The organism is Streptomyces sp. NPDC053426, from assembly GCF_055585405.1.
On record NZ_JBVJKE010000007.1, the window covers coordinates 227345 to 339894 of the forward strand.

99 protein-coding genes, 1 tRNA gene and 9 pseudogenes (2 of these 109 running past the window's edge) are annotated in these 112550 nt (G+C 71.9%); 50 read left to right on the plus strand and 59 right to left on the minus strand.

Annotated elements, in window-relative coordinates; genetic code table 11:
* Together ACZ62B_RS16730 and ACZ62B_RS16735 are read right to left on the minus strand one after the other, a co-directional pair.
* Positions 1-1607, minus strand: the 5' portion of a protein-coding gene (locus ACZ62B_RS16730) for a transketolase (protein ID WP_344558198.1). Its footprint begins 241 nt before the window's first position; the window shows 1607 of its 1848 coding nt (coding positions 1-1607); it begins with the start codon at positions 1605-1607; its stop codon lies beyond the left edge, outside the window.
* A complete protein-coding gene (locus ACZ62B_RS16735; protein WP_469690854.1) occupies positions 1604-3277 on the minus strand; it encodes an NAD(P)/FAD-dependent oxidoreductase in 1674 nt (557 codons plus the stop codon). Before ACZ62B_RS16735 ends, ACZ62B_RS16730 begins: the two co-directional genes overlap by 4 nt.
* 143 nt (positions 3278-3420) lie before the next feature.
* Here ACZ62B_RS16735 and ACZ62B_RS16740 point away from each other — a divergent pair, with 143 nt between their 5' ends.
* The gene (locus ACZ62B_RS16740; protein WP_344558194.1) at positions 3421-4383 is read left to right on the plus strand and encodes an LLM class F420-dependent oxidoreductase; all 963 of its coding nucleotides are present in this window, start codon (positions 3421-3423) and stop codon (positions 4381-4383) included.
* 21 nt (positions 4384-4404) lie between these two features.
* Complete coding sequence (locus tag ACZ62B_RS16745; protein ID WP_344558192.1) at positions 4405-5496, plus strand: enolase C-terminal domain-like protein; 1092 nt, start codon at positions 4405-4407, stop codon at positions 5494-5496.
* A gap of 32 nt (positions 5497-5528) precedes the next feature.
* Here ACZ62B_RS16745 and ACZ62B_RS16750 read toward each other — a convergent pair whose 3' ends face one another.
* On the minus strand, positions 5529-6554 hold the full coding sequence (locus ACZ62B_RS16750; RefSeq protein ID WP_469690857.1) for an SDR family oxidoreductase: 1026 nt from the start codon (positions 6552-6554) through the stop codon (positions 5529-5531).
* Positions 6555-6571: 17 nt separating this feature from the next.
* The gene (locus tag ACZ62B_RS16755; protein ID WP_344558188.1) at positions 6572-7006 is read right to left on the minus strand and encodes a phage holin family protein; all 435 of its coding nucleotides are present in this window, start codon (positions 7004-7006) and stop codon (positions 6572-6574) included.
* Between the two features lie 108 nt (positions 7007-7114).
* Between ACZ62B_RS16755 and ACZ62B_RS16760 the strand changes: the two genes are divergently transcribed.
* Complete coding sequence (locus tag ACZ62B_RS16760; RefSeq protein ID WP_344558186.1) at positions 7115-7462, plus strand: VOC family protein; 348 nt, start codon at positions 7115-7117, stop codon at positions 7460-7462.
* A gap of 130 nt (positions 7463-7592) precedes the next feature.
* On the opposite strand, the gene ACZ62B_RS16765 is transcribed toward ACZ62B_RS16760, so the two are convergent.
* From ACZ62B_RS16765 to ACZ62B_RS16805, 9 genes are all read right to left on the minus strand, one after another.
* Positions 7593-8147: a GNAT family N-acetyltransferase gene (locus ACZ62B_RS16765; RefSeq protein WP_344558184.1), complete on the minus strand. Its 555-nt coding sequence runs from the start codon at positions 8145-8147 to the stop codon at positions 7593-7595.
* Positions 8148-8187: 40 nt separating this feature from the next.
* Positions 8188-9120, minus strand: coding sequence for a S66 peptidase family protein (locus ACZ62B_RS16770; RefSeq protein WP_344558182.1), 933 nt, complete (start codon positions 9118-9120; stop codon positions 8188-8190).
* Entirely contained in the window at positions 9117-11069 is a 1953-nt protein-coding gene (locus ACZ62B_RS16775) for a dipeptidyl-peptidase 5 (RefSeq protein WP_469690862.1), read from the minus strand. The genes ACZ62B_RS16770 and ACZ62B_RS16775 overlap by 4 nt, the downstream gene beginning before the upstream one ends.
* A gap of 16 nt (positions 11070-11085) precedes the next feature.
* On the minus strand, positions 11086-12390 hold the full coding sequence (locus ACZ62B_RS16780) for a M20/M25/M40 family metallo-hydrolase (RefSeq protein WP_469690864.1): 1305 nt from the start codon (positions 12388-12390) through the stop codon (positions 11086-11088).
* Positions 12383-13216 (minus strand): M55 family metallopeptidase, encoded by an 834-nt coding sequence (locus ACZ62B_RS16785; RefSeq protein WP_344558176.1) that lies wholly within the window; start codon positions 13214-13216, stop codon positions 12383-12385. The genes ACZ62B_RS16780 and ACZ62B_RS16785 overlap by 8 nt, the downstream gene beginning before the upstream one ends.
* Positions 13217-13313: 97 nt before the next feature.
* Positions 13314-14042, minus strand: a complete 729-nt coding sequence (locus tag ACZ62B_RS16790; protein ID WP_344558174.1) for a class I SAM-dependent methyltransferase — start codon at positions 14040-14042, stop codon at positions 13314-13316.
* A gap of 141 nt (positions 14043-14183) precedes the next feature.
* Positions 14184-16676 (minus strand): SpoIIE family protein phosphatase, encoded by a 2493-nt coding sequence (locus ACZ62B_RS16795; RefSeq protein ID WP_344558163.1) that lies wholly within the window; start codon positions 16674-16676, stop codon positions 14184-14186.
* Positions 16677-16820: 144 nt separating this feature from the next.
* Complete coding sequence (locus ACZ62B_RS16800; protein ID WP_344558161.1) at positions 16821-19250, minus strand: MFS transporter; 2430 nt, start codon at positions 19248-19250, stop codon at positions 16821-16823.
* A 155-nt stretch (positions 19251-19405) separates the two neighbouring features.
* The gene (locus tag ACZ62B_RS16805) at positions 19406-19849 is read right to left on the minus strand and encodes an SRPBCC family protein (protein ID WP_030856401.1); all 444 of its coding nucleotides are present in this window, start codon (positions 19847-19849) and stop codon (positions 19406-19408) included.
* 171 nt (positions 19850-20020) lie between these two features.
* Between ACZ62B_RS16805 and ACZ62B_RS16810 the strand changes: the two are divergent.
* Together ACZ62B_RS16810 and ACZ62B_RS16815 are read left to right on the plus strand one after the other, a co-directional pair.
* Positions 20021-20281: pseudogene (locus ACZ62B_RS16810) on the plus strand (Rv2578c family radical SAM protein); the annotation flags it as partial.
* 41 nt (positions 20282-20322) lie between these two features.
* Entirely contained in the window at positions 20323-20490 is a 168-nt protein-coding gene (locus tag ACZ62B_RS16815) for a hypothetical protein (RefSeq protein WP_344558150.1), read from the plus strand.
* 198 nt (positions 20491-20688) lie between these two features.
* Here ACZ62B_RS16815 and ACZ62B_RS16820 read toward each other — a convergent pair whose 3' ends face one another.
* Positions 20689-20970: a transposase gene (locus ACZ62B_RS16820; protein ID WP_469690868.1), complete on the minus strand. Its 282-nt coding sequence runs from the start codon at positions 20968-20970 to the stop codon at positions 20689-20691.
* 81 nt (positions 20971-21051) lie between these two features.
* Here ACZ62B_RS16820 and ACZ62B_RS16825 point away from each other — a divergent pair, with 81 nt between their 5' ends.
* From ACZ62B_RS16825 to ACZ62B_RS16835, 3 genes and pseudogenes are all read left to right on the plus strand, one after another.
* On the plus strand, positions 21052-21366 hold the full coding sequence (locus ACZ62B_RS16825; protein ID WP_344558142.1) for a PadR family transcriptional regulator: 315 nt from the start codon (positions 21052-21054) through the stop codon (positions 21364-21366).
* Positions 21363-21671 (plus strand): annotated as a pseudogene (locus ACZ62B_RS16830) (RNA polymerase sigma factor); the annotation flags it as partial. The gene ACZ62B_RS16825 and the pseudogene ACZ62B_RS16830, both read left to right, overlap by 4 nt.
* A 291-nt stretch (positions 21672-21962) precedes the next feature.
* Positions 21963-22190, plus strand: a complete 228-nt coding sequence (locus tag ACZ62B_RS16835) for a hypothetical protein (RefSeq protein ID WP_344558929.1) — start codon at positions 21963-21965, stop codon at positions 22188-22190.
* 108 nt (positions 22191-22298) lie between these two features.
* On the opposite strand, the gene ACZ62B_RS16840 is transcribed toward ACZ62B_RS16835, so the two are convergent.
* Together ACZ62B_RS16840 and ACZ62B_RS16845 are read right to left on the minus strand one after the other, a co-directional pair.
* Positions 22299-22388, minus strand: a tRNA-Glu gene (locus tag ACZ62B_RS16840).
* 61 nt (positions 22389-22449) lie between these two features.
* Positions 22450-22560, minus strand: a pseudogene (locus tag ACZ62B_RS16845) (HNH endonuclease); the annotation flags it as partial.
* 304 nt (positions 22561-22864) lie between these two features.
* On the opposite strand from ACZ62B_RS16845, the pseudogene ACZ62B_RS16850 reads away from it, so the two are divergent.
* The 3 genes and pseudogenes from ACZ62B_RS16850 to ACZ62B_RS16860 form a co-directional block, all read left to right on the plus strand.
* Positions 22865-23632 (plus strand): annotated as a pseudogene (locus ACZ62B_RS16850) (radical SAM family protein); the annotation flags it as partial.
* 142 nt (positions 23633-23774) lie between these two features.
* Positions 23775-25352 carry an alpha/beta hydrolase gene (locus ACZ62B_RS16855; protein WP_469690871.1) on the plus strand — a complete coding sequence of 526 codons (1578 nt, stop codon included), beginning with the start codon at positions 23775-23777 and terminating at the stop codon, positions 25350-25352.
* Between the two features lie 55 nt (positions 25353-25407).
* Positions 25408-25935, plus strand: a complete 528-nt coding sequence (locus ACZ62B_RS16860; RefSeq protein ID WP_469690872.1) for a GNAT family N-acetyltransferase — start codon at positions 25408-25410, stop codon at positions 25933-25935.
* A gap of 6 nt (positions 25936-25941) precedes the next feature.
* Here ACZ62B_RS16860 and ACZ62B_RS16865 read toward each other — a convergent pair whose 3' ends face one another.
* A complete protein-coding gene (locus ACZ62B_RS16865) occupies positions 25942-26517 on the minus strand; it encodes an adenylosuccinate lyase (RefSeq protein ID WP_344558136.1) in 576 nt (191 codons plus the stop codon).
* Between the two features lie 352 nt (positions 26518-26869).
* Between ACZ62B_RS16865 and ACZ62B_RS16870 the strand changes: the two genes are divergently transcribed.
* The 9 genes from ACZ62B_RS16870 to pssA all read left to right on the plus strand — a co-directional run bounded on the left by ACZ62B_RS16870 (position 26870) and on the right by pssA (position 37765).
* Positions 26870-28675, plus strand: coding sequence for a 3-hydroxyacyl-CoA dehydrogenase family protein (locus ACZ62B_RS16870; RefSeq protein WP_468728163.1), 1806 nt, complete (start codon positions 26870-26872; stop codon positions 28673-28675).
* A 163-nt stretch (positions 28676-28838) separates the two neighbouring features.
* Positions 28839-29651, plus strand: coding sequence for a TetR family transcriptional regulator (locus tag ACZ62B_RS16875; protein ID WP_344558133.1), 813 nt, complete (start codon positions 28839-28841; stop codon positions 29649-29651).
* 381 nt (positions 29652-30032) lie between these two features.
* A complete protein-coding gene (ccrA, locus tag ACZ62B_RS16880) occupies positions 30033-31376 on the plus strand; it encodes a crotonyl-CoA carboxylase/reductase (protein WP_469690874.1) in 1344 nt (447 codons plus the stop codon).
* A 10-nt stretch (positions 31377-31386) separates the two neighbouring features.
* Positions 31387-33414, plus strand: a complete 2028-nt coding sequence (locus tag ACZ62B_RS16885; RefSeq protein ID WP_469690875.1) for a protein meaA — start codon at positions 31387-31389, stop codon at positions 33412-33414.
* Positions 33411-34370 (plus strand): HpcH/HpaI aldolase/citrate lyase family protein, encoded by a 960-nt coding sequence (locus ACZ62B_RS16890; RefSeq protein ID WP_344558130.1) that lies wholly within the window; start codon positions 33411-33413, stop codon positions 34368-34370. The genes ACZ62B_RS16885 and ACZ62B_RS16890 overlap by 4 nt, the downstream gene beginning before the upstream one ends.
* 5 nt (positions 34371-34375) lie before the next feature.
* Entirely contained in the window at positions 34376-34888 is a 513-nt protein-coding gene (locus tag ACZ62B_RS16895; protein WP_344558129.1) for a MaoC family dehydratase, read from the plus strand.
* Positions 34889-34891: 3 nt separating this feature from the next.
* Entirely contained in the window at positions 34892-36097 is a 1206-nt protein-coding gene (locus tag ACZ62B_RS16900) for an acyl-CoA dehydrogenase family protein (protein WP_468877882.1), read from the plus strand.
* 170 nt (positions 36098-36267) lie between these two features.
* On the plus strand, positions 36268-36924 hold the full coding sequence (locus tag ACZ62B_RS16905) for a phosphatidylserine decarboxylase (RefSeq protein WP_030819185.1): 657 nt from the start codon (positions 36268-36270) through the stop codon (positions 36922-36924).
* 22 nt (positions 36925-36946) lie between these two features.
* Positions 36947-37765 (plus strand): CDP-diacylglycerol--serine O-phosphatidyltransferase, encoded by an 819-nt coding sequence (gene pssA, locus ACZ62B_RS16910; protein WP_085574312.1) that lies wholly within the window; start codon positions 36947-36949, stop codon positions 37763-37765.
* 230 nt (positions 37766-37995) lie between these two features.
* Here the strand turns inward: pssA and ACZ62B_RS16915 are convergent, their stop codons facing one another.
* Complete coding sequence (locus ACZ62B_RS16915) at positions 37996-39171, minus strand: glycerate kinase (RefSeq protein WP_469690878.1); 1176 nt, start codon at positions 39169-39171, stop codon at positions 37996-37998.
* A gap of 131 nt (positions 39172-39302) precedes the next feature.
* Between ACZ62B_RS16915 and ACZ62B_RS16920 the strand changes: the two genes are divergently transcribed.
* The 3 genes from ACZ62B_RS16920 to ACZ62B_RS16930 all read left to right on the plus strand — a co-directional run bounded on the left by ACZ62B_RS16920 (position 39303) and on the right by ACZ62B_RS16930 (position 41810).
* Positions 39303-40394 (plus strand): ADP-ribosylglycohydrolase family protein, encoded by a 1092-nt coding sequence (locus tag ACZ62B_RS16920; protein WP_382054720.1) that lies wholly within the window; start codon positions 39303-39305, stop codon positions 40392-40394.
* A gap of 125 nt (positions 40395-40519) precedes the next feature.
* Entirely contained in the window at positions 40520-41023 is a 504-nt protein-coding gene (locus ACZ62B_RS16925) for an NUDIX hydrolase (RefSeq protein ID WP_344558112.1), read from the plus strand.
* 61 nt (positions 41024-41084) lie between these two features.
* Positions 41085-41810: an SIR2 family NAD-dependent protein deacylase gene (locus ACZ62B_RS16930; RefSeq protein ID WP_469690880.1), complete on the plus strand. Its 726-nt coding sequence runs from the start codon at positions 41085-41087 to the stop codon at positions 41808-41810.
* Here ACZ62B_RS16930 and ACZ62B_RS16935 read toward each other — a convergent pair.
* The 3 genes from ACZ62B_RS16935 to ACZ62B_RS16945 are packed head-to-tail and all read right to left on the minus strand — an operon-like array spanning position 41807 to position 45802.
* Positions 41807-42289 (minus strand): methylated-DNA--[protein]-cysteine S-methyltransferase, encoded by a 483-nt coding sequence (locus ACZ62B_RS16935; RefSeq protein WP_344558108.1) that lies wholly within the window; start codon positions 42287-42289, stop codon positions 41807-41809. The genes ACZ62B_RS16930 and ACZ62B_RS16935 overlap by 4 nt on opposite strands.
* Positions 42290-42311: 22 nt before the next feature.
* Positions 42312-43793 carry an AlkA N-terminal domain-containing protein gene (locus ACZ62B_RS16940; protein ID WP_469690883.1) on the minus strand — a complete coding sequence of 494 codons (1482 nt, stop codon included), beginning with the start codon at positions 43791-43793 and terminating at the stop codon, positions 42312-42314.
* A 56-nt stretch (positions 43794-43849) separates the two neighbouring features.
* Positions 43850-45802, minus strand: a complete 1953-nt coding sequence (locus ACZ62B_RS16945) for a heavy metal translocating P-type ATPase (RefSeq protein ID WP_469690885.1) — start codon at positions 45800-45802, stop codon at positions 43850-43852.
* Between the two features lie 34 nt (positions 45803-45836).
* Here ACZ62B_RS16945 and ACZ62B_RS16950 point away from each other — a divergent pair, with 34 nt between their 5' ends.
* Positions 45837-46196: an ArsR/SmtB family transcription factor gene (locus tag ACZ62B_RS16950; RefSeq protein ID WP_073931223.1), complete on the plus strand. Its 360-nt coding sequence runs from the start codon at positions 45837-45839 to the stop codon at positions 46194-46196.
* Here ACZ62B_RS16950 and ACZ62B_RS16955 read toward each other — a convergent pair.
* From ACZ62B_RS16955 to ACZ62B_RS17015, 13 genes and pseudogenes are all read right to left on the minus strand, one after another.
* A complete protein-coding gene (locus tag ACZ62B_RS16955) occupies positions 46177-47031 on the minus strand; it encodes a DUF72 domain-containing protein (protein ID WP_344558100.1) in 855 nt (284 codons plus the stop codon). The two genes, ACZ62B_RS16950 and ACZ62B_RS16955, sit on opposite strands and share 20 nt — an antisense overlap.
* 38 nt (positions 47032-47069) lie before the next feature.
* Complete coding sequence (locus tag ACZ62B_RS16960) at positions 47070-50987, minus strand: glycoside hydrolase family 2 TIM barrel-domain containing protein (protein WP_469690887.1); 3918 nt, start codon at positions 50985-50987, stop codon at positions 47070-47072.
* 667 nt (positions 50988-51654) lie between these two features.
* Positions 51655-52167, minus strand: a complete 513-nt coding sequence (locus ACZ62B_RS16965; RefSeq protein WP_344558096.1) for an O-acetyl-ADP-ribose deacetylase — start codon at positions 52165-52167, stop codon at positions 51655-51657.
* Complete coding sequence (locus ACZ62B_RS16970) at positions 52164-53573, minus strand: phytoene desaturase family protein (RefSeq protein WP_469690889.1); 1410 nt, start codon at positions 53571-53573, stop codon at positions 52164-52166. The genes ACZ62B_RS16965 and ACZ62B_RS16970 overlap by 4 nt, the downstream gene beginning before the upstream one ends.
* A gap of 101 nt (positions 53574-53674) precedes the next feature.
* Positions 53675-54520: an inositol monophosphatase family protein gene (locus tag ACZ62B_RS16975; RefSeq protein ID WP_344558092.1), complete on the minus strand. Its 846-nt coding sequence runs from the start codon at positions 54518-54520 to the stop codon at positions 53675-53677.
* Positions 54521-54620: 100 nt separating this feature from the next.
* Positions 54621-56450: a gamma-glutamyltransferase family protein gene (locus ACZ62B_RS16980; protein ID WP_469690891.1), complete on the minus strand. Its 1830-nt coding sequence runs from the start codon at positions 56448-56450 to the stop codon at positions 54621-54623.
* Between the two features lie 68 nt (positions 56451-56518).
* Positions 56519-57850: an MFS transporter gene (locus ACZ62B_RS16985; RefSeq protein ID WP_469690893.1), complete on the minus strand. Its 1332-nt coding sequence runs from the start codon at positions 57848-57850 to the stop codon at positions 56519-56521.
* 3 nt (positions 57851-57853) lie between these two features.
* Positions 57854-58708 (minus strand): ABC transporter ATP-binding protein, encoded by an 855-nt coding sequence (locus ACZ62B_RS16990; protein ID WP_468727903.1) that lies wholly within the window; start codon positions 58706-58708, stop codon positions 57854-57856.
* On the minus strand, positions 58705-59757 hold the full coding sequence (locus ACZ62B_RS16995) for a FecCD family ABC transporter permease (RefSeq protein WP_344559057.1): 1053 nt from the start codon (positions 59755-59757) through the stop codon (positions 58705-58707). The genes ACZ62B_RS16990 and ACZ62B_RS16995 overlap by 4 nt, the downstream gene beginning before the upstream one ends.
* The gene (locus ACZ62B_RS17000; protein WP_469690896.1) at positions 59754-60797 is read right to left on the minus strand and encodes a FecCD family ABC transporter permease; all 1044 of its coding nucleotides are present in this window, start codon (positions 60795-60797) and stop codon (positions 59754-59756) included. The genes ACZ62B_RS16995 and ACZ62B_RS17000 overlap by 4 nt, the downstream gene beginning before the upstream one ends.
* Entirely contained in the window at positions 60794-61855 is a 1062-nt protein-coding gene (locus ACZ62B_RS17005) for an iron-siderophore ABC transporter substrate-binding protein (protein WP_344559069.1), read from the minus strand. The genes ACZ62B_RS17000 and ACZ62B_RS17005 overlap by 4 nt, the downstream gene beginning before the upstream one ends.
* 148 nt (positions 61856-62003) lie before the next feature.
* Complete coding sequence (locus ACZ62B_RS17010; protein WP_344559070.1) at positions 62004-62774, minus strand: helix-turn-helix transcriptional regulator; 771 nt, start codon at positions 62772-62774, stop codon at positions 62004-62006.
* A gap of 41 nt (positions 62775-62815) precedes the next feature.
* Positions 62816-63223, minus strand: a pseudogene (locus ACZ62B_RS17015) (nitronate monooxygenase); the annotation flags it as partial.
* Here ACZ62B_RS17015 and ACZ62B_RS17020 point away from each other — a divergent pair.
* Positions 63222-63455 (plus strand): annotated as a pseudogene (locus tag ACZ62B_RS17020) (hypothetical protein); the annotation flags it as partial. The pseudogenes ACZ62B_RS17015 and ACZ62B_RS17020 sit on opposite strands and share 2 nt — an antisense overlap.
* Positions 63445-64509 (plus strand): lipoate--protein ligase family protein, encoded by a 1065-nt coding sequence (locus tag ACZ62B_RS17025; RefSeq protein ID WP_344559071.1) that lies wholly within the window; start codon positions 63445-63447, stop codon positions 64507-64509. The pseudogene ACZ62B_RS17020 and the gene ACZ62B_RS17025, both read left to right, overlap by 11 nt.
* Before the next feature lie 21 nt (positions 64510-64530).
* Here ACZ62B_RS17025 and ACZ62B_RS17030 read toward each other — a convergent pair whose 3' ends face one another.
* Genes ACZ62B_RS17030 through ACZ62B_RS17050 form a run of 5 tightly spaced genes read right to left on the minus strand, consistent with a single transcriptional unit; the run spans position 64531 to position 68152 of the window.
* Positions 64531-64884: a nuclear transport factor 2 family protein gene (locus tag ACZ62B_RS17030; RefSeq protein ID WP_344559072.1), complete on the minus strand. Its 354-nt coding sequence runs from the start codon at positions 64882-64884 to the stop codon at positions 64531-64533.
* Between the two features lie 46 nt (positions 64885-64930).
* A complete protein-coding gene (locus tag ACZ62B_RS17035; protein WP_344559073.1) occupies positions 64931-65899 on the minus strand; it encodes an LnmK family bifunctional acyltransferase/decarboxylase in 969 nt (322 codons plus the stop codon).
* A 36-nt stretch (positions 65900-65935) separates the two neighbouring features.
* Positions 65936-66205, minus strand: coding sequence for an acyl carrier protein (locus ACZ62B_RS17040; RefSeq protein ID WP_344559075.1), 270 nt, complete (start codon positions 66203-66205; stop codon positions 65936-65938).
* Positions 66198-67262 carry a 4-hydroxy-2-oxovalerate aldolase gene (dmpG, locus tag ACZ62B_RS17045; RefSeq protein ID WP_468727926.1) on the minus strand — a complete coding sequence of 355 codons (1065 nt, stop codon included), beginning with the start codon at positions 67260-67262 and terminating at the stop codon, positions 66198-66200. The genes ACZ62B_RS17040 and dmpG overlap by 8 nt, the downstream gene beginning before the upstream one ends.
* Positions 67259-68152 (minus strand): acetaldehyde dehydrogenase (acetylating), encoded by an 894-nt coding sequence (locus ACZ62B_RS17050; RefSeq protein ID WP_344559079.1) that lies wholly within the window; start codon positions 68150-68152, stop codon positions 67259-67261. The genes dmpG and ACZ62B_RS17050 overlap by 4 nt, the downstream gene beginning before the upstream one ends.
* A gap of 342 nt (positions 68153-68494) precedes the next feature.
* Between ACZ62B_RS17050 and ACZ62B_RS17055 the strand changes: the two genes are divergently transcribed.
* From ACZ62B_RS17055 to ACZ62B_RS17075, 5 genes are all read left to right on the plus strand, one after another.
* Entirely contained in the window at positions 68495-69994 is a 1500-nt protein-coding gene (locus tag ACZ62B_RS17055) for a peptide ligase PGM1-related protein (RefSeq protein WP_468727934.1), read from the plus strand.
* Positions 69995-70122: 128 nt separating this feature from the next.
* On the plus strand, positions 70123-71127 hold the full coding sequence (locus ACZ62B_RS17060) for a class I SAM-dependent methyltransferase (RefSeq protein WP_344559083.1): 1005 nt from the start codon (positions 70123-70125) through the stop codon (positions 71125-71127).
* A 26-nt stretch (positions 71128-71153) separates the two neighbouring features.
* Complete coding sequence (locus ACZ62B_RS17065) at positions 71154-71948, plus strand: 2-keto-4-pentenoate hydratase (RefSeq protein ID WP_344559085.1); 795 nt, start codon at positions 71154-71156, stop codon at positions 71946-71948.
* Positions 71949-72210: 262 nt separating this feature from the next.
* Positions 72211-72876: a hypothetical protein gene (locus ACZ62B_RS17070; RefSeq protein WP_344559087.1), complete on the plus strand. Its 666-nt coding sequence runs from the start codon at positions 72211-72213 to the stop codon at positions 72874-72876.
* 347 nt (positions 72877-73223) lie between these two features.
* Positions 73224-74072 (plus strand): CAP domain-containing protein, encoded by an 849-nt coding sequence (locus tag ACZ62B_RS17075; protein WP_469690902.1) that lies wholly within the window; start codon positions 73224-73226, stop codon positions 74070-74072.
* A gap of 12 nt (positions 74073-74084) precedes the next feature.
* On the opposite strand, the gene ACZ62B_RS17080 is transcribed toward ACZ62B_RS17075, so the two are convergent.
* From ACZ62B_RS17080 to ACZ62B_RS17105, 6 genes are all read right to left on the minus strand, one after another.
* Positions 74085-75605 (minus strand): NCS1 family nucleobase:cation symporter-1, encoded by a 1521-nt coding sequence (locus ACZ62B_RS17080; protein WP_469690904.1) that lies wholly within the window; start codon positions 75603-75605, stop codon positions 74085-74087.
* A gap of 22 nt (positions 75606-75627) precedes the next feature.
* Positions 75628-76629, minus strand: coding sequence for a TIGR03842 family LLM class F420-dependent oxidoreductase (locus ACZ62B_RS17085; protein WP_344559092.1), 1002 nt, complete (start codon positions 76627-76629; stop codon positions 75628-75630).
* A gap of 11 nt (positions 76630-76640) precedes the next feature.
* Positions 76641-78044 (minus strand): dihydropyrimidinase, encoded by a 1404-nt coding sequence (hydA, locus tag ACZ62B_RS17090; protein WP_344559094.1) that lies wholly within the window; start codon positions 78042-78044, stop codon positions 76641-76643.
* A 71-nt stretch (positions 78045-78115) separates the two neighbouring features.
* On the minus strand, positions 78116-79402 hold the full coding sequence (locus tag ACZ62B_RS17095) for an aspartate aminotransferase family protein (protein WP_344559096.1): 1287 nt from the start codon (positions 79400-79402) through the stop codon (positions 78116-78118).
* On the minus strand, positions 79399-80241 hold the full coding sequence (locus tag ACZ62B_RS17100) for a nitrilase-related carbon-nitrogen hydrolase (RefSeq protein WP_073931194.1): 843 nt from the start codon (positions 80239-80241) through the stop codon (positions 79399-79401). The genes ACZ62B_RS17095 and ACZ62B_RS17100 overlap by 4 nt, the downstream gene beginning before the upstream one ends.
* 330 nt (positions 80242-80571) lie before the next feature.
* Positions 80572-80841: a helix-turn-helix domain-containing protein gene (locus ACZ62B_RS17105; RefSeq protein ID WP_344559099.1), complete on the minus strand. Its 270-nt coding sequence runs from the start codon at positions 80839-80841 to the stop codon at positions 80572-80574.
* A 33-nt stretch (positions 80842-80874) separates the two neighbouring features.
* On the opposite strand from ACZ62B_RS17105, the gene map reads away from it, so the two are divergent.
* From map to ACZ62B_RS17140, 7 genes are all read left to right on the plus strand, one after another.
* On the plus strand, positions 80875-81651 hold the full coding sequence (gene map, locus ACZ62B_RS17110) for a type I methionyl aminopeptidase (protein ID WP_344559101.1): 777 nt from the start codon (positions 80875-80877) through the stop codon (positions 81649-81651).
* Between the two features lie 395 nt (positions 81652-82046).
* On the plus strand, positions 82047-82157 hold the full coding sequence (locus tag ACZ62B_RS17115) for a keywimysin-related RiPP (RefSeq protein WP_107056101.1): 111 nt from the start codon (positions 82047-82049) through the stop codon (positions 82155-82157).
* A gap of 22 nt (positions 82158-82179) precedes the next feature.
* The gene (locus ACZ62B_RS17120) at positions 82180-84051 is read left to right on the plus strand and encodes a lasso peptide isopeptide bond-forming cyclase (RefSeq protein WP_469690912.1); all 1872 of its coding nucleotides are present in this window, start codon (positions 82180-82182) and stop codon (positions 84049-84051) included.
* A gap of 71 nt (positions 84052-84122) precedes the next feature.
* Positions 84123-84377, plus strand: a complete 255-nt coding sequence (locus ACZ62B_RS17125; protein ID WP_344559105.1) for a lasso peptide biosynthesis PqqD family chaperone — start codon at positions 84123-84125, stop codon at positions 84375-84377.
* Positions 84374-84811: a lasso peptide biosynthesis B2 protein gene (locus ACZ62B_RS17130; protein WP_468727954.1), complete on the plus strand. Its 438-nt coding sequence runs from the start codon at positions 84374-84376 to the stop codon at positions 84809-84811. Before ACZ62B_RS17125 ends, ACZ62B_RS17130 begins: the two co-directional genes overlap by 4 nt.
* Entirely contained in the window at positions 84808-86799 is a 1992-nt protein-coding gene (locus ACZ62B_RS17135; RefSeq protein WP_469690919.1) for an ABC transporter ATP-binding protein, read from the plus strand. Before ACZ62B_RS17130 ends, ACZ62B_RS17135 begins: the two co-directional genes overlap by 4 nt.
* Positions 86800-86898: 99 nt before the next feature.
* The gene (locus tag ACZ62B_RS17140; protein ID WP_344559111.1) at positions 86899-89427 is read left to right on the plus strand and encodes an ATP-dependent Clp protease ATP-binding subunit; all 2529 of its coding nucleotides are present in this window, start codon (positions 86899-86901) and stop codon (positions 89425-89427) included.
* Between the two features lie 25 nt (positions 89428-89452).
* On the opposite strand, the gene ggt is transcribed toward ACZ62B_RS17140, so the two are convergent.
* Entirely contained in the window at positions 89453-91261 is a 1809-nt protein-coding gene (gene ggt, locus ACZ62B_RS17145; protein ID WP_344559113.1) for a gamma-glutamyltransferase, read from the minus strand.
* Between the two features lie 152 nt (positions 91262-91413).
* Between ggt and ACZ62B_RS17150 the strand changes: the two genes are divergently transcribed.
* Positions 91414-92169, plus strand: coding sequence for a hypothetical protein (locus tag ACZ62B_RS17150; RefSeq protein WP_344559115.1), 756 nt, complete (start codon positions 91414-91416; stop codon positions 92167-92169).
* Between the two features lie 270 nt (positions 92170-92439).
* Here ACZ62B_RS17150 and ACZ62B_RS17155 read toward each other — a convergent pair.
* From ACZ62B_RS17155 to ACZ62B_RS17185, 7 genes and pseudogenes are all read right to left on the minus strand, one after another.
* Positions 92440-93116, minus strand: a pseudogene (locus tag ACZ62B_RS17155) (amino acid ABC transporter ATP-binding protein).
* Between the two features lie 146 nt (positions 93117-93262).
* Complete coding sequence (locus ACZ62B_RS17160) at positions 93263-93670, minus strand: DUF6278 family protein (protein WP_469690924.1); 408 nt, start codon at positions 93668-93670, stop codon at positions 93263-93265.
* 74 nt (positions 93671-93744) lie between these two features.
* Complete coding sequence (locus ACZ62B_RS17165) at positions 93745-94524, minus strand: exodeoxyribonuclease III (RefSeq protein ID WP_468727964.1); 780 nt, start codon at positions 94522-94524, stop codon at positions 93745-93747.
* A 52-nt stretch (positions 94525-94576) separates the two neighbouring features.
* Positions 94577-95212, minus strand: coding sequence for an MBL fold metallo-hydrolase (locus ACZ62B_RS17170; protein ID WP_344559121.1), 636 nt, complete (start codon positions 95210-95212; stop codon positions 94577-94579).
* Positions 95213-95280: 68 nt separating this feature from the next.
* A complete protein-coding gene (gene pcaDC, locus ACZ62B_RS17175; protein WP_469690926.1) occupies positions 95281-96579 on the minus strand; it encodes a bifunctional 3-oxoadipate enol-lactonase/4-carboxymuconolactone decarboxylase PcaDC in 1299 nt (432 codons plus the stop codon).
* A 32-nt stretch (positions 96580-96611) separates the two neighbouring features.
* Positions 96612-97712: an IS110 family RNA-guided transposase gene (locus ACZ62B_RS17180; protein WP_179167393.1), complete on the minus strand. Its 1101-nt coding sequence runs from the start codon at positions 97710-97712 to the stop codon at positions 96612-96614.
* 636 nt (positions 97713-98348) lie between these two features.
* Positions 98349-98627, minus strand: a pseudogene (locus ACZ62B_RS17185) (transposase); the annotation flags it as partial.
* 79 nt (positions 98628-98706) lie between these two features.
* On the opposite strand from ACZ62B_RS17185, the pseudogene ACZ62B_RS17190 reads away from it, so the two are divergent.
* Together ACZ62B_RS17190 and ACZ62B_RS17195 are read left to right on the plus strand one after the other, a co-directional pair.
* Positions 98707-98916: pseudogene (locus ACZ62B_RS17190) on the plus strand (helix-turn-helix domain-containing protein); the annotation flags it as partial.
* Between the two features lie 392 nt (positions 98917-99308).
* A complete protein-coding gene (locus ACZ62B_RS17195) occupies positions 99309-100247 on the plus strand; it encodes a DUF1963 domain-containing protein (protein ID WP_469690928.1) in 939 nt (312 codons plus the stop codon).
* 392 nt (positions 100248-100639) lie between these two features.
* On the opposite strand, the gene ACZ62B_RS17200 is transcribed toward ACZ62B_RS17195, so the two are convergent.
* The 4 genes from ACZ62B_RS17200 to ACZ62B_RS17215 all read right to left on the minus strand — a co-directional run bounded on the left by ACZ62B_RS17200 (position 100640) and on the right by ACZ62B_RS17215 (position 105108).
* Positions 100640-101548: a DUF1963 domain-containing protein gene (locus ACZ62B_RS17200; protein WP_468983037.1), complete on the minus strand. Its 909-nt coding sequence runs from the start codon at positions 101546-101548 to the stop codon at positions 100640-100642.
* 336 nt (positions 101549-101884) lie between these two features.
* On the minus strand, positions 101885-103612 hold the full coding sequence (locus ACZ62B_RS17205) for a protein kinase domain-containing protein (RefSeq protein WP_469690930.1): 1728 nt from the start codon (positions 103610-103612) through the stop codon (positions 101885-101887).
* A 290-nt stretch (positions 103613-103902) separates the two neighbouring features.
* A complete protein-coding gene (locus ACZ62B_RS17210) occupies positions 103903-104238 on the minus strand; it encodes a beta/gamma crystallin domain-containing protein (protein ID WP_061441702.1) in 336 nt (111 codons plus the stop codon).
* Positions 104239-104697: 459 nt separating this feature from the next.
* Positions 104698-105108: a RidA family protein gene (locus ACZ62B_RS17215; RefSeq protein WP_061441703.1), complete on the minus strand. Its 411-nt coding sequence runs from the start codon at positions 105106-105108 to the stop codon at positions 104698-104700.
* Positions 105109-105187: 79 nt separating this feature from the next.
* Here ACZ62B_RS17215 and ACZ62B_RS17220 point away from each other — a divergent pair, with 79 nt between their 5' ends.
* From ACZ62B_RS17220 to ACZ62B_RS17240, 5 genes are all read left to right on the plus strand, one after another.
* Entirely contained in the window at positions 105188-105559 is a 372-nt protein-coding gene (locus ACZ62B_RS17220; protein ID WP_061441704.1) for a winged helix-turn-helix transcriptional regulator, read from the plus strand.
* A 320-nt stretch (positions 105560-105879) separates the two neighbouring features.
* Entirely contained in the window at positions 105880-106725 is an 846-nt protein-coding gene (locus tag ACZ62B_RS17225; RefSeq protein ID WP_344559133.1) for a DUF2071 domain-containing protein, read from the plus strand.
* A 7-nt stretch (positions 106726-106732) separates the two neighbouring features.
* The gene (locus ACZ62B_RS17230; RefSeq protein WP_344559135.1) at positions 106733-106978 is read left to right on the plus strand and encodes a hypothetical protein; all 246 of its coding nucleotides are present in this window, start codon (positions 106733-106735) and stop codon (positions 106976-106978) included.
* A complete protein-coding gene (locus ACZ62B_RS17235) occupies positions 106975-107559 on the plus strand; it encodes a hypothetical protein (RefSeq protein WP_344559137.1) in 585 nt (194 codons plus the stop codon). Before ACZ62B_RS17230 ends, ACZ62B_RS17235 begins: the two co-directional genes overlap by 4 nt.
* Positions 107560-107819: 260 nt before the next feature.
* Positions 107820-108440 (plus strand): hypothetical protein, encoded by a 621-nt coding sequence (locus tag ACZ62B_RS17240; RefSeq protein WP_344559139.1) that lies wholly within the window; start codon positions 107820-107822, stop codon positions 108438-108440.
* A 131-nt stretch (positions 108441-108571) separates the two neighbouring features.
* On the opposite strand, the gene ACZ62B_RS17245 is transcribed toward ACZ62B_RS17240, so the two are convergent.
* The gene (locus ACZ62B_RS17245) at positions 108572-109120 is read right to left on the minus strand and encodes a hypothetical protein (RefSeq protein WP_344559141.1); all 549 of its coding nucleotides are present in this window, start codon (positions 109118-109120) and stop codon (positions 108572-108574) included.
* Positions 109121-109326: 206 nt separating this feature from the next.
* Between ACZ62B_RS17245 and ACZ62B_RS17250 the strand changes: the two genes are divergently transcribed.
* From ACZ62B_RS17250 to ACZ62B_RS17260, 3 genes are all read left to right on the plus strand, one after another.
* Positions 109327-110043 carry a hypothetical protein gene (locus ACZ62B_RS17250; protein ID WP_344559143.1) on the plus strand — a complete coding sequence of 239 codons (717 nt, stop codon included), beginning with the start codon at positions 109327-109329 and terminating at the stop codon, positions 110041-110043.
* 254 nt (positions 110044-110297) lie between these two features.
* A complete protein-coding gene (locus tag ACZ62B_RS17255) occupies positions 110298-110573 on the plus strand; it encodes a hypothetical protein (protein ID WP_344559145.1) in 276 nt (91 codons plus the stop codon).
* A gap of 24 nt (positions 110574-110597) precedes the next feature.
* Positions 110598-110873, plus strand: a complete 276-nt coding sequence (locus ACZ62B_RS17260) for a hypothetical protein (RefSeq protein WP_344559147.1) — start codon at positions 110598-110600, stop codon at positions 110871-110873.
* Positions 110874-110953: 80 nt separating this feature from the next.
* On the opposite strand, the gene ACZ62B_RS17265 is transcribed toward ACZ62B_RS17260, so the two are convergent.
* Entirely contained in the window at positions 110954-111157 is a 204-nt protein-coding gene (locus ACZ62B_RS17265; RefSeq protein ID WP_014670069.1) for a cold-shock protein, read from the minus strand.
* A gap of 721 nt (positions 111158-111878) precedes the next feature.
* Between ACZ62B_RS17265 and ACZ62B_RS17270 the strand changes: the two genes are divergently transcribed.
* Positions 111879-112550, plus strand: partial view of a ribonuclease J gene (locus ACZ62B_RS17270; RefSeq protein WP_469690936.1) — the 5' end (the start) only. It continues 1014 nt past the right edge of the window; the window shows 672 of its 1686 coding nt (coding positions 1-672); it begins with the start codon at positions 111879-111881; its stop codon lies off the right edge, out of view.

The window sequence follows — 112550 nt, forward strand, 5'->3', positions numbered from 1 at the left end:
GTGCGCAGCGTCTCCCGGTCGACCGGCTTCACCGAGTACAGGTCGATCACCCGTACGGCGATGCCCTCCCCCTCCAGGGCCTGAGCGGCGGCCAGCGCCTCGGGCACGGTGACGCCCGCCGCGACGAGGGTGAGCCGGTCGCGGCCGGAGGAGCGCAGCACCTTGCTGCCGCCGACGGGGAACTCCTCGTCGGGGCCGTAGATCACCGGGCCCGCACCGCGCGAGGTGCGCAGATAGCGGATGCCGTCCAGGTCGGCCATCGCGGCGACCAGCCGCGCGGTCTGATTGGCGTCGCACGGGTACAGCACGGTCGAGCCGTGCACCGCCCGCATCATCGCCAGGTCCTCCAGGCCCATCTGGCTGGGGCCGTCCTGGCCGATGGCGACGCCCGCGTGGGAGCCGACGAGGTTGATCCCGGAGCCGCTGACGGACGCCATGCGGATGAAGTCGTGGGCGCGGGTGAGGAAGGCCGCGAAGGTGGCGGCGTACGGGGTCCAGCCGCGCGCGGCCATGCCGACCGCCGCGGCGACCATCTGCTGCTCGGCGATGTAGCACTCGAAGTAGCGCTCGGGGTGTTCCTTGGCGAAGGCCTCCGCGCGGGTGGAGTCGCCGACCTCCCCGTCGAGGGCGACGACGTCGCCGCGCGCGGTGCCGAGGGCGGTCAGCGCCTCGCCGAAGGCGTTGCGGGTGGCCACCTCCTCGCCCTTGTCCCAGCGGGGCAGGTCGGGCCGGCCGGTGTGCCCGGCGGGCGGGGTCCCGTCGGCGGACGGCGCCTCCACCCGGATGCGCAGGTCGCGGGGGCCGCCGAGTTCGGCGATGGCCTCCTCGGCCTCGGGCAGCGGTTTGCCGTGCAGTCCCTCGCGGTCCTGGACCGCCTCGACGCCCTTGCCCTTGAGGGTGCGGGCGAGGATCGCGGTGGGCTGGCCCCTGGTGGACAGGGCCTCCCCGTAGGCGCGGTCGACGGCGTCCACGTCGTGGCCGTCCGTTTCCACGGTGTGCCAGCCGAAGGCCTGGAAGCGGCGGGCGTAGGCGTCCAGGTCGTGGCCGTGCCGGGTGGGGCCGCGCTGCCCGAGCCGGTTGACGTCCACGATCAGCGTGAGGTTGTCCAGGTGTTCGTACGCGGCGTGCTCGGCGGCCTCCCAGATGGAGCCCTCGGCCAGCTCGCTGTCGCCGCACAGCACCCACACCCGGTAGTCGGCGTGGTCCAACCGCTTCCCGGCCAGCGCGATGCCGACGCCGACGGGGAGCCCCTGGCCGAGCGAGCCGGTGGCCGTCTCGATCCAGGGCAGCCGCCGGGGGGTGGGGTGCCCTTCGAGACGGCTGCCGTTCTTGCGGAAGGTGAGCAGTTCCTCGTCGTCGATGGCGCCGGTCGCCTTGTAGACGGCGTACATCAGGGGCGAGGCGTGGCCCTTGGAGAGGACGAAGCGGTCGTTGCCCGGGTGGTCGGGACGCTCGAAGTCGTAGCGGAGGTGGCGGGCGAACAGTACGGCCGTCAGGTCCGCCGCGGACATCGACGACGTGGGGTGCCCGGAGCCCGCGGCAGCCGCGGCGCGGACACTGTCCACCCTCAACTGCTGCCCGAGCTCGACGAGTTCACCGGTGTTCATGAGTCTCCTTCGGTGGTGCGGTCGGTGCGCTTGACGGGTCCGGGCGCGACATCGGGACCGGGCGGCGGCTGATCGGGGGGCGGGGTGACGACGGGCTGGCTCTTCGCCGGTTCACCGCCGGGCTGCTTCTTGGCGGGCTCGCCGCCGGGCTGCTTCTTGGCGGGCTCGCCGCCGGGCTGGTTCTTCGCGGGCTCGCCACCGGGCTGCTGCTTCGCCGGCGCGCCGCCGGGCTGCTTCTTGGCGGGCTCGCCGCCGGGCTGGTTCTTCGCGGGCTCGCCACCGGGCTGCTGCTTCGCCGGCGCGCCGCCCTTCCGGTCCTCGGCGGAGCCTCCACCGGCCCGGTTCCCCGCCGGCTCCGGGCCCGGCTTGCCCGGCACCCGCGCCAGTTCCGGCGACGCCGTGTCCAACGGCACCGACCAGGACCGTACGAGCCCCAACTGGACGGCCTGGCGCGGCAGTACGGCGTCGAGGAGCCAGTCCGCGGCGACGCGCACCCGGTTGCCCGGCATCGCCGCGAGGTGGTAGCCGCGGGTGACCGCCCCCGCCACCACCCCGGACAGGTTCACGCCGAGCGGGTTGGCGGCGGCCTTGACGCCGCCCAGGTCCACCACGAACCCCATGTCCTTGTGCCGGTAGGCGCGCCGCTCACCGTCACCGAACGACGCGGCGACGTTGTGCGCGCACACCTTGCCCTGCCGCCAGGCGTGCTGCGCGGTCATCGGGGTGTACGACCCCGGCTTCTCCAGGTCCGGCACGGCCGCCGCGTCCCCGCAGGCGAACACCTCGGGCCGGTCCGGTACTTGCAGGTGCGGGTCGACGAGCAGCCGGCCGCGTTCCATGGGCAGCCCGAGGGACTCGGCGAGCGGGTCGGGGCGTACGCCCACGCACCACACCAGGGTGTGTGTGTCGACGGACTCCCCGTCGGTCAGCAGCACTCCGTCGTGCGTGGCCTCCTTCACGGAGGTGCCCATCCGCACGTCCACGCCCCGTTCCCGCAGCACGGTGTCGGCCGTGCGGGAGAGGCGTTCGTCCAGCTCGGGCAGGACCCGGTCGGCGATGTCGAGAAGCAGCCAGCGCGGCCGCATCCCGGTCCGCATCGGGTGCCTGGCGACCTGCGCGTCGGTGAAGAGCTGCCCGTGCGCGGCGACTTCCGTGCCGGTGTAGCCGGCGCCGACCACGACGAACGTACAGCGGGCGGCGCACCGTTCGGGATCGTCGGTGGCGGCTGCGAGCTCCACCTGCCGGGTCACGTGGTCGCGCAGGTACAGCGCCTCGGGCAGGCCGCGGAAGCCGTGGGCGTGCTCGGCGACGCCGGGGATCGGCAGCAGCTTGTTGACGCTGCCGGCCGCGAGGACCAGCCGGTCGTAGTCGAGGGTGCCGCCCTCGCCCTCGGGGCCGGTGTAGTGGACCTGCCGCGCGTCGAGGTCGATGCGGTCGGACTCCCCCAGCACCAGCTTCACGTGCGGCAGCGTGCCGGAGAGGGAGACGGTGACCCGGCGGGGTTCCAGGATGCCGGCGGCGACCTGGGGCAGCAGGGGCAGGTACAGGAAGTAGTCGGTGGGGTTGAGCAGGACGATCTCGGCGCGGCCCCGGGCCAGCCGGGACAGGGTCTGGGCCGTGCGGTATCCGGCGAAGCCGGCACCGACGATCACTATGCGGGGTCGACTCACGGTTCGCCTCCGGCGCTGTCGCGGACGTCGGGAGACTTCCGCGTCCCCCTGGTGGGGGCGGCCAAACGTCCGCCGGTTTCCGTCCGGCCCCCCGGGTACCCGGTCCGGGACCCGAACCGCCCACGTCGCGGAGGCGACCCCCCATGCCCGAGTACGGCTATTTCCTCTCGTGCGAGCAGTACGGTCCCGCCGAGCTGATCGAGCAGGCGCGGATGGCCGAGCAGGCCGGGTTCCAGTCCCTGTGGATCTCGGACCACTACCACCCGTGGAACGACGAGCAGGGGCAGAGTCCGTTCGTGTGGTCGGTGATCGGCGCGCTGTCCGAGGCGGTGTCGCTGCCGGTGGGGACGGCGGTGACCTGCCCGACCGTGCGGACGCACCCGGCGGTGGTGGCGCAGGCGGCGGCCACCGGTGCGGTGATGTCGCCGGGAGGGTTCCGGCTGGGCGTGGGCACCGGCGAGGCGCTGAACGAGCACATCCTCGGGGACGCCTGGCCGCCCGCGCACGTACGGCTCGAGATGCTGGAGGAGTCGATCCAGGTGATGCGCCGGCTGTTCTCCGGCGAGGAGGTCAACCACCACGGCACGCACTACACGGTGGAGAACGCCCGCCTGTACACCGTGCCGGACGAACCCGTCCCGATCGACATATCGGGCTTCGGCCCGGCGGCGACCAAGCTCGCCGCCCGGGTCGGCGACGGCTACATCACGATGATGCCGGACGCCTCGATGGTGGAGCAGTACCGCAAGGGCGGGGGCGGCGGCAAGCCGGTCAGCGGCGGCACCAAGGTCTGCTACGGCACCGACCGTGACGAGTGCGTGCGTACCGTGCACCGGCTGTGGGCGAACGAGCAGCTGCCCGGTGAACTGGGTCAGGTGCTGCCCTCGCCGAAGCACTTCGAGCAGGCGCAGAGCCTGGTCACCGAGGACATGGTGCGGGAGAACCGGGTGTGCGGCGACGACGTGGACGAGCACGTCGCCGAACTCCGGCAGTTCGCCGACGCGGGTTTCGACCGGATCTACGTCAACCAGATCGGCCCCGACCTGCGCGGCTTCTTCGACTTCTACCGCACCAAGGTGCTGCCACGACTCCAGCAGGCCGGCTGACCACGGGAGGACGGACCGACGATGGAACTGCACCGACCCGGCGTCTCCGCCTACACCGTGCCGGCCGACGCCCCCGAGGCGGACGGCACGCTGGCCTGGGAGGCCACCACGGTGGTGATCGCCGAGGTGTCGGCGGGCACCGCGACCGGCACCGGGTGGACGTACGGTCCGCCGGCGGTCGGCGACTTCCTGAGCGGGCATCTCGCGCCGCTCGTGGAGGGCATGAGCGCGCTGGACGTTCCGGCCGTGCACGAGGCGATGTGCCGCTCGGTGCGCAACGCCGGCCGGCCGGGCATCGCGGCCTGCGCGATCTCGGCGCTGGACATCGCGCTGTGGGACCTCAAGGCCCGGCTGCTGGAGCTCCCGCTGGTGCGGCTGCTGGGGGCGTGCCGGGAGCGGGTGCCGGTGTACGGCAGCGGCGGCTTCACCACGTACCACGACACGCACATGGCGGCGCAGCTCAACGGGTGGGTGCACGGTCAGCACATCCCGCGCGTGAAGATCAAGATCGGGGAGGGCTGGGGCCGGGAGGTGGCCCGTGACCTGCACCGGGTGCGGGCCGCCCGGCACGTCATCGGCGAGCACGCCGAGCTCTACGTCGACGCCAACGGGGCGTACACCCGCAAGCAGGCGGTGCGGGTCGGTCACGCCCTCGCCGAGCACGGGGTGGGCTGGTTCGAGGAGCCGGTCTCCTCGGACGACCTGACCGGGCTGCGGCTGGTGCGGGACGCCGTGGTGAGCGACGTGACCGCCGGGGAGTACGGGTTCGACCTGTCCTACTTCGCCCGGATGATCACGGCCGGGGCGGTGGACTGCCTCCAGGTGGACGCGACGCGCTGCGGCGGGCTGACCGAGTTCCTGCGCGCGGCGGCGCTGGCCCAGGCCCACGGTCTGGAGGTGTCGGGGCACTGCGCCCCGCACGTCCACGCGGCGGTGGCGGCCTGCGTCCCGAACCTGCGGCATCTGGAGTGGTTCCACGACCACGTCCGGATCGAGGACATGTTCTTCGACGGCGCCCTGGACCCCACGGGCGGCACGGTCGGCCCCGGCGGGGGCCTCGGCCACGGACTGACGCTGCGGACGCAGGACGTCGCGGAGTACAGGGTGGGCTGACCGGAGTACAGGGCGGGCCGGCCGGCCCGGCATCAGCTCCTGACGAGGCGGGTCAGCCCGCGGGCGGCCACCAGGCCGGCACCGACGGTGAGGGCGGTGCCCAGCCGGGCCCGGTTGCGGGACAGCCAGTCCTGCGGGCTGTGGTCGACCGCCTCGTCGTCGAACCGGCCGTGGGCGCCGAAGTCCCGGCCGCGCGGGCCGTCGGCCGGTGCCCACAGGTTCACCGTTCCACCCTGCTCGCCCTCGTCGTGCTGCGAGTCGAATCCGGTGCGCGCGAGGTAGCGGTCGAGCAGTCCGGGGGCCACGGCGTTGGCGATGAGCGTGGCGGCCGTGGAGCCGCCGACCCAGTACTCCCGGCGGCGCGCGTGGGACGCGGCGTGCACGACCGCCCGGGCGGCCAGCTCCGGCTGGTACACGGGCGCGACCGGCCGCGCCTTGCCGGGCATCCGGCTCAGCACCCAGTCGAACTGCGGGGTGTTGACCGCGGGGAGCTGCACCATCGTCGTGCGTACGCCGCTGCCGTCGTGCAGCAGTTCGCAGCGCAGCGACTCGTTGAACCCCTGGATCGCGTGCTTGGCGCCGCAGTACGCCGACTGCAGCGGGATGCCCCGGTAGGCGAGGGCCGAGCCGACCTGCACGATCGTGCCGCGGTCGCGCGGCAGCATGTGCCGCAGGGCGGCCCGGGTGCCGAACACATAGCCCAGGTACGTCACTTCGGTGACCCGGCGGTACTCGTCGGCTTCGACGTCCTCGAACCGGGCGAACACGCCCGTGAAGGCGCAGTTGACCCAGACGTCGATGGTGCCGAAGGCGTCGGCGACCTGCTGCGCGGCGTCGTCCACGGCCTTGGCGTCGGAGACGTCGACGGGGACGACGAGCGCCGTGCCGCCGGCCTCCCGTACGTCGTCGGCCGCGGCGGCGAGCCCCTCACGGCCGCGGGCCAGCAGGGCGACCCGGTCGCCCCGCGCGGCGAAGGCGCGGGCCGTCGCCCGGCCCACGCCGCCGCTCGCCCCGGTCACCACGACGGTCCTGGGGCCCCGTGACAGGAGCGGTGCCATCGGCTTCCTCCAGCTGGTCAGTCCCGGTGGCCGGGTGCGTCGGGGTCGGAGTCCGGCCGCGGCGGTACGACGCCGGCGGTGGGCGGTGCGGACGGCACCGGCGGGACGGGCGCCGACCGGCCGCCGGGGGCGGTGGCCTGCGCGGGCACGGTCCCGGGCGCCGTGGGCCGGGCGGCGGCGCGCAGGGCGTGGGCCAGCGCGCCCAGGATCACGGCCGTGATCAGCGCGGCGGCCCACCCCGGCAGGGCCAGGGCGAGGGCGAGGCCCACGGCCAGCGCGACGGCCGCGCCCGCGTACAGGGCGGCGGCACCGGATCCGGCGTACAGGGCGGCCCTGCGCCGCTGTCCCCGCGCCTGTTCGCGCAGTTCGTCGCGCACGGTCTCACGGGCCACCTGTGCCAGCTCGTCGACCAGGTGCTTGTCCAGATGCTCCAAGTGCTCCAAGCGCTGCATGGCCGCCGGGTACCCGTACCCCGGGCCGCGTAACGCCCGCGGGCACGAGGTGTGGAGATCGTCCGCGTCGGGGTCCTGGCCACGGCCTCCCCAACTAGGCTCGTCCCCATGGAGATTCTGGGTGCCACACTGCGTGTCTGCGTCGACGACATCGAGACCGCCATCCCCTTCTACGAGCGGCTGGCGGGCGGCAGGGCCCTCCGGTTCGAGCGGGGCGGCGTCCAGGTCGCCGCGGTCGGCTGCTTCCTGCTGATGAGCGGCCCCGCGGCCGAACTGGACGTGCTGCGCAGGGTCGCCGCGACCATCGCGGTCGAGGACGTCGAGGAGACCGGCCGGGTGCTCGCGGAGATGGGCGCCGACATCCTCGCGGGCCCGCTCCCCACCCCCGTGGGCCGCAACCTCATCGCCCGCCACCCGGACGGGGCGGTCTACGAGTACGCGGACCGCCACGCCTGACACGCCCGGTCCCGGCGCGGGCCGCGCCCGGAAGCCGCACCGCTCGGCAGCGGTCCGCCGGTGACACCGGCCCACAACCGCCCCCGAGGCAGGCGCAGCGGGTCGTCGCGGCGCACGGGGCGTCCGGGCGTCAACGGCCCGTCGTCATCTCGCTGGTGATCGCCCAGCGTTGGTGGTCGCGCCAGGCGCCGTCGATGAAGAGCATCTTCGGCGAGAAGCCCTCCAGGCGGAAACCGCAGGCGCGGGCGAGGGCGATGGAGGCGGCGTTGCCGGGCTGTACGTTGATCTCCAGGCGGTGCAGCCGCATCGGGCCGAAGGCGTACCGGACCACGAGGTCCAGGCCCTCGCGCATCAGTCCGCGCCCGGCCGCGTGCGCGAAGGCGCCGTAGCCCAGCGCACCGCACAGGAAGCCGCCCTCGACGATGTTGTTGATGTTGATGAACCCGGCGAGGGCGCCGTCCGCCTCCTTCTCGCAGACCAGGAACCCCGCCTTGGTGGGATCCTCGATCAGCCGCCCCGCGTACGCGGCGTACGCGCCCTGGCTGTCCGGCGGGAACAGCCAGGGGTGGTGGAGGTCCTTGCTCTCCCGGGCGCGGGCGGTGAATTCGGCTCCGTCCGCGTGGGTGAAGTGACGGAGCCCCACGCGGCGGCCTTCGGCGAGGTAGCGGGAAGCGGTGTGCGGCACCCTGCCACCCTACGACGGGCCCGCGCGCGACGCGGGCCGGTCAGCTCAGCGCCGGTTCGTCCAGGGTCAGGGTGCCCGCGTCGGCGTCGAGTTCGGCCGCGACGCCGAAGGGGACGGTGAGCGCGTCGGCGCAGTGCCCGAACCCGAACTGTTCGGCCACCGGCACCCCGAGGCCGCCGAGCCGGTCGGCGAGCAGCGCCCGCACCCCGTCGTACGGCTCGCACTCGGCCCAGGAGCCGAGCAGCAGCCCGGAGACCCCGTCGAGCCAGCCGGCCCGCAGGAGCTGGGTGAGGTAGCGGTCGAGCCGGTAGGTCTCCTCCCCCACGTCCTCCAGGCAGAGCAGTCCGCCGCGCGCGGAGGGTCTGGCGTGCGGGGTGCCGAGGTCGGCGGCGAGCAGGGAGAGACAGCCGCCGAGGGTGACGCCGCGCGCCCGGCCGGGGACGAGCGCGGTGCCGTCGGAACGGACGGTGCGGACCGTGTCGGGGGCGAGGAGGGTCGCCTTGAGGTGGTCCTGCGCCCGCGCGCTCTTCACGAAGTCGATGCCCGCGGCCATCGGCCCGTGCAGGGTGACCAGACCGAGCCGGACCGCGAACGCCTCGTGCAGTGCGGTGATGTCGCTGAACCCGACGAACACCTTCGGCCCGGCGGCCCGCATCGCCTCCCAGTCGAGCAGGTCGACCATGCGCTGTACGCCGTAGCCGCCGCGGGCGCAGATCACCGCGTCGACGGCCGGGTCGCACCAGGCGGACTGCAGATCGGCGGCCCGGTCGGCGTCGTCGCCCGCGAGGTAGCGGAACTCGCCGTGCCGGTCCAGGACATGGCGGCCCACCACGGGGTCGAGGTCCCAGCCGCGCAGCACGTCGAGTCCGGCCTGGAGCCGCTCCTCGGGTATCGGACCGCTGGGCGCGACCACGGCCACCCGGGCGCCGGGGGCGAGGCGGGCCGGCCGCCGCAGTGCTTCGACCCGGCTCACGTGGCCAGCTCCAGGGTCGGCACGCCGGGCGGTTTCATCCCGAACACCTGGGCGTACAGGGACAGTTCCGCCTCCAGGGCGCGCACCATGGTCTCCGCCCGCCGGAAGCCGTGCCCCTCGCCCTCGAAGGTGAGGTAGGCGTGCGGCACGCCCCGGCCGGCCAGCCGGGCCAGGAAGCGCTCGCACTGCGCGGGCGGGCAGATCACGTCGTCCAGTCCCTGGAGCATCAGGAACGGCGCGGTGAGCCGGTCGGCGTGCGCGGCGGGTGAACGTTCCGCGTACCGCTCGGGCACCTCGGCGCGCGGGCCGATCAGGCTCTCCAGGTACCGGGACTCGAAGTCGTGGGTCTCCCCCGGGCCCCAGCCGGTGAGGTCGAGCACCGGGTAGCTGATGGTGCCGCAGGCGTAGACGTCGGTCGTGGTGAGCGAGGCGGCGGTGGTCCAGCCGCCGGCGCTGCCGCCGCGGACGGCGAGCCGGTCGCGGTCGGCGGTGCCCTCGTCGGCGAGGGCCAGCGCGACGGCGGCGCAGTCCTCGACGTCGACGACGCCCCACTGTCCGCGCAGCCGGTTGCGGTACTCCCGCCCGTATCCGGTGGAGCCGCCGTAGTTGACCTCGGCGACGCCGATGCCGCGCGAGGTGAAGTAGGCGATCTCCAGGTCGAGCACGAGCGGCGCCCGGCCGGTGGGGCCGCCGTGCGCCCAGATCACGTACGGGGGACGCTCGTCCGCGGGACCGGTGCATCCGGGGTGGTGCGGGGGGTACACCTGGGCGTGGATCTCCCGGCCGTCCGGTCCGGTGAACGTGCGGACCCGCGGCTCGGGGTAGTACGCCGGGTCCACCGCGTCCTCGTGGCGGGCGCCGATCACCCGGGCGTGGCCCGTCCGGGTGTCCAGCTCCACCACCTCGTGACCGCTGCGCGGTCCGGCCCCGACGGCGACGACCCGCTCGCCGTGCGCCGCGAGGGTCGGCGTGAACTCGCTCCACGGGCCGGCGGCGTCGACGACCTCGCAGGTCTCGGGGTCGAGGATGCCGAGCGCGGGCGCGCCCCGGCCGTGCAGGACGGCGATCAGGCCGCTGTCCAGCGGGGCGAACCAGCACAGGCCCAGCTTCCACAGCGGTCCGCCGAACTCCTCCTCGCGCGGGCAGACCGGCTCGCCGTCCCGGTAGAGGTTCCACCAGCCGGTGCGGTCGCTCGCGTACAGCAGCCGGCCGTCGGGGGTCCAGTCGGCCTGGGCGACGGACTCCTCGGGTCCGCCGGCCACCGTACGGGCGTCGCGCAGGGTGCCGTCGGCGGCGACGTCGGCGACGAGCAGTTCGGTGCCGTCCCACGGCATGCGCGGGTGGTCCCAGCCGAGCCAGGCGGCGCGCCGTCCGTCCGGCGCGAGACGCGGCCCGGTGACGAACCGGTGCCGGCCGTCGCTCAGTTCCCGCACGGCGCCGCGGTCACCGGCGGCGGAGCCGTCCAGCGGTACGGCGGCCAGGACCCGGCGCACGTCGCCGGGGCCGTCGCCGGTGAACTCCTCCAGGACGCACCACACCTCGTCGCGCTCCGGCAGCAGCACCGGATCGGCCCAGCGCAGCCCCTGCCCGACCGGGGAGACGGGGGTGAGCGGGCGGGGCTCGCCGTCCGGCTCGTACCGGTAGAGGCGCTGGTCGGCGAAGTTCACGAACACCACGAGCGGGACACCGCCGCGCACGGTGCCGGCCCAGGGCCGGCCGCCGTACTCGATGACGCGCGTGCGCACGTTCCACGGTGCGGGCAGGACCGGCTCCTCGGTGCCGTCGGCGTGCCGCCGCACCAGGGTGCGCCGGCCGGCCTCGGTGGGCCGGGGCTCGGTCCACCACACCTCGTCGCCGACGAAGCCCACGGACTCGGGACCGCCGTCGTGGGCCGCGGCCGTGGCCGCGTCGATGGGCGAGGGCCACTCGCCGTACGCCAGGCTCCGCACTGTCTCCCCCACTCGCTCAGGCCGTCCGCAGGAACCGGTCGAGGACCCGGACACCGAAGTGCAGCGCCTCGACCGGGACGCGCTCGTCGACGCCGTGGAAGAGCGCCTGGTAGTCGAAGCCCTCCGGCAGCTTCAGCGGCGCGAACCCGTAGCCGGTGATGCCCAGCCGGGAGAACTGCTTGGCGTCCGTGCCGCCGGACATGCAGTACGGCACCACGTGCCCCTCGGGCGCGAACTCCTCGACGGCGGCCCGCATCCGGGCGTACGTCGGGGAGTCCACCGGTGCCTGGAGCGCCACCTCGTGGTGCTCGAACTCCCAGTCGACGTCCGGCCCGGTGAGCCGGTCCATGGTCGCGCGGAACTCGTCCTCGGCACCCGCCAGATACCGTCCGTCGACGCGTGCCACGGCCTCCCCGGGGATCACGTTGATCTTGTATCCGGCGTCCAGCATGGTCGGGTTGGCGCTGTTGCGGACGGTGGCCTCGACGAGTTTGCCCGCCGTGCCGAGCTTGTCCAGCAGGGTGTCCACGTCGGACAGGTCGGTCTCGATGCCGTACACGGCGGCGAGTTCGGTGAGCGCGGCCCGCACGGTCGGGGTGAGCCGCAGCGGCCACTCGTGCTCGCCGATGCGGGTGACGGCCGCGGCGAGGCGGGTCACCGCGTTCTCCCGGTTGACCTTGGAGCCGTGCCCGGCCCGGCCGCGCGCGGTGAGCCTCATCCAGGCCGTGCCGCGCTCACCGGCCGCGATCGGGTAGATCTGCCGCCCGTCGCCGTCGTGGAAGGTGAACGCGCCCGACTCGCTGACGCCCTCGGTGCAGCTCTCGAAGAGGTGGGCGTGCCGGTCGGCGAGGAAGCCGGAGCCGTCCTCGGCGCTGGCCTCCTCGTCCGCGGTGAACGCGATGACGATGTCCCGCCGGGGCCGTACGCCCTCGCGCGCCCAGGCCCGCACCACGGCGAGGATCATCGCGTCCATGTTCTTCATGTCGACGGCGCCGCGCCCCCAGACGACCCCGTCGCGGACCTCCCCGGAGAACGGGTGCACGCTCCAGTCGGCGGCCTCGGCCGGGACGACGTCCAGATGCCCGTGGACGAGCAGCGCGTCGGCCGACGGGTCGGTGCCCTCCAGGCGGGCGACGACGTTGGCGCGGCCCGGGGTGCGTTCCAGGAGCACCGGCTCGAGTCCCGCCTCGGCGAGCCGCGCGGCGGCGTACTCGGCGGCGGGCCGCTCCCGGCAGTCGCCCCCGCCCCTGTTGGTCGTGTCGATCCGGATCAGGTCGGACGTGAACGTCACGACCTCGTCCAGGGCCCGCTCGTCAGCCATACTGCTCCTCCACCGCGGCCGAGGCGATCGTGGTGACCGCCTTGAAGACGCGGATCCCGTCGTACATGGTCCCGCTGGTGTACGCCACCTTGCGCTCGCCGGTGCGGGTCACGCCCGGCACGACGGTGGCGGCCATCGCCAGGTGCTCGGCGTCGAACTCCACCGCGACGGTGAACGGCCCGCCGTCGACCGGCTCCCGGCGCACCGCCAGCGTGGCCGCCTCCTTGGCCGCCGCACGGATGTCGGCGGCCGTCCGGGCGGGGGTGCGGCACACGGCCGCGTACCGGGACACATGGTCCTTGACGGCGACCTTCAGCGCCTCGGGCGCGTAGCCGAGCGCGTCCTCGCAGGCGACGTCGTCACCGGTCACCAGGATCACCGGCACCCCGTACTCGGCGACCACGTGCGCGTTGAGCAGCCCCTCGCTGGCCCGTACGTCGTTGACCCAGACCCCGGTGATGGAGTTGGCGAGGAAGGTGTGCGCGAGGACGCCCTCCATGCCGGCGCCGGCGTGGTAGCCGATGAACGCGATGCCGTCCACGTCGCCGTGCTGCACGCCCTCGACCATGGAGAGGGACTTGTGCCGCCCGGTGAGCATCTCGGCCCGCTCGTCCAGCTGCTCCAGGAGCAGGTTGCGCATGGTCCAGTGGGCCTCGTTGATCAGCACCTCGTCGGCGCCGCCGTCGAAGAACCCCTGCACGGCGGCGTTGACGTCCGAGGTGAACATGGACCGGCACCGCTCCCACTGGGGAGTCCCCGGCAGCACGTCGGCCGGCCAGGTGACGCCGGTGGCGCCCTCCATGTCGGCGCTGATGAGGATCTTCATGCGGCACACGCTACGTGGTTCCGCCGAATCCCGGCCAGCCCGTGGACGACTCTCACCGGTCCGGACCGGTGAAGGGCTCCTCGCTCCTCACCAGGCGCTACCTCACGGCGCGTCCCGTCACGCACCAGAGGGACGGCAGTTCGATACGGGTGCCGTCGGGGCCGTGCTCCGTGGTGGCCAGCGGCAGGGTGCCGCTCGCCAGCACGGTCAGTCCGGCCGCGGTCAGGAACCCGGACACGGCCGCGTCGGCGACCGCGCCGGGGGCTATGCCGTGCCGCAGGACCGGCGCGAGTTTGGGCGGCGGTCCCGCGGGGCCGGCCGCGAGGCCCCGCAGGACGGCTCCGGCGGCTTCTGAGGGCTCGACGAGGAAGGCACGGCCGCGGTCGCCGACCACCGTGGCGACGGCGTCCGCCAGCGCCTGCCGGTCGTCGGGCTCGCACTGGTGCAGCACACCGCGCATGTACACGTTGGCGTCGCCGAGTTCGGCGTGCAGCGCCCGCGTCCCGGCCTCGTCGACGGCGTCCATCCGCCGGTACGCCGCCTGCCCGGCCGGGTCGGCGGCGCGGGCGCGGTCCAGGGCGGCGGCGGAGAGGTCGACGCCGAGGACGTGCGGGAAGCGGTCGGCGAGGAAGCGGGTCTGGGTGCCGTTGCCGCACCCGAGGTCCACCAGGGGCAGCCAGGGGTCGGCCAGATGCGGTTCGAACAGGGCGAGGTGGCGGGCCACCGTCAGGGCGGGCTCCGCATCCCAGAACACGGCCCCCTCCTCGTCGGGTGCCTCACGCCAGAAGCCCTCCCAGGCCTCCCGGTACCGACTCGTCACGCTCATGACCGACTCCCCAGGGTGCGACACCGACCCGCCCCGTGTGACGGGCCAGTACGGTGTATCGCGCCCCGGGCGCGCGGACAAGCTCACGGCGCGTTCCTTCACGGCTCGTTCGCCCCGGAGTGCGCCGTGTACCACCGGCGCTCAGCGTCGTCGCGGCAGTGTCAGTTCGAACCACACGCTCTTGCCGGTCGTCGTCCGGCTGGTGCCCCACTGGCGGGCGAGGGTGCTGACCACGCGCAGTCCGCGCCCGAACTCGTCCGCCGGCCGCGCGTCGAGCAGCGTCGGCAGTTCGTGGTCGTCGTCCTCCACCTCGCACAGCAGTGTGTCGCCGCGCACCAGCCGCAGGGCGACGGGCCGGGCGTGGGAGTGCAGTACGGCGTTGGTGACGAGTTCGCTCACCATCAGCTCGGTGCTGTCGACGAGCTTCGGCAGGCCCCAGTCGTGGAGCTGCTCGCGGACCACCGCGCGGGCCCGGCCGACCTCGGACGGATCGGGGACGAGCCGCCACTCGGCGACGTCGTCGGGTTCGATGCCGCCGAGGCGGGCCATCAGCAGGGCCACGTCGTCCTTGCGGCCACCGTGCCCCGCTTCCGAGAATGTCGCAGCGAGGGCCCGGATGATGGTGTCGCAGGCGTCGTCCATGGAGGCGGCCGGGTGGGCGGCGGACTCGCACAGCGTGGCGAGCCCGGCACCGATGTCCTCGCCGCGCACCTCGACCAGCCCGTCGGTGCACATCACCAGCCGGTCACCGGGCTCCACGGGCACGCGCACCGTCTCGAAGGGCACCCCGCCGACGCCGATGGGCGCCCCGGTGGGCAGGTCGAGCAGTTCGCTGCGCCCGTCGGCGGCGCGGACCAGGACCGGCGGGATGTGTCCGGCGTTGGCGAGGCGCAGCTCGCCCGCGATGGGGTCGTAGACGGCGTACAGACAGGTCGCGAGGTAGGTGTCGCCGAGCCGCTGGGCGAGGTCGTCGAGGTTGCGCAGGAGTTGCGCGGGCGGCAGGTCGAGTGCGGCCATGGTCTGCACGGCGGTGCGCAACTGGCCCATCATCGCGGCCGAGTTCAGCCCGTGCCCCATGACGTCGCCGACGACGAACGCGGTACGGGCGCCGGGCAGCTTCACCGCGTCGAACCAGTCGCCGCCGACCCGTCCGAGCAGGGTGCCCGGCAGATAGCGGGTGGCGATGTCGCAGCCCGCCATGCGCGGCGGGATGTGCGGCAGCATGCTGTCCTGGAGCGTCTCGGCGACGTTCTCCTGGTAGGTGTACATCCGCGCGTTGTCGAGCACGAGCCCCGCGCGGGCGGCGAGTTCGGCACCGGTGACCCGGTCCATGTCGTTGAAGACCTGCCGCTCCGGATGGCGCAGCAGGATCATGAAGCCGAGGACGGCGTGACGTGCCTTCAGCGGGACGACCAGCATGGAACGGCCGGTGATCAGCGGCCGGATGTCGCGCTTGTCGAACTGCGAGGCGATGGCGTGGCCCGTCTCCTCGCTGATGCGCGGCACGAGGACGGGTTCGCCGGTGGTCATGCACTGGAAGAACGGGGTGTGCGCCGGAAAGGGCATGGCCTCGCCGACGGGGACCACGTCGTCCCAGCGGCCGGGTTCGTCGGTGTGCTCCAGGGCGACCCGGTGCCACATGGTGGTGGTGTCCGGCACGCCCTCGTCGAATCCCTCGCCGGCGACGACCTGTTCGCGCAGATAGGTGCCGGCGACGTCGGTGAAGCGGGGCACGACGGCCTTGCTGACCTCGACGATGGTGCGGGAGAGGTCGAGGGAGGTGCCGATCCGGGAGCTGACCTCGTTGAGGAACTCCAGGCGTTCGCGGACGGCGGCGTACTCGAGGTCCTCGCCCTCGTCGCGCAGTTCCTCGGGCACCGGCTCGCCGGCCGCCAGCGCCCGCGCGGCCCGTTCACGCCTCTCCCGGCGTTCGACGCGCCGGGGCACGCCCCAGTCAGGGGTGACCGGCACCCGGTCGTTCTGGCTGAACTCCAGGACGGGATAGCCCAGTTCGAGGACCTGGGCGACGATACGGGCGCTGTCGCCGACGCTCATGCTGGGGAGGATCTCGGGGAGCCGGCGGGCGAGGTCCTCGGAGCCGGGGAAGTCGGTGTGCAGGGCGAAGCCGGGCGCGACGCGTTCGAACGTCCCGGTCCCGTCCGTGCTCAGCAGTCCGTCCGCGTCGGCGGCCAGCACCAGCAGCCGCTCGCGTCCCGGCCCCACCAGCGGGTAGGCCCACCACAGCACGTCGACCCGCCCGGCGTCGGCCGCGGCCAGCCGGGCCCGGCCCGCCGCCGGGTAGGACAGGCTCCCGCCGAGCGAGGCACCGAGGCCGGGCCCCAGCCCGTCGTAGGCGGTGTACGCCCCGTAGGGCTCCTCCTCCCCGGGTTCCCCCGGCTCCTCGGGCAGGGCCCCGGTCACGGGCAGCAGGTCGGCCGCCGGGCGGCCGAGCGCCTCCTCCTTGGGGAGGGAGAACAGGCGCCGCGCGCCCCTGCTCCAGTGGGAGACGAGTCCGTCGCGGTCGACCACGACCACGGCCAGCGGGACACGGCCGGAGCCGCCCCGTTCGGCCGCCGCCGCGCCGTCTCCCGCGCGGCGTTCCGGAGGTGCGTCCCGCTCGGTGCCACGGTCCATGGCCCAGGCCCTCTCTCCCCCGGCTGCGCAAGATCTGTACCGCCGTCACCACCGTACGGCCACGGTCGGTCGCGATGTGTGTCAACGCGGGAATTGCTCACCGGGGCTCGCACCGGCGTGCGTTCCCGCGCGTGACCGACCGTTTCAGTCCTCGTGGCCGAGCTGGAGGTCGCGTTCCGTGCGGCCCCCGCCGGCCATCTGGAGCACGGTCGCGACCGGTGGGTAACCGGCGGCGATGACGGTGTACTCACCCGACGACAGGTCGACGAAGCGGAAGATGCCGTCGGGTCCCGTGGTGAGGGTGTCGACGACGTTGCCCGCCGCGTCCAGCAGGGTCACGCGGGCCTCCTCCACGGGCCGTCCGCCGCCGGCCCGCACGGTGCCGCGCAGCACCGCGCCGCCGGCCAGTTCGATGTCCTGGCGGGTCTCGCGGGCGGCCTGGACGGTGACGGGGAGGGCGGCCGGGCGGAAGGCGGGCGCGCTCGCGGCGAGGGTGTACTCGCCGGCCACCAGCTCGCTGATGACGTAGCCGCCCTCCCGGCCGCTGCGGGTGCTGGCGACGACCTCCCCGTGGACGTTGGTGAGGGTGACGGCGGCGTCCCGCACCGGCGTGCCGTCGGCGGTGACGACACCGCCGGCGAGACGGCCCGCGCCGCCGAGGACGACATCGAGTTCGACGGGTCGCTCGCCGACGGTCACGGAGACCGCCTGCGGCTGGTGACCGCCGGCGGCGGCGATCAGGACGTACGATCCCGGTCCCGGCGTGGCCAGCGCGTACCGCCCGTCCTCGCCGCTGGCGCCCCGTCCGGTCTGCTGTCCGGTGACGTCGATGAGGGTGAGCGCCGCGCGCGGTACGACGGTCCCGTCGGGGTGCTGCACGGTCCCGCAGACGGGGACGCCGCCGGTGTGCGGGGAGCGGAGCGAGGTGGGGGTCCCCCCGCTCGGGGAGTGGGGGCGCGCGTGCGGCACCTGTGCCGTGAAGTCGGCCGGGTCGGCGGTGGGGGCGTGGTGGGACACCAGTGGTTTCTCCTTGAGGAAGAAGGCGATGAGCAGGCCGAGGACGAGCACCGGCACCAGGTGGAGGAAGACGCGCGGCATGGCGTCGGCGTAGGCCTGCACGTAGGCGTCGCGCAGCTCGGGCGGCAGCGCGTGGACGAGCTCGGGGGTGATCGACTCGGCGTCGAGCGGCCCGCCGCCCGCGTGTGCGGGGAGGCGCTCGTCGAGCGCGTCGGTGAGCCGGCCGGCGAAGAGGGTGCCGAAGACGGCGGCGCCGACGCTGCCGCCGATCTGCCGGAAGAAGTTGTTGGCGCTGGTGGCGGTGCCCAGGTCGGCGGGGCGCACGGAGTTCTGCACGGCGAGGATCAGCACCGGCATCACCATGCCGATACCGGCGCCGAGGACGGCCATCCAGATGCTGTAGTGCAGCCGGGGCGTGCCGGTCTCCAGGCGGGACAGCAGCCACATGCCGACGACGGAGAGGGCGGCGCCGACGATGGGATGGCGCCGGTAGCGGCCGGAGCGGCTGATGAGTTGTCCGGAGACGACCGAGGCGCCGACGATGCCGCCCATCATGGGCAGCATCAGCAGTCCGGACTCGGTGGCGGAGGCCCCCTCGACCATCTGGAGATACGTCGGCAGATAGCTGGCGGCGCCGAACAGGGCGACGCCGATCACCAGTCCCACCAGGCCGGTGACGTTGAAGACGGAGTCCCGGAACAGCCGCAGCGGGATGAGGGGTTCGGCGGCGAAGCGCTCGACGACGAGGAAGAGGACGGTGGCGACGGCGGCGCCCGCACCGAGTCCGAGCACGGTCCGGGAGTCCCAGGCGTACTCGGTGCCGCCCCAACTGGTCAGCAGCACCAGGCAGGTGGAGGCGGCGGCCAGCAGCAGGGTGCCGAGGACGTCGAAGCGGGCCCGGACGGCCGGTTTGGGGAGTTCGAGCGCCAGGGCGACGACGACCATGGTGACGATGCCGAAGGGGACGTTGACGTAGAAGCACCAGCGCCAGGAGAGGTGGTCGGTGAAGTAGCCGCCGAGCAGCGGTCCGGCGACGGACGCGAGGCCGAAGGCGGCGCCGATCAGTCCCATGAAGCGTCCGCGCCGGCGCGCGGGCACGATGTCCGCGATGATCGCCTGGACGCCGATCAGCAGGCCGCCCGCGCCGACGCCCTGCACCGCGCGGTAGGCGATCAGCTCGTCCATGGTGGACGCGCGGCCCGCCAGCGCGGAGCCGACGACGAACACGAGGATCGCGAACTGGAAGACACCCTTGCGGCCGAGCAGGTCGCCGAGCTTCCCGTAGACCGGCAGTCCGACGGTGGCGGTGAGCAGATAGGCGGTGATCGCCCAGGACATCCGGTCCAGGCCGTGCAGCTCGCCGACGATCCTCGGGAGCGCGGTGGCGACGATCATCTGCTCCAGGGCGGCGAGCAGCAGCGCCAGCATCAGCGCGAGGAAGACCAGCCGGACCCGGCGCGGGCTCAGGCCCTGCTCCACGACCGGTGCCGGGGGCGGTGGGCCCCCGGCCGGTGGTGCCGTGACCGGCTCGTCCTGCGTCAGAGTGATCCCGCCCACGTGCCGCTCCCCTCGTCGCACCGCCGGACAATTCCCGCGTAAAAGCGACAACTACGAGCAAGCGCGGTGAGTTACGGGACCGAGAAAGGTCGTAACGAGATCACTCGAAACGGTGAGGAGCCAACTCCGCACCGTTTACGGGGGTTTGCCGCCCCTTACTTCTCGACCTCGGCGGCCAGCTTGGCCAGCAGGGCGTCGTAGATACGGGCGAGGCCCTTGGGCGCGAAGGTCTTCTCGAAGAAGCCGCCGATGCCGCCGGCGCCGTTCCAGACGGTGGTCACCACGACGCGGGAGCGGCCCTCGCCGGCCGGGGTGACCCGCCAGGTGGTGACCATGGAGGAGTTGCGGTCCTTCTCGACCAGTTCGCCGTCGGTCGGCTCGGTGACCTCCAGGAGGCAGTCGCGCACGCGCTTGCTGGTGGCCTGGAGCTTCCAGTGCACGAGGGTGCCCTCGCCGTCGCCGCCCTCGCGGACCTCGTACTCGCTGTACTGCTCGGGCAGCACCTTCCCGCGGGTGCCGCTGTAGTCGGCGAGGGCGTCGAACACCGTCTCCGCGTCCGCCGCGACGATCCGCTCCGTAGTGGCCTCGACCTGCGCCATCGCTTACCTCCAGGGCATGGGTTCTCGGGGTCGGGGCAAGCCAACCACCCTCGTGCCCGGCCGCCCAAATCGGGGGTCCGGATGTGATCGGGAGAGTGACCGAAGATGTCGCTCGCACGATCAAGGGAACACTTGTTCTATTCTGTGCCGCAGCGACACCGAGGAGGCGTCATGCGCGGGGAGAACCTCTCACCGGGCCCCGGACACAGCCGGGCCGACACCGCCCCGTTCGGCGCGGAGGCGGTCACGACCCGCACCTTCGACACGCCCGAGTTCGCCGGAATCACCTTCCACGAGATCCGGGCCCGCTCCATCGTCAACCGGGTGCCGGGGGCCTCCCGCATGCCGTTCGAGTGGACGGTGAACCCCCATCCGAGCCGCACACACATGTATGCGCTTCTACCGATGACCCTATTTACTGGGAGTGGTTTCTCATGGTCAGCGCACCGCAGGCCGACAGGGTCTGGAAGAGCATGACCGCATCGATCACGGACCGGGACGACCGCGGGCCGCAGCCCGCCGCATCCAGAGCAGGGGCGGCCGCGTACCGCGTACTGTTCCAGGGCGGCGACACAGAACCGGCAGACAGCGCTCCCGCCAGACAGTGGCTGCTCCTGCGCAAGCGCACGACCGAGCGGTGAGCCCCTCCGCCGAAGGCCCGCAGCATCGGCGCAGACACCCACGCGAACCGCCCTGCCGGAGGCCCGCGGACCTCCGGCAGGGCGGGGCTCGAGAACAGCAGACCCGGCACCTCGTCACGAGAAGCATCAGGGCTGACGCTGACACGCGAACATGTCCCCTCCGTTTTTGCCGAGTGCCTCGCGATCACTTGGACTGGATCACCGAACGGCGCAGGGAGCCGGACAAGCGCATCGCGGACCTGCGGACCGCCGCGCTCCACACTCAGGAGTCCTTCTGCGAAGCCACCGAACTGAGCCGCAGCGTTCCGGCAGGTCGCGCCAGGGGATCCCGGTCCGGATCTTGCAGACCATCCCGCCGACGACCTGCCGGTCCTCCACGCGCGGACGTCCTGTCGCGGCCCGCGGCATGAGAGGAGCGAGCAACTCCCACTCGTGATCGGCGAGTTCATGGTGACGTGCCACCCCACCATGATCCAACACCCGACGATCCTCGAGGACGGACCCTGGTTCGTACTCGATACATGCTTGTCTGTCGTACTCGATATATGGTCCACTGGTCGCATGACGAACATCCGGCTCACCAAGCCGACGATCGCCGTCCTGGAGAGACTGCTCTCCGCGACGGCGGACAACCCGGCTTGGGGGCTCAGCATCTGCCGCGACGCCGACCTCGGCCCCGGCACCGTCTACCCCATTCTCGACCGGCTCGCTGAACGCGGTTGGGTCACCAGCCACGAAGAGTCCGGGCCCCATCCCGGACGGCCTGCACGTCGCTTCTACGAACTCACAGGCGTCGGTCGCCTGCAAGCCACGGAAGCCCTAGATGCGCGGAAGGCCCGCCAGATCAAGTTCCGTCCGGCGGGAGGCGCGGCATGACCGCTACGCAATCTCAGGGGGGATCTTCGGACCGGGCTGCTGTCGGCGCACTCGTACGCAGTGCCGGTGACGGTGACGCGGCTAGCTGGAAGGCCCTCGTAGAAGGATTGGGGCCGCTCGTCTGGTCCGTCGTTCGCACCCACGGGCTCTCCGACGCCGACGCGCATGAGGCATACCAGCACACCTGGTTTCGCTTCGCCCAGCACATCGGAAAGATCAGAGAGCCGGACAGGGCGGGGTCGTGGCTGGCCTCGACCGCTCGGCACGAATGCCTCAGGACCATCAGGGAACGGCGCCGAACAACCGTAGAACAGGTACGCGCTGCCGAGGCTTTCGCGGAGAGGTACCGAGTCGAACCGTCCAGCCGTCAGAACACCCTCACCACGCGGTCCCGTTCGGCATGGGGCTTGACGTCGTGGGCTTCACGGATAGCGGGAAGCCACCGGGATACAGACGAGTGGCGCGCGTATCTTGCAGGAGCCCCGGAGGAAGGCATCGTCCTGACACCACGCCAACAGCAACGCGCGGCGTTCGGCTTCCTCATCGCCGCTATGCGATTCCGCCTTCACGATCTCTGCGGTGGACTGTGGTGGCCCGTGGACTGGTTGCTGCGCACGCCGGCACGCAGCAACGCCTTCATCACGGCAGCAGTAGGCGCTCAGGCGATCTATATCGTGGGCGATGACGGTCTCTCCGCGCTCGTCACTGAGGTGTGGGAACCGTGCGGCATCGCGGGTGCGGCGTTGTACGCCCTGTCGAGGTGGCTGCGTCGTGTGCGCGGCATAGAACTTGCCGCAGCCGAGCGGGAGCCGGTTGACGAGTAGCACAAAGCCGCCCGCTTCCCCACTGTGGGCGGCTCGCGCCTGAGTGCCCAGAGATCGAAGCGGCGGCGGCGACGTTGGTGTCCTTGGCCACTAGACGACACCGGCCGGGGCCGGCGACGGGATTTGAACCCGCGTCTCCCTCTTGAGAGGAGAAGTAACCGCAACCTGCGCACCTGGACGGGTCCACCGTAGCCGCGCTCCGATGTTCGGGCACGCGAATTACCCCCGCATCCCGGAGGCGACGGGGGCTGGGGGCCACTGCGGTGACGGCCACCAGACTCGTGGGCGCGCCCTGGTCGTTGGCGTACGCCTCACGACGCTGCGCCGTCCACACGGATGCGCCACTGTCCCGACTCTCCGCAAAGGACACCGTGCGTTATCCGCACCTTGTTCACAGTGCCGCTGACGTCGGTGACACGAGCGATATGCCCCGCGTCCGCTCTATGAGCGGTGCGTTGTCGGGTACAGCGGCGAGGTGCCGTGACAGCAGCGATGACGGGGGTGCGGTGGCGAGTACGGGCGGTCACGGATGAGGGAATGACGTGGACGGCCCTCGGCGGCGACCACCGCGTCGCGGAGCCGGTCGAGCAATACCTGGAGACTCGACGACTCACCGTCCCGGCCTCCACGAACATGGACTGAAATGGCGCTATAAGCAGAAGTACGGATATATTTACCATTTCGCCCGCAGGGCCCACAACTGTCTGGACCTCGACACCGGCCTCGGCTTCGGCTTCGGCAGCCAGATCGTGGTCAAGACGAACGCGCCCAAGCTGCTGCGCCACCGGCCGGCCTCCCCCGACTGGCAGGGCGAGCACATAGGGACGGGCACGAACGTCGACTTCTACCAGCGCGCGGAGGGCCGCTACCGGCTGATGCCGGGCGTCCTCGCCGCCCTGCGGGACCTCCCGCTGCTGAAGCAGGCCGCCGAGGTGACCGACGTGGGCGTCTCGGTCTCGGTCGGCTTCACGGACGAGGGGCTGTGGCGGACGGTCGAGCCGGGCACGCCGTCGCCGGAGCGGCGCCCGGACGTGGTCCGGACGTTCACCGGGCACGGCATCGACTGCGGGGTCCTGATGGCGCCGGTCATCCCGTTCCTCAGCGACCGCCCGGACCAACTGCGGGCGGCCGTGCGGGCCGTCGCGGCCTCGAACGCCACCTCCGTCACCCCGCTGGTGCTGCATCTGCGGCCGGGCGCCCGCGAGTGGTTCATGTCCTGGCTCGGACGGCACCATCCGTACCTGGTGGCCCGCTACCAGCGGCTGTACGCGGACGGCGCCTACGCCCCGAAGTGGTACCGGCGCCGCATCACCCGGCAGGTGCACGAGCTGGCCCAGGAGCACGGCATCGGCCCCACCCGCGCGGAGACGCCCCGCCGGATCCGCGCCGCCGGGCCCGCCGGGCGCCCGGCGGCTGAGCCGACCCAACTGACGCTCCTTTAAGAGCGTTCGAGCGCTTCCGGCGATCCGATCGGGTCAAGAATCAGCAGAACATGTTCGGATGTGGCCCCATATCGGGACGATGCCGCGTGAACCGTGAGCCCCGCGGTCCGCAGCACCTCCGTCCTGGGAGGACCCCATCGTCATGAGAAGAAGCGCAGCCGTGCTGTGCGGTGCCGCCGTCGTCCTGGCCGGAAGCCTCACGGCCGCGCCCGCCGAGGCCGGCACCCCGCGCGCCGCGGAGACCCTCCACGCCGCGGAACCCGTGTGGAGGAAGTGCGGCACCGAGGACTATCCGACGCTGCAGTGCGCGTCCGTCGAGGTGCCGCTCGACCACGCCGAACCCGCCGGGCGGAGGATCACGCTCGCGCTGTCCCGCGTCCCGCACACCGCGAAGCGGTACCAGGGCCCCCTGCTGGTGAACCCGGGCGGCCCCGGCGGCAGCGGGCTGACGCTCGCCGGGTTCGTCGCGGCGGCGCTGCCGAAGGAGGTGGCCGCCCAGTACGACGTCATCGGCTTCGACCCGCGCGGGGTGGGCGCGAGCGAGCCCGCGCTGGACTGCGCGCCGGGCCACTTCGACCCGGTGCGCCCGGACCCGGTGCCGGCCTCGCCCGAGGCCGAGCGGGCCAACCTCTCGCGCGTGCGGTCCTTCGCCGCGGCCTGCGGACGCAAGTACGCGGATCTGCTGCCGTACATCGACACGAACAGCACGGTGCGCGACATGGACGTGATCCGGCGGGCGCTGGGCGCGGAGAGGCTCAACTACTTCGGCTACTCCTACGGCACCTACCTGGGCGCCGTCTACGCCAAGCTGTTCCCGGAGCGGGTGCGGCGCTTGGTCCTGGACTCGGTCGTCGACCCCACCGAGATCTGGTACGAGGCCAACCTGAACCAGGACCACGCGTTCAACGACCGCCACCGCGCCTTCATGGACTGGGTCGCCGAGTACGACACGACGTACCGCCTCGGCACCGACCCGGAGAAGGTCGAGGCCAGGTGGTACGCGATGCGCGCGGCCCTGAAGAAGGACCCGGCCGGCGGGAAGGTGGGCGCCGCCGAACTGGAGGACACCTACCTCCCGGGCAGCTACTACAACGGCTACTGGCCCTATCTCGCGGAGGCGTTCTCGGCGTACGTGAACGAGCGGGACGCCGAGCCGCTGATCGAGGCGTACGAGAACTTCGGCGCGAACGACGCCGCCGGTGACAACGGCTACAGCGTCTACACCGCGGTGCAGTGCCGGGACGCCGTCTGGCCGCGTGACTGGCGGCAGTGGCGCAAGGACAACTGGGAGGTGTACGAGCGGGCACCCTTCATGGCCTGGAACAACGCCTGGTACAACGCGCCGTGCGCGTTCTGGCCGGCCGAGTCCCTGCGGCCGGAGCGCGTCCGCAACGACAAGCTGCCGCCCGCGCTGCTGTTCCAGGCGACGCACGACGCGGCGACCCCGTACCAGGGCGGTGTCACCGTCCACCGGCTGCTGGCGCGCTCCGCCCTGGTGGTCGAGTCGGGCGGCGGCAACCACGGCGTCACGCTGAGCGGGAACGCCTGTCTGGACCGGCATCTGGCGGCCTATCTGGCCGACGGGACCGTGCCGCGCGGGGGCGGCGAGGCCGACGCGGTGTGCGCGGCGCTGCCCGATCCCGAGCCGCTGACGTCGAAGGCGGCACCGACGTCGGCGCGCGGTTCGACCCTGCACGGCCTGCTCGGCTTCCGGAGCTGAGCGCCTGACCCGCCGTCGGGGACGGACCGTCGTACCCGTGGTCCATGATGAGCGCATGAGCGGATTCCTGCTGCGGCCGATGACCGCGGACGACTGCGACGGCGTGGCGGGCATCCGCGTACGGGGCTGGCGGCACGCCTACCGGGGGCTCGTACCGCAGCCGTATCTCGACGGCCTCGACATCGCGGCGGACGCCGAGCGGCACCGCACCCGTCTGCGGCACGGCGACGGCACCGTGGTGAACCTCGTCGCCGAGGCCGACGGCGGTGAGCTCGCCGGGTGGGCCGCGTTCGGCCCGTACCGGGACGGCGACGCGCGCACCGGGGACGCCGAGTTGTACGCGCTGTACCTGCCGCCCGAGCGCATCGGCCGGGGCGTGGGGCGGGCGCTGCTCACCGAGGCGGTCCGCCGCTGCGCCGCCGCCGGTCACGAGCGCATGTACCTGTGGGTCCTCAAGGGCAACGCCCGCGCCCGCCGTTTCTACGAGCGGGCGGGGTTCGGCGCGGACGGGGCGGAGGAGCCCTTCGAGGTGGATGGCGTGGTGGTGCCCGAGGTGCGGTACGCGCGGGAGCTCACCGGCTGACAGGGCCTAGCGCGGCCGGGGGATCCGGGCCAGGGCGTGGACCGCCGCCTCGGCCAGCGCCGGGTGGGCGAGGGCTTCGTTCAGTACGGGTTCGGCGCGCGGGTCGCCGAGTTCGCCCAGCCCCTCCACACAGGCCAGCGCGACCCGGCGGTACGGGTCATGGGGGTTCAGCCGCCGCCGCAACGTGGTGATCAGGGCGGGGACCGCCTCGGGGGCGCGCAGTGCGGTGAGCAGGCGGACCGGGTGCAGGGCGTAGGCGACACGGAGTTCGTTGGTGGCGAGGGCGGCGGCGGCGCGGGCGGTGCGCGGGTCGCCGAGGCGGGCGAGGGCGTGGGCGGCGGCGGCGCAGCGCGGCGGGTCGCGGTGGTTGAGGAGGAGCACGAGCGCCTCGAAGGCCCTGCGGTCCCCCGCCACCCCCAGCCGGAACGCGGCCAGTTCGCGGGCCCAGAGCGGTTGTCCGGGTTCGGTGAGGACGCCGGCCAGGGCGTCGGGGTCGTCGGTGGCCAGGAGACGGTCGTACGCCGTCGATCCGCCCGACTCCGCCCGTAAGCGCTCCGTGAGCGATCGCAACTCTTCGTCCATGGTGCAGAGGTTAGGGGTGTGCGGGGCCGCTCGGGACGTACATCACAAAGCCGGGGACTGGCGCGCTCGTTACCCGCGAGTTAATCTCAGACGAGCGGGTTACCCACTCGCTCCCCTCCTCACGGCGGTCTGGTGACGCGGCCGCCGCGAGTCGCAGTCGGTTCGGTACCCCGTGTACCGCAGTACGGCTCGGCCCCGGGACAGGGCCGGTCGGATCGACCGTCGTTCACCGACGGCGCCGGGCGTGTGCGCTCGCAGCCCGGCTCACACCCGCATCCCGCACGCACCCGGTGCGCCCTTCGGCGCACCCGGGCGTGTTTCCCGTCGTCACCCTCATTCCTGGAGTCCCGCGATGGCCACTCCCCTCTCCGACACCCCTCTGTCCCCGCTCCGGACCGTCGCCGTGGTCGGCCTCGGCACGATGGGCACCGGCATCGCCGAGGTCCTGGCCGGTGCCGGCCGCGACGTCATCGGCATCGACATCAGCGAGGCGCAGGCCGCCCGGTGCGTCGCCGCCCTGGAGGCCTCGACCGCCCGCGCCGTGGAGCGCGGCAGGCTGACCGAGGAGCGGCGCGCGGAACTCCTCGCCCGCGTGACCACCTCCACCGACCTCGCGGCGGCGGCCGGCGCCGATCTGGTGATCGAGGTGGCCCCCGAGTCGTACGGGATCAAGCAGCAGATCCTCCGTGAACTCGACGGGATCGTGCGGCCGGAGGCCATTCTGGCGACCGGCACCAACGCGCTGTCCGTCACCCGTCTCGCCGCCGACTCGGCCCGCCCCGAGCGGGTGCTGGGCATGCACTTCTTCAACCCGGCGCCGGCGATGAGGCTGGTCGAGGTCGTGTCCAGCGTGCTGACCGCGCCCGCGGCCGTCACCGCGGTCACCGACCTCGCGCTGGACCTGGGCAAGGAGCCCGTGGCCGTCGGCGACCGGCCCGGATTCGTCGCCGACGGGCTGCTGTTCGGCTACCTCAACCAGGCCGCCGCGATGTACGAGGCGAACTACGCCTCCCGCGAGGACATCGACGCCGCGATGAAGCTGGGCTGCGGGCTGCCCATGGGCCCGCTGGCGCTGCTCGACCTGATCGGCGTCGACACGGCGCGCACGGTCCTGGAGGCGATGTACGCCGAGTCCCGTGACCGGCTGCACGCGCCGGCCCCGATCCTCAAGCAGCTCAGCGAGGCGGGCCTGACGGGCCGCAAGGCGGGGCGCGGTTTCTACACGTACGAGGCGCCCCACAGCAAAACCGTCGTGCGTGACGCCCTCACCCCGCTCGGAGACGTCTTCGCGGCCCCCGGCCGCACGGTGCGCTCGGTGGGTGTCGCGGGCTCCGGCACCATGGCCTCCGGTATCGCCGAGGTCTTCGCCAAGGCCGGCTACGAGGTGGTCCTGGCCGCCCGCAGCGAGGAGAAGGCGCAGGGCGCCAAGGCCCGGATCGGGAAGTCCCTGGCGCGCTCCGTCGACAAGGGGCGGATGACCGCCGAGGCCGCCGCCCAGACCCTGGAGCGGGTGCGTCCGACGGGCACCTACGACGACTTCGCCGACGTCGACCTCGCGGTCGAGGCGGTCGCCGAGGACCTGGAGGTCAAGCGGCAGCTCTTCGCGACGCTGGACAAGGTCTGCAAGCCGGGCGCGGTCCTCGCCACCACCACGTCCTCCCTCCCGGTCGTCGCCTGCGCCCGCGCCACCTCGCGCCCGCAGGACGTGATCGGCATGCACTTCTTCAACCCCGCGCCGGCGATGAAGCTGGTCGAGGTGGTGCGTACGGTGCTGACCGCCGACGACGTGCACGCCACCGTGCGCGAGGTGTGCGGCACGATCCGCAAGCACGCCGTGGACTGCGGCGACCGGGCCGGGTTCATCGTGAACGCGCTGCTGTTCCCGTACCTCAACAACGCGATCAAGATGGTGCAGGAGCACTACGCCTCCCTCGACGACATCGACGCCGCGATGAAACTGGGCGGCGGCTACCCGATGGGTCCGTTCGAGCTGCTGGACGTCGTCGGGCTCGATGTCTCGCTCGCGATCGAGAAGGTGCTGCACCGCGAGTTCCGCGATCCGGGTCTCGCGCCGGCGCCGCTGCTGGAGCACCTGGTGGCCGCGGGCTGCCTCGGCCGCAAGACCGGCCGTGGCTTCCGCGAATATGCCAAGCGCTGAGCCGGGTCCCGGCGACTGGTTCGAGGGTGGCGCGGAGTGGGGCGGACTGCTCGACCCCGACCGGTTCCCGCCACCGGCCCACAGTGCCCCTCCCCCGCCCGCCGAGGGCGGGGGAGCCCCCGGTCATGCGCACCGAGCTGCGCACATGCAGTACGTTCAGGGCATGTCCCAGCCCGCCAAGTCCGTACGTACACCCGCCACGACCGAGCCGCCGGAAAGCGCCGCAGGCTCCCGTGCCGCCGCCCAGCGGCTCAAAATGCGCCGGGAACTGGCGGCCGCCGCGATGGAGCTGTTCGCGACCAAGGGGTACGAGGCCACCACCGTCGACGAGATCGCGGCCGCCGCCGGGGTCGCCCGCCGCACCTTCTTCCGCCACTTCCGTTCCAAGGAGGAGGCGATCTTCCCCGACCACGACGACACCCTGGTCCGCGCCGAGGCGGTGCTCAACGCCGCCCCCGCGCACGAGCATCCGCTCGACACGGTGTGCCGTGGCATCAAGGAGGTCATGAAGATGTACGCGGCGCGGCCGGAGATCTCGGTCGCCCGCTACAAGCTGACGCGCGAGGTGCCCACCCTGCGCGAGGCGGAGATCGCGTCGGTGGCCCGCTACGAGCGCCTCTTCACCCGCTATCTGCTCGGCCACTTCGACGAGCACGCGCACGACGACGACGCCAACGACGACCCGCTGCTGGCGGAGGTCGCCGCGTCCGCCGTGGTCACCGCGCACAACCACGTGCTGCGGCGCTGGCTGCGGGCCGACGGCCAGGGCGATGTCGAGGCCCAGCTCGACCACGCCTTCGCGATCGTCCGCAAGACCTTCGGCAGCGGGATCATGGCGGGCCGGCGCACCGCGCCGCCGAAGCCGCCCGTCTCCTCGGCGTCCACGCACGGCGAGGTCCTGGTGACGGTCGCGCATGTGGACGCCCCGCTGGACGAGGTGATGCGGACCATCGAGCAGGCGCTCAAGGAGCGCTGAACAGCCCCTCACCGCTGTGATGACGGCCACCCCGCGGGGTGGCCGTTTTGCCACGTCAGGGGCCCTTTTCGTACGCGTTTCAGGGGCCGTTCGATCGATCATCGCTCATCTGATGCGTAAAGATTTCACCTGAGCCCAGGTTCTGACACTCAGTGCCTTGCGGGCTGACACGGCGTGCCATACGTTGAAGAGGTCCGGGCGAGTCCCGGCGGGCCCACCGCCCGCACGTCCGGACGCCTGCGTCACAGGCAACCTCCCGCGCACACCAAGCGCTGCCGAAGCACCACCGCCGAACCGACGGCACCCCCTCAACCCTCAGCAGCACACCGACGTAACCCTCAGCGCCCCTCCCTCAGGGCGCTCATCGCCGGAGGCAACACCGTGACCGTGAAGGACATCCTGGCCGCGATCCAGTCGCCCGACTCCACGTCGGAGGACTTCGCCGCCCTGCCGCTCCCCGAGTCGTACCGCGCGATCACCGTGCACAAGGACGAGACGGAGATGTTCGCGGGCCTCGAGACCCGCGACAAGGACCCCCGCAAGTCGCTCCACCTCGACGAGGTGCCGCTGCCCGAACTGGGCCCGGGCGAGGCCCTGGTGGCCGTCATGGCCTCCTCGGTCAACTACAACTCGGTGTGGACCTCGATCTTCGAGCCGCTGTCGACGTTCGGCTTCCTGGAGCGCTACGGCCGGCTCAGCGAGCTCACCAGGCGCCACGACCTGCCGTACCACATCATCGGCTCCGACCTCGCGGGCGTCGTGCTGCGCACCGGCCCCGGCGTCAACGCCTGGCGGCCCGGTGACGAGGTCGTCGCCCACTGCCTCTCCGTCGAACTGGAGTCGTCCGACGGCCACAACGACACGATGCTCGACCCCGAGCAGCGCATCTGGGGCTTCGAGACGAACTTCGGCGGTCTCGCCGAGATCGCACTGGTGAAGTCCAACCAGCTGATGCCGAAGCCGGACCACCTGAGCTGGGAGGAGGCCGCCGCTCCGGGTCTGGTCAACTCCACCGCCTACCGGCAGCTCGTGTCCCGCAACGGCGCCGGCATGAAGCAGGGCGACAACGTCCTCATCTGGGGCGCGAGCGGCGGACTCGGCTCGTACGCCACCCAGTTCGCCCTGGCCGGCGGCGCCAACCCGATCTGCGTCGTCTCCAGCGAGCAGAAGGCGGACATCTGCCGGTCGATGGGCGCCGAGGCGATCATCGACCGCAGCGCCGAGGGCTACAGGTTCTGGAAGGACGAGCGCACCCAGGACCCGAAGGAGTGGAAGCGCTTCGGCAAGCGCATCCGCGAGTTCACCAGCGGCGAGGACATCGACATCGTCTTCGAGCACCCCGGCCGGGAGACCTTCGGCGCGAGCGTCTACGTCACCCGCAAGGGCGGCACCATCACCACCTGCGCCTCGACCTCGGGCTACATGCACGAGTACGACAACCGCTACCTGTGGATGTCGCTGAAGCGCATCATCGGCTCGCACTTCGCCAACTACCGCGAGGCCTGGGAGGCCAACCGGCTGATCGCGAAGGGCAGGATCCACCCGACGCTGTCGAAGGTGTACTCCCTCGAGGACACCGGCCAGGCCGCCCACGACGTGCACCGCAACGCCCACCAGGGCAAGGTCGGCGTGCTGTGCATGGCACCCGAGGAGGGCCTGGGCGTGCGCGACCACGCCAAGCGCGCCAAGCACATCGACGCCATCAACCGCTTCCGGAACATCTGAGGGCCGGGAGATGACAGAGCGTCAGAAGGACCGTCCGTGGCTCATGCGGACCTACGCCGGTCACTCGACCGCCGAGGCGTCCAACGAGCTGTACCGGCGCAACCTCGCCAAGGGCCAGACCGGTCTGTCGGTCGCCTTCGACCTGCCGACGCAGACCGGCTACGACTCCGACCACGTCCTCGCCCGCGGCGAGGTCGGCCGGGTCGGGGTGCCGGTCGCGCACCTCGGTGACATGCGCCGGCTGTTCCAGGACATCCCCCTGGAGCAGATGAACACCTCGATGACGATCAACGCCACCGCCATGTGGCTGCTGGCGCTCTACCAGGTCGTCGCCGAGGAGCAGGGCGCGGACATCACCAAGCTCCAGGGCACGACCCAGAACGACATCGTCAAGGAGTACCTGTCCCGCGGGACGCACGTCTTCCCGCCGGGCCCGTCGCTCCGCCTGACGACGGACATGATCGCGTACACGGTCTTCCACCTCCCGAAGTGGAACCCGATCAACATCTGCAGCTACCACCTGCAGGAGGCCGGGGCCACACCGGTGCAGGAGATCGCGTACGCGATGTCCACCGCGATCGCCGTGCTCGACGCGGTGCGCGACGGCGGCCAGGTGCCGCAGGAGCGCATGGGTGACGTGGTCGGCCGCATCTCCTTCTTCGTGAACGCGGGTGTCCGGTTCATCGAGGAGATGTGCAAGATGCGCGCGTTCGGCCGCATCTGGGACCGGGTCACCCGCGAGCGGTACGGCATCGAGAACCCCAAGCACCGCCGCTTCCGCTACGGCGTCCAGGTCAACTCGCTCGGACTGACCGAGGCGCAGCCGGAGAACAACGTCCAGCGGATCGTGCTGGAGATGCTGGCCGTCACCCTCTCCAAGGACGCACGCGCGCGTGCCGTGCAGCTGCCGGCCTGGAACGAGGCCCTGGGCCTGCCCCGCCCCTGGGACCAGCAGTGGTCGCTGCGCATCCAGCAGGTGCTGGCCTACGAGAGCGATCTGCTGGAGTACGACGACATCTTCGAGGGCTCGAAGGTGATCGAGGCGAAGGTGGAGCAACTGGTCGCGGACTCGCTCGCGGAGATGGAGCGGATCCAGGAGATGGGCGGCGCGATGGCCGCCGTCGAGTCCGGCTACCTCAAGTCGCAGCTGGTCGCCTCGCACGCCGAACGCCGGGCCCGGATCGAGTCGGGCGCGGAGAAGATCATCGGTGTGAACGCCTTCGAGGGCACCGAGCCGAACCCGCTGACCGCCGACCTGGACACGGCGATCCACACGGTCGACCCGGCGGTGGAGGCCCGTGTCATCGCCTCGCTGCGGAACTGGCGCGACACGCGCTACCAGCCGCCCTTCAACCACCCGCGCCCCTGCAAGGCGCTGGAGAAGCTGAAGGAGGCCGCGCGCGGCACCGGCAACCTCATGGAGGCCACCCTGGAGTGCGCCCGCGCCGGCGCCACGACCGGCGAGTGGGCGGGGGCGCTGCGCGAGGTGTTCGGGGAGTTCCGGGCGCCGACCGGTGTCTCGTCCGCCCCGGTGGCGGTCGCCGCCGAGGAGGGCTCGGCCCTGTCGGAGGTCCGCCGGAAGGTGGATCTGACGGCCAAGGACCTGGGCGTGGGCAAGCTGCGCTTCCTGGTGGGCAAGCCGGGCCTGGACGGGCACTCCAACGGCGCCGAGCAGATCGCCGTCAGGGCCCGCGACGCCGGGTTCGAGGTGGTCTACCAGGGCATCCGGCTCACCCCGGAGCAGATCGTGGACGCCGCCCTCGCCGAGGACGTGCACGCGGTCGGCCTGTCCATCCTCTCCGGCTCGCACGCCCAGCTCGTGCCGGACGTGCTCGAACGGCTCCGTGTGGCCGGTGCCACAGATATACCGGTGATCGCCGGTGGCATCATCCCGAACGGTGACGCCGAACAGCTGCGGGCCGCCGGAGTGGCCGCGGTCTTCACCCCGAAGGACTTCGACATCACCGGGATCATCGGCCGCATCGTCGACGAGATCCGCAAAGCGAACAAGCTCGACCCCTTGGAGGTCCCCGCATGACGGTCAACCGCCTTCGCCCCCGGCGTTCCTGCCTGGCGGTACCGGGCTCGAACCCGCGCTTCCTGGAGAAGGCCCAGGGCCTCCCCGCCGACCAGGTCTTCCTCGACCTGGAGGACGCCTGCGCGCCGCTCGCCAAGCCCGAGGCGCGGCACACCATCGTCAAGTTCCTCAACGAGGGCGACTGGACCGGCAAGACCCGCGTCGTGCGCGTCAACGACTGGACGACGGAGTGGACGTACCGGGACGTCGTGACGGTCGTCGAGGGCGCCGGCCAGAACCTCGACTGCATCATGCTGCCGAAGGTGCAGGACGCCCAGCAGATCGTCGCGCTGGACCTGCTGCTGACGCAGATCGAGAAGACGATGGGCTTCGAGGTCGGCCGGATCGGCATCGAGGCGCAGATCGAGAACGCCCAGGGCCTGAACAACGTCAACGAGATCGCGCAGGCCTCCCAGCGCGTCGAGACCATCATCTTCGGCCCCGCCGACTTCATGGCGTCCATCAACATGAAGTCCCTGGTCGTCGGCGAGCAGCCGCCCGGCTACCCGGCGGACGCCTACCACTACATCCTGATGAAGATCCTGATGGCCGCCCGCGCCAACGACCTCCAGGCGATCGACGGCCCCTACCTCCAGATCCGCAACGTGGACGGCTACCGCGAGGTCGCCCGGCGCGCCGCCGCCCTCGGCTTCGACGGCAAGTGGGTGCTGCACCCGGGCCAGGTCGAGGCGTCCAACGAGATCTTCTCGCCCTCGCAGGAGGACTACGACCACGCCGAGCTGATCCTGGACGCGTACGACTACTACACGTCCGAGGCGGGCGGCAAGAAGGGCTCCGCGATGCTCGGCGACGAGATGATCGACGAGGCCAGCCGCAAGATGGCGCTCGTCATCTCGGGCAAGGGACGCGCCGCCGGCATGCGGCGCACCAGCAAGTTCGAGATCCCGGAGGGCTGAGCGCCATGCAGTTCGGACGCACCTACGAGGAGTTCGAGGTCGGGGCGACGTACAAGCACTGGCCGGGCAAGACGGTCACCGAGTACGACGACCACCTGTTCTGCCTCCTCACCATGAACCACCACCCGCTCCACATGGACACCAACTACGCCGAGAAGACGACGGACTTCGGCAAGAACGTGGTGGTCGGGAACTACGTCTACTCCCTGCTGCTCGGCATGTCGGTGCCCGACGTCTCCGGCAAGGCGATCGCCAACCTGGAGATCGAGTCGCTGAAGCACGTGGCGCCGACCTTCCACGGCGACACGGTCTACGGCCAGACGACGGTGCTCGACAAGTGGCCGTCGAAGTCCAAGAACGACCGCGGGATCGTGTACGTCGAGACCAAGGGCTACAAGCAGGACGGCACGCTGGTCTGCGTGTTCCGCCGCAAGGTGATGGTGCCGACCGAGACGTACGTCAAGGAGCGCGGCGGCGAGCAGCCCGGCCGCCCGGAACTGAAGCAGCAGGAGAAGTAGGCCATGGCCCGTCTCGCCCAGACCGCCGGTCTGACCGACGTCCAGCAGGAGATCCTGACCACCGTCCGCGACTTCGTGGACAAGGAGATCATCCCGGTCGCCACCGAGCTGGAGCACCGCGACGAGTACCCGCAGCAGATCGTCGACGGCCTGAAGGAACTCGGCCTGTTCGGTCTGATGATTCCCGAGGAGTACGGGGGCCTGGGCGAGTCGCTCCTCACCTACGCGCTGTGCGTGGAGGAGATCGCCCGCGGCTGGATGTCGGTGTCCGGCATCATCAACACCCACTTCATCGTGGCGTACATGCTCAAGCAGCACGGCACGCAGGAGCAGAAGGACCACTTCCTGCCGAGGATGGCGGCCGGCGACGTCCGCGGCGCCTTCTCGATGTCGGAGCCGGGGCTCGGCTCGGACGTGTCGGCGATCACGTCGAAGGCGGTGAGGGACGGTGACTCCTACGTCCTGAACGGCCAGAAGATGTGGCTGACGAACGGCGGCACGTCGTCCCTGGTGGCCGTTCTGGTGCGGAGTGACGAGGGTCACCCCGAGGGCACGGCGCCGCACAGGTCGATGACGACCTTCCTGGTGGAGAAGGAGCCGGGCTTCGGCGAGGTCCGCCCCGGCCTGACCGTCCCCGGCAAGATCGACAAGATGGGCTACAAGGGCGTCGACACGACCGAGCTCATCATGGACGACCTGCGGATTCCCGCCGACCGGGTGCTCGGCGGGGTCACCGGCCGAGGTTTTTACCAAATGATGGACGGTGTCGAGGTCGGCCGTGTCAATGTGGCGGCGCGTGGCTGCGGGGTCGCTCAGCGTGCCTTCGAACTCGGTGTCCGGTACGCCCAGCAGCGTCACACTTTCGGCAAGCCGATCGCCCAGCACCAGGCCGTCCAGTTCAAGCTGGCGGAGATGGCTACCAAGGTGGAGGCCGCCCATGCGATGATGGTGAACGCGGCACGCAAAAAGGACTCGGGCGAACGAAACGACCTTGAAGCAGGGATGGCGAAGTACCTCGCCTCCGAATACTGCAAGGAGGTCGTGGAGGACGCCTTCCGGATCCACGGCGGCTACGGCTTCTCCAAGGAGTACGAGATCGAGCGTCTCTACCGGGAGGCGCCGATGCTGCTGATCGGTGAAGGCACCGCCGAGATCCAGAAAATGATCATCGGCCGCCGACTGCTCGAAGAGTATCGATTCCAGGGTTAGATGTCCGGATACGGGGTGTTTTCTTGGAGAAGATGATCACACCCCGTATGCACTCTTCGGCCGTCGACTCGGCTGACTGGCTTACCCAGTTACGGCCCGGAGCCGCTACGATCGCCGGAAAGCCGCCGTCCCCCGCAAGTGCGCGGCATCATCCGCTACGAAGGTCATCCATGCCCCACAGCCAAACCTCTGCACACCGCGACAGCCTCGCCGGCGTACGCCTCGCGCGCGGAGCATCGCCGTGGCTTCTGCCGACCGTCGCCACCGCAGCCGTCAGTCTGCTCCGCTCCCGTCGCTCGGGTGCCGCCAAGGCCGTCGCCGTCCCCGCCACCGCCCTGGCGGCTGGGATGCTGTGGTTCTTCCGCGACCCCGAGCGCGAGATCGCCCAGGGCAGGGTCATCTCGCCCGCCGACGGCGTGGTGCAGAGCATCATGCCGTGGAAGGACGGCCGCACCCGCGTCGCGATCTTCATGAGCCCGCTCAACGTCCACGTGAACCGGGCCCCGCTGTCCGGCACGGTGACGTCGGTCGAGCACATCCCCGGTGGCTTCGTTCCCGCCTTCAACAAGGAGAGCGAGAACAACGAGCGCGTGGTGTGGCACTTCGACACCGAGCTCGGCGACATCGAGATGATCCAGATCGCCGGCGCGGTCGCCCGCCGCATCGTCCCGTACGTGCCCCAGGGCACCAAGGTCGAGCAGGGCGAGCGCATCGGTCTGATCCGCTTCGGCTCGCGCGTCGACGTCTACCTGCCCGAGGGCGTGGAGGTGGCCGTCGAGGTCGGTCAGAAGACCGTGGCTGGGGTGACTCGCATTGACCGTGGTTGATCCCGAGACACAGGCCGGCTGGGTGCCGGAGGCCGACGAGGCGGACGACGAGGAGGAGATGCCCCTCTCGCTCCGCCTGTCGATAGCGGACACCCTCACCCTGGGCAACGCCACCTGCGGCTTCATGGCGGTGTACTTCACCACCACCGGCATCCTGATCCCGCACCTCCAGGGCAGCCAGGAGACGGGCATGGCCCGCCACAGCGCGGCCACGGCCGTCATCCTGATGCTGTGCGCGGCGGTCTTCGACCTGTTCGACGGCCTGGTGGCGCGCAAGCTGCGCTCCTCGCCGATGGGCGCGGAGCTGGACAACCTGTCCGACCTGATCAGCTTCGGGCTGGCGCCGGCGTACTTCGTCCTGGTCTACGGCATGGTCGCGGACGACGCGCACCAGAGAGTGGCCGCGGTCGGGGCGATCGTGGTGCTGCTGGCGGTGGTGCTGAGGCTGGCGCGGTTCTCCTGCGTCACGGTGAAGGACGGCACCTTCCAGGGCATGCCGTCGCCGTTCGGCGCGCTGACGGTCGTCTCGATCGTGCTGCTTGAGCTGCCGTTCGTGGCGACGCTGCTGGCGATCATCGGGACGGCCTGGCTGATGGTGAGCCGGGTGGAGTACCCGAAGCCGCGGGGCCGCCTCGCGGTGGCCATGCTGTCGTGGATCGTGCTGTCGATGGGGCTGCTGGCGGGGTGGGCGTTCGACGCGCCGAGCGGGCAGCTGCTGTTGCAGACGGGGTGTGCGTTGCAGCTGGTGATGGGGGCGGTGATCCCGCTGTTCGCCACGGCCCGCCGGGTGAACAACTTCCGCGACAACCGTCGCGAGGCGCGGGCGGCGCAGTTGCCGTGACGCGGTGCGTTGTGCTTGGGCCCCGGACCCGGATGGGTTCGGGGCCCATTTCTTTCGCCCCCGCCGCCCCTTCCCGTTCCCGTCCCCCGGGGGCGCTGCCCCCGGACCCCCGCTCCTCAAACGCCGGAGGGGCTAAATGTCAGCCTCTCCGGCGTTTGAGGAGCGGGGTCTGGGGCGGAGCCCCAGGTCGGGAAGGGAAAGGGCGGCGGGGGCGAAAGAAAGCCCCGGCCTCAGCTCAGGAAGTCCCGCGCGATGCGTTCCGCCGTACGCTCCAGGATCGGCCCCGCATCGGCGATGCACGCAGCCACATCCGGCTCGAGGTCCGTCAGGGCGTACGCCCGTCGGATCCCCGCCCGCCCCAGCACCTCCGGCGGCAACGCCAACCGCCCGCACACCGCGACGACCTCCTTCTCCGCCGCCCGCGCCGCGGCGGCGACACCCGCCGGCGCCTTCCCGTGCAGCGTCTGCTCGTCCAGCGACCCTTCCCCCGTGATCACCAGATCCGCCCGCTCCAGCGCCGGCGCGAACCCGAGCACGTCCAGCATGACCTCGATCCCCGGCCGGAACGCCGCGCCCAGCAGCAGCGCGCCGTAGCCGATACCGCCCGCCGCCCCCGCCCCCGGCGAGGCGGCGTACTCGGCGGCCTCCGGCCCGACGGCGTCCTCCAGCACCTTCGCGAAGTGCGCGAGCGCCGCGTCCAGCGCCTCCACGTCCTCCGGCGAGGCCCCCTTCTGCGGGCCGTACACCGCCGGCGCCCCCTTGGGCCCGGTCAGCGGATTGTCGACGTCACTCGCGAGCACGAACTCCACCGACGCCAGCCGCGGGTCCAGCCCGGACAGGTCGGCGGACGCCAGCCCGGCCAGCCCGCCGCCGCCCGGCGCCACCGGCTCACCGCCCGCCGTCACGAACCGCGCGCCCAGCGCCGACAGCATGCCCGCACCGCCGTCGGTGGTGGCACTGCCGCCCACCCCGAACACGATGCTCCGCGCCCCCGCGTCCAGCGCGGCCCGCAGCAGCTCGCCGGAGCCGTACGTCGACGCCGTGAGCGGCGCGAAGACACCGGCCGGCAGCCGTTGCAAGCCGCTCGCCTCGGCCATCTCCACGACGGCGGTCCCGTCACGCAGCGCGTACGCCGCGGTCACCTCGTCCCCGAGGGGACCGGTGACCCGTACCTCCCGCCGCTCGAACCCGGCCGCGACCGCCGCGGCCACGGTGCCGTCGCCGCCGTCGGCCACCGGCAGCGCCTCGACCTCCAGGTCCGGTACGACCCTGCGCAGCCCGGCCGTCACCCGCTCGGCGACCTCGACGGCCGTCAGCGACCCCTTGAACTTGTCCGCGGCGACGAGCACCCGCTGTGCCGACCGTGTCGTACGAGTGCCGCTCCCTGCAGCGTCCGCCACTTGCATTCCCCTCGTTCTCCGGGCCTCGCGCGCGTGTCAAGGCCAAGTCGCGCCGCTGTGACCTTAACCGGCGGGCACAGCGGCCGCCATGCCCTGCCCAGCCCGTGGAACGGCCCGGAATCGGGTAGACCGATCCCATGACCGCCACGACCGCCATGACCACTGCGGGCCCGGAGCCGGGACTCGCCGACCGCATCCTCGGAGGCTGGCTGGGCCGGATCGCGGGCAACATGCTCGGCAAACCGGTGGAGCAGGGCGAGGTGTGGACCCGCGAACGCATCGACCGCTACCTCCGCCGGACGGACGCCCTCCCCCTCACCGACTACCTCCCCGAGCCGCTGAGCGAGAGCGAGGGCCTCGACCTGCGCCCCGAGTGGCGGTCCTGCGTCCGCGGCCGCGTCCACGGGAGCTGCCGCGACGACGACATCGACTACGCGATCCTCGGCCTGGACCTGCTGGAGACCCACGGCTTCGCCTTCAGCACCGAGCAGGTCGGCGACCTGTGGCTGCTGCGGCTGCCGTACCTGCAGACCTTCACGGCGGAACGGGCCGCCTACCGCAACCTCGCGAACGGCCTCAAACCCCCGCTCACGGCCACCTACGACAACCCCTGCCAGGAGTGGATCGGCGCCCTCATCCGCGCGGACATCCACGGCTGGACCTCCCCCGGCGCCCCGCGCCGCGCCGCCGGCCTGGCCCGCAGGGACGCGGTGCTCTCCCACACCGGCAACGGCGTGTACGGCGCGATGTGGGCGGCGGCCCTGGTCTCGGCGGCGTTCACGGCGCCCACCGTGCGGCACGCGGTGGACGAGGCGCTGACGGTGGTCCCGGCGAGCAGCCGCCTGGCCCGTACCGTGCGCCGGGTGGCCTCCCTGCACGAGGCCGGGCTGGCCTGGGAGGACACGCTCACCACGCTCACGGAGGAGACGGCGGGCCTCGGCTGGATCCACACGATCCCGAACGTGGCCGTCCTCACCGCCGGCCTGCTGTACGGCGACGGCGACTTCACCCGGACCATCGCCCTGACCGTGCGCGGCGGCCTGGACACCGACTCCAACGGCGCGACGGCGGGCTCGGTGGCGGGCGTCCTGTGCGGCGCCTCAGCCGTCCCCGACCAGTGGAAGGACCCCCTCCAGGACACGGTCCGCAGCGCCGTCTTCGGCTTCGACGGGGTCCGCATCAGCGAACTGGCGGAACGCACGCTGCGGCTGGCGCGGGCCGGGACCTGATCCCGCCCGTGCCCCGGAGCGCGCGCCGTTCCGTGTCGATCATGGGACCGCGTGTGCTGCCGTGCGCCCGGCCGGGGCGCCCGCCGGCGCCGGGCGCGGGTCCCGCACCGCCGTACCCTTCCCCCATGACCACCACTCAGCCCGTCCAGGACTACGCCTCCTACATCGCCTCCCTCCCCCGTGTCCTCGCCGGCGCCGCCGCTCTCTTCCGGGACGAGGAGGGGCGGGTGCTGCTCGTCGAGCCGAACTACCGGGAGGGGTGGGCGCTGCCCGGCGGGACGATCGAGTCGGACGACGGGGAGAGCCCGCGGGAGGGGGCGCGGCGGGAGGCGGCCGAGGAGATCGGGCTGGACCGGGAGCTGGGACGGCTGCTGGCGGTGGACTGGGTGCGGGGGCCGGGGCGGCCGCCGGTGGTGGCGTATCTGTACGACGGCGGCGTGCTCGGCGCGGACGACTTCGCGGCGGTCCGGCTGCAGGAGTCGGAGCTGCTGTCCTGGCGGCTGGTGCCGCGCGGGGAGCTGGCCGAGTACCTCCACGGTTCCCTGGGGCGCCGGGTGTCGGCCGCGCTGGACGTCCTCGCCGACGGTTCGGGCACCGCGGAGCTGGAGGACGGGTACCGGGTGCGCTGAGCCCGCGCCCGGCGTTTTATCCGCTCGCCGCACCGGCACCCGGCGGCCTACCCTCGGCCGCATGAGCAAGCCCCTCGTCGCCCTCCTCACCGGTGCCGGTGTCAGCACGGACTCCGGTGTCCCGGACTACCGCGGACCGAACGGACTGTGGCGCCGCGATCCCGAGGCCGAGAAGCTGGTGACGTACGAGTACTACATGGGCGACCCGGAGATCCGCCGCCGCTCCTGGCGGATGCGGCGGGAGAACTTCTCGTCCGCCGTCGAGCCGAACGGCGCGCACCGCGCCGTGGTCGAGCTGGAGCGCTCCGGGGTGCCGGTGCGGGTGATCACGCAGAACGTGGACGGGCTGCACCAGCTCGCCGGCATGCCGGACCGCAAGGTGCTCGAACTCCACGGCACGGTACGGAGCGTGGAGTGCACCAAGTGTCACGCACGGGGGCCGATGGCGGACGCCCTGGCCCGCGTGGAGGCCGGTGAGGACGATCCGCCGTGTCTGGGGTGCGGCGGCGTCCTCAAGCCGGCGACGGTGATGTTCGGCGAGCACCTCGACCCCGTGGTGCTGGGCGAGGCGGCGGCGATCAGCAAGGCGTGCACCGTCTTCGTCGCGGTGGGCACCAGTCTCCAGGTCCATCCCGCCGCCGGACTCGCGGACGTGGCCGCCGGCCACGGGGCCCGCCTGATCGTCGTCAACGCGGAGCCGACCCCGTACGACGATCTCGCCGACGAGGTGATCCGCGAGCCGATCGGCACCTCGCTGCCCGGGCTGCTGCGCCGGATCGCCGCCTAGAACAGGGCGGTTCCGCGTTCGAAGTCCAGCAGGCGCTGCTTGCGCTCCAGGCCGCCGCCGTATCCGGTGAGGCCGCCGCTCGCGCCGATGACGCGGTGGCAGGGGACGATGATGCCGATCGGGTTGCGGCCGTTGGCGAGGCCGACCGCGCGGGAGGCCTTGGAGTTGCCGAGGGCGTCGGCGAGTTGGCCGTAGGTGCGGGTCTCGCCGTACGGGATGCGGGTCAGCCGGTCCCAGACGCGGCGCTGGAACGGGGTGCCGTGCAGGCGCAGTTCGAGGGTGAACTCCTTCAACTCGCCCGCGAAGTACGCCGAGAGCTGCTCCCGCGCCTCGGCGAAGGGGGTGTCGTCGGGGGCGCCGAAGGTCTCCTCGGGTGGGCGGTGGCGCTGGTCGGTCATGTAGAGGCCGCACAGGACGCCGTCGTCGGCGACGAGCGTCAGCGGGCCGTAGGGGCTGTCGGTCACGGTGTGCTGCTTCATCGGCTGGGGGTCCCTGGTCTCTTCACACCGGAAGGAAGTTGATGGGGTGGCTGTCCGTCGCCCACAGGTACTGGACCGCGTACGCCCGCCAGGGCCGCCAGTCCGCCGCGCGTGCGGTGAGGGCGGCCGGGGTGGAGGGCAGGCCCAGTTCGCGGGCGGCGCGGCGGATGCCGAGGTCGGTGGGGAGGAAGGCGTCGGGGTCGCCGAGCGCCCGCATGGCGATGACGTCGGCCGTCCAGGGGCCGAAGCCGGGGAGGGCGAGGAGTTTCGCGCGGGTCTCGGGCCAGTCGCTCTCGGCGCCCAGGCGGAGGTCGCCGTCGGCGAGTCGGCGTACCAGGGTGGTGAAGGTGGTGCGGCGGGTGCGGGGCATGGCGAGGGTGTCGGGGTCGAGCCCGGCCAGTGCCTCGGGGGACGGGAAGAGGTGGGTGAGGCCGCCCTCGGGGTCGTCCACGGGTGTGCCGTGCGCGGTGACCAGGCGGGCCGCGTGGGTGCGGGCGGCGGCCGTGGAGACCTGCTGGCCGAGGACGGCCCGGACGGCGAACTCGGCCGCGTCGACCGTGCGCGGCACGCGGCGGCCGGGTGCCTTGTCGACGAGGGGCGCGAGGACCGGGTCCGCGCGCAGTTGCCCGTCGACGGCGACCGGGTCGGCGTCCAGGTCGAGCAGGCGGCGGCAGCGGCTGATGGCGACGGTGAGGTCGCGGGGGTCGCCGAGGGTGAGGCGGCAGGCGATGTGGTCGGGGTGCGGGGTGAGTGATATGATGCCGTGTTCGTAGGGCAGTCGCAGGGTGCGCCGGTAGGCGCCGTCCCGCCATTCCTCCACGCCGGGTACGGCGGTGGCGGCGAGGTGGCCGAAGAGGTTGTCGGGGTTGAGCGGGGCGCGGAACGGCAGGCGGAGGGAGAGCGCTCCGGGGGTGGCGCGGGAGGTGTTCTTCGGCGCCCGGGTGCGCAGTTCGCTCGGGGCGAGCGCGTAGACCTCGCGGACGGTGTCGTTGAAGGTGCGGATGGAGGAGAAGCCGGCCGCGAAGGCGATCTGCGCCATCGGCAGTGCCGTGGTCTCGATGAGCAGCCGCGCGGTCTGGGCGCGCTGGGCGCGGGCGAGCGCGAGGGGGCCCGCGCCCAGCTCGGCGAGGAGCTGGCGTTCGACCTGCCGGGTGCTGTAGCCGAGCCGGGTGGCGAGACCGGTGACGCCTTCGCGGTCCACGACGCCGTCGGCGATCAGGCGCATGGCGCGGGCCACCGCGTCGGCCCGCTGGTTCCACTCCGGTGAGCCGGGGCTGGTGTCGGGCCGACAGCGTTTGCAAGCCCGGAACCCGGCCTGCTGGCAGGCGGCCGCGCTCGGGTGGAAGACCATGTTCTCGGCCTTGGGCGGGACCACCGGGCAACTGGGCCGGCAGTAGATGCCGGTGGTCAGGACGGCGGTGAAGAACCAGCCGTCGAACCGCGCGTCCTTCGACCGCACGGCGCGCACGCAGCGCTCGGTGTCGGTGTGCATCCCCTTCTGCATGTCTCAAGGATCGGGCACGGCCGGCGCCCCGGTCTGGCGGGAATCCGACATCGACGTCACGTGTCCTGGGGCTGTCCGGATCGCCATGCCGACTCGCGGAGCAGCCGCAGCCCGTTCAGGCCGACCAGCACGGTGGAGCCCTCGTGGCCGGCGACGCCGAGCGGGAGCGGGAGGTGGCCGATGAGGTCCCACAGGACGAGGCCGGTGATGGCCGTGCCCGCGATGACGAGGTTCTGCGCCACGAGCCGGCGGGCGGTGCGGGAGAGCCGTACGACCGCGGGTACGGCGGCGAGTTCGTCGCGTACGACGACCGCGTCCGCCGTCTCCAGGGCGAGGTCGGAGCCCGCGCGGCCCATCGCGATGCCGGCGTGGGCGGCGGCGAGGGCGGGCGCGTCGTTGACGCCGTCGCCGACGAACAGCACCTTGCGGCCGGCCGTCTGGAGGTCCCGCACGGCGTTCACCTTGTCCTCGGGGAGGAGTCCCGCGCGGACGTCCGTGAGGCCGGTCGCGCCGGCGACGCGGGCGGCGGCGTGGGTGTTGTCGCCGGTGAGGAGGGTGGGGGCGGTGCCGGTGAGGGCCGTGAGGGCGGAGGCGGCGGCCGGGGCGTCGGGGCGGAGGCGGTCGGTGAGGGTGAGGGTGCCGACGGGGGTGCCGTCGCGGGTGACGCGGACGACGGTCCCGCCGTGCTCCGCCTCGGCCGGGTCGGCGCGTCCGACGGTCACCACGGCCCCGTCCACCGTGGCGGTGATGCCGTGGCCGGGTGCGGCGGTGAAGTCCGTGGCGGGGGCGAGGGGCAGGCCGCGGGTGCGGGCGGCGGTGACCACGGCGCGGGCCAGCGGGTGCTCGCTGGGGTGCTCGGCGGAGGCGGCCAGGGTGAGGAGGGCGTCCTCGTCGAGGCCGGAGCCGGGCAGCGGGCGTACGGCGGTGACCTCGGGGGTGCCTTCGGTGAGGGTGCCGGTCTTGTCGAGGGCGGCGGTGTCGATCTCGCCGAGGCGTTCCATGGCGACGGCCGACTTGACGAGGACGCCGTGGCGGCCGGCGTTGGCGATGGCGGAGAGCAGGGGCGGCATGGTGGCGAGGACGACCGCGCACGGCGAGGCGACGATCATGAAGGTCATCGCCCTGAGCAGGGCGTCGGTGAGGTTCTCGCCGAAGGCGAGCGGGACGCCGAACACGGCGAGGGTGGCGACGACCACGCCGACGGAGTACCGCTGTTCGATCTTCTCGATGAAGAGCTGGGTCGGCGCCTTGGTGCGGGAGGCCTCCTCGACCAGGGTCACGATGCGGGCGATGACCGAGTCGGCGGGGTCGCGGCCGACCCGGACGCGCAGGGCGCCGGTGCCGTTGAGGGTGCCGGCGAAGACGTCGTCGCCGGGGCGTTTGACGACCGGCAGGGACTCGCCGGTGATGGTGGCCTGGTCGGCCTCGCTGACGCCGTCCAGGACGGTGCCGTCGGCGCCGATGCGCTCCCCGGGGCGGACCAGGACGATGTCGCCGACGGCGAGTCCGTCGGTGGGCACGGTCTCCTCGCCGCGCTCGGTCACGCGGGTCGCCGTCGTGGGCGCGAGGTCGAGCAGGCCGCGTACGGAGTCGGCGGTGCGGGCGGTGGCCAGGGCCTCCAGGGCGCCGGAGGTGGCGAAGATGACGATGAGCAGGGCGCCGTCGAGGACCTGTCCGATCGCGGCGGCGCCCAGCGCGGCGACGATCATCAGCAGGTCGACGTCGAGGGTCTTGTCGCGCAGTGCGCGCAGTCCTTCGAGGGCCGGTTCCCAGCCGCCGCACACATAGGCGACGGCGTACAGGATCCCGCCGACCCAACCCGGCGCACCGCCGAGGTCGGCGGCGAGCCCGGCCAGGAAGGCGACGAGCGCGGCGAGCGCCCACCGGGCTTCGGGGAGGGCGAGGACACGGGTACGGCGGCGTGGCGGCGGGGCACCGACGGACGGCCGGGGCGCGGGGGCGAGAGTCACGGACACCCGGCCACCATACAGGAACACATGAAGACTCATTCATGCGTTCATATGCGATGAGTAGGATGTCCGCATGGGTCATGGAGCCGTCACCTCGCAGGAGGACGCCGAGCGGGTGCGCCTGGACGCGGACAACGTCGCGAAGGTCGCCACCACGCTCCAGGCCCTGTCCACGCCCTCCCGGCTGCTGATCCTCGCCCGGCTGCGCGAGGGCCCGCTCCCGGCCACGGAGCTGGCGGCGGAGGTGGGCATGGAGCAGTCGGCCTGCTCGCACCAGCTGCGGCTGCTGCGCAATCTGGGCCTGGTGGTCGGCGAGCGCCGGGGGCGTTCCGTGGTGTACGCGCTGCACGACGACCATGTCGCCGGACTGCTCGACCAGGCCGTCTACCACGTGGAGCACCTGCGGCTGGGGATCAGCGACGCGGCGGGATGAGCAGCCCCCGCATGGTCTCGGCCGCGCGTACGGCGGCGTCCGCGCAGCAGTTGTTGAACAGCACGTGCAGTTCGTCCGTCCGCTCCGCCGCGCGCCGCAGCCGGGGGACCCAGGCGGCGAGTTCGCTCACGTCGTAGTCGTGGCGGAAACGGTCCTCCTTGCCGCCCCTCCCCCAGTCCTTGCTGCGCCCGTGGAACCGTACGACGGCGAGGGCGGGGCGGCTGACGGGTGCGACGGGCGGCAGGGAGCCGGTGAGCCCCTGGGCCATGTCCACGCCGACGGCCGTCGCGCCCAGCCCGGACAGCAGCGCGAGGGTGTCCTCGGCCCGCTCCGCCTCCCACCATCCCGGATGCCGGAACTCGACGGCGAGCGGCCAGCCGGCCGTGCGCTCCGCGCACTCCTCCAGTGTCCGCTCGGCCCGGGCTCCGGGCGCGAACCGGGGCGGGAACTGGAACAGTACGGCGCCCAGCCGCCCGGCCTCGCGCAGCGGCCCGACGGCCTCCGCGAACCTCCCCCACACCTCGTCCAGCAGGGCGCCGTCCACCGGCCGGTCCCGCAGGTCGGCGGGGAGCGCCTCCGGCCGGGTGGGGTGGCCGGTCAGCAGTGAGAACGCCTTGACGTCGAAGCGGAAGCCGTCCGGTGTGCGCTCCACCCACAGCTCGCTGTTGCGGCGGCCGGGCAGCGCGTAGTAGCCGGAGTCCACCTCGACGACGGGCAGCCTGGAGGCGTAGTGCCGCAGCCGCCCCTCGGCGTCCCGCCGCCCGCGCGGATACCAGCCGCTCGACACGAGCATGCGGTCCGTCCACGAACAGGCCCCGACCAGGATGTCACCCATGGGAGCCCGGGTACCCCGGGCTCCCGCGCGTGTGCCCCCTATTCGGTCGCCGTGGGCCGGCGTGCGGCCGCCATCGCCTCGTCCACGTCCGTGAGCGGGCGCAGACGGTAGGTGTACGTGTAATCGCGGTCGGCGAAGAGCTTGAACTCGTCGTGGGTGTGCGCGCCCCAGCTGTTGTCGCCGCCGACGCCCATCTGGCGGTGGTTGACCCGCAGCACGACCGCGTCCCGCGGGGTGAGCTGGTAGTCGTGCCGGGCGCCGGCCGACAGGTCCTCGGGGGTGAAGTGCGAGGCGTTGATCTCCAGGAGGGGTTCGCCCGACACCAGCAGGCCGCGCCCGTCGCCGTCGGTCAGGGCGGCCCAGCGGACGTCGGTCTTGTTGCCGTTCTCCTGCGGGCGGATGTAGGGGGTCCACTGGCCGGCCACGGTCGACGTGTAACGGCCCACGTCGGTACCGGTGTTGCGGTCCCAGTGGTTCTCCTCGGGGCCACGGCCGTAGTAGTGCAGGCGGTCCAGGCGGCGCGGCAGGAACAGCAGTGTGCCGACCTCCGGGATGTACGGCAGGTCCGGCGCGCCCGGGTGCAGGGTGTTGTCGACCTTGATCTCGCCGTTGCCGAACACCGTGTAGGTGGTGGTGTACGTCGACTCGGTGGAGGTCGGCAGGGTGCCGCCGACCGTGATCTCGACGGCCCGCTCGCCGAGGGCCCGTACGGTGACGTCGGTGACCTTCCGCCGGGCGCCGGCGTCGCGCCAGGTCCGGTTGCGGGTGTGCTGGCCGTTGCCGTGGTCGTTGTCGGTGGGCGCCCGCCAGAAGTTGGGCACCGGTCCGGAGGTGATCAGGCGGGTGCCCTTCGCCTCGTAGGAGGTGATGGTGCCGCTGTTCTTGTCGACGGTGACGGAGAAGTCCTCGCCGGTGACCCTGATGTCGCCGTCGCGGTTCTCGTGGCGCAGGGCCGGGACGCGCGACAGCGGTACGGGGGTCACGGCCGGGCTTCCGGCGTCGAGCGGGAGCTGCTGCCGGGCCACCTCGAAGCCGGCCTCGGCCCACTTCGTGGACTCCTTGGTGGTGAAGGAGAGCTGGAGGAAGTACTCCGCACCCGGTTCCGGGTCCTTCGGCAGGCGTACGGGCAGGGTGATGTCCTTGCCGGACTGCGGCGGCACGTCGAGCTGGTCCCGGGTCAGCCTTCCGCGCCGTACGACCTCGCCGTCGGCGACGAGTTCCCAACGGCCGTCGAACTCACGGACATTGGTGAACAGGTACTCGTTGGTGAGGGTGACGGCGCCGGGGTCGCCGTCGTCGGAGGTGCGGGCGGCGTTGATCGCCTGGTGGACGCGTTTGATCTCGGCGGCCTTGCCGGTGTGACCGCGGTCGGCGGTGACGATGCCGTCCGCGACGAACGCGCCGTCGTTGGGGTTGTCACCCCAGTCGCCGCCGTAGGCGAGGAACCTCTTCTCCTCGGGCCGCTTCTCCTCCACCTCGACGGTGGCGGCGTCGAACCAGAACCGCACACCGTCGTCACCGGGTCCCCGGTCGTCCGAGGCCAGTTCGGCGGCGGTGAGGGCGCGTGCGTAGACGCGGGCGCGGCGGATGGTGCCGCTGAACTCGCGGGTCTGGTTGTCGGCGTCGGACGCGAGGGCCAGCGGCGCGGTGTTGCTTTCGGGGCGCCGGGTGGTGGTCCGGGTGCCCTTCACCGCGCCGTCGGCGTACAGGGTCAGCGTGCCGGCGTCCGCGTCGAAGACGCCCGCGATGTGGTGTTCGCGGCCGGTCCAGTCGTCCGGCAGCGACCAGCTCGCGGTGATCCACTGGCCGCCGCCGTGGATGAAGAACTCCAGGGTGTCGCCGGTCTGTTTGAGCGCGTACTGGGTGTCGCCCTTGGCGAGGACGGGCTGGTGGTAGCCCGTGTACCGCGGAGTGACCCACGCCTCCAGGGTCAGGGAGCCGGTGAGGTCGAGGCTGTCGTCGCGTTCGAAGACGGTGATGCCGGACAGGCCCGCGTCGCGGTCGAGGCCGCCGCGGGTGGCGAGGATCTCGCCGCGCAGGCCGGCCGGCCCGGACTCGGTGAGCAGGGTGCGGGCGGGGACGGGCGTGTAGAGGGACTGGTCGGCGAAGTCCCAGATCCAGCCGCCCTGGAGGACGTCGTGGCGGCGGACGACGTCCCAGTACTTCTTGAAGTTGCCGTTGGAGTTCCCCATCGCGTGGGAGTACTCGATCATGACGTACGGCCGGGTGTCGGCGGTGTCCTCGGCGCGCCGCTCGACGCGTGACGGGCTCTCGTACATCCTGGAGCGGATGTCGCTGATCCCCGGCCGGTCGTCGCCCTCGTACTGGATGACGCGGGTGGGGTCGTAGGAGCGGATCCAGTCGTGCATGGCGGTGAAGGTGGAGCCGCCGCCGGCCTCGTTGCCGAGCGACCAGATGACCACCGAGGGGTGGTTCTTGTCGCGGTGGACCATGTTCTGGGCGCGGGCGACGCAGGCCGCCGTCCACTCGGGGTGGTCGCCCGGGTACTCGGAACGGATGCCGTGGGTCTCGAGGTTGGTCTCGTCGACGAGGTAGAGGCCGTATTCGTCGGCGAGTTCGTACCACAGCGGGTTGTCGGGGTAGTGCGAGGTGCGGACGGAGTTCATGTTCATCCGCTTGATGAGGGTGATGTCCTCGACCAGGTCCTCGCGGGTGAGGGCGGTGCCGCGGGCCGGGTGCATCTCGTGGCGGTTGGTGCCGCGGAAGGAGACGGGTCTGCCGTTGATCCGCATCAACCCGTCCTCGATGGCGAACTCGCGGAACCCGACACGGTGGGACAGGGTTTCGACCACCTTGCCGGCCGGGTCGCGGAGTCTGAGGACGGCCGTGTAGAGGTCCGGGTGCTCGGCCGACCACAGCCGGGGCCGGGTCACGGCCTTGGAGGCCCGTACGGTGACGTCCTCGCCGGCGCCGGCCGTGCCGAGGTCGGCGGTCTGCTTCAGCGGACGGGACCAGACGGCGTGGCCGCGGGCGTCGTACAACTGGGTCTCGACGGTGTACCGGCCCGGCTCGCCGCCGCCGTACGCCCGTACGCTCGCGGTGACCGCCAGCTCTCCCCGCGTGTAGGTGTCGTTCAGCGGGGTGTCCAGTTTGAAGTCGCGCAGGTGCACGGCCGGGGTGGAGTAGAGGTAGACCGAGCGGAAGATGCCGCTCAGCCGGATCATGTCCTGGTCCTCCAGCCAGTCGCCGTCGGCGTAGCGGTACACCTCGACGGCGATCTGGTTGGTGCCGGGCCCGAGGTGGTCGGTGATGTCGTACTCGGACGGGGTGTAGGAGTCCTCGTCGTAGCCGACGAGTTCGCCGTTGATCCACACGTAGTGGGCGGACTTGACGCCCTCGAAGTGGAGGAAGGTGCGCCGTCCCTTCCAGTCGCGCGGGACGGTGAAGGTGCGCCGGTACTGGCCGACCGGGTTGTGGCGGGTCGGGGCGGCGGGCGGCTGCGGGTCCTCTCCGCGGCCGTTGGGGCCCCAGTACGGGTAGGTGATGTTCAGGTAGATCGGGACGTCGTGGCCGTGCAGTTGCCACACGGACGGGACCGGGATGGTGTCCCAGTCGGCGTCGTCGGTGTCGGTGCGGTGGAAGTCGGCGTCGCGGTCCTCGGGGCGGTCGGCGTAGGCGAACTTCCAGGTGCCGTCGAGGCTCTGCCGGTAGGGCGAGCGGGTCCGGTCGGCGGCGAGGGCCTGGCGCACGTCCGCGTACGGCATGAGCGTGGTGTGCGGCGGCTGGGTGCCGAGCCGGAAGACACCGAAGTCGTTCCACTCCGGGGGCGCGTCGGCCGCCGCTCGCCGGCCGGCCGCGTGCGCGGCGCCGGGCGACGCGGACAGGGCGAGGGCGCCGAGCACGGCGGCGCCGGACTCCAGGAGACGGCGGCGGCTGACGACCGGCCGTCCGGGGTGGGGGAACCGGTCGGCGGGAGACAGGTGCGGATGCGGCATGACCGTGGCCTTCCTCGGTACGACAGAGCACTGCGCGGACTGAGGGCACGTCGGACTCCCCCTCGACGCGCCGCCGGACGGGCGGCGTTGCGCCAGGGAGGAATCACAACTGCTGGTGACGGAGCAACTACTGAGCCAGCCACACCCTAGGACTCGAACACAAACGAAGCAATGATCCCGTCGGACTCTGTTCGTTCCTGGTGGTTCGGCCGGAGCCTCCGGGCTTCTCCCGTCCGGAACGACCCGGCCGTGCCACGGACGCGCCCCCGGCTTCTCGCCGCCCTGCCGTTCGTCCTGCTCGTCGCCGTGACGGCCGGATGCGCCGGACCTGCGGCCCGTTCGCCCGAACCGCGGGGTCACCGCCACCTTCCCGAGGAGCGGAGGCCGGCGCCTTCTCCCGCATCCCCTTCGACCGGAACCGGCGGCCGGCGGAGAACCACGCGTACCGCGAGCGGGCGTCGATCACCGCGGAACGGAAGGGGGCGGCGGCGCCGCGGGCGAAGGCGCCGGCCGTGTCCGGCTCACCGACCCGCAGAACGCGCCGGACTCGACCGGTCTCCTCGGGTCCACGGCCGCGCTGCCCGTCGTGGCCACGGGCGTTCCGGCGGCCGGGGCGGCGATCACACACGCGGTCACCCCGGGGAAGGACCGAGCACCCTGGTTTCCGTCAGCCCAGTCGCCGGGCGAACGCCTCGTACGCCCGGTCGTCGAAGAGGACGAATCTCACCTCGTCGACGGCGGTCGGCGTGTTCCGCACCGTCTCCACCGCGATGCGGGCCGCGTCGTCCATCGGCCACCGGTAGACGCCCGTGGAGATGGCGGGGAACGCGACCGTCCGGGCGCCCAGTTCGTCGGCCACCCGGAGCGACTCCCGGTAGCAGGAGGCGAGCGGCTCAGGATCGCTGCCCGGTCCCTGATGCACCGGGCCGACGGTGTGGATCACCCAGCGGGCGTCGAGACGGCCCGCGGTGGTGGCGACCGCCTGGCCGGTCGGCAGGCCCCTGCCGTACCTGGAAGCGCGCAGGGCGCGGCATTCGGCCAGGATCTCCGGGCCGCCCCGGCGGTGGATCGCCCCGTCCACGCCTCCCCCGCCGAGCAGGGACGAGTTGGCCGCGTTGACGATCGCGTCGGCGCTCTGGTGGGTGATGTCGCCCTGGACGAGCGTGATCGTGGTGGTCATGTCCGGCGCAGCCTCCTCCACACGGCCTTCGCCGCGTTGTGTCCCGACATGCCGTGCACGCCGGGTCCGGGCGGGGTGGCCGACGAGCAGATGAAGACGGCCGGGTGCGGGGTCGAGTAGGGGAACAGGGAGAGTTTGGGGCGCAGCAGGAGCTGGAGTCCACGGACCGCGCCGGAGGCGATGTCGCCGCCGACGTAGTTGGCGTTGCGGGCGGCGAGTTCGGGCGGTCCTGCGGTGGCGCGGGCCAGGACACGGTCGCGGAAACCGGGGGCGTAGCGCTCCAGTTGGCGTTCCATGGCGTCGGTGAGGTCGCCGGTCCAGCCGTTGGGCACGTGTCCGTAGGCCCAGAAGACGTGTTTGCCGGCCGGGGCTCGGGTGGGGTCGGCGACGCCGGGCTGCACGGTGATGAGGAAGGGCGCGTCGGGGGCGCGGCCCTCGCGGGAGGCGGCGCGCAGGGCGGCGCCGATCTCGTCGCTGTCCGCGCCGATCTGCACGGTGCCGGCGGTGCGGGCCTGAGGCGCGGTCCACGGCACGGGGCCGTCCAGCGCGTAGTCGATCTTGAAGACGCCGGGGCCGTAACGGTAGTTCGCGTAGTGGTCGCCGAAGCCGGCGATGCGGGCCAGGGCGGTGGGCGAGGTGTCGAAGACGTACGCCCGGGCCGGCGGCAGGTCGTCGAGGCGCTTGACCTCGTAGTCGGTGTGGACGCTGCCGCCGAGGTCCTTCAGGTACACGGCGAGGGCGTCGGAGATGGCCTGGGAGCCGCCGCGGGCGACGGGCCAGCCGCGGGCGTGCGCGGCGAGGGCGAAGACCAGGCCGATGGCGCCGGTGGCGAAGCCGCCGAGGGGGGCCATGACATGGGCGACGAGGCCGGCGAACAGGGTGCGGGCCCGCTCGTCGCGGAAGCGGCGGGTGAGCCACGTCGACGGGGGCAGGCCGAGCAGGCCGAAGCGGGCGAGGGTGACCGGGTCGCGGGGCAGGGCGGTCATCGGCAGGGACATGAAGTCGCGGGCCAGGGTGTCCCACTTGGGCAGGAAGGGCTCGACGAGCCGGCGGTACGCGCCGGCGTCGCGCGGGCCGAAGGAGGCGGCCGTCTCCCCGACCGACCGGGACAGCACGGCCGCCGTGCCGTCCGGGAAGGGGTGCGCCATGGGGAGTTCGGGGTGCAGCCACTGAAGTCCGTAGCGCTCCAGCGGGAGGGCGCGGAACGCGGGCGAGTTGACGGCGAGGGGGTGGGCGGCGGAGCACGGGTCGTGGTGGAAGCCGGGGAGGGTGAGTTCCTCGGTGCGGGCGCCGCCGCCGACGGTGTCCTTCGCCTCGAACAGGGCCACCGAGAAGCCGCGCCGGGCCAGCTCCACGGCAGCGGTCAGCCCGTTCGGCCCCGCTCCCACCACGACCGCATCGAGCATCGACGGCACCTTCGGACTCCTTCGTCAGCCGACGGCCACTGGGGGATCAGGATATGCCGGGCCGCCGGCGTCCTCCCGGGGCCTTGGGCGAGGGTGTGGCATCAGGCTCCGTCCGTCAGCAGCTCCACCACCCGGCGGGCGGTCGCCGCGTCGCGGGCCGCGGTGAAGGGCAGGGTGTTGCCGCCCCTGATGCGGAAGGGCTCACCCGCGCGGGTGAGGTGGGTGCCGCCCGCCTCCTCCACGAGGAGCAGACCGGCCGCGTGGTCCCACGCGGCTTCCCAGCTGAACGCGGTGGCGTCGGACTCGCCGCGGGCGATGGCCAGGTACTCCAGTCCGGCCGAGCCGCAGGCGCGGGGGGCCACGCCGTCCGTCCACAGGCCGAGCAGGGCGCGCTTCTGCTCGTCCGTGGTGTAGTCCGGGTGGGAGGTGGCCACGCGGAGGTCACGGCCGGGTTCCGGGGAGCCCGCGCGCAGCCGCTCGCCGTCGAGGTGCGCGCCCTGTCCCCGTACGGCCGTGGCGAACTGGTCGCGGACGGGGGCGTAGGTCCAGGAGGCGTGCACGACTCCGCCCCGCGCGAGGGCGACCAGGGTGCAGAAGCCGCTTTCGCCGCGCACGAACTGGCGGGTCCCGTCGACGGGGTCGACGATCCACACCGGCGCCTCGGCCTGTATCGCCTCGTACGACGCCGGGTCGGCGTGCACCGCCTCCTCGCCGACCACGACCGAGCCGGGCAGCAGGGCGGCGAGCGCGTCCGTGAGGTACAGCTCGGCGTTGCGGTCGGCGTCCGTCACCAGGTCGTGGGGGCCGGTCTTGAGGTCCACCTCGTGCTCGGCGAGCCGCCGCCAGCGCGGCACGATCTCCTGCGCCGCCGCCTTGCGGACCAGTTCCTCCACGTCGAAGGTGTGCCGGGCGAGAAACTCGTCGATGGTTTCGTGGGTCTCGATCATGCCTCCATGAGAGCACGCGCCACTGACAATCCCCACCCGCCCGGTGCACAGCAGGTGGAATCGGGATGAAAACGGTGTGCCCGCCCCCGCCGTCGTGGGCTCAGCGGCCCACCGCGTAGCCCTGCATGCCGCGCGGGTTGGCCGCCGCGGAGAGGACGCCGGTGGCCGGGTCCCGGGCGACCGCGCAGAGCCGGCCCTCCGACCAGGCGTCGCCGACGATCACCTCGTGGCCGCGGCGGCGGAGCTCCTCCACCACCGCCGGGTCCGTACGGGACTCGACGGTGACGCTGCCGGGACGCATGCCGCGCGGGTAGAAGGAGCCGGGGAAGCTGTCGTTGTGCCAGTTGGGGGCGTCGATGGCGCCCTGGAGGTCGAGTCCGCCGCGCACCCGCTCGCGCAGGGCGACGGCGAGGAAGAAGTGCAGCTGCCACTGGTCCTGCTGGTCCCCGCCGGGCGTGCCGAACGCCATGACGGGCACCCCGTCGCGCAGGGCTATGGAGGGGGTGAGGGTGGTCCGGGGGCGGCGGCCGGGGGTGAGGGTGTTGGGGAGGCCCTCCTCCAGCCAGGTCATCTGCAGCCGGGTGCCGAGCGGGAAGCCGAGTTCGGGGACGACGGGGTTGGACTGGAGCCAGCCGCCGCTGGGGGTGGCCGCGATCATGTTGCCCCAGCGGTCGACGACGTCCAGGTGGCAGGTGTCGCCGCGGGTGCCGCCGTCGGCGAGGACGTCGGGTTCGCCGGGCACGGGGGACGTCGGGCTCTTGGCGACGGTGGGCTCCCCGACACCCATCGGGCTGAAGCCGGACGGCTCGGTGGCCACCACGCGCGCGTGGGCGCTCAGCCGGGGGATGCGCCCGCCGGGGCTGCCGGGCCGCAGGTCGTGGGAGGCGCGGGGGCCGACCCTGGTCCGCCGCTCGGCGTTGTACTCGGCCGACAGCAGGTCGTCGAGCGGCACCTCGGCCGCGTCCCCGTACCAGGCCTCGCGGTCGGCCATGGCGAGCTTGCAGCCCTCGATCAGCAGGTGCACGTACTCGGCGGAGCCGTAGCGGGGCAGTTCCGGCGGCAGCAGGGCGAGTTGCTGGAGCAGGACCGGGCCCTGGCTCCAGGGTCCGGCCTTGCACACGGTCCAGCCGTCGAAGTCGTACGTCGCCGGGGTCTCGTAGGTCGCGGACCAGTCGGCGAGGTCGGCGGCGGTCAGGGTTCCGGTGTGGCGCTCGCCGCTGGTGTCCATGGTGGGGCGCCCGGCCTGCCGGACCAGCGCCTCGGCGATGAACCCGGTCCGCCACACCTCCCGCGCGGCGTCGATCTGCGCCTCCCGGTCGCCCGCCCCGGCGACCTCGGCGAGCAGCCGCTTCCAGGTGGCGGCGAGGGCGGGGTTGCGCAGCAACTCACCGGCGCGCGGGGACCGGCCGCCGGGCAGGTACACCTCGGCCGAGGAGGTCCACTCCGTCTCGAACAGCTCCCGTACGGTCTCGACGGTCTCGCCGACGCGCTCCACGGGCGGGTGCCCGTCCTCGGCGTACCCGATGGCGTACTTCAGGACGTCGGCGAGGGTCCTGGTGCCGTGGTCGCGCAGCAGGAGCATCCAGGCGTCGAAGGCGCCGGGCACGGCCGCGGCGAGCGGTCCGGTGCCGGGGACGAGCTCCAGGCCGAGCCCCTTGTAGTGGGCGACGGTCGCCCCGGCCGGGGCGACGCCCTGCCCGCACAGCACCCGCACCTCGCCGCCGGCCGGCGCGAGCAGGATCGGCACCTCGCCGGCCGGACCGTTGAGGTGCGGCTCGACGACGTGCAGGACGAAGGCCCCGGCCACGGCCGCGTCGTAGGCGTTGCCGCCGTCCTCCAGCACGGCCATCGCCGACTGCGAGGCCAGCCAGTGGGTGGAGGACACCATGCCGAAGGTGCCCTGGAGGGTGGGGCGGGTGGTGAACTGCATCTCTCACCTCGGGGTTAGCGCGGTGCCGACAACGTTGCCCATCTGTTCGGCCCTGATCGGTCAGCAGGCTACCGATCGGCTCCGGCGTCCTCACGGTCCGGTGCGGTTCCGGTGTCCTCGCGGTCCGGCTCGGTCGCGGCGCTCTCGTCGGCGCGGCGGCGGGCGTCCTCGTCGGTGCGGGCGTCGTAGCTGACGAGTTTGGGGAGTGCTGCGGTGAGCAGGCCCACCGCGGCGACGCAGGCGAGTCCGCCGGTCCAGATCGCCGGGCGGGCGCCGGTCCAGCCGGCCATCGCCCCGGCGCGGACCTGGCCGAGCTGGGGGCCGACGCTGTAGGAGAGGACCTCGATGCCGGCGAGCCGGCCGCGCAGCCGGTCGGGGATGGTCTGGTTCCAGATGGTCGAGCGGCCGAGACCGCTGAGCATGTCCCCCGCTCCCGCCAGGCCGAGGCACGCCAGGACCAGCCAGACGTTCGACGTCCAGCCGGCCGCCGCCATGGCCAGGCCCCAGCCGGCGGCGCCGAACACCACGAGGAGACCGTGCCGTTGCGTCCGGGAGACCCAGCCACTGGTGAGGCTGAGCAGCAGCGATCCGACGGCGCCCGCCGAGTACATCAGGCCCAGCGACCAGTCGGCGTCGAGCTCGTCGGCGAGGAAGGGGAAGATCGTGTTGGGGAAGGCGAAGAACATCGCCGCCAGGTCCACCGCGTACGTGCCCAGGAGCACCGGCCGCGACCAGGCGTACCTGGCCCCTTCGGCGATGCCGCGGAGCGACGGCTTGGCGGCGTGCTCGACGGGCGGCACGGGTGAGAGCCGGCGGCACATCAGGACCGACGCGAAGAAGCAGACCACGGTGGTGGCGTACGCGGGGACGTTGCCCGCGTACGCCACCACGAGACCGGCCAGCGCGGGTCCGCCGATCGCGCCCGCCTGCCAGCGCAGGGCGTTGAGCGCGGCGGCGGCGGGAAGCTGGTCGTGCGGGACGATCCGGGCCAGCAGCGAGTCCAGGGCGGGGCGTTGGAGTCCCGCGAGTGCCGCGACCCCGGCCGCCACCACGTACAGCGGCCACAGCATGGGGTGCGGCAGCAGCGCGTTCAGCAGCAGGACGACGGCCAGCAGTCCCAGTCCCGCCTCGGTGAGCACGATGACCTTGCGCCGGTCCACCGCGTCCGCGAGTGCCCCGCCGTACAGGCCGAAGACGACCAGCGGCACCAGTTCGACGGCGCCCATCGCGCCCACCGCGAGCGGTGAGCCGGTGAGTTCCTTGATCTGGAGCGGCAGCGCGATCAGCGCCATCACGCTGCCGAGGTAGGTGACCAGGCCCTGCACCCACAGGAGGCGGAAGTCCCGGGAGGAGCGCCAGGGCGCGAGGTCGGGCAGTACTGCGGCGAGCTTCTTGGGCATGGTTCAGCGGCTCCCGGCCGCGTGTCGCGGCGACGCGGCCGCGGCTTCGGTGTCCGTGGCCGTCGAGTGGTGGCGTCCGATCGGCAGGACGAGGGGCTTGCCCGAGACCGGGTCCTCGATGACGCGGCTCTCCATGCCGTACACGGCCCGGACGGTGTCCTCGGTCATCACTTCCTCGGGTGTTCCGGCGGCGTGCAGTCGCCCGGACGCCAGGGCTATCAGCCGATCAGCGTAGCGGGCGGCCAGGTTGAGGTCGTGCAGGACCATGACGATCGTGGTGCCGCGGGTCCGGTTGAGGTCGGTCAGCAGGTCGAGGACCTCGATCTGGTGGCTGATGTCGAGGAACGTGGTGGGCTCGTCGAGCAGCAGCAGGTCGGTCTGCTGGGCCAGTGCCATGGCGATCCACACGCGCTGGCGCTGGCCGCCGGAGAGTTCGTCGACGGCCCGGTCCATCAGGTCGGTCGTGCGGGTGGCCTCCAGTGCGGCGGCGACCGCGGCGTCGTCCTCGGCCGTCCAGCGGGAGAAGGCCCGCTGGTGGGGGTGGCGGCCCCGGCCGACCAGGTCGAGGACCGTGATGCCTTCGGGGGTGACCGGTGACTGCGGCAACAGGCCGAGGGTGCGGGCGAGTTCCTTGGCCGGGGTGCGGTGGACCTCCTTGCCGTCCAGGAGGACCCGGCCCGCGCGCGGGGCCAGCAGCCGGGACATCGAGCGCAGCAGCGTCGACTTGCCGCAGGCGTTGGCGCCGACGATCACCGTGATCCGTCCGGCCGCGAGGGTCAGGTCCAGGCCCTCGATGACGGCGCGGTCGCCGTAGCCGAGCGTGAGGTCCTCGGTGGCGAGGGTGTGGGACGCGGTCACAGTGAGCCTCCGGCCCGGTTGGTGCGGACGATCAGGTAGACGAGGTAGGGGGCGCCGAGGACGCCGGTGACGACGCCGACGGGATAGCGGGTGTCGAGGGCGTACTGGCCGGTGAAGTCGGCGACCAGGACGAGCAGGGAGCCGACCAGTCCCGCCGGGACCAGCAGGGAGCCGCCGGTTCCGGTGAGCCGGGCGGCGATCGGGCCGGAGAGGAACGCGACGAAGGCGATCGGTCCGGCCGCCGCCGTGGCGAACGCGATCAGTCCGACGGCGGCGACGATCACCGTGACGCGGGTGCGTTCGACGCGGACGCCGAGCGCGGAGGCCGTGTCGTCCCCGAGGCTGAGCGCGCTGAGGTTGCGGCCCTGGAACAGCAGCACCGGGCCGAGCGTCAGCACGGCCAGGACGGTGGGCAGGGTCTCCTCCCAGGTGGTGCCGTTGAGGCTGCCGGTGAGCCAGCGCATCGCCGCCTGGAGGTCCCATTCGCCGGCCCGGGACAGGACGTAGGAGGTGACGCTGTCGAGCAGGGCGGCGATGCCGATGCCGATCAGGATGAGCCGGGTGCCGGCGACCCCGTCGCGGAACGCGAGGGTGTACACCAGCAGCGCCACCCCGAGTGCGGCGGCGATCGCCAGTACGGACACCTGGGTCTCGCTCAGCGAGAAGGTGACGATGGCGATGGCCGCCGCCGCGCTCGCGCCCGCGCTGATGCCGATGATGTCGGGGCTGGCGAGCGGGTTGCGGAGCATCGTCTGGAAGGTGACGCCGGCCATGCCGAAGCTGAAGCCGGCGGTCAGGGCGAGCACCGCCCTCGGCAGCCGCAGCGTGCCGACGGTGAAGGACGCGCCCGGCACCTGCTCGCCCATGACCACGCGCAGCACGTCGGAGGCCGGGTAGAAGGTGTGCCCGGCCATGAGCGAGGTGGCGAAGGCGGCGACGACGAGGACCAGCAGGGCCGAGACGATCAGCCGTCGCCGGTGGGCGCGGCGGACCCGGGCGCGGGTGACCGTGCGCCGCGTCGGCGGGGTGGTGACGACGGGGGCGCTCACAGGGATCTGACCTTCTGCCGGCGGACGATGTGGATGAAGAAGGGGGCGCCGACGATCGCGGTCACGATGCCCACCTCGATCTCGGCCGGCCGGGCCACGACCCGGCCCACCACGTCGGCGGCCGTCAGCAGGACGGCTCCGCCGAGCGCGGAGAACGGCAGTGTCCAGCGGTGGTCGACGCCGGCCAGCAGCCGGCAGGCGTGCGGTACGACGAGTCCGACGAAGGCGATCGGCCCGGCGACGGCGGTGGACGCGCCGCACAGCACGACCGCGCCGAGCGCGGCGACCGCCCGCACCAGGGCCACCCGCTCGCCGAGTCCGGCGGCCAGTTCGTCGCCCAGGGCGAGGGAGTTGAGGGCGCGGGCGGAGGCCAGGCAGATGACGAAGCCGGCGGCGAGGAAGGGCACGACGCTGCCGAGCTGTGCGTAGGTGGCGCCTCCGACGCCGCCTATCTGCCACAGCCGGAAGGTGTCCGAGATGTCGTTGCGCGGCAGGACGACGGCGCTGACCAGCGAGGCGAGCGCGGCCGAGATGGCGGCGCCGGCGAGGGCCAGCTTCAGCGGGGTGGCGCCGCCGCGTCCCAGCGAGCCGACGGCGTACACGAAGCCGGCGGTCAGTGCGGCCCCGGTCATCGCCGTCCAGATGTATCCGGACACCGAGGCGAGGCCGAAGTGGGCGACGCCGGTGACCACGGCGAGCGAGGCGCCCATGTTGACGCCGAGGATGCCGGGATCGGCCAGCGGGTTGCGGGTGACGCCCTGCATGACCGCGCCGGAGAGGCCGAGGGCGGCGCCCACGGTGACGGCGAGGAGGGTGCGGGGGATGCGGTTGGCGACCGCGGCCTCCTCCAGGGTGCCCTCCGCTCCGCCGAGCGCCGCCCAGACGTCGGCCCAGGCGACGTCGCGGGAGCCGAGGGCGAGGGAGGTGGTCATGGCGGTGAGCAGGACCGCGGTGACGACGAGGAGCCAGGTGACGCGCACCCGCGCCGGACGCCGCAGCGGGGCGGTGTCCGGCGCGGGCGGGGTCTCGGTGACGGTCACGCGGCCTTGTCCACCTTGTCCGCGGCCCCGGCGAGCGCCTTCACGTAGTCCTCCAGGACGTACGGGATGGCCAGCGGGGTCGGGTTGGCGGCGGTGGCCAGCGGGGTGCTGCCGGGCAGCAGGTAGAGGGAGTTCCGCTCGACGGCGGCCAGCTTCGAGGTGAGCGGGTCCTTCTTGAGGGCGTTCAGCAGTTCGCCCTTGTCGTCCCCGTAGCCGGTGATGACGTCGACGTCGTTGAAGTCGTCGATGTGCTCGGCGCTCTTGGTGAGGACGAACTTCTTGGTCGACTTCGACGGCCCGGAGACGCTGGCGGGGATCTTCATGCCGAGGTCGGTGAAGAACTGCGTGCGGGTGTCGTGGGTGGTGTAGAAGCCGACCTGGCTGACGTTCTTGGACGACACGTGCGTCATGAACATCGCCGTCTTCCCCTTCAGCTGGGGGTACTTGGCGGCGGTCTTCTCGATCTGCCCCTCGAGGCCGGCGATCAGTTCGTCGCCCTCGTCGGCCAGTCCGATGGCCTTGCTGTTGAAGCGGATGATGTCGCGCCACGGGGTCGCCCAGGCGGCCTCGGGGTAGGCCACGACGGGGGCGATCCGGCTGAGGGTCTCGTAGTCCTGCTCCGTCAGTCCGGAGTACGCGGCGAGGATGACGTCCGGCTTGGTGTCGGCGACGGCCTCGAAGTCGATGCCGTCGGTCTCGTCGAACAGGACGGGGGTCTTGGCGCCGAGTTCCTCGAGCCGGTCCTCGGTCCAGGGCAGTACGCCGTCCCCGTCGTCGTCACCGAAGTTGGCCTTGGCCATGCCGACGGGGACGACGCCGAGGGCGAGCGGGACCTCGTCGTTGGCCCAGTTCACGGTGGCGACGCGCTTCGGCTTGTCGGGGATGACGGTGGTGCCGAGGGCGTGCTCGATCGTCACCGGGAACCGGCCGGAGCCCTTGGCGCCGGCACCGGCGGCGCCGCTGTCGTCGTTGGTGTCGCCGGACTCGCCGCCGCAGGCGGTGAGTCCGAACAGGAGGGCCGCCGCGAGGGCGAGCGCGCGCAGGCGTGGGGTTCTCATCGGCCCGTGTTCCACTCTCGTTCAAGTTAGGTAAGGCTTGCCTGAACAGCGTATGGAGCAGGGGTCCGTGGATCAATCGAGCCTTTTCGACAGCCCTTGTAGCGATCGGGACACGGGACCGTGCGGGCCCTGCGGTACGACGGGCCCCTCAGCGCGCCCGGAACCTGCCGGGAGTCATGCCGGTCGTCCGCCGGAAGGCCGCTCCGAAGGCGCTCGCCGAGCGGTAGCCGACCGCGTCGGCCACCACGTCGACCTCGAAGCCGAGGGACAGCAGGTGCACGGCGTGCTGGGCCCGCACCGAGGCGACCCAGCGGGCGAAACTCGTGCCCGTCTCGCTCCGGAACGCGCGGGTGATCGTGCGGGCGCTGCACCCGAGGGCGGCGGCCCAGCCGGTCAGCGTGCGCTGGTCGGCGGGATCGGCCCGTACGACGTCCACGATCGGCCGCAGCAGCGCGGAGGTGGGCAACTGCACCAGCAGCGCCCTGGACGACGGGCGCAGGACGTCGAGCACCATCGCCTCGGCCACGGCCCGGGAGCGGGGCGACAGGTCGGGCTCCTCGAGCCGTTCCAGGAGCAGCCGGAGCAGCGGGGTGATCTCCACGGCCACCGGCACGTCGGGCAGCGCGGACTCCGTACCGTGCCGGAAGAAGTGGGCGCGGTAGGAGGTCCCGGCGACCGCGGAGGCGGAGTGCAGCTGCCCCGCCGGCATCCACAGTCCCAGCGTCGGCGTGATGCACCACACCCGGGAACCGACCACGGCGGTGGAGGTGCCGTACTCGTTCCAGAGGAGTTCGTGCCAGGGGTGCGAGTGTTCGTTCCACGTCGTGTCGGCGGCGACAACCTCCTCGTACCCCTTGATCACGAAGGGCACGTCCCCCTCGCCGGCGGCGAGTGCCGGCAGGTCCCTGATGACACGCATGCGCTCAGGCTAACCGGCACCCGCCGCGCGCCGGCCTCCGGTCAGGGCCTGAGGCCGGCCGCGAAGGCCCTGGTCAGCGCGGTCGGTGCGGTGATGGCGGTGCCCACGACGACGCCGTGCGCGCCCGTCGCCAGGGCCTGGGCGGCCTGCTGCGGGGTCGCGATACGGCCCTCGGCGATCACCGGGACGGGGACCGCGGCGGCGAGGCCGGCGACGTGGGCGAGGTCCGGGGCGCTCCGCACGGGTGGGCCCGGCACATAGCCGGAGAGCGTCGTACCCACGAAGTCGGCGCCCTGCCCGGCGACTTCGCGGCCCTCGTCGAAGGTGGACACGTCGGCCATGACGAGGGCGCCCGCCTCGTGGACGGCCTCGACGAGCTCCGCGAAGGTGCTGCCGTCGGGGCGGGGGCGGTCGGCGGCGTCGGCCGCGACGGTGGCCGCGACGACCTCCGGCTGCCCGTTCCGCACCCGCTGCTGGAAGGCGGACGACGCGTGCGCCACCGTGTTCCCGGCCGCCTCCGACGGCGCGGACGGACACCGCCGGCACTGTGTGCACCCCAGGAGGGAGCGGTGCCCGCCGCCGTCTGACCGCCGGGGCGGGTCCGAGGGGGCGGGGAACATCCCTGTCCCCGCCGGTGTTGGCGTCCACGGCAACAGTGAAAGGCGGAGCCGTGCACGGTGAGTACAAGGTTCCCGGCGGCAAGCTCGTCGTCGTGGACGTGGACGTGGAGGACGGCGTGCTGCGTCGCGCGCGTGTGGCGGGCGACTTCTTCCTCGAACCCGACGAGGCCCTGGACGCCGTGAACCGCGCCCTGGACGGCGCCCCCGCCGACACCGACGCCGCCGGTCTGGCCGCGCGGATCGACGCGGCCCTCCCCGAGGGGACCGTGATGTACGGGCTCACCTCGGAGGGTGTCGGCATCGCGGTGCGCCGCGCGCTCGCGCACGCCACCGACTGGACCGACTACGACTGGCAGGTGATCCACGAGGGCCCGCAGCCGCCCGCCCTGCACATGGCGCTGGACGAGGTGCTGACCGCCGAGGTCGCCGCCGGCCGGCGTCCGCCGACGCTGCGGGTGTGGGAGTGGGGCGCCCCGGCGGTGATCATCGGCAGCTTCCAGTCGCTGCGCAACGAGGTCGACCCCGAGGGCGCCCGGCGGCACGGCATCGAGGTGGTGCGCCGGATCTCCGGCGGCGGCGCGATGTTCGTGGAGCCCGGCAACACCATCACGTACTCGCTGTCGGTGCCGGAGGCGCTGGTGCAGGGGCTGTCGTTCCAGGACAGCTACGCCTATCTCGACGACTGGGTGCTGGGCGCGCTCGGCGAGATGGGGATCCGGGCCTGGTACCAGCCGCTGAACGACATCGCCACCGACCAGGGCAAGATCGCGGGCGCCGCCCAGAAGCGGGTCGTGGGCCCGGACGGCGGCCCCGGCGCGGTGCTGCACCACGTGACGATGGCGTACGACATCGACGCTGACAAGATGCTCGACGTGCTGCGCATCGGCCGGGAGAAGCTGTCCGACAAGGGCACCAAGAGCGCGAAGAAGCGGGTGGACCCGCTGCGCCGGCAGACCGGTCTGCCGCGCGAGGCCGTCATCGAGCGGATGATCGACTCGTTCCGCGCCCGGTACGGGGCGGCGGACGGCAAGGTGACCGACGGGGAGCTGGCCCTCGCGGAGGAACTGGCACGTGCGAAGTTCACCACGCCTGACTGGACCGCCCGCGTGCCGTGACGGAGGACCCCGCCCGTGGGGTCAGACGAGGGGGGTGAAGAAGAAGGTGTCACGGGTGCGGAAGGCACCGCTCGCGGAGAAGGTGAAGAAGTCCGCGAAGCGCAGCGACACCTCGCTCCCGTCGTGCAGCGTCCCGGCGAACGAACCGTGCACCGCCGCGCCGTCCCTCTCCATCAGCACGGTGGCGAGGGTGTGACGGCCCTTCTTGATGACCCGCTGGCTCCGGTAGAAACGCTCTAGGGCCCGCCGGCCGACGAGCGGGTCGTAGCCGGGCCGGCGGTAGACCGCCTTCGGGCTGAAGAGCGCGACGAGTTCGGCCACGTCGCCCGCGTCCACCAGCTCGTAGTAGCGGCGTACACGTTCTTCCCTTTCCATCACCAGCCTCCTCGGACGACCGGGCGCGGGTACGGGATCCGGTCGGTCACGGTGTGCCGGACGCCGCGCCGAGGTCGAGTTCGATACTCGTGACGGCGAGCAGCTCGCCGGTGGCCGTGTCACGCATCGCCATGTCGGCGATCTCGATGCGCGGGTCGGCTTCGCGGTGCCACCTGCGGACGGAGACGGTGAAGACGGCGCCGGGGTCCGCGTTGCCGAAGTAGCCGAGTTTCTGGTCGACCACCCTGCGCCGCAGGAAGTGTTCGTCACCGCGCCCGAGCGAGCGCCACAGGCTCAGCAGGGCCGTGTCGAAGATGGAGAAGTACGCCGCGAAGTACACCAGGCCCGCGCCGTTGAGGTCACGGTTGACGTCGAGCACGTATTCGCAGGTGTGGTCCGGGCCGGCCGGTACGAGGCCCTGCGGGACCTCGGGGTGGAAACTGCCGGCTTGGCGGGCGCGGCCCACGAGCGTGCGGGGCGAGTAGACGCTGGGCATCCGCGGCAGGCCGGCGTAGGCGAAGTCCGGGGGTGCCGCCTCGAACAGGCCCTGGTTGCTGCCGGGGCGGCTGCGGGCTATCCAGCGGTTGACGTTCTCGACGTACAGACAGTCCGGGTGCGGCTCGTCGTGCACCTCGCTCGGCTCCAGCGGTCCGCCGGGCAGGTCGAGTTCCGCGGGCGCGAGCCGGTGGAGCGTGAGCGCCGACTGGCTGCCGAACTGGAAGACCCGTGAGTCCACCCGGAGTTCGTCACCGAAGGCGAGGCCGTGCGGATGGACGGTACGTCCGCCGCGCACCCGGTAGTAGTAGAAGGACAGGTAGACGGGGTGTCCTTCGGCGGTACGGGCCGCGTGCACGTTCGTTCCGGACGCCGCGGCGACGGCTTCCCAGGTCCAGTCCCCGATGCGTCCGAAGATCAGCGATCCGCCACTGCACATCCCCGGTGACACGGTCACCCGGCGCGACAGGGAAGCGTGATCCGCCGTCCGCACGCTCTCGGTCGTGCTGCTCTGCAGCATGGCTTCTTCTCCCTCGTTGTCTCCCCCGTCACTGGCTCACCGCCGGGGCGCGGACCGGGCGGGGGAGGGCTCGGGGGGAAGAGCGCGGTGGCGCTCCTCCACGAGCCGGGCGAGGTCCGCGAGAGTGCCGGCTTCCGCCAGTTCGTAGTCGTGGACCTCGATGCCGAGTCCGGTGTTCAGCAGCTCCGCCAGTTCCACCAGGGCGACGGAGTCGAGCCCCACCTCCGTCCGGGTGGCCGTCGGCACGACGTCCTCCGCCCTCATCTGGAGTTCGTCGACCAGGATGCCGCGAAGGACCTCAAACATGGCTCGCCGTCCTTTCGTCCGTCGCGCGGAGGTTGAGGGCCACGTCCACGATGAGGTCCTCCTGGCCCGCCACCGCCTGGAGCCGGCCCAGTTCGAAGAAGACGTCGCGGGGGTCGACGCCCTCGCGCTGCGAGATGTCGAGCACCCGGGTCTTGAACCCGGAGAACACCCCGGCCAGGCCGCTGACGATGCCCACGGAGTCGATGGACGGCGGGGCGTCCATCAGTTCCGTCGCGGCGATGTCCGCCGCGTCGAGGAGCCGGTACAGGTCGATGCCGGTCGAGTACCCCATCCGTTCCAGGACCGGTACCACGACCTCCAGTTGGGTGTTGCCCGCTCCGGCGCCGAAGCCGCGGGCGCAGGCGTCCACGATGTCGGCTCCGGCCTCGACCGCGGCGATCGAGTTCGCCACGGCCATGCCCAGGTTGTTGTGCCCGTGGAACAGCACGGGCACCGTGACGGCCGCGCGGATGGCGCCGATGCGTTCGGTGACGTCGGCCGGCAGGTAGTGGCCCGAGGAGTCGAGGATGCCCACACCGGTCGCGCCGTAGCCGACGAGGCGGGCGCACTCCTCGGCCAGCCGTCCGGCACTCGCCATGTGGCTCATCAGCAGTACGGCGTGCGCGTCCACTCCCGCCTCGCGCAGGAACCCGAGGTGCCGCTCGGCCAGGTTCCCCTCGGTGCAGTGGGTGCCGATGCGTACGAGGTCGGCCTGGTGGGAGATGGCCTTCCTGAGGTCCTCCACGGTTCCCCAGCCGGGCAGCATGAAGACGCCCATCCTGCTGCTTCGCAGGGCCTCCCGGACCACTGACAGCATCTCGTCGTCGCTGCACCGGGCCTGTCCCACCTGGAGGGAGGAGGCGCCCAGGCCGTTGCCGTGCCCCACCTCGACCACGGGGACGGCCGCCGCGTCGGCCGCCGCCGCGTACGCGCGGAGCTGCCGGCTGCTGAGCTGGTGGCGGACGGCGTGGTGACCGTCGCGCAGGGTCGGGTCGTGGATCTGGACCGACTTCGCCGTGGTGGTGTCCCCCGGCCCCGTATCGGTGTTCCGGCTCATGACGTCACCGCCCCGACGGTCGCGAAGCGGTCTGCCGCGTATCGCTCCGCGACGTGCAGCGCGGCGGCGTTGATGATGTCGATGTTCCCGGCGTACTCCGGAGTGCGTTCGCCGCGGGCGGTGACCTCGACGGCGACGAAGGCCTTCTCCCCGTCGGCCGTGCACGCCGTGACCCGGTAGCCGTCGACGAAGGACCGGACACCGCGGGCGGCGTCCTCGACCAGCGCGCGCACCGATGTGTCGGTGAGGTCTTCGCCGAGCAGGGACATGGCGACCCGGAACATCGCCGGGGGCCTGGCGGGGCTCAGGTTGAGGATCGCCTTGACCTCGTCGACCCCGGTGAGGGTCCGGACCGCGGCCCGGGTGGTCCCTATGTACTCGTCGAGGTTCAGCCGGGTGGAGGGGCCGACGCTCATGCTGGCGGCCGTGGTGACCACCTCGATGTAGTGGACGCGGTGCCGCCGCGCGATGGCGTGCAGGATCGGTATGGACGCCTGGCCGCCGCAGCTGACCATGTTCACGTCGCGGTGGGCGAGAGCGTCCGGCCCGTTGACCGTCGGCACCACCATCCGGCCGACCTGGCTCGGTGTCAGGTCGATGAGCATGGTGCCGAGCGGCGCCAGCCGTGCGGCGTGCTCGGCGTGCGACAGCGCGCTGGTCGCGTCGAACGCCACGTCGAACACGTCGTCGGTACCGGTCAGGGACCGGATGCCGTCCGTGGCCGTCCGCAGGCCGAGTCTGTCCGCCTGCCGCAGCCCCGGTGAGGCGCCGTCCCGTCCCACGACGAGCCGGAGGTCGAGGACGTCCGACCGCATGACCTTCGTCATCAGGTCGACCCCGATGAGGCCCGCGCCGAGCACCACGGCGGACAGCCGTCCGTTTCGTTCCATGTCTGTACGGTCCTTCCGTGGGCACGGGACACGGTCCCGTGCGTACGTGGGGGGTCAGGGAAGGGCTGAGAACAAGGCTTCGCGCGACTTGTGGTGGGGGGATCGGTGGTTTCGTGATCCGGCCCGGTGCGGGGGGCTCGTTCGGGGCGGGTTCCGATCCCGCACCGCCCCGTACCGGCGGTCGTCGGGGACCGCGTGTGCCGGTACGCCGGTCATGAGGCGCACGTTCGGCGCTCACGTGCTCAAAACGTAGCACGGGGTGTCTGACCCCGCCTTTCAGGCGTGTCGGTGGCCTTGACAGGCGGCAGTGGATACGGTCGGAGAAGGCTCGAGGAGGTAACCGTGGACACCCTGCACCGCCGCGGCCCGGCCCAGGTCCACATCCAGAGCCGGGAGTGCGATCCGCAGATCCTGGCGCGGTTCACCGGCGCGTCCTTCTTCCCGGAACGGCTGCTCGGCTCGGCGATCATCGACACGGTGTACCGGGCCGGCGGCAGTCTCCTGTACATCACCGCCCCGCCGGTGCTGGACCCCGACGAGCAGGTGGCGTACTACCTCGGGCTGCCGGGCGCCGGCCACGGCGACGCACGGACCCGGGTGCGTCTCGTGGGTCTGGACGACGCCGGTCCCCGGTGGCTGAGCGAGAAGGTCCTCGACGCGGACAACCCGCAGGCCGCGCGGGTCCGCGCGGCCGTCCGGGAGTTCGTGGACGGCCGGCGGCGCGACGGTGCCGACGTCCGGCTGAACTATTTCGAACCGTCCGCGCCGCTGGAGCGCTTCGCCCGGGAGCTGGAGGTGCCGGGCAACCAGCCGCACTCGTCCTGCATCCCGCTGGGCACCAAGCACTCCGGCCGCCGGCTCTTCGCCGAGGCGGGCATCCCGTTCCCGGAGGGCTCCGCCGAACTGCTGCACACCCTCGCCGACATCGCCGGTGAAGTGGCCCGGATGGCACGGGCGGGGCACCGGGCGGTGCTCGTCAAGCTCGACGACTCCACCTCCGGAGCGGGTCTCGGCAACGCGATGCTGGACCTCGACGACCTGGGGCTGCCGACCGGGACGGACGACGAGGCGCTGACCGGACGCGTTCTCGCCGCGCTGCCCCGGGCCACCCTCGTGGACCCCGCGATCACCTGGGACGACTACGTCCGTGCGGTGGAGAAGACCGGTGCCGTCGTGGAGGAGTGGGTCAGGGACGACACGCTGTCCAGCCCCAGCTTCCAGGGCAGGATCACCGGCGACGGCACGGTGGAGGCGGTCTCCACCCATGACCAGGTGTTCACCGGTCACGACCAGAGCTACGTCGGCTGCCGGTTCCCGGCGAGCGCCGAGTACCGGCGGACGCTCATCGACTACGGGGTGCGCGTCGGCCGCGCCCTGCGGGAGCGGGGCGTGGGCGGGGGCGACTACGGGGTGGACTTCCTCGCCAGGCGCACCGCCGACGGCTGGCAGCTCCTGGGATGCGAGATCAATCTGCGGGGCACGGGCACCAAGCACGCCTTCGGCATCGCCTCGGGGCTCCTGGGTACGCCCGCCACGCCCGACGGCCGGCTGGTCCACGGCGGACCCGACGGCTCCGAGCGCGTCTACGAGGCGTCGGACGCCATCATCGACCCGCGCTACAAGGGGCTGCGGCCGGCCCATCTGATCCGCGCGGTCACCGAGTCCCCGCTCGGTTACGACCCCGCGCGCGCGACGGGCGTGGTGCTGCACACGATGAGCGCCGCCCACGACCACGGGAAGTTCGGCGCCGTGTGCATCGGCGCGGACCGGGCCGAGGCCACGGCGCTGCTGCGCGGACTGCGGGAACTGGTGGACGGCCTGGCGGATCGGGCGTCGCGCTGAGCCGGACCGCACGGCGGCCATTCGGGTTCGGATTGTGACGGACGGCGGCCCGTGTGGAACGGCTGCTGTACCGGGCGGGCACGTGTCCGTCCGGGCGGTTCGCCGGGGCCCCACGAAGGAGACACGTCATGAGCACCGTCACGCCGGAGGTTCCGGAATCCTCGCTCGAGTACGCCGCCGACCTCGCCGCGGTCGCGTCCCTCCTGCAGATCGGCGCCGAACTCGGAGTGGACGGGCTGCTGGACTCGGGTGACAGTTTCGACGCCGCCGAACTGGCCGGGCACGCCGCCGTCCCGCAGGACAGGGCCGCCGGGTACCTGCGTGCCCTGGCCGCCGCCGGACTGATCACCGACACCGGGACCGGCGGCCGTTTCCGGGTCTCGGACGACTACCCGGCGCTCAGGTACCAGGCGGGTTACGTGTCCTGGGCGATGAACGCCAACGGCCCGTTCATCACGAACGTCCGGGAGTTCTTCGCCGACGGCGAGGCCGCCTCGCGGCACCACCGTCGCGACGGCCGCAGGGTCGCGGTCAGCTCGCGCTGGATCGGCGAACGGGCCTTCTATCCCCCCGTGCTCGACCGGGTGGAGGCGGCCGGCGCGCAGCGGGTCGTGGACCTCGGCGCGGGCGCCGGCCGACTGCTGATCGAGCAGCTGCGACGGGACGCCACCCGCACCGGCGTGGCGCTCGACATCAGCGAGGCCGCCTGCGCGGCGGCGCGGGAGGCCGCCGTCCAGGCCGGGGTGGACGACCGGCTCCAGGTGGCCGTGCGCTCCATCGAGTCCCTGGTCGACGACCCCGCCCCGATCGAGGACGCCGACGTCATCCAGGCCTGCTTCGTCATGCACGACGTCAACCAGGACCCGGCCGTCCTCGACGCGGTGCTGGTCCGTTGCCGGGAAGCGCTCGCGGCCAACGGGTTCATGGCGGTGGTCGACGCGGTCTCCTACGCGCCGCGCCCCCGCGAACGGAGGTTCAGCGCGCTGTTCACCTACCTGCACGCGGACTTCATGGGCATCCGGCTGCCGAGCGAGCAGGAGTGGGAGGACAAGTTCCGGGCGGCCGGCTTCGCGAAGGTGCAGTGCGTACCGCAGGTCTTCCCGGGAGGCCGGCTCTTCGTGGCGTTCAAGTGACCGACCGGGCGGAACAGGAGACCGGCATGGACGCACGGCTTCACCGGCGGCTCGCGGACGAGCTCCTGACGGCGAGGAGAAAACGCCGCCCGGTGCCGCGGATCTCCGCACGCCACCCCGGGTTCTCCCTGGGGGACGCCTACGCCGTCCAGCGCGAGTTGCGCGCACTGGAGGAGGCGGACGGAGCGGTGGTGGTCGGGTACAAGATCGGCGCCACCAGTGAGGCCATCCAGCGGATGTTCGGGATCGACCAGCCCGACTTCGGCTACCTCACGGACCGGATGATGCTGCCCGACGGCTGCTGCGTGGACGCGGACCGGTTCATCGCTCCGAAGGTCGAGGGAGAACTCGCCTTCCGGCTGGGCGAGGACCTCGCCGGTGACTCCGTGACGGCGCGGGACGTACTGGACGCCTCTATCGAAGTCCTGCCGGCGCTGGAGATCTGTGACAGCCGGATCGAGCACTGGGACATCGGCCTGGTGGACACCGTGGCCGACAACGCGTCGTCGGCCATGGCGGTGCTCGGTCCCCCCGTCCCGCCGGCCGGCGCGGACCTCGCGGCGGAACAGATGGTCTTCCAGGCGGGCGAGCACGTGCGGACGGCGTCCGGCTCCGCGGTGATGGGACATCCGGCGGAGGCCGTGGCCTGCCTCGCCCGCATCCTGGCCTCGTACGGCACCGGCATCACCGCCGGCCAGGTCGTCCTCGCGGGCGCCTGGGCCGGCGCCGTCGACCTGCTGCCCGGCAGCCCGGTGAAGGCGTCCTTCGGCCGGCTGGGCTCGGTCTCCCTCACCGTGGACACCCGTGACTCCGACGGGTGAGACGGCCCTTGACGGCTGACCGGCGACCGGAGTCGCATGGGCCGCGCGAAAGGCGACCGCCGGGGAACCGGCCCGTACCGATACACAAATCACCTCTTCACGGGGGGAATTGCGGCAAGCCGGCACCTCCGGCGGTACGTCCCTGTCACCGCGCCTCTACGGAGCGAGTTGGCCCTTCCCGCACCACGGGAACGCGTGTGACACTGGCGTCCCGTCCGCTGTGCGGACCCCCCTCCGCACCGTCCCCCACGAAGAGTGCGCCGTGCGTTCCTTTCCTCTGCCGATCGCCCTGACCGCGCGCCTGTCCCCGGTGGTCGTCCTCGCCGCGGCCGGCTGGGCGCTGTCCTCCGGTCCGCCGTCCGCGTCGCCGGAAGCCGCGGACAAGCCGACCGAGGAGACGAAGACCCGGTCCGCGACCGCCCCTTCGCGGACACAGGTGGCGAAGACGTACACCGCCGCGCCGGCGCCGTGCGACAGCATCGCCGAGAAGAGCGTCAAGTCCCTTGTGCCGGGCGCCAAGACGGACGGCAAGGAGATCCAGTCCACGGACTCGAAGCTGCGCCGCACCTGTTCCTGGAACGCGCTCAAGGGCTACGAGTACCGCTGGCTCGACGTCTCCTTCGAGGTGCTGGAGTCGGACGAGGCGGCGGAGCGGTCGTACCAGGGGCGGCTGGAGGACAAGAGCGGCGGGGGCGCGGTCCCCGGGCTCGGGAACGCGGCGTACTCCGTCGTGAACCTCACCACCGAGGACAAGCAGCAGACGCGCGAGGGCGTGGTGGTGGCCCGCGCCTCCAACGCGCTGGTGATCGTGACGTACAACGGCAGCGACTTCGAGTCGAAGAAGGCGCCGAGCACGGACGAGATCAACAAGGGCGCCATCAAGGCCGCGAAAGAGGCGGTGGCGGCCCTGGAGAAGAACCGGAATTGATGGTTCCGTGACATCTGTCACACGCCGTGGCCGATCTGTGCGGGTCGCTTAGTAGAAACCGCTCGGACGACATAGGGGACTTGTCCGTCTTGCCGTGAATGCGGGAGGGGGCGGGGCGGGGGGCGTCCGGGGGGAGAGCCGATGGCCGCCGCTCCTTCGCCGTATGAGGCTTTCTGACGAGGCGGCAGGCGGGCCGGAGGGCCCGCCGCGGACGGGTCGGCACGCCCTCCGGCCCGCCGCAAGCCCCCTGTGGACCTACGAAGCGCGGTAGTACAGATGCCCTTTGCGCCCGGCGCCGGGGCGTCCCAAGAATGACCAGCCTCCGGACAGCAGGGGTGAGGTCACGCATGGGAAAGCATCGTCATCAGAAGCAGTACCGGCGGACGGTCGTCGCGGCGGTCGCCGTAGGAGTCATAGGCATACCCTCGGTCGCCATGGCCTGCACGGACTGGCCCGACGAGGGCGAGCGGCAGGACCGGGGCACGGCGGCCGGTGCGGAGGACAGGTGGGGCGGCCCCGACTGGTACAGCCGGTGGAGCAGCCAGCAGCACGGTGAGCCGGCGCCCGTACCGTCGGACACGCCGACCGCCACCACGAGCCCCTCGAAGCCCGGCACGCCGAAGGACGGCGGCGCGAAGCCGTCGCACAAGCCGAAGACGAAGGCCCCCGAGGCGACCGCCTCCAAGCCCGCCTCCAAGCCCGCCACCGCGGCTCCGAAGCCCACCACCACGGCTTCTCCGAAGCCCACCACCGCGGCTCCCGAGCCCACCACGGCCGCTCCGAAGCCCACCACCGCGGCCCCCGGGCCCGCCGGTGCCTCCGGCGCCGTCGCCAAGGTCGTGGAACTCGTCAACGCCGAGCGCGGCAAGGTGGGTTGCTCCCCGGTGAAGGCGAACGCCACCCTCACCAAGGCCGCGCAGGACCACAGCGAGGACATGGCCGCGAGCGGCAACATGTCGCACACCGGGTCGGACGGCTCCTCCCCCGGCGACCGCATCACCCGCGCCGGTTACAGCTGGAGCACCTACGGCGAGAACGTCGCCTACGGCTACTCCACCCCCGAGCAGGTGATGGCCGGCTGGATGGCCAGCCCCGGCCACAAGGAGAACATCCTCAACTGCGCCTTCAAGGAGATCGGTGTCGGTCTCGCCCAGCCCGGCTCCTACTGGACCCAGGACTTCGGCACGGCCCGGTAGCCCCCGGTACGCTCACGCGCGCCGGTGGCCCGCCATCAGCGCGACGTACACGACCAGCGACGCCGCCAGACCCACCGCCCAGCCGTAGTCCGCGAGGGGCTTCAGGAAGGGGATCAGCCCGTCCTCGGGGAAGGGTCCCTTTCCCGGGGCCGAGTGGGAGCCGCCCACCGCGAGTACTCCGCCGGCCAGGAAGGCGGCGACGGCGCGCAGGTTCCAGCCGGAGGTGTACCAGTACCGCCCGCCGGGCGTGTACAGGCCGGGCAGGTCCAGGGCGGTGCGGCGGACGATCCAGTAGTCGGCGATGAGGATCCCGGCGACGGTGCCGAGGAGCCCGCCGACCAGCCCGAGCCAGGTGAAGATGTACAGCTCGGGTGTCTCGGTGAGCTTCCACGGCATGATCAGCACGCCGACCACACCGGTGATCAGGGCGCCGGTGCGGAAGCTGATCAGTCGCGGCGCCAGGTTCGCCAGGTCGTACGCCGGTGACACCACGTTCGCCGCGATGTTCACCGAGATGGTGGCGACGAGCGCCGTCACCAGGGCGAAGAGCAGCCCGAAGACGTTGTCCGTCTTCCCGGCGAGTGCGACGGGGTCCCACACCGGGGCCCCGTACACCGCCTGGCTGCCGGACGTGACGAACACGGACAGCAGCGCGAACAGCGTCATGGTGGTGGGCAGTCCGAGCGTCTGACCCCACACCTGGGCGCGCTGGCCCGCGCCGAAGCGGGTGAAGTCGGGGATGTTCAGGCTCAGGGTCGACCAGAACGCGATCATGCCCATGAGGGCCGGGAAGAACACCGGCCAGAAGTCGGCGCCCCAGCCGAGCCGGGACGGCTGGTCGAGCAGTGGTCCGAGACCGCCGGCCTTGTCCGCGATCCAGACCAGCAGCACCAGCGCGCCCACGATGACGAACGGCGCGGCCCAGTTCTCGAACCGGCGCAGGGTCTCCATCCCCCGGTGGATGATGGCCAGTTCGAGGGCCCAGAACAGGACGAAGCACACCCACAGCGTCCACGGCTGTCCCCCGACCTCCGACGCCTGGGCCCAGCCGCCGAACAGCTTGCCCAGCAGCACGAAGACGCCCTGGCCGCCGATCCAGGTCTGGATGCCGAACCAGGCGCACGCCACCCCGGCCCGGATCAGCGCCGGCAGGTTGGCGCCGCGCAGTCCGAACGAGGCGCGGGCCAGCACCGGGAACGGAATGCCGTACTTGGGGCCGGCGTGACCGGTCAGCAGCATCGGCGCGAGCACGATGACGTTGGCGAGCGCGATGGTGAAGACGGCCTGCTTCCAGTCCATGCCCAGCGCGACGAGACCGGAGGCGAGCAGCCAGGAGGGGATGTTGTGCGCCATCCCGACCCACAGGGCCGTGAAGTTGTACGTCGTCCAGCGGCGGCGGACCAGCGGGACGGGCAGCAGGTCGTCGTTGACGAAGCGGCTGTCGGTGAGGGTGGTGCCCGGCGGGAGCTCGACGCGTCCCGCCGGGTCGGGTATGGGTGGGTCGGACGGCGTGGGCGGGACGGTCGCGGTCATGGGCGTGCCCCTTCGGCGAGGGTCAATGACGGAGTGCCGGGATGATCTCCGCGCCGTACGCGTCGATCGTCGTCTCCTGCGCGTCGTGCATGTCGTACACGGCGAACTGGTCCACGCCCAGCTCCCGCAGCGCCCGCAGCTTCTCGATGTGCGCCTCGACCGGGCCGAGCAGGCAGAACCGGTCGACGATCTCGTCGGGGACGAAGTCCGTGGACGGGTTGCCGGCCCGCCCGTGGTGGCTGTAGTCGTAGCCGTGCCGTTCCTTGATGTACGACGTCAGCGCCTCGGGGACCAGGCCGGAGTGCTCCCCGTAGCGGGCGACCAGGTCGGCGACGTGGTTGCCGACCATGCCGCCGAACCAGCGGCACTGCTCGCGGGCGTGCGCCAGGTCGTCGCCGACGTATGCGGGTGCGGCGACGCAGACGGTGACGGAGGCGGGGTCGCGCCCCGCCTCCACGGCGGCGGCGCGTACGGCCTTCACCATCCACTCGGTCAGGTACGGGTCGGCGAGCTGGAGGATGAAGCCGTCGGCCTTGCGCCCGGCGAGGGCGAGCGCCTTCGGCCCGTACGCGGCCATCCAGACGGGGAGTTCCCCGTCCCGCACCCACGGGATCCGCAGCGGCCGTCCGTCGACCTCGGCCTCGCGTCCCTCGGCGAGGTCGCGGATCGCGTCGATCGCCTCGCCGAGACAGGCCAGGGTGCCCGGCCTGCGTCCGGCGACGCGCATCGCGGAGTCGCCGCGGCCGATGCCGCAGACGGTGCGGTTGCCGTACATGTCGTTGAGGGTGGCGAAGGTGGAGGCGGTGACCTCCCAGGTGCGGGTGCCCGGGTTGGTGACCATCGGGCCGACCTTCAGTTTCGTGGTGTTGGCCAGGATCTGGCTGTAGATCACGAAGGGTTCCTGCCACAGTACGGCGGAGTCGAAGGTCCAGCCGTGGGTGAAGCCGTTGCGCTCGGCGCGCTTCATCAGGCTGACGACCCGTGCGGCCGGCGGGTCGGTCTGCAGGACGAGTCCGAAGTCCATGCGCGGCTCTCCTAGGTGAGGTACTGACAGGTGGACCGCGGGGTGTAGACGCCGTGTCCGGCCCGCCCGGTGTACTCCCGGTCGGTGATGACGGGGACGCCGCGCGAGAGGACGGTCTCGACGCGGCCGGTGACCCGCTTGCCCTCGTAGGCCGAGTAGTCGACGTTCATGTGGTGGGTGCCGGCGGACATGACCTGCTCGGCGCCCGGGTCGTAGATGACGACGTCGGCGTCGGCGCCGGGCGCGATGGTGCCCTTCTTCGGGTACAGGCCGAACATCCGGGCCGGGGTGGCGCAGGCGATCTCGATCCAGCGGCGGCGGGAGATGTGTCCGTCGAGGACGGCCTGGTGGAGCAGGTCCATGCGGTTCTCCACGCCGGGGAGACCGTTGGGGATCTTGGAGAAGTCGCCCCGGCCGAGTTCCTTCTGGCCCGTGAAGCAGAAGGGGCAGTGGTCGGTGGAGACCACCTGGAGGTCGTTGGTGCGCAGGCCCCGCCACAGTGCGGCCTGGTGCTCCCTGGGCCTGAGCGGGGTGCTGCACACGTACTTGGCGCCCTCGAAGCCGGGCTCGGCGAGGTTGTCGGTGGAGAGGAACAGGTACTGCGGACAGGTCTCGCCGAAGACGTTCAGCCCTTCGTCACGGGCCCGCGCCAGTTCGGCGACCGCCTCGGTCGCGGAGACGTGGACGACGTACAGCGGGGCCCCGGCGACCTGGGCGAGCCGGATGGCGCGGTGGGTGGCCTCGGCCTCGAGGAGGGCCTTGCGCACTTCACCGTGGAAGCGGGGGTCGGTCTCGCCGCGGGCGAGGGCCTGTTCGACGAGCACGTCGATGGCGATGCCGTTCTCGGCGTGCATCATGATCAGCCCGCCGTTCTCGGCGGAGCGCTGCATGGCGCGCAGGATCTGACCGTCGTCGGAGTAGAAAACCCCTGGATACGCCATGAACTGCTTGAACGACGTGACTCCCTCTTCCACCAGGAGGTCCATTTCCTTCAGCGTCTCGGCGTTGACGTCCGAGACGATCATGTGGAAGCCGTAGTCGATGGCGCAGGTGCCCTCGGCCTTGGCGTGCCAGGCGTCCAGGCCCCGGCGCAGGGACTGGCCGACGCTCTGTACGGCGAAGTCGACGACGGTGGTCGTGCCGCCCCAGGCGGCGGCCCGGGTGCCGGTCTCGAAGGTGTCGGAGGCGAAGGTGCCGCCGAACGGCAGCTCCATGTGGGTGTGGGCGTCGACCCCGCCCGGGATGACGTACTTGCCGGTGGCGTCGATGGTCCGGTCGGCGGTGAAGGCGTCGGCGGCCGGGGTGGCGGAGGCGGCGAGGGCGGCGACGCGGCCGTCCTCGATCAGGACGTCGGCGTGGATCTCGTCGGAGGCGGTGATGACGAGGCCACCGCGGATGACGGTGCGGCTGCTCATGCTGCTCCCTCTCTACGAGCTTCTGCGAGCGCTACGAGCTCTGTGAGCTTTGCCGGCTCTGCGAGCCGGTGCTACGACGTGCTCCGCAGGGCGCGTTCGAGGATGTCGGCACCCTCCTCGGCCTCCGCGACGTTGAGGGACAGCGGCGGGGCGACGCGCAGGGCGCTGGTGTCGTGGCCGCCGCCCTTGCCGATGAGCAGGCCGCCCGCGCGGGCCGCCTCCAGGACGGCGGACGCGGCCGCCGGATCGGCCTCGTCGGTGCCGGGTTTCGCCAGCTCGATGCCGATCATCAGCCCGCGCCCGCGCACCTCGCGTACGGCGGGGACGTGGGCGGCGGCGGCCCGCAGCCGCTCGATGAGCAGGCCGCCGACCCGGCGGGCGTTGCCCTGGAGGTCGTGCTCCAGCAGGTAGTTGAGGTTGGCCAGGCCGGCCGCCATGGTGATCTGGGTGCCGCCGAACGTCGAAATGCTGTTGGCGTCCAGGCAGTTCATGATCTCGGAGCGGGCGACGACCCCGCCGATGGACATGCCGTTGCCGATGCCCTTGGCGAAGGTCAGCATGTCCGGGGGGCCGCCGCGGCCGTGGGCCTGCCAGCCCCAGAAGTGTTCGCCGGTGCGGCCCCAGCCGGTCTGCACCTCGTCGGCGATCCACAGGATGCCCCGCTCGTGCAGCACCTCGCGGAAGGCCGCGTACAGTCCGTCGGGCGGCGAGGTGAAGCCGCCGACGCCCTGGATCGGCTCGGCGATCAGTGCGGCGGGCGGGCGGGTGTGGCCGAGGAGGTCCTTCAGGTCGTCGACGCAGGCCGCGACGAAGTCGTAGTCGTCGAGCGCGGCGAACGGGCCCCGGGTGCGCACGCCGCCGTGGACGTACAGCGTCTGGAGCGGGGAGAGCGAGGTCGGGGACCAGCCGCGGTTGCCGGTGATGCCGACCGAGCTGAAGGAGCGGCCGTGGTAGCTGTTGCGCATCGCCAGGATCGTGTTGCTGTTCCGGTAGGCGGTGGCGAGCAGCAGGGCGGTGTCGTTGGCCTCGGTGCCGGAGGTGGTGAAGAAGACCCGGGCGTCCGGGATGCCGCTCAACTGGGCGATGCGTTCGGCGAGTTCCACCATCTGCCGGTTGAGGTAGAGGGTGGAGGAGTGGACGATCCGGCCGGCCTGCTCGGCCACCGCCTTGGTGACCTCGGGCAGGGCGTGGGCGGTCATGGTGGTGAGGATGCCGCCGAAGAAGTCGAGGTAGCGGTTGCCGTGGGAGTCCCAGACGTGGCGTCCCTCACCATGGGTGATCTCGAGGGGCTCCTCGTAGTAGAGGGCGAGCCAGTCGGGGAGCACGGACCGGTGGCGGCCCAGCAGGTCGTCGGTCACGGCCGCACCAGCCCCTCGTAGGCGTCGGGGCGGCGGTCGCGGTAGAAGGCCCACTGCTGCCGCACCTCCTCGATGAGGTCGAAGTCCAGGTCGCGGACCACGAGTTCCTCCTTGCTGTCGCTGGCGACGTCGCCGACGAACTGCCCGCGCGGGTCGACGAAGTACGAGGTGCCGTAGAAGTCGTTGTCGCCGTACTCCTCCACGCCCACGCGGTTGATCGCGGCGACGAAGTACTCGTTGGCGACGGCCGCCGCCGGCTGCTCCAGCCGCCACAGGTGGGACGAGAGGCCGCGGTGCGTGGCGGACGGGTTGTAGACCAACTGGGCGCCGTTGATGCCGAGTTGTCGCCAGCCCTCCGGGAAGTGACGGTCGTAGCAGATGTAGACGCCGACCTTGCCGACGGCGGTGTCGAAGACGGGCCAGCCCAGGTTGCCGGGCCGGAAGTAGAACTTCTCCCAGAAGCCCTTGACCTGCGGGATGTGGTGCTTGCGGTACTTGCCGAGAACGGTGCCGTCGGCGTCGATCACGGCGGCGGTGTTGTAGTAGTAGCCCGACTGCTCGACCTCGAACACCGGCACGACGATCACCATGCCGGTCTCGCGGGCCAGCTCCCGCATCCGGTGGACGGTCGGCCCGTCGGGCACGGGCTCGGCCCAGCGGTAGTGCTCGGGGTCCTGGACCTGGCAGAAGTAGGGGGCGTTGAACACCTCCTGGAACCCGATGACCTTCGCGCCCCGCCGGGCCGCCTCACGGGCGTGCTCCTCGTGTTTCGCCAGCATGGACTCGGTGTCACCGGTCCAGGTGGCCTGGACCAGAGCGGCACGTACGACGTTGGCCATGAGCTGCTCCTTCGACACGACGTCAGAGCCTCTACGCCCGTAGAAACGGCCGTAGAGGGACGAACGTAAGCCTCTCGGGCGGCCTTGCCAAGACCATCCTCGCCGCGGCCGTGGAGTCGACGCCGTTTCACACCCCTGTGGGTGAGTCACCCGCGGCACCGGAGCCCGGCCGGCGGCACATCCGGCGACGCGGGCGGCGGACGGACCGCGCCGTCGGGGGACGCGCGCCCGAACGCGGGCGTCGAGCAGCGCCCGCGCCTCGCGCGGGCGGGACGCGGGCCGTGCACCGCACGCCGGGGCCGGAACCGGGACCGCGCGCCGGGACCGGGCTCAGGCGGCGATCGACGTGCTCGGCGCGGCGGGGGCGCAGCGCCCCACGAGCTCGTCCATCGACAGACCGAGCGCGCCGGCCAGCGCGGCCACCGTGAAGAAGGCCGGGGTCGGGGCGCGCCCCGTCTCGATCTTGCGGAGGGTCTCCGCGGAGATGCCGGCGTCCGCCGCGATCTCGGCCATGCTGCGGCCGCCGCGCGCCTCGCGCAGCAGCCGGCCGAGCCGCTCGCCGCGTTCGCGCTCTTCGGGGGTCAAGGGGGTGCGCACCATGGCACCCATTCTAATACCGGTATAGTAATTGGCATGGTGGAGCTGAAGACCGACACATCGATCGATGCCATGTACGAGGCGGGCCAGGTCGTCGCGAGCGCGCTGACGGCCGTGCGGAACGCCGCCGACGTGGGCGTTTCCCTGCTGGAGCTGGACCAGGTGGCGCGGGACGTGCTGCGCGCGGCGGGTGCGACCTCGCCCTTCCTGGGCTACCGGCCCTCCTTCGCGTCGACCCCGTTCCCGGCCGTGATCTGCGCGTCCGTGAACGACGCGATCGTGCACGGCATCCCGGACGGCTACCGGCTGCGCGACGGGGACCTCGTCTCGATCGACTGCGGCGCCCAGCTGGGCGGCTGGGCCGGGGACTCGGCGATCAGTTTCACCGTGGGCACCCCGCGCCCGGCCGACGTGACGCTGATCGAGACCGCCGAGCGGGCGCTCGCGGCGGGCATCGGGGCGGCCGTCGTCGGCAACCGCATCGGCGACATCGCGCACGCGATCGGCACGGTGTGCCGCGCCGGGGGGTACGGCATCATGGAGGACTTCGGCGGCCACGGCATCGGCCGCCGCATGCACGAGGACCCGGGCGTGCCGAACGAGGGCCGGCCGGGCCGGGGCATGCCCCTGCGCCACGGCATGGTGTTCGCGATCGAACCCATGCTGATCGCGGGCGGCACGGACACCTACCACACCGCCCCGGACGGCTGGACCCTCCGCACCAACGACGGCTCCCGCGCCGCCCACACGGAGCACACGGTCGCGATCACCGAGAACGGACCGCGTGTTCTGACGGCCCGCCGAGCCGCGTGAGAACGCCCGCCCCCCCTTCGCCCGCACGAAGCGGAGGCGGGCGGTGCACGCCGAAGCTCCTGAACGCGCCCCGGCGGCTCCCCTTCCACGCACCCGCCCGGACCGGCGCACCGGGCGGGCGATACGGCGCGGAAGGCGAGGTGGAAACGTTTCTCCGCAGAGACATCGGAGTGATCCGCGCACGCATACCGCACCTGAAAGGAGGGTGCCGGGCCGACCCGCAAGCGGAATCACCAGGCATTTTGCACACAGTCATATTTTCTTGAACCTTCTTGCCTTGTCCGGCAGTTCTGCCGCTAGCTGGGTGCCGCACCGCTCCTCGCCCTGGACTCCCGATGAGTCACGGGCACGTCGACGAGGGGAGCGGGCCGAGCAACCAGCACGCGAGGAGAGTCATGAAGAAGGCATACGAAGCGCCGACCCTCGTCCGTCTCGGTACGTTCCGCAAGGAGACCGGGCTCCTGGGCCGGGCCGGCAACGACCGGCTGATCCTGAGCAAGAACTGACGGACGGCACCGACCCGACGTCATGACACCACTGCACGCGAGTGCGGGAACGGGCCCCGGCGAGGCGCACTTCGCGGTCTTCACCGACCGCGAGGAAGCGGCCGCCGCGGCCCGCTCCTTCGCCCGGCCCGGCTGCCGGACCGTGAGCCATCCCTCGGGCCGGCCCTGGCTGGTCGGCCACTGGCGCGACGACGAGGCCGTCACCGCGCGCGCCGGTGACACCGCCCTGGCGGTCATCGGCTGCTGCCCCGTGGAGGCGGACGAACTGCGGCACCGGGCGGCCCGGTTGCGCGACCTGGCCGAGGTCGACGCGCTGGCCCGGTCCCTCCCGGGCAGCTTCCATCTGGTGGCCGCCCTCGGCGGGAGGATCCGGGTCCAGGGCACGGCCTCCGGTCTCCGGCTGGTCTTCCACGCGGAGATCGCCGGCGCACGGGTCGTCGCCACCCGGGCCGACGTGCTCGCCGACGTCCTCGGCCTCGACCCCGATCCCGCGGAACTGGCCGTCCGGCTGCTGTGGCCCGCCCCGTACCCGCTGTACGAGACGTCCCTGTGGCCCGCCGTCACCGCCGTGCCCCCGCACGAGGCGGTGATCGTCGCCGCGGACGGGCGCGGCCACCGGCACACCCGCTGGTGGACGCCGCCCGAACCGGTCGTGCCGCTGGCGGAGGCGGCCGAGGGGGTCCGCACGGCCCTTCGGGAAGCCGTCGGCGCGCGGACCCGGCGGGGTGGCGTGGTCAGCTGCGACCTGTCCGGCGGGCTGGACTCCACCTCCGTCTGCTTCCTCGCCGACCGCTCCCCCGCGCGTGTGGTGGCCGGCACCTGGCCCGGACGCGACCCGGCGGACACCGACCTGTACTGGGCCGAGCGGGCGGCCCGGTATCTCCCGGACGTCGAGCACGTGGTCTGGGACGCCGACGCCTCGCCGCTGGTCTACGACGATCTGCTGGACGTCGACGACGTGCTGGACGAACCCACCATCGGCGTGATGGACCGCTCCCGGGCCCTGCACCACCTGCCGGGGCTGGCCGCGCGCGGCAGCCGCGTGCACCTGACCGGCATCGGCGGCGACCACGTGGCCTGGTGTTCCGAGGCGTACTACCACCGGCTGCTGCGCACCCGCCCCCTGCACGCGCTGCGGCAACTGCGCGGGTTCCGGGCCCTGTGGCAGTGGCCGCTCGGCGACACGGTCCGCGCCCTGGCCGACACACGGCCGTACGGAAGGTGGCTCGCCGACACCGCCGGCCGGCTGCGCGAGCCGGCCGCGCCGTCCTCCATCGGCACGGGACTCGGCTGGGGCATGGCCCCCCGCCTGCTCGACTGGGTGACCACGGACGCCGAGCGGCTGGTGCGGCGGGCGCTGCTCGACGCCGTCGCGACGGCGACTCCTCTGCACCCCGACCGGGGCATGCACGCGGACCTGGAGCAGATCCGCTCCACCGCGCGTGTCATCAGGCAGTGGGACCACATGGCGGCCCGCGCCGGCCTGCCGATGGCCTCGCCCTTCCTCGACGACCGGGTCATCGAGGCGTGCCTCGCCGTGCGTCCGGCCGAACGCGTCACGCCGTTCCGGTACAAGCCGGTGCTGACCACCGCGATGAGCGGGGTGGTTCCCGAACCGTGCCTGCGCCGGACCACCAAGGCCACGGCCTCCATGGACGCCGCCGACGGACTGCGCGAGAACCGCGCCGACCTGCTGTCGCTGTGGGAGGACTCCCGGCTGGAGCGGCTCGGTCTGGTGGACGGGGCCGAGCTGCGCCGTCTCGCCCGGCGGCCGGCCTCCCCCGGCCTGTCCGACGCCGTCCTCTACTCGACGATCGCCGCCGAGGTGTGGCTGCGCGGGCTCTCCCGCAGACGCGGCGACTCCCCCGCCCGCACCGGCACCCGTGTCCCGTAGGCCCCTGTCCGACCGTTCCCGCCTGCCGCGCGGCGTCCGGCACGCGGCGCAGAAAGCAGAAAGGTGATGCCATGCCCCTGCGCTTCGACGCACACGTCTCCACGGCCGAGACCGACTACGGCACCGTGCTCCTGGACGAACGGGCCGGAACGTACTGGGAGTTGAATCCCACCGCCACGCTGGTGGTGCGGGCGCTGCTGGACGGCGGCGAGGTCGCCGACGCGGCCGCCGCCCTGGTCCGCGAGTTCGACATCGACACGGCGCAGGCCCTGCGGGACGTCCAGGCGCTCGTCGGTGATCTGCGCGAGGCGGGGCTGGCCTCATGACGACACCCAGCGCGCTGGAACGCCCCACCGGTGTGCCGTTCGGACAGCGGCTGGCCGCCCGGCTGGTCCTGGCGCCCGCCACCGTCCTCGCCCTGCTGCCGCCGCGCCGCATCCGCGCCGTGCTGAGCTTGCTGCGGCGCGGCGCGGCACCCGCCACCGCCGTCCAGGCGCAAGGCGCGCGCGACGCCCTGTGCGCCGTCAGCCTGCGCTGCACCGGGCCGAAGGGGTGCCTGCCGCGTTCCCTGGGCGCCGCGCTGCTGTGCCGGCTGCGCGGGACGTGGCCGACCTGGTGCGCCGGGGTCCGTGTCGTGCCGCCCTTCACCGCCCACGCCTGGATCGAGGCCGAGGGGCACCCGGTCGGCGAAGGCGTGCCCGACGGCTACTTCGCCCGACTGGTCTCCGTGGAGCCGCCCTCCCGCCCACCGTCGCGATGACCGACCACCGGCCGCCGGCCCCCGGCAACCCGGCACCGGCACGCCCGACGCCCACCGGTCCGACGCCCGAGGACCCCGCACCCACCGGCCCGACGCACCCCGAACCGGCGACCCACGACCCGGTGCCTCCCGACCGGGACGCCGGGCAGCGTGACGGGCCCGCCGGCCCCCCGGCGTCCTCGGGTGAGGACCGGTCCACCCGGGCCGCGCTCCGTACGCTCTACCGCCTCACCGCGGGGCACCGGCGGTCCATCGGCGCGGCCGTCCTGCTGACCCTCGCGGGCTCCGCCCTCGGGCTGGCCCAGCCGCTCGTCGCCCGGCAGGCCGTGGACGCGAGCGGCCACGGGCAGGTCGTCTGGCCGCTGCTGGGGCTGCTCGGCGCGCTGTTCGCCGCCGAGGCCGTCACCGGCTCGGTGGGCCGCTTCCTCCTGGAGCGCATGGGCGAGGGCGTCGTACGGCAGCTCCGGCTCGGCCTGGTCGACCGGCTGCTCCGGCTGGAGATGCGCGAGTACGACCGCCACCGCGGCGGTGACCTCGTCTCCCGCGTCACCGTCGACACCACCCTGCTGCGCGAGGTCGTCTCCCAGGCCCTGGCCGATCTGGTGACCGGGAGCGTCGTCGCCGCCGGGGCGCTCGTCCTGATGGCGTGGCTCGACCCGCTGCTGCTGCTCCTCGTCGCCCTGACCGTGGCCGTCGCGGCCGGTGTCGTCACCTCGCTGCTCAAGGCGATCCGGTGTGCCTCGGAGCGCATGCAGCACGCGGTCGGTGCCGTCGCCGCCGACCTGGAGCGGGCGCTGGGCGCCCTGCCCATGGTCAGGGTGCACCGCGCCGAGGCACGGGAGTCGGCCCGTGTGGGGACCCGGGTGCGGGAGGCCCACGACGCGGGCGTGCGCACCGCGAAGCTCGCCTCCGTGATGAGCCCCGCCGTCGAACTCGCCGTCCAGGGCTCCTTCCTCCTCGTCCTCGTCGTCGGCGGCCTGCGCGTGGGCGGACGGTCCGGTTCCCTGGGCGATCTCGTCGCCTTCCTGCTGTACGCCTCGTACCTCGTCCTGCCGCTGTCCTCCGTGTTCCACGCGGTGGGTCTGGTCCAGCGCGGCATGGGCGCCCACCGGCGGGTCGAGCAGGTGATGCGCCTGCCCGTCGAGCACACCGGGCCGGCCGCCACGCCGGTCCGACCCGCCGCCCGGCCCCGCCCCGGTACGGAGCGCGACGGCGAGCGGCCCGCGCTCGCCCTGGACGACGTCCACTTCGGCTACGAACCGCACCGGCCCGTGCTGCGCGGCGTGTCCTTCGCCGTCCCCCCACGCCGCCAGGTCGCCCTGGTGGGTCCCTCGGGCGCCGGGAAGAGCACGGTCTTCGCACTGGTCGCGGGCTTCTACGAGCCGGACTCGGGTGCCGTGCTCTTCGACGGCCTCCCGGCCGCCGAACTGGGCCGCGACGCGTGCCGGCGCCGTATCGCCGTCGTGGACCAGAACACCCACGTCGTCCACGGCACCCTGCGGGAGAACATCGCCTACGCCGTGCCCGACGCCCCGGAGGCGGAGCTGAGGCGGGTGGTGGGACTGGCCAGGCTCGAAGAGGTCGTCGACCGGCTGCCCGGCGGCCTGGACGCCGTCGTCGGCGAGCGCGGGAGCACCCTCTCCGGCGGCGAGCGCCAACGCGTGGCACTGGCCCGCGCCCTGCTCGCCCGTCCCTCGCTGCTGCTGCTCGACGAGCCCACCTCGCATCTGGACGCGATCAACGAAGCGGCGCTGACCACGGTGATGAAGGACGTGGCCCGGGAGTGCGCCCTGCTGGTCGTCGCCCACCGCCTGTCCACCGTGCGGCACGCCGACCACATCGTCGTCCTGCACCGGGGCCGCACGGCCGGCCAGGGGCGGCACGAGGAGCTGCTGGCCGCGAGTCCCCTCTACCGGGAGCTGGCCGCGAGCCAGATGCTGCGGCCGGGCGGCGACCGGGCCGCGCGCCGCACCCCGTCGTCCCGCTGAACGTGCCCGCGGATACGGATCGTGTCATCGTGGGCATGAGCGAGCCCCGACCGGGTTACCCGGCCCCGGCACGTCGACCCAGCGAAGGAACGGATGACGATGACGAGTGGTTTCGTCGGCCCGGAGGGCGACCCCTTCGCAGAATTCCTCGCCCGCTTCTTCGGCGGACAACGCCCCCGCCAGATCGACATCGGCCGACTCCTCAGCCAACCCGCCCGCGAACTGGTACGCGGCGCCGCCCAGTACGCCGCCGAGCACGGCAGCCGCGACCTGGACACCCAGCACCTGCTGCGCGCCGCCCTCTCCGCCGAGCCGACCCGGAGCCTGCTCAGCCGGTCCGGCGCGGACCCCGACTCCCTGGCGTCCCAGATCGACGACCGGTCCGGCCCCGTACAGCACGGCCCGGGCGAGGCCCCGCCGCCGACCTCGCTGTCCCTCACCCCCGCCGTCAAGCGGGCCCTGCTGGACGCGCACGAGATGGCCAGGGCGTCCGGCGCCGGCTACATCGGCCCGGAGCACGTGCTCACCGCCCTCGCCGCCAACCCCGACTCGGCCGCCGGGCACATCCTCAACGCGGCCCGGTTCGCCCCCTCCGGCCCGCCGGAGGCACCGGAGGCCCCGCAGGCCCGCGCCGAGCGGCCCCGTCCCGCGACGGGCACGCCGACCCTCGACAAGTACGGCCGTGACCTCACCGCGCTGGCCCGCGAGGGCCGTGTCGACCCGGTGATCGGACGCGACGACGAGATCGAGCAGACCGTCGAGGTGCTCTCCCGGCGCGGCAAGAACAACCCGGTGCTGATCGGTGACGCGGGCGTCGGCAAGACCGCCGTCGTGGAGGGGCTGGCCCAGCGGATCGCCGAGGGCGACGTGCCCGACGTACTCCTCGGACGGCGCGTGGTCGCCCTGGACCTGACGGGCGTCGTCGCCGGGACCCGCTACCGGGGCGACTTCGAGGAGCGGATGAACAACATCGTCGAGGAGATCCGGTCGCACTCCGACCGGCTGATCATCTTCATCGACGAGCTGCACACCGTCGTCGGCGCCGGGGGCGGGGGCGAGGGCGGCTCGATGGACGCCGGCAACATCCTCAAGCCGGCCCTCGCCCGCGGCGAGCTGCACATCGTGGGCGCGACCACCCTGGAGGAGTACCGCCGGATCGAGAAGGACGCGGCGCTGGCCCGCCGCTTCCAGCCGATCATGGTGCCCGAGCCGACCCCCGCGGACGCGGTCGAGATCCTGCGCGGTCTGCGGGACCGGTACGAGGCCCACCACCAGGTCCGCTACACCGACGAGGCGCTGCTGGCGGCCGTGGAGCTGTCCGACCGCTATCTGAGCGACCGCCGCCTCCCGGACAAGGCCATCGACCTGATCGACCAGGCCGGCGCGCGGGTGCGGCTGCGGGCCCGGACCAAGGGCACGGACGTACGGACCATGGAGCGCGAGGTCGAGCAGCTGACCTGCGACAAGGACCAGGCGGTCGCCGACGAGCAGTACGAGCAGGCCACGCAGTTGCGGGACCGCATCGTGGAGCTGAAGCAGCGGATCGCGGAGACCGGCGGCGACGACGAGGTCGACGAGGGCCAGAGCCTGTGGGTGGACGCCGAGGCGATCGCCGAGGTGGTGGCCCGGCAGACGGGCATCCCGGTCAGCCGCCTCACCGAGGAGGAGAAGGACCGGCTGCTGGGTCTGGAGCAGCACCTGCACCAGCGGGTCGTCGGCCAGGAGGAGGCGGTGCGCGTCGTCTCGGACGCGGTGATGCGCTCCCGCGCGGGGCTCGCCAGCCCCGACCGGCCGATCGGCAGCTTCCTGTTCCTCGGCCCGACGGGCGTCGGCAAGACGGAGCTGGCGCGGGCGCTCGCCGAGGCGCTGTTCGGCAGCGAGGACCGGATGGTGCGCCTCGACATGAGCGAGTACCAGGAGCGGCACACGGTGAGCCGGCTGGTGGGCGCCCCGCCCGGCTACGTGGGGCACGAGGAGGCCGGGCAGCTCACCGAGGTGGTGCGCCGGCACCCGTACTCGCTGCTGCTGCTCGACGAGGTGGAGAAGGCCCATCCGGACGTCTTCAACATCCTGCTCCAGGTCCTCGACGACGGCCGGCTGACCGACTCGCAGGGCCGGACGGTGGACTTCACCAACACCGTGATCGTGATGACCAGCAATCTCGGCTCCGAGGCGATCACCCGGCGCGGCGCGACCCTCGGTTTCGCGTCCGGCGGCGCGGACGCGGACGAGGAGGCGCGCCGCGAGCAGATCCTGCGGCCGCTGCGGGAGCACTTCCGTCCCGAGTTCCTCAACCGGATCGACGAGATCGTGGTGTTCCGCCAGCTGACCGCGGAGGAGCTGCGGCGGATCACCGACCTGCTCCTGGAGAGCACCCGGCGCGGGCTGAAGGGGCAGAACATCTCGGTCGACTTCACCGACGCGGCCGTGGACTGGCTGGCCGAGCGCGGCTACCAGCCCGAGTACGGCGCCCGGCCGCTGCGCCGCACCATCCAGCGGGAGGTCGACAACCAGCTCTCCCGGCTGCTGCTGGACGGCCGGGTCCGGGAGGGCGGCCGGGTGACGGTGGACACGGAGGACGGGCGCCTGGCGTTCCGTACGCAGGAGACGCCGGCGCCCGAGCTGTGAGCGCGCCGGCGTCCCCCGCGCGCGTCTAGCGCGTCGGACGGACCACCATCGCCGAGCCGCCGCCCCGGCGGACCTTCTCCGCCGCCGCGAGCCACGTGCCGTCCGGCAGCCGCTGGACGGCCGTGGCCGCGCCGATCTCCGGGTTCTCCCGGAAGGAGTGCCCGATGGCCTCCAGTCGCTGCCTGACCTCACTGTCGTACAGGCCGGGTTCGAGGTCCGTCAGCTCCGTGTTGCGCTGGCTGGCGCGCGGCGCGGCGATCGCGTCGACCAGGGGCAGTCCGCGGTCGAGGAATCCGGTGAGGGTCCCCAGCACGGTGGTGATGATGGTGGAGCCGCCGGGCGATCCGAGTGCCACCACCGGCCGGTCGTGCCGGTCGAGCACGATCGTCGGCGCGATGGACGACCGGGGCCGCTTGCCGGGGCCCGGCAGGTTCGGGTCGTGCACGGCCGGGTCCGCCGGGGCGAAGGAGAAGTCGGTCAGCTCGTTGTTGAGCAGGAAGCCGCGGCCGGGCACGGTGATGCCGCTGCCGCCGGTCTGCTCGATGGTGAGGGTGTAGGCGACGACGTTGCCCCACCGGTCGGCGGTGGTGAGGTGCGTGGTGTTCTCGCCCTCGTACGTCGTCGGTGCGGCCTTGCCGCCGCTCGCGCAGGGTTCCGGGTCGCGGGGGTCGCCGGGGGCGAGGGGGCTGGTGAGGACGGCGTCGTCCTCGATGAGGCATTCGCGCGAGTCGGCGAACCGCTGGGAGAGCAGTTCCTCGGTCGGTACGTCCTCGAAGGCGGGGTCGCCGACCCAGCGCCCCCGGTCGGCGAACGCGATGCGGCTCGCCTCGATGAACCGGTGCAAGTACCGGACGTCGCTCGCCTCGGAGAGGTCGGTGCGTTCCAGGATGTTGAGCGCCTCGCCGACGGTGGTGCCGCCGGAGGAGGAGGGCGCGATGGAGTAGACGTCCAGTCCGCGGTACGAGGTCCTGGTGGGCGGCTGGAACTTGACGCGGTAGGCGGCGAGATCGCGTTGGGACAGCTCGCCGGGCCGGGCGTTCCAGCCGGAACCGGGGTCCACGGGCGGCTTGTTGACCGTCCGCACGATGTCCCGGCCGATGTCGCCCCGGTACAGGGCGTCGACGCCCTCGCGGCGCAGCTCCTTGTAGGTGCGGGCCAGATCGGGGTTCTTGAAGGTGGAGCCGACGACCGGGAGTTCGCCGCCCGGCAGGAACAGCCCGGCCGTGTCGGGGAAGTGGCGGAAGCGGGTCTCGTTGGCGGCGGTCTGCGCGCGGAAGGTCTCGTCGACGGTGAAGCCGTCGCGGGCGAGGCGTTCGGCGGGTTTCAGGACGGTGCCCAGGCCGCGCTCGCCCCACTGGTCGAGCGCCCGCTGCCAGGTGGCGGGCGTGCCGGGGGTGCCGACCCCGAGTCCGCTGCTGACCGCCTCGGCGAACGGGATCGGCTCGCCGTTCTCCAGGAACAGTCCGGAGTCGGCGGTCAGCGGGGCCGTCTCGCGGCCGTCGAGGGTGTGCACGGTGCGCGAGCGGGCGTCGTAGTAGACGAAGTAGCCGCCCCCGCCGACGCCGGCCGAGTAGGGCTCGGTGACGCCGAGCGCGGCGGCCGTGGCGACGGCCGCGTCGACGGCGTTGCCGCCCTTCCTCAGGATCTCGATCCCGGCGGCGGAGGCGTCGGCGTCGACGCTGGAGACCGCGCCGCCGTGGCCGACGGCCACCGGGACCTTGGGGGTGTGCCGGGAGGGTGCCTCGTGCCGGTCGGTCGGCGGGGCCGCCCCCACCGACAGCACGGCGGCACCGACCGCCAGGACTGCGAGATTCCGTGCGACGGGACGACGCATCCGCACCTCCGGTAAACGGCTGTCCGCGCAGCCTAGTTCGTCATCGGGCTCCCGTCAGGGATGCCGGAGGGGTGTGCCGTCCCGTCGTCCGGCGGGCCCTGTGGCCTGCGTCTCGAACACGGGTTTGCGTGGGACCGCTAGCATGCGCGCCCATGAGTGACGACGTGCGCAACATCGTTCTGGGCGTGGTGGCCGCCGGCATCAGCGCCGCGCTGGGCTGGATAGCCCGTACCTACCTGTGGAGGCGGAAGCTCCGGCGCAAGCAGACGTTCTTCGGCCTGCCGCAGAACTCCGAGTCCCTGCTCGTCGTCAACCGGGATCCGGCGACGGCGGAACCGGCGGTGCACCGCTTCGACGTGTTCGCGCTCCTTGAGCTCTCCGCGCTGATCAAGGACTGCGGGGCACACGTCCAGATGGTCACCCAGGACGCGGCCCACCAGGGCTTCGGCGAGCGGACCGAGTTCTGTGTGGGCGGGCCGGGGTCGAACCGGCGGATGGTGGCCCACATGGCGGCCATGCTGCCGGGGGTGCGGGTCAACATCGACCCGGAGCCGGGCCCGGACCGGGGCGCCTTCCAGATCGGCTCCGAGCGCTACCGCATGGACCCGGGCATCACCGAGTACGTACTGCTGGCGCGGCTGACCGCGGGTGAACGGCGCGAGACGCGGCCGGTGTTCCTGTTCTGCGGTCAGCGCGCGATCACCAACCAGGCCGCGACCCGCTATCTCGCCCGCAACCACGAGCGGCTGGCCCGCAAGCACGGATCGAACTCGTTCGTCCTGCTGCTGAAGGTGATCAACTCGCAGGCGTACGGCCCCGATGTGGTCGAACTGGTCGCGGACGTGACCAAGGTCGCGCAGACCGCGCTGCCGGCTGCCGCGCCGCGCACCAGTCACCGGGCGGACTGACCTCGCTCAGCACCACCCGTCCGGCGCGCAGCTGACCTTCTCCTCGTCGGCGGACGACCCGTCGGGGTCGCGCCCGCCGCGCGAGCAGTGATCTCCGGCTGCCGCCGGACGGGTCCGGCCGATGTGATCCGCCGCCCCGTTGGACGTGGGGCGGTGGGCCCCTCCCGGTGGCGGTGTCCCCGCGCCTGGCGCGGAGTCCCCTCCCCCACCGGGATGAAGGGACCATCCTAGTCGAGGTCCGGGCGGAGGAGTCTACGGGCGTCACCCCGTTCAGTGCTCGAGGATCTTGAAGAGGAAGTCCTTGGCGCGGTCGCTGCGCGGATCGCCGAAGAACCCGCCGGGCGTACGGCCCTCCACGCTCCGGCCGGCGGCCATGCGGACCACACGGTCGGCGGCCGGGCGGGCGAAGCCCGTCTCGTGCGTGGCCACGATCACGGTCGTGCCCTCACCGGCCGGTTGCCGCACGGCCTCCAGGACCTCGTTGATCATCTCCGGGTCCGGGGCGGAGGTCGGCTCGTCGAACAGCATCGCCTTCGGCTCCATGGCCGGCGCCCGCGCGATCGCCACCCGCTTCCGTTGACCACCCGAGAGCCGCGCCGGGTACTTGTCCGCCTGGCCGGCGACGCCGACGCGGGCGAGACGTTCTGCGGCACGGTCTCGTGCGCGAAGAGGCCGAACGGCTGGAAGACCGTGCCCACATCGGCGCGCAGCCGTGCCGGCGCCTTGCCCTCGTGCGGGAGCGGCTGTCCGCCGAGCGGGATCGTGCCGGACCGGACGGTCTCCAGCCGGTTGACCGCCCGGCACGGCGTCGACTTCCCCGACCCCGACGGGCCGATGACGACGACCGCCTCTCCCCCGTCCACGGTGAGCCCGATGTCCTGGAGGACGTGGAGGTCCCCGGAGTGCTTGTCGACGTCACGCAGCTCGATCAGCGGATCGACGGCCACACCCGTCCCTCCTCGTCCTCAGCCGTGCGGTGGTCGCCGCAAGGTATCCGGGCAAGATCACCGGGAAGGCGCGACACGCGCCCTTCGAGCATTAGCCGTATTTACGCCGATTCGTACCGATTTGCACCGAGCCGCGGGCCGGGGCCTCACGCCTCCGCGACCTCCGCGTACAGCTGGGACAGCTCGGGCACGCCGCTGGCCGCCCACTCGTGTCCGGCGTCCACGACGTCGAGCTCCCTCCCGGAGGCGATCCGTACGACCGGCTGCCCGTCGGCGCGGATCTCCCAGGCGGCCCCCGGCACGGTGCGCACGATGACGGTACCGAGGTACAGCCCCGCGTCGTTGCCCAGCCAGTTCGAGGCCTCCTCGTCGTCCCGCCAGCGCGGCACCAGCTGGTCCAGCGCCTCCAACGAGGCCGGGGAGTCGTCGAGTCGGACACCCGCCCGGCCGGCCTGGGAGCGCAGGAGTTCGCACTCGGCGAGGAGTTCCGCGATGCCCTCGGGATCGGGAACCCCCGCCTTCTGGCGCCGGTTGCCCAGGAAAGGGATGTTCATACCTCCAGCCTGTCATCCGTACAGTGCCGCGCACCACAGGCGCGCGGGGTCGGACGACGGCCGGCGGCGCCCCGCTACACGTCGAGGTCCACCACGACCGGCGCGTGGTCCGAGGCGCCCTTGCCCTTGCGCTCGTCGCGGTCGACGTAGGAGTCCGTGACCGCCTTCGCGAAGGGCTCGTTGCCGTACACCAGGTCGATGCGCATGCCGCGGTTCTTGGGGAAGCAGAGCTGGCGGTAGTCCCAGTACGTGAACGGGTGCTCGTACTTGAGGGGGCGCGGGACGACGTCGGAGAGGCCGGCCTCGCGCAGGGAGGCGAGGGCGGCGCGCTCGGCGGGGGTGACGTGGGTGGAGCCCTCGAAGTCGGCCCGGTCGTAGACGTCGTCGTCGGTCGGTGCCACGTTGTAGTCGCCCAGGACGGCGAACGGGCGGGCGCCCGCCGCGTCGCCGGCCACGGCGGCCCGCAGCGCCTCGAACCACTGGAGCTTGTACGCGTAGTGGGGGTGGTCCACCTCGCGCCCGTTGGGCACGTACACCGACCAGACGCGGACCGGGCCGCAGGTCGCGGAGACGGCGCGGGGCTCGACGGAGCCTTCGTAGCCGGGGTCGCCCGGCAGGCCCTTGACGACGTCCGTCAGGCCGACGCGGGAGAGCACCGCCACGCCGTTCCACCGGCCGGTGGCGTTCACCGCCGACTCGTAGCCCAGCTCGCGCACCTCCTCCACCGGGAACTTCTCCTCGGCGACCTTGGCCTCCTGGAGGCACAGCACGTCCGTGCCGCTGCTCTCCAGCCAGGCCAGGAGCCTCGGCAGGCGGGCGGTGATCGAGTTCACGTTCCAGGTCGCGATGCGCATGTTCCACAACCTACCCGGCACCTGTGACAACGCGCGCCCGCCGCCCGCCGGGTCACAGCTCGGCGGAGCCTCCCGGCGCGAGCCGCAGGTGCTCCGAGCCGCCGAGCGCGCCGATCTGACGGTCGTAGATCGGCCGGGCGAGGTCGGTGAGGAGGGCGTCGTGGATGTCGTAGGCGCGCCGCGGCCTCACCTCGCGGACGTAGTCGATGACCTCGGAGATCTTGTTCCAGGGGGCCATGACCGGCAGCATCAGCGTCTCGACCGGCCGGTCGGGGACGGTGAGCGCGTCACCCGGGTGGAAGAGCTTCCCGCCGTCGACGAGGTAGCCGACGTTGGTGACGCGCGGGATGTCCGGGTGGATCACCGCGTGCAGCTCGCCGTGGACCTGGACGTCGAAGCCTGCGGCGGTGAAGGTGTCGCCGTGGCCGACGGTGTGCACGCGGCCCGGGAAGGCCGCCGAGAGCTGCTCCGCGACCGACTTCAGGGTCCAGATCCCGGCGGCCGGGTTCGCCTCCAGGGCGGCCCGCAGCCGGCCCTCGTCGAAGTGGTCGGGGTGCTCGTGCGTGACCAGGACGGCGTCGGCGCCGAGGACCGCGTCCTCCTCGCTGAACATCCCGGGGTCGAGGACGAGGACGCGTCCGTCCTTCTCCAGGCGGACGCAGGAGTGGGACTTCTTCGTGAGCTTCATGATCCCATTCTGCTCCCGTCCCACCCCGTCCCGTCCCGTTCACGGCCGCGCGGAGCGCCCCGGAGGGCTCACTCCTGGGGCGTGGTCTCCTCGCGGACGACCTGCTGGGCCACCCGGAAGGCGCTGTTCGCCGCCGGGATGCCGCAGTAGACGGCCGCCTGGAGCAGCACCTCCTTGATCTCGTCCGGGGTGAGCCCGTTGCGCAGGGCGGCCCGGGTGTGGAAGGCGAGGTCCTCCAGATGGCCGCCGGCGACGAGGGCGGTGAGGGTGACGCAGCTGCGGGTGCGCCGGTCGAGTCCGGGCCGGTTCCAGACCTCGCCCCAGGCGTAGCGGGTGACGAGCTCCTGGAAGTCGCCCGAGAACGCGTCGGCCTCGGCCAGGATCCGGTCGACGTGCGCGTCGCCGAGCACCTCCCGGCGGACCTTGAGGCCGGTGTCGTACGGGTCGGGTCCGCCCCGCGGCTGCTGCGGTACGACGGGCGGGGCGATCTCGGCGACGGGCGCGAGCTGCGGCGGGGCGGCGGCCGGCACCGGATTCACCACCGCCGCGGGCAGGGCGGTCTGGCCGGTGACGGGCTCGAAGGCGGGCTGCCAGGCGGTGGAGAAGTGCCGCACCAGCAGGTCGGTGACGGCGGCCGGCTGCTCCACCGGCACCAGGTGGGAGGCGCCGGGTACGACGGCGAGCCGGGCGTCCGGGATCCCGGCGACCAGCGTACGGGCCTCGGCGGGGCCGGTGACCTGGTCCTCGGAGCCGACCAGCACCAGGGTGGGCACGCCGACGCTGCCGAGTCCGGCCCGCACGTCGAACGAGGCGAGCGCCTCGCAGGCGGCGATGTAGCAGCCGGGGTCGGTGGTGCGCACCATCTGCACGGCCCACTCGGTGATCGCGGGCTGGGCGGCGGCGAACCCGCCGGTGAACCAGCGCTCCGGTGAGGAACGGGCGATGGGGTCGAGCCCGTTCGTCCGCACGACGACCCCGCGCCGGCGGAACTCGTCCGCCGTACCGAAGCGGGGCGAGGCGGCGATCAGCGCGAGGGACGCGAGCCGCTCGGGGTGGCGCAGGGCCAGCTCGATCCCGACGGCACCGCCCAACGCGCAGCCGGCGTAGCCGAAGCGCTGCACGCCGAGGCTCTCGAGGGTGGCGAGCAGCCGCGCGGTGAGTTCGGCGACCGAGCCCGCGGGGTGGGCGGGGGCGCCTCCGTGTCCCGGCAGATCGAACCGGAACACACGCCACTGCTTCGTCAGCTCGGGGACCTGCCGGTCCCACATGTGCCATGTGGTACCCAGTGAGGGACCCAGGATCAGAACCGGAGCGTCTTCTGGCCCGTCAAAGCGGTATTGCAGGGTGTTGGGTGGTGTCTCACTCACGCCCCAGACCCTCTCACGTCTCACGGACGCCCCTATAACGCAGGGGTGCGGGAAGCCGGTCTGACCAGGTTGAAGACCTCGCGGGCTGCGTATCGCTTGAGGCATCGGACGATCTCACGTCGGGTCTTGCCCTCCTGGGTGCGGCGTTCGTAGTACTCCTGGGTGCGTGGGTCGTGACGCAGGCGGGTGAAGACGATGCGGTGCAGGGCCGCGTTGGCCTGCCGGTCGCCGCCGTGGTTGAGCCGGCGCGTGCTCCGCCGGCCGGAGGAGTACTCGATGGGACTGACTCCGCAAAGGGCGGCAAAGGACGCCTCGGTGTTGAGCCGCTCCGGGTTGTCTCCCATGGTGATCAGCAGGGTGACGGCGCTGTCCGGACCGATGCCCACCGGTACGAGCAGTTGCGGCGCGTGGCGTTCGACGAGCCGGGTCAGTCGCTGGTTCAGCTCATTGATCTGTCCGGTGAGCTGCTCGATGCGTTCAGCGAGCATGCGTAATGTCATGTGGGTGGCCTGGGCCACCGCGTCCTCGTCTCCCCCACCACCGTCGTGCGGGCCGAGGCGCGCACAGGTGCGGAACAGCTCGGCGTTGCCGAGGCTCGACATGCGTTCCCGCAGGGCGGGGTCGGCGATGACCAGGACGGCCTTGAGCTGGTTGATCGCCTGGGTGCGGGCCTTGACCGCGGAGTCCTTGGCGAGTTTGTAGATCCGGGCGCTGTGCACCGGACCGTCGCCGGATTTCGCCCGGGCTCGGGCGCGACCGCTGAGCACGGCTCGCGCTGCGGCCTGGGCATCGAGCGGGTCCGACTTGCCGAGCAGCCGGCGGGCCGAGCGGTCGGGCCGGTTCACTTCGAACACCTGAATCTGCTGAGCGAGCAGATAACGGGACAGGCCCGCGCCGAAGGTGCCGGTGCCCTCCACGCCGGCCCGGCGCACCGTCCCCCGCTTGCGGGCCCAGACAAGCAGTTGTCGGTAGCCGGCCGCCGTCGCGGGAAAGGACTCGGTTCCCAGGACCTTCCCGAGCGGGGAGATCACGGCGGCGACATGCACCTCGCCGTGCGTGTCCACGCCCAGGACGACCTCGCGCCGAACGAGAGGATCCGTGCTCGAGGAGGTGCTGCATTGTCGGGTCTTCATGGTGGTCGTCCTCCCACGTGATCACGTGCTGGCTGGGTGGATGGCACCGGCCTGCTCGGGCGGTCTGAACCGTGATGGCGCCTGATCGTGGCAAGGCCCCTATTGGGACACGCCCTGTGGCTCGGCGGCAGGCAGCATCCCGCGACGACAGTCGACAGGTCCGTGACTGGACACTTCGGTCATAGATCTCACGAGTCAGACCCCGTCCGGGATGTCGCTGCACAACCGTCCCATCGAACCCGGCACAGCGGCATGACTCGATCATTGCCGGATGGCTTCGCCCGAACCGATGCTCAATCTGATTAGGCGGATTGACAAGGCGTTGCCTTTCGTCCACTCCTGACCGGTATTGACGGGGAGGCGTCACGCAAGGAGGTAGTGACCTCACCGGCTACGGCAGCGGCCCCACTCCGTAATCAGCACCCCGATGGGGCCCATTCACCGCAAGGGGGCTCCTGGTTCTGGATCGACTGCGGACCCACCCACAAAAGGCGTCTCTACCTGTTGCGACCAGGCCGCTGCCCTCGTCTCGAATAGGGCACCGCCATCAGAAGGCAGCGGCGCCACACTGAGGGTCACGTCCGCTGGAGTGGTGTATCGACGGCCACTCGGTGGCCTCGGTGATCTCGTGCGAGGCTATGCGGTGAGTTCGGTAGGCACGGCCGGGTCGTCGGTTTCTGACTCGATCGGTTGGAGTCGGGCCTTGACGAGGAGTTCGCGGCCCATATAGCGGCAGGCTTCGGTCCATTCGTCGTTCAGCACGGCCAGGACCGCACCGACGAGCCGGATGACGGTGGTGCGGTCGGAGAAGATGCCGACCACGTCGGTGCGGCTGGGGGCACCTCCCGCGGCGCAGCCGTGGGGGAGGATCTCCTCGTGTAGCCGTTCCTGCGGGTTGTTCAACCAGATCTGTCGCTAGATCTGAAGGCCAGCAGGTCGTGCTGGGCGGCGCCCAAGTACGCACCCAAGGGCGATCCGGTCCAGGTCGAGGACCGCCACTTATCTGCGCAAGTTGTGCACTATGGACGTCCTCGCCGAGGCGTTGGGCGACGTCAGCAGATCCTCGATCGGCAACACGGTCCGCGAGATCCGCCCCCTGCTCGCCGAAGCCGGACTCCTCCCGTCCCCGGCCAGTACCCGCTACCGATCCGCCGCTGATTTCCTCACCGCAGCACAAAACGAAGGCGCCACCCCGACAGGTTGATTCCTTACGGCTTCAGTGGGTGCGGCAGCGCTGTCAGGAGGCGCCAGGCAGGACCGCGTCGATCGCGTCCACCAGGCCGGCACGGGCGCCGGAGGCGACGAGCTGGACGCCGGACCGGCTGCGGGTGATCGTGCTGCCGCGGCCCAAATGTGGTGGGCATGACGAGACGGCCGGTTCGGCTGCTGCGCCCTCCTCCGCGGCCAGGTCCGCTTTGAGTGCGGCAATTCCTCGCCTGGTACGCCGATGGCACGGCCCTACTGGCCGACTGCCCCAGCTGCCCGGATGCCAGCCGGCCGAGAGCATGCCGACGGCACCGGAAAGGTGCCTCGCACGCGGTCCGCTGACGAAACCCGAGCGCATGGCATGTCAGTGGCAGGTGTGAGGATGACGGTATGTCATACACAGACGAGTTCCGGACTTTCGCCCGTGAACACGGCGTCTCCGACGACGCCATCACCCGCATCATGTGGTGCATGCAGCCGTCCGTACACCTCGACATGGTCGATCCGACCGCTGTCGGTCCTCACGACATCGTGGTCGGTCACACCGGCGGCCTGCCCGAGCTGCCCACCAGTGTTCCCTGGGAGGGCGGGGAAGTCTATGTCGCCGGCCTGGACCTGGCCGCGATACCGGAGCAGCCCCTGTCCCTCAATTTTCCCCGTGAGGGACACCTGTTGTTCTTCACGAACGTCGGCTACGAGGACGACGAGTCCGCACCGGTGGTGTACGTACCGCCAGGCACCGAGACGACCGTACGACCCGCACCCGCGGGCGTCTCGGTCATTGCCCCGTACAACACGTGGACAACACAGGTCCTTAAGCGCCGGACACTGGTCTACCGCCCCGGTACATCATGGGACCCCCTGGGCTGGACATGGGCTCCCGAGCACCAGTACGACCATCCCCGGGCTCTGATGCCTGACCTCGATGACGTCCACGAGGACGACAGGGAGACACTCCGTCCGCTTCTGGAGGCGATCACGGAGTACGCCGAGCAAGTCGGGAGTATCCCCTTCGTGCACCGGACCTGCACCCTGCGGGGGGAGTTGTTTAGTCCTCGGGACTACTGGTGCCAGTACGGCAGGGAGTTCTTGGAGCGGTGCGAAGAAGCTGTGGTCACGCTGAGAAGTACGCCGGAGAGGTTCGACGAGCTGCATGCCGAGGGTCTGGAGAAAGCGTGGTGGAAGGAGGGCGGCCCCTGGCTGAACCTCCTGGAGTTCGGCGAGTCCGAGCTGTTCGACACCGGCGACGGCGAGGTGAGCTGGATCATCCGCCGTGAGGACCTTCTGGCGCAGCGCTTCGACCGCGTCATGCAGTCCTATTACTGCTGAACACTCCCTCTTCTCCCTGCTACGCCCGGCGGGTGTCGGAGCCGTGCGCCCAGGTCGGAAGCTCAGTTCGCGCAGCCGACCGACCCGCATCATTGCTCCATCTCGCCGACTGTCCGACGGGCGCCGTCGAGGCCCTACTCGACACCGGCGTCCGCGTCGGCACTGTGCTCATCACCCGCCTGGCGAGCATCGCTGCCGACCGCTCTTCGACCGCTCTTGGTACCGGAGCGCGGGGCGGCCGTCGACGGACCGGTGGTTCGTGCACCGGCCACCCCGGACCGGAGATGCCGACGGCGGAGCGCGTCGGCGTAGGTCTGTCCGAACGTGACACACCAGCGACGGACCGTCTCATGCGAGGCGATCGCGCTGGGCGTGTGCGCGAGCCGCCGGGGTCAGCCCAGCCAGTGGTGCTCGACCTTGTCGAACCGTCTGGCGTGGAGGTCGTCGCGGCTGATCAACCAGCTGATGTCGCCGTCCATCCAGCCGTACTGCAGCGACTCCATGTTGAAGGTCGCGAGGTGCAACAGCGGTTGTTCGGGCAGCTCCCGCCACGCCCGGTCGTACACCTCGTCGAACCGCTCCGGGTCATCCCGGAGTGCGAGGACCGCCTCCTCCCGCAGACGCTGGAACGCCTCGGTGACGTAGTCCCAGCTGTCGTGGACGTTCCGCTGCACTCCCCGCAGTTTGTCGGTGCTGTTGTTCATGGCCGGCCGGACGCCGACCTTGGCGGCGTACTCCTCGACGGCGGCCTCCAGCCGAGCGTGCCACTCGGCCTCCTCGTCCTCCACCTCGTCCCAGATGCCCCCGTACTCCTCGCCGATCAGCCAGGCGTGGGCGTCCCAGGCGTCGTCGCGGGAGGCCACCATGGTCCTGCGCTCCAGCACCATGTGGGAGGACCCGAACCGCAGGTCCAGTGCGCTCGGGACGGGCACCGGGGCCACAGCCGTCTCGGTCCCGGGCGGTATGTAGAGCGCCTTGCCGCCGCCCGCGTCCGACCAGGTGAACAGCAGGAGATGCCCCTCCCGGGGCAGCCCGTCGTCGAACAGCGTCCGGGGCACCGCCGCGAGGTCGAAGGAGGCGACGAAGACGTCGCCCATGTCCCACTCCATGTCCAGGGGCAGCTCCGGCGCCCCTCCGATGTAACCGATCACCCGGTCATCGGGCCGGACACTCCCCGGGGCCTTCCAGTCGAAGTACACCGCCGGCTCCATGCTCCACAGCAGGCGGGTGATGGCGTCGTCGGAGACCCCGTGCCGCCGGGCGAAGGCCCGGAAGGCGCTGCTGCGGGACGTCTGCCCCACAGGATCTCCGGAGGGGCCGACGGTGCTGGTCCAGTTGTCCACGAAGTCGCTTTCTGACGAGGGATCGGTGACCGGCACCGTGCGGGCGGGCCCGATGCCTGATCGACACGGTAAGGCACCCCTCCGGCAACGTCCTTGTAGCCAACTGCCAGCCGCCCTACGGCTGTCCACACACCGCGTCACCCTTCGGCCATCGCCGCCCGTAGCCGAGGTCCGCTGTCCCACCAGCCGACCGCGGACCTGTATCAGCCCTGCCGCTGTGAACGCCGAGTCCCACCGCGAACAGCTGGCAGTGCCCCCTGTTCTCCGAGCCGGCCATTCGGGCTGTTGGGCGGGTCATGGCTGAAGCAGGCCGACGATCTCCCCCTCGGTGAGGGCACGGTCGAAGACCGTGACGTCCTTGATGCTGCCCGGGAAGTGATCGACCGGCCTCCTGCCGTAACGGCCCCGGCCGATGACGAAGGGCCCCTCGGACCAGATCAGGATCCTGTCACGGATCGCGCCCTCCTGGACGCCGTTCACGAAGAGGCGCAACTCACCGGCGACGCTGTCGCAGACACCGGTCAGGTGGGTCCACGCACCGGCGACTGGTACGGACATCGACGTGACGCGCAGGTCCGGGCGGGCGAAGGCCCATCGGCCTTCGTCGGAGGAGTACTGGAGGTAGAAGCCGCTGGTTTCCTCGCCGTCCTGGCTGACCGCGGTGACGAAGTGGGGAGGGATCACACCGAGCCGGACCCACGCACCGACGGTGAAGCTGCCGCGTGCCGTGTCGATCACCGGGCCTTCGGTGGCCACTTCGCTGCTGAACCCGTTGAACTCGGCGCCCTCACCGTGGCGCGTTGCCCATCTGACCGCCGTGGCCGTGGCGTGGTGGCGTCCGGCGGCGTCCGTCGCCCGCGTTCCGGAACGTTCGTCGAGCCGCCAGGCCGCGACGGGGCGAGGCGCTGCGGACACCGAACCGGGGCCGGGCACGGCTCCCGCGGAGACCGGCGAGTACCCGGACGCCGGACCGAACCCGGATGCGGGAACCGCTTCCTCCGCGTGTACGCCGACGGCCGGGGCCATCACGTCGCGACGAATGGACCGGCGGGGGTCGCCCGTCGCGGACGCCCGCCCGCCGGACGACTCCGGCGGGGAGAGCGGCGCCCCGGCGTACTGGGTGAACATTTCCGCGAGGGTGGCGGGCCGCGTGGGCCCACCGGTCTCTCCGGTGGTGGCCGGCCGGCCGGCCGACGGCATGTGCGGGGCCCAGGGAGCGGCCGGGGCCACCCGGCGGAGAATCTGCTGCGGAGTGGGGCGCAGTGCCGGTTCCTTGGCCAGGCAGTCGGCCAGCAGGGCGCGCAGCTCGGGGTCCGGGACGCCCTGAAGGTCCGGGGGCTCGTACACCACGCGGTAGAGCATGGCGGGCGCCGATCCCACGCCGAACGGACCGGTCCCGGTGGCGGCGAAGGCGAGCACCGCGCCCAGGGAGAAGACGTCGCTGGCCGCGGTGATCTCGCCGCCGGCTACCTGCTCGGGGGACATGAAGCCCGCCGAGCCGATGGTGGCCCCGGTCCTGGTGAGGGCGGTGGCGTCGAGCGCCCGGGCGATGCCGAAGTCGATGACGCGCGGGCCGTCGTCGGTGAGCAGCACGTTGGAGGGCTTGAGGTCGCGGTGCACCAGGCTGGCCCGGTGGATGGAGACCAGGGCCTCGGCCAGCCCCGCGGCCAGAGCGGCCAGCGTCACCGGGGGCAGGACCCCCTGTTCGGCGACCGCCTGGTGGAGCGAGGGGCCGGGGATGTAGCTGGAGACCATCCAGGGCTGTTCGGCCTCCGTGTCGGCGTCGATCACGGGGGCGGTGAAGGCTCCCCCGACCAGACGCGACGCCTCCACCTCGCGTCGGAACCGGTCCCGGAACTCCGGCTCGTGCACCAGCGACGCGTGCACCACCTTGATCGCCACGGACCGGCCGCTCGGCGAACGCCCCAGGAAGACTCGCCCCATGCCGCCTTCACCCAGTCGACCCACCACCCGGTAGTCACCCAGGGAGTCCGGATCTTCCTGTTCCAACGGCTGCACCACGACGAACTCCTCCCGTACACACGCATCGGACCGACGCAGCTTACGGGAGCGCAGTCTTGCCGGCGGCCGGGCAACTGCCATATCACGATGCGTCGTTAAGGACGGAGGCCATCGTTGGGGCAGCTACCGGTCGGCCGTGGGGAGGTGCCAGGAAAGCCGAGGTGTACCCCCGGTAGCGCTGCGAGGGCAGGCGGGCATGCCCCGGGCCGCGTGGGGACGCTGCCGGCGCGTCACGGAGCATGCCGTACACCGAAAGGGCCTGCGTGGCCCGACATCCTGGCGGCGGTGGGTCAGTAGATCTGGAGGGCGTGAAGCGTCGCGTTGAGTCCTTCGGTGTCGACCAGGGTGGACCACTTGTTCATGGTGACTGCTCGAGCGCCCAGGAACATCGCGACGTTGTTGTCGCCGGAGGTGACCTTCGTGACGTCGGGAAGCTGAAGGGTCACAGTGCCCCCGTTGGCGAAGCACATGGTCTGTGCACCGCCGTCGTACCAGACTTTGACGAAGTCGGTCCTGTCGCCGCAGTCGGTCTGGTTGATCGCGGCAGCCGGAAAGGCCGGAAGGAGAGCCGTCAGGGCTGCCGCCGCCATCACGGTGACGGCGATGCGCGACGTGGAACGCTTCATGGCTATTGATCCTTTTCCCATAAGGTGCGGCCACGGTGTGCCGCTCTGATGACGACCGCCTCGTACAGGGAGGGGCCGTCTTGTCCTGGTCATTCGTGTGGAATGCGCCGGTCTTCGCATGCCGCAGCGGGGCGGCATCTCGGTGGGGCGTTCCGACAGCCCCTGCACGTGAGCCACGAGTTGGCGTGCCCGCACCGGTTCACGTACTGGTCCGCTTCGCACCAGGCGGCCCCGGTAGCGGTTACTCCCTTTCAGGGCTGGAACGGCGCACAGCTGCGTCGCGCCGTGTGCCCTCGGGCAGCGAAAGCGTCGGTCGGGCGGGTGTTCCCGCGCTGAACCGGGATGGTCGGGTCGGGCGTCCTCGCTCGGCTGGGATATGCGAAGCCCTTCCACAAGCGCGTCGGTAGAGAGCTGAGTTCTGGACCTGCCACAGGTGGGCGGGCCTGTGCAAGCGGTCGGTCAGTCGACGAGGGCGGTGGCTTCGATTTCGACGAGGACGCCGGGGTCGAAGAGGCAGTCGACGCCGATGAGTGACGCCGGGGGGAGGGGCTGGGGCAGCCCGATCTCGTCCGCGACGCTTTCGACGCCCGCCATGAAGGCGCCCATCTTCTCCGGCTTCCACTGGGTGACGTAGACGGTCAGTCGGACCACGTCGTCGAACGTCGCGCCGGCCCCGGCGAGACCGCGTGCGGTGTTCCGCAGCGCCTGCGCGACCTGCCCGGAGAGATCTCCCGGCGCGACGGGGGTCCCGTCCGCGAGGCTGGAAGTCTGCCCGCTGACGTGGACGTGTCTGCTGCCGGTGCCGACGGCGACGTGATGGTAAGGCGCGGGCTGCAGCAAGCCCTCGGGGGTGAAACGTTGGACGGACATGGTGGTCTCCTTCCGGTGACGGACCTCGTATACCTTTGATACCTAGGAGTCACAGGACACTTCAACGAGACCAGGTTTCATGACCGATACCGCCTCTTCCCACGACGACGAACTGAGCATCCCGGCGCCGCACCGCGAACTGCTCGACCAAGTGCTGGACAAGTGGTCCTTGAGCGTGCTCAGCGAGCTGTGCGAGGGACCGCGCCGTTTCAACGAGCTGCGCCGTGCGATCCCCTCGGTCACACAGAAGTCGCTGACTGCCACCCTGCGCAGACTGGAGCGCAACGGCATCATCGAGCGCGAGGTCGTGAGCTCCAGGCCGGTCGCAGTGGAGTACCGGGTCGCTCCGCTGGGGAAGACCATGCGCCCGCCCGTCGATGTCCTCCTGGACTGGGTACGGACGTACATGCCCCAGATCGAAAAGGCACGGGAGTCCTTCGACGCCAGGTGACATGCGGAGCGGGAAGGCCGCCCGCGCTTCGCGACACGTTTCTGCCTTCATCGGCGGGGCGTAATCCTTCGGACCTACCCCGCCGGGTCCGTTGTCGGGAAACAGGTGACCGGCAGCTCCCAGGAGACCGGCAATCGGCTGGGGGCCCAGTCGACCGACGACAACGTCGGCAGGCGGACCCGTACCGGATTGCTCACCGCGGACGGCCACTGGCAGGCGCGGGCTCCGGCTCACGAACGTGGCCCGAGTACTGGGGTGAGACCGCATGCCACGTCCCTGGCGGCCGAAGCCGGATTCGCCGCGGTTGCCATACTGCCTTCATGTTCACGCTCCTCGTGCTCGGCTCCGTCCTGTCGGTCGGCCTGGCCGCTTGGGCCGCCGAGCGTTCATTGCGTCGCACGCGCCGGCAGACCAGGTACGGGCGGTACGCACCGTGGGTTCATCCGCGAGGCCGGCTCGCCGCACCGCTGAACTGGGTGACCGACAGCCGACTGCTGCGGAGGCTGTGTGAGCGCATCCCCTCAATGGTCTTTGTCAGCAACGTGACCGACGTTGTCTACGTCAACTACGTGGTCGATGCTCACCGCATCGCGCCCCTGGTCCCGCCCGGCCTGGAACTGCAGCGTCTCGGTGAGAGCGGCGACCAGGCGATGGTGACCTTCCTGAGTTACCGCCATGGGCATCTGGGACCGGCGCTGTTCGGCCGGTGGCGGCGGCTCCTGCCCTCCCCGTTGCAGAGCAACTGGCGAATCTACGTGCGCCACCCCCGCACAGGTTCCCTGGGCGTCTACTTCCTCAGTACCGCTGTCGATCGCACGGTGCACGCCCTCGGTGCGCGCATGGTCGTCGAGGGGTTGCCCATGCACGTTCTTGATCGAGCTTCGGTACTCGTTGCGCAGGACGATCGGATCAATCTCCTTCTGGCTCCAGGGCACGGTACCGCCCCGGACGCCGAGGCCCACCTCGTTCCGCTGCCCGAGTGGCCGACGGATGGACCCTGGCGACGCGCTTTTCCCGACTACGGGAGGATGCTCGCCTACTGCGTGCCTCAGAACCGTGCGCTCTCGGTTCAACCGTGGCACGGACAGGTGACCCGGCAGGAGATCTCTCTCGGACGCCCCTATAACGCGAGGGTGCAGGAAACCGGACTTCGTCCGGCTGCTTGACGTCGCCATGCGGCACCGGCGCGTCCAGTTCGGCGACCCGGCCGCGACCATCGCGGTCACCGGCCCCGGCGGGAACCCGCTGGCGGTGCAGCTCGCCGAGTTCGCGCAGACGCCTGCCGAGCAGCGGCGTGCCCGCATCGAGCAGCTGGCCACAGCGGTGCAGCGGCGGCCCAAGGCGCTGAACGGTGCCGACGACGAGGACGATGACGACCTGCCCGACCCTGGCGGCGAGGAAGGCGACGCCCCCGAGTGAGTACCGCGCTGACCGCCGACGACCTGGCGCACCTCGACGACGCCGAGGTGTATCAGCGGCTTGCCGCCGCGAAGAAGGCGGTGGCCCGCGACCTGCTGCGTGACCCGGTGACGCTCGCCCGGGGCCTGGAGCGCGTCTACCGGGTGCGCCCGCACCTGCGGGTCATCGCCCAGGCCCTAGTCGTTCTGGATCGCGGCGAGTACGACCGGCTGATGGTGTGGACGCCGTCCCAGGTCGGCAAGTCCAGTCTGGCGGCGGAGTGGTTCCCGTTCTGGTGGCTGTGCCTGCACGGCGAGGACCGGGTGGTGGTCACCTCGTACTCCGATGACCTCGCGATGCAGCGCGGTAAGGCGATCCGCCGGTACATCGGCGAGTACGGCGAGGAGCACGACCTCGAGTTCCTTGCCGGCTCGTCGGCCGCGCAGGACTACGACACCACCGCGGGCGGCGGCGTGCACTCAGTGTCGATCGGCTCGGGCCTGACCGTCTTCGACGTGAACCTGCTGGTCATGAACGACCCGCACAAGGATTGCGCCGACGCCGAATCGCAGCGGCTGCGCGAGCATGTGCACGACTGGTGATCGTCGGCTGCGCGGAAGCGTCTCCAGCCGGACCGGAACGCGGTCATCGCCATCCAGACCAGGTGGCATCCGGATGACTTCTGCGGCCGTCGGCTGGAGGAAGAGGGCCGCCCGGGGGACGGCCGCCGGTGGAAGGTCGTCCACCTCCCCGCGATCGCCAACCCGTCGAAGTTCGGTCTCGACCCGCTCGGCCGGGAAGACGGCGACCCGCTGCCGCACCCGAAGATCCGCACGAAGAACCGGCGGGCGCTGCTCGCCTGGTGGGCCGATGCCAAGAGCACCTCCAGCGTCCGCGACTGGCACTCCCGCAGCCGGCCGAAGGTGCCCTGGTCTCCCAAGACCTGCTGCGTCCCATCCGGGACGCTATCACCGCGGTGGAGCCGCAGAAGATCGCCGTATCGGTCGATCCGTCCGGCGGCGGCCGGGACACCGCCGGTGCTATCGGTGGCTTCCTCGGCGACGACAACCGCGTGTGGGTGACGCACGACCGCTCGGCCGCCATGTCGTCGGCCGAGCGGTCCACCGCGGCGTGCCTCCTCGCGTACGAGACGAACGCGGCCGTGATCTACGTCAAGGGCAACTACGGCCGCGACATGTGCGTGCTGGCCATCCGCACGCGCTGGGAGACCCTCCAGCGGGAGGGCGTCATCCCGAAGGACGTGCTGATGCCGGGCATCGACATGGTGTTCGCGAAGCAAGGCAAACTGCTCAGGGCGGAGCCGATCGCCCAGCAGATCGTGCAGGACCGTGTGCGGCTGCGCGGTATGTTCACCGACCTGGAGAACGAGTGGGCGACGTGGATGTCGACCGACCCGAACTCGCCCGGCCGGATCGACGCCTCGTGCATCCTCGTCTACGGCCTGATCCCCGAGGCGAAGTAGGGCGCCATTATGCACGCCCCGCTGCCGATGGCCCCGCAGCCGGGACAGGTCGGCCGCGGGCCTCAACCGGGCGGTGTGGCAGGGGCCTACGGGCGCCGGATCGGGAAGTAGCGGCGGGAGGCGATGCGTTGTCACTCCTCCTTGGGCTCAGGGATAGCGTCGAGCATCGCCTGCGCCTCTGGTGTGACCTCCAGGCTCGGGTTGTTCTTGACCGCGCGCTTCTCGGGCAGCCTGAGCGACCCCAACTGCTCGGCGGTGAGCGGCCCGCCGCTGCCTGCGGTGTACGCCTCCAAGAGCATGGCGGAGTATCGGTCTCTCTCCATCGTGATGACACGCTTGCGATACATGACCATGGCCAGTTCCACGAGCTTCAGCGCATCTCGCTCGTCCACCTCCCGTGCCACAGAGAGCAAGGTCCGCAGGTGCTCGGGCACCGTGTCATCGGGCCGAACGTCACACCACTGCTCGGCGACCAGTTCGCGGACACGGCGTTCGGTGACCTCCAGAGCTTTGGCCAGGTACGGAAACAGGGCCGGCTCAGGAGGATTGTCGATCTCTGTCCAGTACATCTTGTTCCACCAGGTCACTGAGCGTTTGAAGTCGCAGTCGGCCGCCATCTGCTGGTACGTCTTGCCGCGCCGGTTCAACTCGGCGACACGGTGGGTGAATACGTTTGTCATGCGGAGAGCATCAGCAGAGGTTTACGTCCTGTCAACTCTCGTTGAGAGTGGCGCTGCGTTCTGGTATTGCCCTTCGCACACGGCAGCGCGCCGGCGCTGCCCCAGCGAGCGGAATCGGCCCACGGCCCGCTCGGAGTATCCGAAAGCGGCGGCCAAAGCCGCAGTGCCTGTGGCAGCGTCTACCCAGAGGAAAATACAGGGGGGACATGCCTGACCAGCAGCAGCGGCGCGTGCGGCTTCGCCTTGCGCGGCAGACGCCGTCACCGGCCCGGGTCCGTGCGAGAGTCCGAGACTCTACACAGAATTCCGACACCGCGTCAGAGCGGAAGCGGATCCCGTGGATTCACGTCGGCACGGTGATCGGCGTCGTCGCGGGTGTTGGGAGCCTCGTGTTCACCGGCATCGCTACCTACTACGGAGCGGTCACCGCTCAAGAACAGCTCGCACAGGCCAGGGAAGACAGCGAACAACAGCAGCGCAACCAGGCAAGTCGTATGGCGTTCTGGGAGGAGGACGCCGGGCGCCTGGAAGATGAAGCGCTCCATCTGGTCAACAGGTCCGCCGACCCTGTTACCAACATCGACGTCCGCCTTGCCGTCACTTATCTGGGCAAGGAGTACCAGATCTCAGCGCGGGACATCAACGTCCCGCCATGCATGGAGGTCGTCTACCGGCCCGCGAAGATGACTGCTTGGCTGGACGACGGCCAGTTGGTGAACCTAAGCCGGATGACCGGCTGGAGCACACTGCTCGTCGCTTTCACTGACAGCGCTGGAGTGGACTGGGCAAGAGGGACGACGTTCCTCCTCGGAGGGGTGGAGGGGAAGAACGTCTACGAGAAGGTCGGCAAGCCCACAGGGAGCCTCCTGCCTCCAGAGACGACAGCGACGAAGCCGGTGGAGCCCTGCGGGACGGGAAGCTGAACGACAGGGATCGACGAAGGGCGTCTACCCGAGGCGGTGAGGGTTTGAACGCCCTGTGGTGTTCCTAGCTTTCCAGGAAGGCCGGTGGCAGCCCTTGCCTGACCTGGTCACGTCTCATCTGCGGCCTCGAACAACGCCTTCAGCCGCCGCTCGACGACACTCTGGCGCAAGACCGCGGTCGTTTTCGGTTCCACGTCCAGGAGGGCGTCACGGAACGCGGGAAGCGTGTCGGCAACCGCATCACCGCGTCCGAGGTGCTCTACCTCAACCAGCCGGCTGGCCTGGACGCCGTGCTGCTCCTCGACGAGGAGGCGCCGCTCGGTATCTCGGTCGACCTGGACGACGTCGACCTCGAGTTCGTCGACAAGACCCTGTCCCCGGAGGACGCCGAGTGGCTGTTCGCCTCCGCGCACCTGCCGAAGGCGAGTTTGCTGCGCATGGAGGACGGCTCGGTCATGCTGACCGCCTCCACCGCGCCCGAGTGGACCGCCTTCGGGGAGCCCCTGGCCCGCTCCCGCTACGACCTCTAGTTCATCACCGCCCCGAACGGCGCCGTGCAGGCCGACGCGGTCCGTACGGCGTTCGCCGGGACTCGCGTGGTCACCGCGGCGGCCAGCGACGCCGACGACAAGGAGAGCGGCCTCGTGGTCCACTCGCAGAAGTCCGGCGAGTTCCTGCTGCGGATCACCCGGGCCCGGCTGCGCGGCGCGACACTCGTGAGCATGCTGGCGTTCAAGGACGCGAAGTCATCCTCGACACGCTGGAGCGGAGCGCGGCGGCCGTCGCCCCGATTTGCCCGTCCCAGGCCAGCGCCCGGCCGCACCCCGTAGTCAGATGAACCGTCGTGCGACGGTAAGGGCCCGGTGTCCCGAAGCCGGGATGCCGGGCCGACCTCCTTACCGGGGCGCGATCAGGCGGGGCGGATGTTCTCAGCCTGCGGGCCCTTCTGGCCCTGCGTAACGTCGAACTCGACCTTCTGGCCCTCCTGCAACTCGCGGTAGCCCTGGCTGGCGATGTTGGAGTAGTGGGCGAAGACGTCGGGGCCGCCGCCCTCCTGCTCGATGAAGCCGAAGCCCTTCTCGCTGTTGAACCACTTCACTGTGCCCTTGGCCATGACTGTCTCCTTTGAGGGAAACCGGGCACGCACGCTGCGCGACCGGGAGATGATCGCCCTGGTCCGGAGAGGCGCTGAACAGCAAGAACGCCCGTGATGGCGATCACGGGCGAACGGAACTTCGGAACCACGACTGCTGATCACAACGCTATAACGGCACGACGGAAGCCGCTAGCGAAAACGCGCCAGCATCCGGCCCGGAACGAAAGGCTGGATCGCCCGTGAGGCTCGGCCGATGGTAATCAAGCAGTTTCGCGCCCTTCTTCTGCACAAGGCGGTGGCGAGGCATGGCCTCCCCGCCGCCGAGTGTTTTCCGGGTGGGCCTCACCGATCATGCGTGACCGGCCCCTCCCGACACGAACGCGGATCAGGTCGCCTGGGCCATGCGCTGCCAGGCGGCGGCGAGCTTGGCCACGTCGACGCCTTCGCGCCTCAAGGGAGCGCCGAGGGCACCCGAGTCTCGACTACTGCGAGTGGGACCAGTGCCAAGGCCCGCCGGGAGGCAGCGAACGCCGGAAAACACGACAGGGTGCACGAGGTCTTCTCCAGCACCGGGCGAACGGCCACGGAAGGTGGTACCGCTTTCACCACTCCCTATCCCCGGTCGCCGGCGTGATCCGATCGTGCCGAGGCACCCACTGCGGGTCCCCCGCTCCGTCGGGAAAAGGAGATCGCACAGGCGATGGATCATCCTGTCCCGCTCTCCGGGTACCGTCAGGGTATGAGTCATCCGCACCCCGAGCTGAAAGCCGCCCCGCCCCTTCCCGAGGGAGGGCTTCGGGTCATCGCCCTGGGCGGTCTGGGGGAGATCGGCCGCAACATGACCGTCTTCGAGCACGCGGGCAAGCTGCTCGTCGTCGACTGCGGTGTGCTGTTCCCCGAGGAGACCCAGCCCGGTGTGGACGTGATCCTGCCGGACTTCACCTCGATCCGGGACCGGCTGGACGACGTCGTGGCCGTGGTGCTCACCCACGGCCACGAGGACCACATCGGCGGCGTGCCGTACCTGCTGCGCGAGCGCCGCGACATCCCCGTCGTCGGCTCGAAGCTGACGCTGGCGTTCCTGGAGGCCAAGCTCAAGGAACACGGCATCCGGCCACGCACGGTCCGGGTGCGGGAGGGCGACCGGCGCGGTTTCGGACCCTTCGACTGCGAGTTCGTGGCGGTCAACCACTCCATCCCCGACAGCCTCGCGGTCGCGATTCGCACCCGGGCCGGGATGGTGCTGCACACCGGCGACTTCAAGATGGACCAGTTCCCTCTCGACGACCGGATCACCGATCTGCGTGCCTTCGCCCGCCTCGGCGAGGAGGGCGTGGACCTGTTCCTCACCGACTCCACCAACGCCGAGGTACCCGGCTTCACCACCTCCGAGCGTGAGCTGAACCCGGCG

Bases quoted from the DNA above. Each gene is read 5' to 3' on its own strand.
- ACZ62B_RS16920 (WP_382054720.1), top strand. From the start codon at position 39,303: ATGACCGCCACGACCGCCATGACCACTGCGGGCCCGGAGCCGGGACTC.
- hydA (WP_344559094.1), bottom strand. From the start codon at position 78,044: ATGAGCAGCCGCACCGTCATCCGCGGTGGCCTCGTCATCACCGCCTCC.
- ACZ62B_RS16960 (WP_469690887.1), bottom strand. From the start codon at position 50,987: ATGCCGCATCCGCACCTGTCTCCCGCCGACCGGTTCCCCCACCCCGGA.
- ACZ62B_RS16795 (WP_344558163.1), bottom strand. From the start codon at position 16,676: ATGGACCGTGGCACCGAGCGGGACGCACCTCCGGAACGCCGCGCGGGA.
- ACZ62B_RS17005 (WP_344559069.1), bottom strand. From the start codon at position 61,855: ATGAGAACCCCACGCCTGCGCGCGCTCGCCCTCGCGGCGGCCCTCCTG.
- ACZ62B_RS17085 (WP_344559092.1), bottom strand. From the start codon at position 76,629: ATGGACTTCGGACTCGTCCTGCAGACCGACCCGCCGGCCGCACGGGTC.
- ACZ62B_RS16980 (WP_469690891.1), bottom strand. From the start codon at position 56,450: ATGCAGTTCACCACCCGCCCCACCCTCCAGGGCACCTTCGGCATGGTG.
- ACZ62B_RS17035 (WP_344559073.1), bottom strand. From the start codon at position 65,899: ATGCTGCAGAGCAGCACGACCGAGAGCGTGCGGACGGCGGATCACGCT.
- ACZ62B_RS16965 (WP_344558096.1), bottom strand. From the start codon at position 52,167: ATGACCACCACGATCACGCTCGTCCAGGGCGACATCACCCACCAGAGC.
- ACZ62B_RS16755 (WP_344558188.1), bottom strand. From the start codon at position 7,006: ATGCAGCGCTTGGAGCACTTGGAGCATCTGGACAAGCACCTGGTCGAC.
- ACZ62B_RS17165 (WP_468727964.1), bottom strand. From the start codon at position 94,524: ATGCGCATCGCGACCTGGAACGTGAACTCGATCACCGCCCGCCTGCCG.
- ACZ62B_RS16885 (WP_469690875.1), top strand. From the start codon at position 31,387: ATGACAGAGCGTCAGAAGGACCGTCCGTGGCTCATGCGGACCTACGCC.
- ACZ62B_RS17075 (WP_469690902.1), top strand. From the start codon at position 73,224: ATGGGAAAGCATCGTCATCAGAAGCAGTACCGGCGGACGGTCGTCGCG.
- ACZ62B_RS16930 (WP_469690880.1), top strand. From the start codon at position 41,085: ATGAGCAAGCCCCTCGTCGCCCTCCTCACCGGTGCCGGTGTCAGCACG.
- ACZ62B_RS16955 (WP_344558100.1), bottom strand. From the start codon at position 47,031: ATGGGTGACATCCTGGTCGGGGCCTGTTCGTGGACGGACCGCATGCTC.
- ACZ62B_RS17195 (WP_469690928.1), top strand. From the start codon at position 99,309: ATGTCATACACAGACGAGTTCCGGACTTTCGCCCGTGAACACGGCGTC.
- ACZ62B_RS17130 (WP_468727954.1), top strand. From the start codon at position 84,374: ATGACGACACCCAGCGCGCTGGAACGCCCCACCGGTGTGCCGTTCGGA.
- ACZ62B_RS17210 (WP_061441702.1), bottom strand. From the start codon at position 104,238: ATGAAGCGTTCCACGTCGCGCATCGCCGTCACCGTGATGGCGGCGGCA.
- ACZ62B_RS17215 (WP_061441703.1), bottom strand. From the start codon at position 105,108: ATGTCCGTCCAACGTTTCACCCCCGAGGGCTTGCTGCAGCCCGCGCCT.
- ACZ62B_RS16855 (WP_469690871.1), top strand. From the start codon at position 23,775: ATGAGAAGAAGCGCAGCCGTGCTGTGCGGTGCCGCCGTCGTCCTGGCC.
- ACZ62B_RS16860 (WP_469690872.1), top strand. From the start codon at position 25,408: ATGAGCGGATTCCTGCTGCGGCCGATGACCGCGGACGACTGCGACGGC.
- ACZ62B_RS17100 (WP_073931194.1), bottom strand. From the start codon at position 80,241: ATGGCCAACGTCGTACGTGCCGCTCTGGTCCAGGCCACCTGGACCGGT.
- ACZ62B_RS16750 (WP_469690857.1), bottom strand. From the start codon at position 6,554: ATGGCACCGCTCCTGTCACGGGGCCCCAGGACCGTCGTGGTGACCGGG.
- ACZ62B_RS16945 (WP_469690885.1), bottom strand. From the start codon at position 45,802: ATGAGTCTTCATGTGTTCCTGTATGGTGGCCGGGTGTCCGTGACTCTC.
- ACZ62B_RS17225 (WP_344559133.1), top strand. From the start codon at position 105,880: ATGTTCACGCTCCTCGTGCTCGGCTCCGTCCTGTCGGTCGGCCTGGCC.
- ACZ62B_RS16935 (WP_344558108.1), bottom strand. From the start codon at position 42,289: ATGAAGCAGCACACCGTGACCGACAGCCCCTACGGCCCGCTGACGCTC.
- ACZ62B_RS16865 (WP_344558136.1), bottom strand. From the start codon at position 26,517: ATGGACGAAGAGTTGCGATCGCTCACGGAGCGCTTACGGGCGGAGTCG.
- dmpG (WP_468727926.1), bottom strand. From the start codon at position 67,262: ATGAGCCGGAACACCGATACGGGGCCGGGGGACACCACCACGGCGAAG.
- ACZ62B_RS17080 (WP_469690904.1), bottom strand. From the start codon at position 75,605: ATGACCGCGACCGTCCCGCCCACGCCGTCCGACCCACCCATACCCGAC.
- ACZ62B_RS17115 (WP_107056101.1), top strand. From the start codon at position 82,047: ATGAAGAAGGCATACGAAGCGCCGACCCTCGTCCGTCTCGGTACGTTC.
- ACZ62B_RS16970 (WP_469690889.1), bottom strand. From the start codon at position 53,573: ATGCTCGATGCGGTCGTGGTGGGAGCGGGGCCGAACGGGCTGACCGCT.
- ACZ62B_RS17220 (WP_061441704.1), top strand. From the start codon at position 105,188: ATGACCGATACCGCCTCTTCCCACGACGACGAACTGAGCATCCCGGCG.
- ACZ62B_RS16740 (WP_344558194.1), top strand. From the start codon at position 3,421: ATGCCCGAGTACGGCTATTTCCTCTCGTGCGAGCAGTACGGTCCCGCC.
- ACZ62B_RS16925 (WP_344558112.1), top strand. From the start codon at position 40,520: ATGACCACCACTCAGCCCGTCCAGGACTACGCCTCCTACATCGCCTCC.
- ACZ62B_RS16745 (WP_344558192.1), top strand. From the start codon at position 4,405: ATGGAACTGCACCGACCCGGCGTCTCCGCCTACACCGTGCCGGCCGAC.
- map (WP_344559101.1), top strand. From the start codon at position 80,875: ATGGTGGAGCTGAAGACCGACACATCGATCGATGCCATGTACGAGGCG.
- ACZ62B_RS17120 (WP_469690912.1), top strand. From the start codon at position 82,180: ATGACACCACTGCACGCGAGTGCGGGAACGGGCCCCGGCGAGGCGCAC.
- ACZ62B_RS17010 (WP_344559070.1), bottom strand. From the start codon at position 62,774: ATGCGTGTCATCAGGGACCTGCCGGCACTCGCCGCCGGCGAGGGGGAC.
- ACZ62B_RS16895 (WP_344558129.1), top strand. From the start codon at position 34,376: ATGCAGTTCGGACGCACCTACGAGGAGTTCGAGGTCGGGGCGACGTAC.
- ACZ62B_RS17180 (WP_179167393.1), bottom strand. From the start codon at position 97,712: ATGAAGACCCGACAATGCAGCACCTCCTCGAGCACGGATCCTCTCGTT.
- ACZ62B_RS16760 (WP_344558186.1), top strand. From the start codon at position 7,115: ATGGAGATTCTGGGTGCCACACTGCGTGTCTGCGTCGACGACATCGAG.
- ACZ62B_RS17060 (WP_344559083.1), top strand. From the start codon at position 70,123: ATGAGCACCGTCACGCCGGAGGTTCCGGAATCCTCGCTCGAGTACGCC.
- ACZ62B_RS16890 (WP_344558130.1), top strand. From the start codon at position 33,411: ATGACGGTCAACCGCCTTCGCCCCCGGCGTTCCTGCCTGGCGGTACCG.
- ACZ62B_RS16870 (WP_468728163.1), top strand. From the start codon at position 26,870: ATGGCCACTCCCCTCTCCGACACCCCTCTGTCCCCGCTCCGGACCGTC.
- ACZ62B_RS16875 (WP_344558133.1), top strand. From the start codon at position 28,839: ATGTCCCAGCCCGCCAAGTCCGTACGTACACCCGCCACGACCGAGCCG.
- ACZ62B_RS16975 (WP_344558092.1), bottom strand. From the start codon at position 54,520: ATGATCGAGACCCACGAAACCATCGACGAGTTTCTCGCCCGGCACACC.
- ggt (WP_344559113.1), bottom strand. From the start codon at position 91,261: ATGCGTCGTCCCGTCGCACGGAATCTCGCAGTCCTGGCGGTCGGTGCC.
- ACZ62B_RS16950 (WP_073931223.1), top strand. From the start codon at position 45,837: ATGGGTCATGGAGCCGTCACCTCGCAGGAGGACGCCGAGCGGGTGCGC.
- ACZ62B_RS16815 (WP_344558150.1), top strand. From the start codon at position 20,323: ATGACCGCATCGATCACGGACCGGGACGACCGCGGGCCGCAGCCCGCC.
- ACZ62B_RS16985 (WP_469690893.1), bottom strand. From the start codon at position 57,850: ATGCCCAAGAAGCTCGCCGCAGTACTGCCCGACCTCGCGCCCTGGCGC.
- ACZ62B_RS17050 (WP_344559079.1), bottom strand. From the start codon at position 68,152: ATGGAACGAAACGGACGGCTGTCCGCCGTGGTGCTCGGCGCGGGCCTC.
- ACZ62B_RS17040 (WP_344559075.1), bottom strand. From the start codon at position 66,205: ATGTTTGAGGTCCTTCGCGGCATCCTGGTCGACGAACTCCAGATGAGG.
- ACZ62B_RS17170 (WP_344559121.1), bottom strand. From the start codon at position 95,212: ATGAAGCTCACGAAGAAGTCCCACTCCTGCGTCCGCCTGGAGAAGGAC.
- ACZ62B_RS16915 (WP_469690878.1), bottom strand. From the start codon at position 39,171: ATGCAAGTGGCGGACGCTGCAGGGAGCGGCACTCGTACGACACGGTCG.
- ACZ62B_RS17030 (WP_344559072.1), bottom strand. From the start codon at position 64,884: ATGGAAAGGGAAGAACGTGTACGCCGCTACTACGAGCTGGTGGACGCG.
- ACZ62B_RS16825 (WP_344558142.1), top strand. From the start codon at position 21,052: ATGACGAACATCCGGCTCACCAAGCCGACGATCGCCGTCCTGGAGAGA.
- ACZ62B_RS17140 (WP_344559111.1), top strand. From the start codon at position 86,899: ATGACGAGTGGTTTCGTCGGCCCGGAGGGCGACCCCTTCGCAGAATTC.
- ACZ62B_RS17135 (WP_469690919.1), top strand. From the start codon at position 84,808: ATGACCGACCACCGGCCGCCGGCCCCCGGCAACCCGGCACCGGCACGC.
- ACZ62B_RS17125 (WP_344559105.1), top strand. From the start codon at position 84,123: ATGCCCCTGCGCTTCGACGCACACGTCTCCACGGCCGAGACCGACTAC.
- ACZ62B_RS17065 (WP_344559085.1), top strand. From the start codon at position 71,154: ATGGACGCACGGCTTCACCGGCGGCTCGCGGACGAGCTCCTGACGGCG.
- ACZ62B_RS16790 (WP_344558174.1), bottom strand. From the start codon at position 14,042: ATGAGCGTGACGAGTCGGTACCGGGAGGCCTGGGAGGGCTTCTGGCGT.
- ACZ62B_RS16785 (WP_344558176.1), bottom strand. From the start codon at position 13,216: ATGAAGATCCTCATCAGCGCCGACATGGAGGGCGCCACCGGCGTCACC.
- ACZ62B_RS17250 (WP_344559143.1), top strand. From the start codon at position 109,327: ATGCCTGACCAGCAGCAGCGGCGCGTGCGGCTTCGCCTTGCGCGGCAG.
- ACZ62B_RS17105 (WP_344559099.1), bottom strand. From the start codon at position 80,841: ATGGTGCGCACCCCCTTGACCCCCGAAGAGCGCGAACGCGGCGAGCGG.
- ACZ62B_RS16905 (WP_030819185.1), top strand. From the start codon at position 36,268: ATGCCCCACAGCCAAACCTCTGCACACCGCGACAGCCTCGCCGGCGTA.
- ACZ62B_RS16940 (WP_469690883.1), bottom strand. From the start codon at position 43,793: ATGCAGAAGGGGATGCACACCGACACCGAGCGCTGCGTGCGCGCCGTG.
- ACZ62B_RS17230 (WP_344559135.1), top strand. From the start codon at position 106,733: ATGCGGCACCGGCGCGTCCAGTTCGGCGACCCGGCCGCGACCATCGCG.
- ACZ62B_RS16780 (WP_469690864.1), bottom strand. From the start codon at position 12,390: ATGGCTGACGAGCGGGCCCTGGACGAGGTCGTGACGTTCACGTCCGAC.
- ACZ62B_RS16900 (WP_468877882.1), top strand. From the start codon at position 34,892: ATGGCCCGTCTCGCCCAGACCGCCGGTCTGACCGACGTCCAGCAGGAG.
- ACZ62B_RS17265 (WP_014670069.1), bottom strand. From the start codon at position 111,157: ATGGCCAAGGGCACAGTGAAGTGGTTCAACAGCGAGAAGGGCTTCGGC.
- ACZ62B_RS17160 (WP_469690924.1), bottom strand. From the start codon at position 93,670: ATGAACATCCCTTTCCTGGGCAACCGGCGCCAGAAGGCGGGGGTTCCC.
- ACZ62B_RS16805 (WP_030856401.1), bottom strand. From the start codon at position 19,849: ATGGCGCAGGTCGAGGCCACTACGGAGCGGATCGTCGCGGCGGACGCG.
- ACZ62B_RS17150 (WP_344559115.1), top strand. From the start codon at position 91,414: ATGAGTGACGACGTGCGCAACATCGTTCTGGGCGTGGTGGCCGCCGGC.
- ACZ62B_RS17245 (WP_344559141.1), bottom strand. From the start codon at position 109,120: ATGACAAACGTATTCACCCACCGTGTCGCCGAGTTGAACCGGCGCGGC.